Raw genomic sequence first — 80,992 nt, forward strand, 5'->3', positions numbered from 1 at the left:
CCACCAGGCCGCCAACACCGCCTCCTGCCGCGTGGCGGAGAAAAGCCGATACGACCTCACCGCCGTCCTGCCGGCCCAGCCGCCGGCCTGGCCCGCGGAGGGTCATCTGCACGTACGGCACCTGGCCGGAAGCCCCGGCTGATCGCAACCGAACGTCCGTGCTGATCGTCCTCCCCGGCGACATCGACCGCACCACCGAGGGGAGACGGCATGGAGCGCACGGAAGCCGGCGACGACGAGAACTCCTCACCACCACAGGCGGATCCCTCGCCCGGCCGGGACAGCGGCACGAGACGCCGGCGCTGGGTCAGACGCACGGCCGTCGCCCTCCCCCTGCTCCTGGTGCTCCCGCTCCTGTCCGTACTGACGGCCCTGCGCATCAACTACATGGGCGACCCGGCCGACGGCACCCACACCCGCGACCGCGACGCCCTCTGGCTGGGCCACGCCTGGGTCGACGGCCGCAAGAAGGACGCCGACGTCACCGCCCTCGCCCGCCGCCTCCAAGGCACCGGCATCCGTGACCTGTACGTCCACTCGGGCCCGCTGGAACACGACGGCACGCTTCCGGAGTCGGTCTACCCGAGGGCCCGCTGGTTCATCGACGCCGTGCACGAGAAACTGCCCGGCGTCCGCGTCCAGGCCTTCCTCGGTGACGTCCTGGCCACCGAGGGCCCCGACGGCATGCGTCTGGACAATGCGGACACCCGTGCCGCCGTCGTCCGCTCCGCCCGCCAGGTCCTGGACACCGGCTACGAGGGCATCCACCTCGACTTGGAGCCCATGCCGTCCGGCGACCGCGACTACCTCGCCCTCCTCGACTCCCTGCGCCGCGAGACGCGCCCCCGTGACGCGCAGCTCTCCGTCGCCGCCCACCAGATCGACCCGCTCCCGGCCCTGCACACCGTGTTCGGCCTCTTCACCGAACACCCCAAGTGGTGGTCGCAGGAGTTCTTCGGCCAGGTCGCCCGCCGCGTCGACCAGATCGCCGTGATGTCGTACGACACCGCCCAGCCGCTGGAGAGCACCTACGGCGGCTACGTCGCCCAGCAGACCTCCCTCGCCCTGGAGGTCACCCCGCCCTCCACCGACCTGCTGATGGGCCTGCCCTTCTACTGGGAGAGCAACTTCGACCACTGGGGCCACGCCGAGACCGTGCCCGCGGCGGTCCGGGGCGTTCGTCTGGGCCTGTCCCGCACGGACGCGGACCGGGCCCGTTTCGGCGTCGCGCTGTACATCGATTTCGCCGCCACCGAGGCCGACTGGCGTTCCTACAAGGAGGACTGGGTGCGGTGACCGGGCCCGGGCCGTCCTCTCAGCCCGCCGAGGAGCGCCTGCGGATCTTCGAGCCCAGCCACACCAGCGGGTCGTACTTGCGGTCGACCGCCCGTTCCTTCAGGGGGATCAGGGCGTTGTCCGTGATCTTGATGCCCTCGGGGCAGACCTCCGTGCAGCACTTGGTGATGTTGCAGTAGCCCAGGCCGTGCTCGTCCTGGGCGGTGGTCTTGCGGTCCAGGCCCGACTCCGCCGCCGCGTCCAGCGGATGCATGTCCAGCTCCGCGACCCGCATCAGGAAACGGGGCCCGGCGAACGCCTGCTTGTTCTCCTCGTGGTCACGGACCACATGGCAGGTGTCCTGGCACAGGAAGCACTCGATGCACTTGCGGAACTCCTGCGGCCGGTCCACGTCCTCCTGCATCATGCGGTACTCGCCCGGGGCGAGCCCGGCCGGCGGGACGAAGGACGGGACCTCTCTCGCCTTCTCGTAGTTGAAGCCGACATCGGTGACCAGGTCGCGGACGACCGGGAACGCCCGCAGCGGCGTCACCGTGATCGTCTCCTCACGCTCGAAGACCGACATGCGCGTCATGCACATCAGCCGTGGCCGGCCGTTGACCTCCGCCGAGCAGGAACCGCACTTGCCGGCCTTGCAGTTCCAGCGCACGGCGAGGTCGGGCGCCTGGGTGGCCTGGAGACGGTGGATGATGTCGAGCACCACCTCACCCTCGTTGACCTCGACCTCGAAGTCCTCCAGGCCGCCGCCGCCCACGTCTCCGCGCCACACCTTGAAGTGGGCCGTATAGCCGCTCATTCGTAGAGCTCCTCTTCGGAGAGGTACTTGACCAGCTCCTCCTTGTCGAACAGGGCGAGCAGGTCGGCACGGACGGGTTCGGTGGTCTCGCGGGTGAGGGCGATCTGGCCGCGGACCGGGTCCGTCGCCGCCAGGCCGCCCGTCGGGTCGGTGAGCGCGCACAGCAGGTTGATCCGGCGCCACTCGCGGTCCATGCCCGGATGGTCCTCACGCGTGTGACCGCCGCGTGACTCGGTGCGCTCCAGCGCTGCCCGCGCCACGCACTCGCTGACCAGCAGCATGTTCCTGAGGTCCAAGGCGAGGTGCCAGCCCGGGTTGAACTGCCGGTGCCCCTCGACCCCGGCCCGGCGCGCCCGGACCCGCAGCTCGGCCAGCTTCCGCAGGGCCTGCTCCATCTCGGGCTCGCGGCGGATGATGCCGACCAGGTCGTTCATCGTCTGCTGGAGTTCCTGGTGGAGGGTGTAGGGGTTCTCCGGCGGTCCGCCCGCCGGTTCCTCGATCTCCGCCTCGGCCGAGAAGGGCCGCAGGGCCTCGGCCGCGGCGGCATCGATCTGGACGTCGTCCACGACGGGCCGCGCCCCGGCCAGCCCCGCAGCGTATTCGGCGGCGTGCCAGCCCGCCCGGCGGCCGAACACCAGCAGGTCGGACAGGGAATTGCCGCCGAGCCGGTTGGAGCCGTGCATGCCGCCGGCGACCTCACCGGCCGCGTACAGCCCGGGCACCCCGCGCGCCGCCGCCGTGTCGGACTCGACCGCGACCCCGCCCATCACGTAGTGGCAGGTGGGCCCGACCTCCATCGCCTCGGCCGTGATGTCGACGTCCGCCAGCTCCTTGAACTGGTGGTACATCGACGGCAGCCGGCGCTTGATGACCTCGGCGGGCATCCGGGTCGACACGTCGAGGAACACGCCCCCGTGCGGGGAGCCGCGCCCCTCCTTCACCTCGGTGTTGATCGCCCGCGCGACCTCGTCGCGGGGGAGCAGCTCGGGCGGGCGCCGGTTGTGGTCCGGATCGTCGTACCAGCGGTCGCCCTCCTCCTCCGTCTCGGCGTACTTGTCCTTGAAGACGTCGGGGATGTAGTCGAACATGAACCGCTTGCCGTCGGAGTTGCGCAGCACACCGCCGTCGCCGCGCACCGACTCGGTGACGAGGATGCCCTTCACCGACGGCGGCCAGACCATGCCGGTCGGGTGGAACTGCACGAACTCCATGTTCAGCAGGGGAGCGCCCGCGAGGAGGGCCAGCGCGTGGCCGTCGCCGGTGTACTCCCACGAGTTCGACGTCACCTTGAAGGACTTGCCGATGCCGCCGGTGGCGATCACCACGGCGGGTGCCTCCAGCACGAAGAAGCGGCCCGACTCGCGCTCGTAGCCGAAGACGCCGGACACGCGCCCCTCCTCCTTGAGGACGCGCGTGACCGTGCACTCCTGGAAGACCTTCAGCCGGGACTCGTAGTCGCCGGTCTCGCGGAAGTCCTCCTGCTGGAGCGAGACGATCTTCTGCTGGAGGGTGCGGATCAGTTCCAGACCCGTGCGGTCTCCGACGTGCGCGAGGCGCGGGTACTCGTGGCCGCCGAAGTTGCGCTGGGAGATCCGGCCGTCCTCGGTGCGGTCGAACAGCGCTCCCCAGGTCTCCAGCTCCCACACCCGCTGCGGCGCCTCCTGCGCGTGCAGCTCGGCCATCCGCCACTGGTTGAGGAACTTCCCGCCGCGCATGGTGTCGCGGAAGTGCACCTGCCAGGTGTCGCCGCTGTTGACGTTGGCCATCGCGGCGGCGATGCCGCCCTCCGCCATCACCGTGTGCGCCTTGCCGAACAGCGACTTGCAGATCACGGCCGTACGGGCGCCCCGCTCGCGGGCCTCGACGGCGGCGCGCAGCCCGGCACCGCCCGCGCCCACCACGACGACGTCCCATTCCTGCCGGTCGACCACGGACATCGATAAGGCCCCATCCCTCTAGAAGAAGCGCGGATCGTCGAAGGCGCCGGACGCGACCAGGTAGACGTAGAAGTCGGCGAGCGCCACGCTCACCAGCGACGCCCAGGCCAGCTGCATGTGCCGGGCGTTGAGCTTCCCCGCCCACTGCCACATCCGGTAGCGCACGGGGTGTTTCGAGAAGTGCTTGAGCTTGCCGCCGACGATGTGCCGGCAGGAGTGGCAGGAGATCGTGTACGCCCAGATCAGCACGATGTTGACCAGGAACACGAGCGTGCCGAGGCCCATGTGGCCCCACGCGTAGGTCTCGTCGCGGAAGGCCAGCACGGTGTCGTAGGTCAGGATCCCGGCCACCACGATCGCGGCGTAGAAGAAGTACCGGTGGATGTTCTGCAGGATCAGCGGGAAGCGGGTCTCACCGGTGTACTTCTTGTGCGGCTCGGCGACCGCGCAGGCCGGCGGGGACGCCCAGAAGCCCCGGTAGTAGGCCTTGCGGTAGTAGTAGCAGGTCAGGCGGAAGCCGAGCGGGAAGATCAGGATGATGATCGCGGGCGAGACGCCCCACCAGCTCCCGAAGATCTCCCAGTTCGGTCCGGACCTCATCGGCTCGCACCGCTCCGCCAGGCAGGGGGAGTAGAAGGGCGAGACGTAGGGCGCCGCGTAGTAGTCGGCGTCGGCGAAGGCCCGCCAGGTCGAGTAGACGATGAACGCGAGCAGGCCCGCGGCCGTGCCGGCCGGGGCCAGCCACCAGCGGTCGGTGCGCAGGTGCGGGGCGGCGATCGCGGCGCGCGTACCGCCCCGCACGCCGCCGCTCGGGTGATGGGGTTCGGTGGCGGGGGGTTCCGTACCAGTGGCCACGTGACGACTCCGGTCGGGTTCGGGGGAGGTGCCGGTCGCGCTCGACTCCTCCCCGGGTCAGGGAGCGCGCCGGTCCCGGGCGCCGAGCCCCTCGTCGTCCGAGTCGCTCCACAGGGCGGAGTCGTACGGCGTGTCGGAGATGGTGACCAGCTCGGGGCGCTTCGGCGCGGCCGGTGACGCGGCGGCGTCGCGCAGCAGGGCGACGCTCTCGCGCAGGTGGTTGGCGTCGGCACGGACGCGGCGCATCTCCAGGCCGCCGGTGCCGAGCTGCTTCTCCAGGCGTCCCAGCGAGCGGAACACCTCGTCGAGATTGCGCTGGACTGACGTCAGTTCGTCGTGAACGGACATGACTTGCCCTCACTTCCGCGGGTCCTTCATGGCCCAAGGCGGCAACGTTCATGCGCCTGCGAGTGTTGCGCGTCACACCTTGTGCTGTGAAGGGATGTGCATCGATTGGCCGAGGCGTGTGGGTGCACCCTGCGGTGCGTTGCGCCGCACGGGTGGCTTCCCGCCCGTGGCCGCCGTGTCGCCCTGTGTTGCCGAACCCTTTCCTCTTCAGTGGCGGCATACATCAGATGAACTCCAAATACCGCCAAAAGTGATCATAACGCCCGCGGCTTCCCGGAGGTAGCACAGATGTCCCAGCACGGTGTCGGCCCGCGTGCGGTCACGCGCTCGGTCGCCTTCCTCACCGCGGGCGTGCTCGCGGTGCCCGCGCTCGCCGGATGCGGCTCGGACGACCCGTCCGGCAAGCCGCTCGCCGGGCAGGACATCCAGCCCGCCCCCCGCGACCGGATCGCCGACGGCGGCACCCTGCGCTGGGCCGTCGACTCCGTGCCGGACACCCTGAACACGTTCCAGTCGGACGCCGACGCCACCACCACCCGCGTCGCCCAGGCCGTCCTGCCGTCGATGTTCCGCATGAACGCCTCCGGCCGCCCGGAGCGCAACCCCGACTACCTGGAGTCCGCCGAGGTCGTCGACACCGAGCCCAAGCAGGTCGTGCTGTACAAGCTCAACCAGCAGGCCGTCTGGAGCGACGGCCGGGAGATCGGCGCCGACGACTTCGCCGCCCAGTGGCGTGCCCTGTCCGGCAAGGACACCGCCTACTGGACCGCCCGCAACGCCGGCTACGAACGCATCCAGAAGATCGAGCGCGGCGACAGCGCCCTGGAGGTCCGGGTCACCTTCAGCCGCCCCTACGCGGACTGGCGCTCGCTGTTCTCGCCGCTGTACCCGAAGGACGTCATGGGCACCCCGGACTCCTTCAACGACGGGGCCCGCAAGAAGCTCAAGGTCACGGCCGGGCCCTTCACGGTGCAGGAGGTCGACCGCGACGACGAGCGCGTCACCCTCACCCGCAACCCGCGCTGGTGGGGCGAGCCCGCCAAGCTCTCCGAAATCGAGCTGCGCACCGTCCCGCGCGACAAGCGGGCCGCCGAGCTGGCCGCCGGCACCCTCGACCTGGCCGAGATCGACCCCTCCGCGGCCCGCCGCATCACCGTCGCCGCCCGCCCGCACAGTTCCACCAGCCCGCTGATGGGCCCCGGCGCCGACCGGTCCGCCGCGGACTCCCTGCACTCCTGGGCCGTCGCCAACGGCTCCGACGAGGACGCCGCCGGCGAGGAGACCGTCGCCCGCAAGAAGCTGCGCAGGGCGGCTTCCGCGTACGCCCGGCAGCAGCAGACCCTCAGCGGCTTCGAGGTGCGCAAGTCCCTGGAGCCGGCCTACACCCAGCTCGCCCTGAACGGCGCCGAGGGCCCGCTCACCGACGAACGCGTCCGCAGGGCCGTCGCCCGCGCCCTGGACCGCAAGGAGCTGGCCAAGGCCGTCCTCGGACCCCTCGGCCTGCCCGCCGTCCCGGTCGGCAGCCACCTGGCCCTGTCCGGCCAGGCCGCCTACGCCGACAACAGCGGCGCCCTCGGCGGCCAGGACACCAAGGAGGCCCAGGCGCTGCTCGCGGACGCCGGGTGGGTGCGCGGCGGCCCGGTCAAGGAGCAGAAGAAGAAGGAGAAGGCGGCCGGCTCCGAGGGAGAGAAGGCCGACGGCGACTCCGGGGAGAAGCGGGACGACGACGGCACGTACGTCGTCGGCGAGGACAACAAGGCGCACCGCGGACCGGACCCCGCCGGCCACCTCGCCCAGGACGGCAAGCAGTACAAGCCGCATCAGGGCGGCGTGCCCGGCGCGTACGCCCCCCAGGGCACCGCCGCCCCGGCGAACCAGGAGGCCGCCCGGCTCGCCAAGAACGGCAAGCCCCTCACACTCCGCTTCGTCCTCCCCTCCGGGCCCGGCTCCCGGACGCTGCGCACGGTCGCGGACCGCATCTCCCGCATGCTGGAGCGCGTGGGCATCGGCACGGAGATCTCCAAGGTCTCCGACGAGTCCTACTTCAAGGACCACATCGCCTCCGGCCAGTACGACCTCGCCCTGTACTCCTGGCCCGCCACGGCGTTCCCCGCCACCGACGCCCGGCCCGTCTACGCCAAGCCCGTCCCGGCCGCCGACGGCTCGCTGAACGTCGAGCAGAACTACACGCGGGTCGGCACCGACCAGGTCGACCAGCTCTTCGACGAGGCCGTGGCCACCCTCGACGAGGACGAGTCCCGCTCCCTGATCCGCAAGGCCGACTCCCGCATCTGGGCCGCGGCCGGCTCGATCCCCCTCTTCCAGCGCCCGCAGCTCCTGGCGGCCCGCAAGAACCTGGTCAACACCGGGGCCTTCGGCTTCGGCACACCGGTCTACGAGGACATGGGCTTCCTGAAGAAGGGCGCGAAGCCGGCGTCCGGCCCCTCCGTGAAGGGCTCGGCCGCCCCGTAGCTCTGGGAACGCTCAAACGCCTTGCCGTCCCCCGCCCGGCGTCCGCACCATGAGACCAGCAGCGATCATGGTGCGGACGCCGGGCGTCCGTGCACGGGGGACAGGAGCCGGTCATGCGCGGCACGGTACGACGGACCCGCACGGCCGGGCTGGTCATCGGGGTGCTGGTGACGGGACTGACGGCCTGCACGGGGGGTGCGGGCGACGACAAGGCCGACAAGGGCCGTACGACCGACAGGCCCGTGGCGACGGCCTGCGCGAACGGCACCTTCACCTGGTCCCGCCTCACCGAGCGGGACCGGCTGACCGGCGTCTCCGACCCCGAGCGGCTCGGCGAGGGCGGCGGCGCCCTCCAGAACCCGATGCGGCGGGTGTACACCCCCCGCCCCTCGGTACGCGCCGACGGACCGGCCCCGTCCCCCGCGGAGGTCCTCTTCTCGCTCGGCAAGAAGATCGGCGAGATCGACTCCGAGGCGCGCACCCTGGCGGAGGCGGGCGGCGACACCTGGTCGTTCACCGACGTCCGGCTCCCGGCTCCGGAGCTCGACACGGACCGCGTCGTGCCCCACGCGGCGGGCGAGTTCATCCAGTACGCCGGTGTGAAGGAGGTGGCGGCGCACTTCCGCTACACCTGCCCCGACGGCAGGACGGTCTCGGGCCACGCCCGGAACTGGACGGTCGACATGTCAGGCCTGACCGGCTGCGACGAGCGCCCCGACTCGCCCCTGGCCCGGGAGGTGGCCCGGCGCTCCTGCGACGAGACGGCACCGACGAGCCCGTCCGGCGCTTGAGAACAAGGCTGTTCAGCACCTCTCAAACCGGCCCTGACCTGCGCCGACGTATCCCGGCTAACCTCCACGGCCGCAGCCCCGTACCATGGGGTGAGGCCGTGGCATGTTGAGCCCGGCAGGGCCCGCGCACCACCGATGTACGCGCAGGGCATTCCTCACACTCCGGGAGTACGCCTTTTATGGCCACGCGCCACGACATCCGCAACGTCGCCATCGTCGCCCACGTCGACCACGGCAAGACCACCATCGTCGACGGCATGCTGAAGCAGGCCGGCGCCTTCGCCGCGCACCAGCTCGACTCGGTCGACGACCGCATGATGGACTCGAACGACCTGGAGCGTGAGAAGGGCATCACGATCCTGGCCAAGAACACGGCGGTGAAGTACCACCCGAAGGACGGGGGGGACGTCATCACCATCAACATCATCGACACCCCCGGCCACGCCGACTTCGGCGGCGAGGTGGAGCGCGGTCTGTCGATGGTCGACGGCGTCGTCCTGCTCGTGGACGCTTCGGAGGGCCCGCTCCCGCAGACCCGCTTCGTGCTGCGCAAGGCGCTCCAGCAGCGGCTGCCCGTCATCCTGTGCATCAACAAGACGGACCGCCCGGACTCCCGGATCGACGAGGTCGTCAACGAGACGTACGACCTCTTCCTCGACCTGGACGCCGACGAGGAGCAGATCGAGTTCCCGATCGTCTACGCCTGCGGCCGTGACGGCATCGCCTCGCTGACCAAGCCGGAGAACGGCACGGTCCCGGCCGACTCCACCAGCCTGGAGCCGTTCTTCTCCACGATCCTGGAGCACATCCCGGCCCCGACCTACGACGAGGCCGCCCCGCTCCAGGCCCACGTCACCAACCTGGACGCCGACAACTTCCTCGGCCGTATCGCGCTGCTGCGCGTCGAGCAGGGCGAGCTGCGCAAGGGCCAGACGGTCGCGTGGATGAAGCGTGACGGGTCCGTCAGCAGCGTCCGCATCTCCGAGCTGATGATGACCGAGGCGCTCACCCGCAAGCCGGCGGAGATGGCGGGCCCCGGTGACATCTGCGCCGTGGCCGGTATCCCGGACATCATGATCGGCGAGACCCTCGCCGACCCGGAGAACCCGGTCGCGCTGCCGCTGATCACGGTCGACGAGCCCGCGATCTCCATGGTCATCGGCACCAACACCTCCCCGCTGGTCGGCCGTGGCGCCACCGGCAAGGGCGCCGACAACAAGGCGGCCGTCAAGGACCGCAAGGTCACCGCCCGCCAGGTCAAGGACCGCCTCGACCGCGAGCTGATCGGTAACGTCAGCCTCCGGGTGCTGGACACCGAGCGGCCGGACGCCTGGGAGGTGCAGGGCCGTGGTGAGCTGGCGCTGGCCATCCTGGTCGAGACGATGCGCCGTGAGGGCTTCGAGCTGACCATCGGCAAGCCGCAGGTCGTCACCAAGGAGGTCGACGGCAAGGTCTACGAGCCGGTCGAGCGCATGACGATCGACGTGCCCGAGGAGCACATGGGTGCCGTCACGCAGCTCATGGGCGTCCGCAAGGGCCGCATGGACAACATGTCCAACCACGGCTCCGGCTGGGTCCGCATGGAGTTCGTCGTGCCCTCGCGCGGTCTCATCGGCTTCCGGACCGAGTTCCTGACCCAGACCCGCGGCACGGGCATCGGCCACTCCATCCACGAGGGCTTCGAGCCCTGGTTCGGCACGCTCCAGACCCGTAACAACGGCTCCCTGGTCGCCGACCGCTCCGGTGCGGTCACCGCGTTCGCGATGACCAACCTCCAGGAGCGCGGCGTGCTGTTCGTGGAGCCGGGCACCGAGGTGTACGAGGGCATGATCGTCGGCGAGAACTCCCGCGCCGACGACATGGACGTCAACATCACCAAGGAGAAGAAGCTCACCAACATGCGGTCGTCGACGGCCGATGTGACCGAGTCGATCGTCCCGCCGCGCAAGCTGTCGCTGGAGCAGTCCCTGGAGTTCTGCCGGGACGACGAGTGCGTGGAGGTCACCCCGGAGGCCGTGCGCATCCGCAAGGTGAACCTGGACGCCCGCGAGCGCGCCCGCGCCGCGAGCCGCGCCAAGCACGGCTGACGCCCCTGAGACGACACCGGGCACCCCGCATGGGCGGGGTGCCCGGTGCTGTTCGTGGCGCGTGGTCGAAAGGGCGCGTGGTCAAAGGGGAGGGAACGCAAAGGAAAGGGTGAGGGAAAACCCTCGACTTGCCCGCGACAACCGTCGAGGGCGGTCCACTCCCACTACCCTGCTGCGGAAGCGCCACGTCTCCCCGGCTCGGGGAACGCGCAACGGCCTTGCCGCGCAAGCTTCTTGAGCGCGCGACAGACTCCGGTGGCACCCTGCACGGGACCCACGGTACGCCGCAAGCGGTTTATCTCACTCTCGCGTCCGGAATGCGGACAGCCGACACCGATAGATGTGTAACAAGTCCGTTTCGCAGGGATCTTTCACCAAACCCTTTGTCCGGATTTTGGAAGATGTAGGCGAGAGCTGTGATCGAACCGAGACCTCGAGAGTGTGGTTCGGTCCTGGTGTTTGGCAGATAGTTAGGCGCGTAGAGCTCGGATGAACAGGTCACCCGCTTCAGGCGGCGCCGACTCACGAGCGCGGGGGCATTTGACGATTTCCGGCACCGGCGACGGGCTGTGGCGGTGGTCTGTCCTGTGCCCCCTTTGCGGTGAACCAATGACTTCATAGGAGGAACCCATGCGCGGTGCCAAGAGCGCCAAGTGGGTCGCGGGGGCGATAGTCGTCGCTCTGGCCGCCACCGCCTGCGGCGGCGGCGACGACAGTGCCAGCGACGACATGAACAAGGGGAAGGCCGACCCGAACGGCATCGTCACTGCGCAGCTGAGCGAACCTCAGAACCCGCTGCAGCCGGCCAACGCCAAGGAGAGCCAGGGCAGCCGCGTGCTGCGCACGATCTTCTCCGGCCTGGTCGACTACGAGCCCGGCACCGGCAAGCTCGAGTACGTCAACGCCGAGTCGGTCACGCCGAACAAGGACTCGTCCGAGTGGACCGTCAAGCTCAAGCCGGGCTGGAAGTTCCACGACGGCACCCCGGTCACCGCGAAGTCCTACGTGGACTCCTGGAACTGGTCTGCCAACATCAAGAACAACCAGACCAACTCCAGCTGGTTCGCGGACATCGTCGGCTTCGAGGACGTGCACCCGGAGAAGGGTGACCCGAAGAGCGACAAGATGTCGGGTCTGAAGGTCGTCGACGACAACACCTTCACCATCAAGCTGACGCAGCCGGTCTCGTACTTCGCGTACAAGCTGGGCTACGACGTGTGGGCGCCGCTGCCCGAGGCCTTCTTCAAGGACCCGAAGGGCTTCGGCGAGAAGCCGGTCGGCAACGGCCCGTACAAGTTCGTGTCCTGGGAGCACAACAAGCTCATCAAGGTCCGCAAGTTCGCGGACTACAAGGGCCCGAACGTCGCCAAGAACGGCGGCATCGACTTCAAGAACTACACGACCGCCGACGCCGCGTACTCGGACCTGCGCTCGGACAACGTGGACTGGATCGAGCAGGTCCCGACCACCGCGCTGACGAACTACAAGACGGACCTCGGCGACCGTGCCATCGACGAGCCGTACTCGGCCGTCCAGTCGATCGTCCCGGCGTTCTACACCAAGCAGTTCAAGGACATCGACCCCAAGGTCATCCAGGGTCTGTCCATGGCGATCGACCGCCAGACGATCACCAAGACCGTCCTCCAGGGCACGCGCACCCCGGCCGACTCCTACGTCGCCCCCGGCGTCCTCGGCTACAAGAAGGGCGCGCTCGGCGACATCGTCCAGTTCGACCCGGCGAAGGCCAAGAAGCTCATCCAGGAGGGTGGCGGCGTTCCGGGCAACAAGATCCAGATCCAGTACAACGCCGACCAGGACCACAAGCCCTGGGTCGACGCGGTCTGCAACTCGATCCGCAAGTCCACTGGCGTGGAGTGCACCGGCGACCCGAAGCCGACCTTCCAGGCCGACCTCGACGCCCGTGACAAGGACCAGGTCAAGTCCATGTACCGCGGTGGCTGGGTGCTCGACTACCCGGTCAACTCGAACTTCATGCGCGACCTGTACGGCTCCACGGCGGCCGGCAACACCAGCGGCTACTCCAACAAGGAGTTCGACAAGCTGAGCTCCGAGGCGGACAAGGCCAGCTCGATCGACGAGACCGTGAAGCTGTACCAGAACGCGGAGCAGCTCCTCGCGAAGGACATGCCGGCGATTCCGCTCTGGTTCTACAAGGTCAACAGCGGTCAGTCCAAGAACATCCTGGGCAAGATCGAGTACGGCCAGGACGGTGACCCGATCTTCGACACCATCCAGGTCAAGCAGAAGTAACCAGACGACCGCAGACCGGTGCCGCCCCTCCCGCACAAGGGGAGCGGCGGCGCCGGTCCGTAGGCACAGGCCTCCACCTCACCCCCCTCACCTGCGGTAGATGAGTGCGCAGGCCTCGCCGACCCCCTCACGGCATGGAGGCGCAAGATGGGGCGCTACGCCGCCAGGCGACTGCTCCAGATGATCCCGATCTTCATCGGGACAACTCTGTTGATCTTCCTGATGGTCCACATTCTGCCGGGCGACCCGGTCCGGGCCATCTACGGGGACAAGGCTCCCGATCCCGCACAGATCGCGCAGATCAAGCGCGAGTACGGCTTCGACAAGCCCGTCCTCGAACAGTACTTCCACTACATGCTGAATCTCCTCAAGGGAGACTTCGGCAGCAACCTCGCCGGACGTCCGGTCGCCGATCTGATGGCCGAGGCCTTCCCGGTGACCCTGCGCCTGACGCTGCTGGCCATCACCATCGAGATCATCATCGGTGTCGGCCTGGGCGCGTGGGCCGGTCTGCGGGCCGGCAAGGCAGCCGACACCGGCGTGCTGGTCTTCACCCTGACGGTGATCTCCATCCCCGTGTTCGTGCTGGGCTTCATCGCCCGGTTCATCTTCGCGGACGAGCTCGGCTGGCTGCCGCCCAACGTCCAGGACTCGACGGACTACTCGCAGTTGTTCCTGCCGGCCTTCGTCCTGGCCATGTTGTCCATGGCCTACGTGGCCCGGCTGACCCGGACGACCTTCGCCGAGAACCTGCGCGCCGACTACATACGCACCGCGCTCGCCAAGGGCCTGCCCCGGCGCCGCATCATCGGTGTCCACCTGCTGCGCAACTCGCTGATCCCTGTCGTCACCTTCGTCGGCACCGACGTCGGCGGCTTCATCGGCGGCGCGGTCATCACCGAGGGCATCTTCAACATCCAGGGTGTCGGCAACCTCCTCTACAGGGCGATCCAGACGAGCGAGGGCTCGACGGTCACGGGTGTGGTGACGGTGCTCGTCCTCGTCATCCTCCTGATCAACCTGCTCATCGACCTGCTGTACGCGGTCCTGGACCCGAGGATCCGGTATGCCTGACGTGACCAAGGCCCAGACCACCGACGCCGCGGCCGTGGACGCCATCGCTCCGCCGGCCGTCGACGCCCCCGGCAAGGAAAGCGCGCAGAAGAGGGAGAAACCCCGCTCCCTGTGGGGCGACGCCTGGTACGACCTGCGGCACCGGCCCATGTTCTGGATCTCCTCGGTGCTGCTGGTCCTGCTGCTCGTCATCGCCGCGTTCCCGGGCTGGTTCACCAGCGTCGACCCGCGTGACGGCGACCTGGTCCACCACTACCTGGGCAAGCCGGAACTGGGGCACTTCTTCCAGCCCGACTGGTTCGGCTACGACCAGCAGGGCCGCTCCATCTACGCCCGCGTCATCCACGGCACCCGCGCCTCGATCCTCGTCGGCGTCTGCGTCACCGCGGTCGTCACGCTGATCGGCGGTCTGCTCGGGATGCTGGCGGGCTACTTCGGCGGCTGGATCGACTCGGTGATCTCCCGGATCGTCGACATCTTCTTCGGCCTGCCGTTCCTGCTCGGCACGATGGTCGTCCTGAACGCCTTCACCGAGCGCAAGGTGTACGTGGTCATCCTGGCCCTGGCCTTCCTGGGCTGGACCTCGATCGCCCGCGTCATGCGCAGCTCGGTGATCACGGCCAAGCAGGCGGACTACGTGACGGCGGCCCGGGCGCTCGGCGCCGGCACCCCGCGGATCCTGTTCCGCCACGTGATGCCGAACGCCATCGCGCCGACCATCGTCGTGGCCACGATCGCCCTCGGCGGTTACATCTCGGCGGAGGCGACGCTGTCGTTCCTCGGCCTCGGCCTCAGCGACCCGACGATCTCGTGGGGCATCGACATCTCCGAGGGCAGCAAGGTGATCCGGGACAACCCGCACACGCTGCTGTTCCCCGCGGGCATGCTCAGCCTCACGGTCTTCGCGTTCATCATGCTCGGCGACGCGGTCCGCGACGCCCTTGACCCGAAGCTGCGCTGAGGAGGGCGTACGTGACCACCATCGACAAGACCAGGAACGTGCCCGAGCCGCGAGGCGCGGCCGAGGGCGATGTTCCCCTGCTCGAAGTGCGCGACCTGCACGTCGAGTTCCACACCCGTGACGGTGTGGCCAAGGCCGTCAACGGCGTCAACTACACCGTGAGCTCCGGTGAGACCCTCGCCGTGCTCGGCGAGTCCGGCTCCGGCAAGTCCGTGACCGCGCAGGCGATCATGGGCATCCTCGACATGCCGCCCGGGCGGATCCCCACGGGACAGATCCTGTACCGGGGCGAGGACATGCTCACCATGTCGGGCGACGCCCGGCGCAAGATCCGGGGCAGGAAGATCGCGATGATCTTCCAGGACGCGCTGTCCGCGCTGAACCCCGTGCTGTCCGTCGGCTACCAGCTCGGCGAGATGTTCCGCGTCCACCAGGGCCTGAGCAAGAAGGACGCCAAGGCCAAGGCCATCGAGCTGATGGACCGCGTGAAGATCCCGGCCGCGAGGGAACGCGTCGGCGACTACCCGCACCAGTTCTCCGGCGGTATGCGCCAGCGCATCATGATCGCGATGGCGCTCGCCCTGGAGCCGGACCTGATCATCGCCGACGAGCCGACCACGGCCCTCGACGTGACCGTCCAGGCCCAGGTCATGGACCTGCTCGCGGAGCTGCAGCGCGAGTACAACATGGGCCTGATCCTGATCACCCACGACCTCGGCGTGGTCGCCGACGTCGCGGACAAGATCGCGGTGATGTACGCCGGCCGGATCGTGGAGACCGCGCCCGTGCACGAGCTCTACAAGCGGCCCGCGCACCCCTACACCAAGGGTCTGCTCGAGTCGATCCCGCGCCTGGACCAGAAGGGCCAGGACCTGTACGCGATCAAGGGCCTGCCGCCCAACCTGACGCGTATCCCGCCGGGTTGCGCCTTCAACCCGCGGTGCCCGCAGGCGCAGGACATCTGCCGTACGGACGTCCCGCCGCTGCACTCGGTCACCGAGCGCGACGGCGCGGAGCTGCCCGGCCGCGGCAGCGCGTGCCACTTCTGGAAGGAGACGATCCATGGCTGAGCTGGACAAGACGGACGAGTCCATGGACGCCACCCCCAACGTCACCGAGGTCGAGACGGTCGACGCGGCCACCGACGAGGAGGCCGTCGCGGCGATCGAGGCGCCGGTCGAGCGCGGTGAGCCGATCCTGCAGGTCCGCAACCTGGTCAAGCACTTCCCGCTGACCCAGGGGATCCTGTTCAAGCGTCAGATCGGCGCGGTCAAGGCCGTGGACGGGGTCTCCTTCGACCTCTACCAGGGCGAGACGCTCGGCATCGTGGGCGAGTCCGGCTGTGGCAAGTCCACGGTCGCCAAGCTGCTGATGATGCTGGAGAAGGCGACCGCGGGCGAGATCTTCTACAAGGGCCAGGACATCACCAAGCTGTCCGGGCGTGCGCTGAAGGCGGTCCGCCGGAACATCCAGATGGTGTTCCAGGACCCGTACACCTCGCTCAACCCCCGTATGACGGTGGGTGACATCATCGGGGAGACCTTCGACATCCACCCCGAGGTGGCGCCGCGGGGCGACCGCCGCCGCAAGGTCCAGGACCTGCTGGACGTCGTCGGCCTCAACCCCGAGTACATCAACCGCTACCCGCACCAGTTCTCCGGCGGTCAGCGCCAGCGCATCGGCATCGCCCGCGGCCTGGCCCTGAACCCCGAGATCATCATCTGCGACGAGCCGGTCTCCGCGCTGGACGTGTCCGTCCAGGCGCAGGTCATCAACCTGATGGAGAAGCTGCAGAACGAGTTCAACCTCTCGTATCTCTTCATCGCGCACGACCTGTCGATCGTCCGGCACATCTCGGACCGTGTGGGTGTGATGTACCTCGGCAAGATGGCCGAGATCGGCACGGACACGGAGATCTACGACCACCCGACGCACCCCTACACCCAGGCGCTGCTGTCGGCGGTCCCGGTCCCCGACCCGGAGGCTCGTGAGGGCCGCGAGCGGATCATCCTCACCGGCGACGTCCCGTCCCCGGCCAACCCGCCCTCGGGCTGCCGCTTCCGCACCCGCTGCTGGAAGGCCCAGGACAAGTGCGCCCAGGAGGTCCCCCTCCTGGCCATCCCGGAGCGCTTCCAGGGCACGGACACCCCGGCGGCCCACGAGTCGGCGTGCCACTTCGCGGAGGAAAAGGACGTGGTCCACGCGGCCTGAACGTCCCTGTGACGTCCGTTCCGGTTCCCGGCACCCCTCTGGAGGGGTGCCGGGAACCGGCGTTCGAGGCCGACGGCTTCGAGGTGGAGATCGTGGCGTCCGACGCCCACAATCCCTGAAAACCCCCGCCAACTGCGTTAACACGCAGGCAACTTCGCTGACCCGGTTCCGATATACGGACGCGTCAGGCTGGTCAGCGTACGGCCGTGCGGGTGCCGTAGACGGGCCGGGGCGCTGTGAGGCGTCCCGGCCCGTCGTCGTCTCAGGGGGTCGTGAGGCCCAGGGAGCGCTTCAGGAAGTCGACCTGGAGGAGGAGCAGGTTCTCGGCGACCTGTTCCTGCGGGGTGATGTGGGTGACGCCGGACAGCGGCAGCACCTCGTGGGGGCGGCCGGCGGCCAGCAGGGCCGAGGACAGGCGCAGGGCGTGGGCGACCACGACGTTGTCGTCGGCGAGGCCGTGCACGACCATCAGGGGCCGGCGCGGCTCGGCCGGGGAGGACAGGCCCTCGGCGGTGACCAGGGAGCTCTTCGCGTAGGCCTCGGGGTGCTCCTGCGGCGTGCCCAGGTAGCGCTCGGTGTAGTGGGTGTCGTACAGGCCCCAGTCCGTCACCGGCGCGCCCGCGATGCCCGCGTGGAAGACGTCCGGGCGGCGCAGGACCGCCAGGCCCGCCAGCCAGCCGCCGTAGGACCAGCCGCGGATCGCGACCCGGGAGAGGTCCAGCGGGTGGCGCTTCGCGAGGTCCTCCAGTGCTTCCACCTGGTCGTCCAGCGACAGCGTGAAGTCCTGGTGGATCGCCTTCTCCCAGGCGGGGGAGCGGCCCGGGGTGCCACGGCCGTCCGCGACGATCACCGCGAAACCCTGGTCCGCGAACCACTGCGAGGTGAGGTGCGCGTTGTGGGCCGCGACCACCCGCTGGCCGTGCGGGCCGCCGTACGGATCCATGAGGACCGGCAGGGGGGTGTCACCGTCGTAGTCCCGAGGCATAAGCACGGCGCACGGGACACGGCGTGCGCCCCCCTCGGTGAGCGTCACGCGGGGGGACATACCGGGATCTTCGGCGTACGAGGGGACAGTCGTGGTCGGTTTTCCGTCGCGCAGGACCTGCACCCGCGAACCTGGCCGGTTCAGCGTCGCCGAGACCAGAACCGTCACCTGCCCGGCCCGCACCGCCGCGTGCACGCCCGGCTCCTGCGACAGCCGCTCCACGCCCAGCTCGTTCACCCGGTACACATGCACCTGGCCCGTCTCCGCCTCAGCGGCCTCCGCCCCCGCCGACGCGGAGATCAGCACGTCCTGCTCGGAGACGTCCAGCACGGCCCGGACATGCAACTGCGCCCCCGTGAGCGGCCGGTCCCCGACCGCCAGCACCCGCGCACCCCCCTCGTCCGCGATCCGCACCAGCTGCCCGGACGGGCTCCAGCACGGCACCCCGGGGAAAAGATCAAGCCATGTTCGATCTTCATCGGCGTGCACCATCCGTGTCGCGCCGGTGTCCGGATCCACGGCCAGGATCAGCTGACTGCGCTGGTCGCGCGCCTGTACGAGCAGCAGGGGCGCGCCCGCCGCTGACCAGTGGACATGCGCCAGATACGGGTACCGCGCCCGGTCCCAGGCGACCTCCGTGCGCGGCCCGTCCAGCCCGATCACGAACAGCCGCACCTCCGCGTTGCCCGTGCCGGCCGCCGGATACGGCACCCGCTGCGGCTCCCGTTCCGGATGCGCGGGATCGGCGATCCACCACCGCCGCACCGGCGTGTCGTCCACGCGCGCCACGAGCAGCCGGTCCGACTCCGGAGCCCACCAGAAGCCCCGCGAACGCCCCATCTCCTCGGCCGCGATGAACTCGGCCAGTCCGTACGAGACATTCTCCGACTCCGGCTCGGCGAGCGCCCGGTCGCTCTCTCCCTCGGCGCCCATCACGCGCAGCGCGCCCTGCGCGGCGTACGCGATGTGCCGCCCGTCGGGCGACGGGCGCGGGTCGATCACCGGCCCGGGCGCGGGCAGCCCACGCGCCGTCCCGGCCCGCAGCTCGGCCACGAAAAGCCGCCCTGACAAGGCGAAAGAGGCCAATTCGACGGCCGTGTCGGTGGCGTACCCGACGATGCCGGCCCCGCCCTCACGGCTGCGTTCGCGCCGGGCCCGTTCCTCGGGCGAGAGGTCCTCCGAGGCGCCGCCCAGCAGGGCGCGCGGGTCGGCGGCGACGCGCTCCCCGCCCTCCTCCGTGTCGAGGACCCAGAGTGAATTCGCCCGGTCCGTACCGGAACCGGAGCGCAGGAACACGACACGCGAACCGTCGGGTGCCACGGTGAACGAACGCGGCGCGCCGAGCGTGAAGCGCTGGGTACGGGCGTGCCGTCGGGGGAAGGAGTGAGGCTCGGTCGTCATGCCCTGACCATATTGGCCATGCGCCCCCTTGTGCGGCCGTGCGCCGAGCGATGCGCGCAGACGGATAGTTATGATCAATGTCGCATAGTGGGTATGAACCTGCTGGCTGCTGTACGGATTTGATGCCCCCATAGTCCGACCCCCCGCGCCCTCGTGGATCTTTGGAGGTGAGCCGCCGTGGCACTCTCGATTTCGGCGGTGGTGCTGCTGGCGATCATCGTCTTCCTGCTCGTCAAGAAGTCGGGGTTGAAGGCGGGGCATGCGATCGTCTGCATGCTGCTCGGCTTCTACCTCGCCTCCTCGACCGTCGCTCCCACGATCAACGAGCTGACGACGAACATCGCGGGCATGATCGGCAGCATCAAGTTCTGACCGCCGTGGGACCTCGTAGGGTGGTCCCATGACGGAACTGCCCGGCCGTCGTCTGCTGCTGGTGCACGCGCACCCGGACGACGAGTCGATCAACAACGGCGCGACCATGGCCAGGTACGCGGCCGAGGGTGCCCACGTCACCCTGGTCACCTGCACCCTCGGCGAGCGCGGCGAGGTCATCCCGCCCGGGCTCGCGCATCTGACGGGCGCCGCCCTGGGCCAGCACCGCCGCCGTGAGCTCACCGCCGCCATGGCCGAGCTCGGTGTGACGGACTTCCGCCTGCTCGGCGGCGCCGGCCGCTACAGCGACTCCGGGATGATGGGCCTGCCCGACAACGACGACCCCGCCTGCTTCTGGCGGGCCGACGTCGACGAGGCCGCCGCACACCTCGTCCAGGTGATCCACGAGGTGCGCCCCCAGGTCCTCGTCACCTACGACGACCACGGCGGCTACGGCCACCCCGACCACATCCAGGCCCACCGCGTCGCGATGCGCGCCGCGGAGCTGGCCGCCGAGTCGGGCTGGACGATCCCCAAGGTCTACTGGAACCGGGTCCCCCGGCCGGTTGTGGAGGAGTCCTTCGCCCGGCTCCGTGAGGATCTGCCCGGCACGCCCTTCACCAAGGCGGCCGACGTCGACGACGTCCCGGGTGTCGTCGCCGAGGAGCGGATCACCACCGTCGTCGACGGCACCGCCCACGCCGCCGCCAAGGCCGCCGCGATGCGCGCCCACGCCACCCAGATCACCGTGGCCGAGCCGTACTTCGTGCTGTCCAACGAACTCGCCCAGCCGATCCTCACGACCGAGTACTACGAGCTCGTGCGGGGCGAGCGGGGCCCGGGCGAGCGGGAGACGGACCTGTTCGCCGGTGTCGAGGGGGCCTCATGAACGACCGGACGCCGATCCTCGCCCAGCCGATGCGGCCGCCCACCGCCGGGCGGGCCGGCGCCTGCCTCGGCTTCTTCGTGCTCGGTGCCGTGGTCGGCGTGGCCGGGGCGCTGGTGCAGCCAGGGTGGTTCCCGGGCGGACTGCTGCTCGCCCTCGCCGGTGAGGCCGGAGCCGTCCTGGGCGCCGCACGCGTCGTACGGGGCCGGGCCGGGGGTGTCGCGGCCGCGGCCGGCTGGATGCTGGCCGTCATCCTGCTCACCGCCAGCCGCCCCGAGGGCGACTTCCTCTTCGCCGCGGGGAGCGGCTCCTATCTCTTCCTGCTCGGGGGCATCGCCGTGGCTGTGATCTGCGCCACCTTCGCCCCGGGGCGGCAACCGGACGGTGACCCCGTCCGACTTGGCAAGTGACGTACCACTTCGCCGGGACACGCCCGTGGGGGTCCGGTGTGACTTTCCCCAGTGGTCCTGGGATACGGCTGAGAAGTGGCCAGTATGGTGGTGCGCGCCGCCGAGCTGCCCGCGTGAGGTTGTGTCGGGCGGCGGAGCCAACCGGGAGAACCTGCCTTGAGTCGTGAAACTGACACTCCGTCCTCCGGGCCCAACGGGCGCGGCGGAGCCGCCTACCCGTCGGGCACGCCGCCGTACGGGACCCCGACGGTCTCCGACGCCGGTACGGACGCGGGCCGTTCCGCCACGCGGCCGGAGGAACGCAAGACCGAGACCACGCTGACGACCCGGATCCGGATCAACATCCCCGGGTCACGGCCCATTCCGCCCGTGGTGGTGCGCAAGCCCGTCGCGGAGGCGGAGAGCTCGGCCGACACCGACACGCGCGGTGAGACGTCGACGGCGCCGGGCACCGCCCCGTCCCCGGACCCGGCCGAGCCCCCCGCCGAGTCCGCGCAGCCGGGCGACGACAAGCCGACCAGTGACTGGTTCGCGCCCCGCAAGTCCGGCGGAGGCAAGGGCGGTCCGGGCGGCGGCTCCACCAACGGCGCCGGGCTGCCGGGCGGTTCGGCTCCGGCGACGGGCGGCCCCGGTGCGCCGGGCTCCGGTGCCGGTGCGTCCGGTGGCGGTGCGTCCGGCGGCGCGCGTCCGGGTACCGGGCGGCCCGGAGGCGTGGTCGGCTCCATGGGCGCGCCGGGCGGCTCCCGGTCCGGCGGCACGAACGGTGCCGGGCTGCCGGGCGGCGCGACCGGCGGTCCTGTCGCGCCCGGGCACGGCGGCGGCACCGGCTCCTTCGACGTCACCGAGGCCCTGGCGGCGGGCCCGCTGGGCAACGGCTCGCGTTCCGCGGGCAACGGCTCCCGTCCCGCCCCGGGCAACGGCGGCGAACCGCGCCGCGACGACCTGCCGTACTTCTCCGAGAACGGGCAGGGCGGTTACGACGATCAGAACGGCGGCCCGAGCGCTGCCAACGGCTTCGGCGAACCCGGGTCCCAGGGCCCGGCCGGCCCGACCGGCGGACCGGTCACCGGTGACGGCCCGATGGTGCCGCCGCCCGGCGGACCGGGCGGCTTCAACGCCCCCGGCCAGGGTGACCCCGGTGCCTTCAACGCGCCGGGTGGTCCTGGTGCCCCCGGCGGCTTCGGCAACGAGCCGGGCGGTCCTGGCGGCTTCAATGCCCCGGGCGGCCCCGGCGGCCCCGGGAGCTTCGGCGACCCGGGTCGGCCCGGCGCCCCCGAGGCCTTCAACGAGCCCGGTCCCCCCGGCCGCTCCGGTGCCCCCGGCGCCCCCGGTGCCTTCAACGCTCCCGGCCGGCCGGGAGGCCCCGGTGCCCTCGCCGGCCCCGGAGCCATAGGCGGCGGCCCCGGTGGCCCGGGCGGCCCCGGCGGGCCCGCCGGTACGGGCGTACCCGGAGCCCCTGGCGGCCCCGCGGGCCCGGGTGCCCAGGGCGGCATCCCCGGCGCCCCGGGCCCCGGCGCCGGTGGTGGCATGAGCGACGACACCGCCATCCTCACCCCGCAGAAGCCGGCCCCCGAACCGCCGGACGGCCAGGGCTACGGCCCCCGGCACGACAACGTCTCCGGGCACACCGTCACCAGCGGCATCCCCGTCGTGCCGCCCGGCGCGGCCTCGCCGTTCGGCCCGGGCGCGCCCGGCGACGGCCCGGTGCCGCACGCGGCCCCGAAGCTGCCCGAGCCGGTCTCCCCGCCCCCTGCGAGCTCCTCGAAGGCGCCGAAGAAGAAGGGGCGCAGCAAGCTCGTGCTGCTGGCCGTCGGCGCGGTCGTCCTCGCCGGTGGCGTCTACGGCGCCGGCCTGCTGATGAACCGCACCGACGTGCCCAAGGGCACCACCGTGCTCGGCGTCGACATCGGCGGCACCACCCGCGACGGCGCGGTCCGCAAGCTCGACGAGGCCTTCGACAACCGCGTCGGCAAGGAGCTGAGGCTGTCGGTCGGCGGCAAGACCGTCGCCCTCGACCCGGACAACGCGGGCCTGCAGTTCGACATGGACGCCACGGCCGACGCGGCGGCGAAGAGCGACTACAACCCGGTCTCCGTGATCGGCTCCCTCTTCGGCAACCACCGGGTCGTCACCCCGGTCATGCCCGTCGACGAGGAGAAGCTGCACGCCTCCCTGGAGAACGCGGCGGGCGGCTCCGGCGCGTCGACCGACGGCACGATCGAGTTCAAGGACGGCAAGGCCGTCCCGGTGTACGGCAAGGTGGGCAAGGGCATCGACCTCGCCAAGGCGACGACGACGGTGGAGGAGGCGTACCGCACCCAGGTGGAGACCGGCACGGCCGGCACGGTGAACCTGCCGACCACCACCCGTCAGCCGACGGTCTCGAACGCCGAGGTCGACCGGGTCCTGAAGGACTTCGCGCAGCCCGCCATGTCGGCCAAGGCCATCGTGCAGACCGACGCGGCGCACAGCATTCCGTTCGGCGCGCTGTCGCTGCCGAAGATCCTCGGATTCAAGGCCGTCGACGGCAAGCTCGTGGACACCTACAACCTGAAGGCGCTCAAGGAGGCCTACGGCGCGACCTTCGACGGCGTGCAGATCGAGACCGCCACCGGCAAGCGTGACGTACTCCCGCAGGACGTCGTCACCGCCCTGCGCAAGGCGCTGCGCGGCAAGACGGCGGCGGAGCGCACCGTGGTCATCGACACCACCCCGAACTGACCGCGGCCCACCCGCCGTACGAGAGCCCCTGCCCGGTGAGGGCGGGGGCTCTCGTCGTCACCCCGCGGACATGACACCTGTCATGCGGCACTCCGGACATCCGGCACTGCCCCCGCCGGCACCCCCGAAGCCACGATGTGCCGTATGACAACGACAGCCTCCGTGGTCGCGTTCGACCAGGTGAGCAAGGCATACGAAGCCGTCCGGGCCGTGGACGGGCTGACCCTCGACCTCAGGCCGGGGGAGACCGTCGCCCTGCTCGGCCCCAACGGTGCCGGCAAGTCCACCACCCTCGACCTGCTCCTCGGCCTCAAGAGGCCCGACAGCGGCACCGTCCGCCTCTTCGGCACCAGCCCCCGGGAGGCCATCGTCGCCGGGCGCGTGGGCGCCATGCTGCAGAGCGGCGGGCTCATGGACGAGGTCACGGTCGCCGAACTCGTGCGGCTCGCCTGCGACCTGCACCCGAAGCCGTACCGGACCTCCGAGGTGCTGTCCCGCGCGGGCATCGAGCAGATCGCCGGCCGCAAGGTCCACAAACTCTCCGGCGGCCAGGCCCAGCGCGTCCGCTTCGCCCTGGCCACCGCCGGAGACAGCGACCTCATGGTGCTGGACGAGCCCACCACCGGCATGGACGTCACCACCCGCCAGGCCTTCTGGGCCACCCTGCGCGAGCAGGCCGACCAGGGCCGGACCATCCTCTTCGCCACCCACTATCTCGAAGAGGCCGACGCCGTGGCCGACCGGGTCCTCGTGCTGCACCGCGGCCGGCTCCTCGCCGACGGCACGGCCGCCGAGATCAAGGCCAGGGCGGGCGCCCGCCGGGTCTCCTTCGACCTGGAGGGCGCCATCGACGAACCCGCCCTGCGTGCCCTTCCCTTCCTGACCGGGATCGACATCTCCGGCCGGACCGTGCGCATCCAGTCCGCCGACGCCGACGCCACCGTCCACGCCCTGTACGGCCTCGGCGTCCACCCCCGCAACCTCGAAGTCGCCGGGCTCGGCCTGGAGCAGGCCTTCGTCGCCCTCACCACCGCCGAGGAGGCGAAGTCCCGGTGAACAGCCTCATCAAGCTGGAACTCGCCCGCGCCCTGCGCAACCGCAAGTTCCTGTTCTTCTCCGTGATCTACCCGTCCGTGCTGTTCCTGATCATCGCGGGCAACGCCGACAGCACCACGGAGGTCCCCGGCAGCGGCCTGACGCTGCCGACCTACATGATGGTCTCCATGGCGTCCTTCGGGGCCCTCACGGCCGTCCTGATGGGCAACAGCGAGCGCATCGCCAAGGAGCGCGAGGGCGGCTGGGTGCGGCAACTGCGCCTGACCACACTGCCGGGCCGCGGCTACGTCCTCGCCAAGACCGCGAGCGCCGCCGTCGTCAGCCTGCCGTCCATCGTCGTCGTCTTCGCCGTCGCCGCGGCCGTGAAGGACGTACGCCTGGACGCCTGGCAGTGGCTCGCGCTCACCGGCGCGATCTGGGCCGGCAGCCTCGTCTTCGCGGCGCTCGGGGTCGCTCTCGGCTACCTGGCCAGCGGTGACGCGGTCCGCCCGATCACGATGATCACCTACTTCGGCCTGTCCATGCTGGGCGGGCTGTGGATGCCCACGACGACCTTCCCGGACTGGCTCCAGGACATCGCGAAGTGGCTGCCCACGCACGCGTACGCTGCCCTGGGGCAGGCCATCGAGCAGAGCCGCGCCCCCCACGTCCAGGACCTCGCCGTCCTCGCGGTGTCGTTCGTCCTGTTCGCGGGCGGCGCGGCCTGGCTGTACCGGAAGGACACCCTGAAGGCGTGAGCGACGTCGGGATCGGCATCGGGCAGCGCCCGGTGAACCGCAGGCAGCGGGTCGTGAAGTCGCTGTGGACCGGCATCTGGCTGGTCTACCTCAGCGCACCCGTCTCCGACCTCCTGCACGGCGGCCACAGCACGGGCGTGCGGATCCTCGGCTGGCTCGGCCTGGCCGCGTTCGTGACCTGGTACATGCTGCTGGTTTTCCGCACCGGCCGCGGCGAGCGCAACGGCCTGGTGCTCGGCTCACTCGGGGTCCTGGCGGCCCAGTCCACGCTCCTCGCCCTCACCCTGGGCCGCGAGTGGCTGGTGCTCTTCGTGTACGTCTCGATCGCGTCCGGCGCGGCCCTGCCGCTGCGCATGGCCCGCTGGACGATCCCGGGCGCCTGCGCGCTGCTGACCGCCGTGGCGTGCGCCGTGCCGGACGGACGCTCCTTCCTGGCCGGACTGCTCATCCCGGCCCTGCTCGGCGGCTTCGCCATGACGGGCGTGCGCGAACTCGTGCGGACGACCATCGCGCTGCGAGAGGCCCGCGCCACCGTCGCCCAGCTCGCCGCCAACGAGGAGCGCCTGCGCCTGGCCCGCGACCTGCACGACCTGCTCGGCCACTCGCTGTCCCTGATCACCCTCAAGAGCGAGCTGGCCGGGCGGATGCTGCCCGCCCATCCCGACAAGGCGGCCCAGCAGGTCGCCGACATCGAGCAGGTCAGCCGCCAGGCCCTCGTCGACGTACGCGAGGCCGTCACCGGCTACCGGCGCCCCCGCCTGAGCGCCGAGCTCGCCGGTGCCCGGGTCGCCCTGACCGCGGCCGGCGTCACCGCCGAACTCCCCGCCGAACCCGGCCTCGACGGTGTGCCCGAGGAGAGCGAGTCGGCCCTCGCCTGGGCGCTGCGCGAGGCGGTCACCAACGTCGTACGGCACAGCGGCGCCCGCCGCTGCACGGTCGAGTTGCTGCGCCGCCAGACCCTCGACGGCCCGGTGCTGGAACTCACCGTCGAGGACAACGGCTCGGGCGGCAAGGGCGGCGGCCACGGAAACGGCCTCGCGGGCCTCACCGAGCGCCTCACCAAGGCCGGCGGCACCCTGGAGGCCCGCTCTCTCAAACCCGGCTTCCGGCTGGTCGCCCGCGTGCCGACGGCCGCACCGGCGGACGTAGGATCCCCGGCATGAGCCGCACGATCAAGGTCCTGCTCGCCGAGGACCAGTCGATGGTCCGCGAGGCCCTGGCCGCCCTGCTCGGCCTGGAGGAGGACATCGAGGTCGTCGCCCAGGTGGCCCGCGGCGACGAGGTCCTTCGGGCGGCCCGGGCACACGCCGTGGACGTGGCCCTCCTGGACATCGAGATGCCCGGCGCCACGGGCATCGAGGCCGCGGCCCTCCTGCACGCCGAACTCCCGGCCGTGAAGCTGGTCGTCCTCACCACCTTCGGCCGCCCCGGCTACCTGCGCAGCGCCATGGAGTCCGGCGCCCACGCCTTCCTGGTGAAGGACGCCCCAGCCGCCCAGCTGGCCGAGGCGATCCGCAAGGTCCTCACCGGCGAGCGCGTCATCGACCCCACGCTCGCGGCAGCGGCCCTGGCGGAAGGCGCCAACCCGCTGACCGACCGGGAGCGAGAAGTCCTGCGCGCGGCGGCGGACGGCTCGACCAACGCCGAACTGGCGGCGTCCCTGCACCTGTCCCAGGGCACGGTCCGCAACTACCTCTCCACCGCGATCCAGAAACTGGCGGTGAGGAACCGGGCCGAGGCGGTCCGGGTGGCACGGGAGAAGGGCTGGTTGTGAATCCGGCCCTTCCCTGGGGCGCGGGGAACCGCGCGACCAGTCACGGACGACCCGCACCGGCCCGGCCGCGGGACCGTCGCGTAGGCGTCAGTTGAGCATTGCCCGGGCCGCAAAGGCCTCCCCCCGCACCCGCTCGGCAGCACCCTCGTCCACCGCCGAGACCACCTCCGCATAGGCCTCCAACTCCGCGGCCCCACCGAGGAACTCCCCCCGCTGGACGAGCAACTGGGCCCGCTCGTACCGCAACCGAGCCGGACGCGACGGCAGCAGCAACGACAACTCGACCGCCCACAACGCCACATCCGACCGCTCGGGCCGGGCCGCGGCCCACGCCCGCACGTTGTTCAGGATCCGCAGCACCACATCCAGCGGATCCGCCGGCCGCAACATCGCCGCGTCCAGCCGCGCCCCCGTCGCCCCGGCCACCAGCAACTCCGCGTCGGCCCCGGTCAACACCCGCCCCCCGTCGAACGGATCCGCGAGCACCTGCCCCTCCTCCGGCCCGAACCCGACCACGAAGTGCCCCGGCAGGGCGACCCCGTACACCGGCGCTCCCGCCCGCCGTGCCACCTCCATCCACACCACGGACAGCAGGATGGGCAGCCCTCTGCGCCGCGCCAGCACCTCGTGCAGCAGCGAGGACTCCAGACGCTGGTAGTCGGCCGGGGTGCCGTGGAAGCCCGTCCGCTCACCGAGCAGCTCTCGCAGGGCGACCGCCCAGGCCCGCGGCCCGCCGGGCTTGTACGGCAGCAGCCCGGCCAGCCGGTCCAGCTCGACCTGCGCGGCGTCCAGGCCCGCCTCGTCCAGCTCCCCGTCCGCCTCCGCGCCGATCAGCAGGCACAGCGTCGACAGATCGGGCCGCTCGGAACGGGCCTCTTCGGCGAACCGCCGCCGCAGCTCGGCGGAACGCTCGGGGGACGGGGGAAACGGGGGACGCATGGCTGGCTCGTGCCCTTCCACGACGATCGGTTACCGGCCGGTGCCGCCGGCGTCCGGCGCCCGGTAGTGGTGGTAGGCGTGATGCGCGGCGAAGCCCATCCCCGCGTACAGCGCCCGCGCTCCCGCGTTCTCGGCCTCCACCTGGAGCCATGCGGCCGACGCGCCCTCGTCGAGCGCCTGACGGGCCAGTGCGGCCATCACGGCCGTGCCGAGCCCCTGCCGCCGCAGCGCCGGATCGACCTCGACGGCGGCGAACCCGGCCCATCGCCCGTCGACGACACACCGCCCGATGGCGGCCGGCCCCGCCGGCCCGGGCACGCTCGCGAACCACACGGAGGCTCCACTCCCCAGCACACGCAGTGCCACCTCGCTCACGCCCTTGCGCTGGTACCGGGCCAGCCACCCCTCGTCGGCCTCCCGGGACAGCACGACCCCCGCCGGGTCACCCCGGTCGGCGATCGGCGCCAGCGGCCCGACCCACACCTGGGCGGTCACCTCCCGCTCCCAGCCCCGCTCCTCCAGCTCGGCGCAGAGCAGCTCCTGCGTGCCCTCGGCGCCGGTCGCGGTCTGGACGTAGGCGGGCAGTCCGCGCTCCCCGTACCACCGCCGTACGGCGTCGAGGGCCTCGTCGAGCGGCAGGCCCGGCGCGCCCAGCGGCAGCACCGAGTTGGCCCGCCGCGTGAACCCGGACGCCGCCCGCAGCTCCCACTCCCCGAGCCGTTCGCTCTCCACGGGCCGCCAGGCCCGCGCGGTGACCCGGGCCAGCTCCTCGTAGGAGGCGGCGGGCCCGCGGCGACGCGCCGGTGCAGAGGGCACGACCTTGCCCGCGACCAGCGCCGATTCCGCGATACGGACGCTCTCGCCACTCTTGCGTGTGATCAGCAGCACACCGTTGTCCCATGATGTGAGAACACCGACCGTGTCGGTGAACTTCTCCACCGGAGCTGGACCTTCGATCAAGCTCCGCACGGAGACCCGTTTGCCCACGTCAGCAGTGGTGATACGGACCTCGAGTCGCCCGGCGGCAGAGATTTCCACAGGTCAGTTCACCCCTCCTGTACGGATCATGCCCAGGAACGGAGATACTAGGGGCGGGCATCGACGACGCCGCGCTCCCGCGCGCCAGGCGGCGGAGCCTGAGGAGGCCCGCCAGCGCCCTATCGAGGAGGAACGACAGCGTGACCTACGTCATCGCGCAGCCTTGTGTCGACGTCAAGGACAAGGCGTGCATCGAGGAGTGCCCGGTCGACTGCATCTACGAGGGCCAGCGGTCCTTGTACATCCACCCGGACGAATGCGTCGACTGTGGTGCCTGTGAGCCGGTCTGCCCGGTCGAGGCGATCTTCTACGAGGACGACACTCCCGAGGAGTGGAAGGACTACTACAAGGCGAACGTCGAGTTCTTCGACGAGCTCGGTTCGCCCGGCGGCGCCAGCAAGCTGGGGCTGATCGAGCGCGACCACCCCTTCGTCGCCGCGCTGCCGCCGCAGAACCAGTAAGAGCGGCACGCACCAGCGCCGCCTCGGTCCCGTACGGCCCGATCAGCCCGCTGATCGCCGTACGGGGCCGAGGCGTTTGCCGTAGCCCGGCTCGTACGTGCCAGAAAGTGAGCCAGAACCCGTGTCCGCAGTCTCCGACCGCCTCCCCACGTTTCCCTGGGACAAGCTGACCCCGTACAAGGCCACGGCCGCCGCCCACCCGGACGGCATCGTCGACCTGTCCGTCGGCACCCCGGTCGACCCGGTCCCCGAGCTGATCCAGAAAGCGCTGGTCGCGGCCGCGGACTCGCCGGGCTATCCGACGGTCTGGGGCACGCCCGAGCTGCGCGACGCGATCACCGGCTGGGTCGAGCGCCGCCTCGGCGCTCGTGCGGTCACCCACCGCCACGTGCTGCCGATCGTCGGCTCCAAGGAACTCGTCGCCTGGCTCCCGACCCAGCTGGGCCTCGGCCCCGGCGACCGGGTGGCCTACCCGCGGCTGGCCTACCCGACGTACGAGGTCGGCGCCCGGCTGGCGCGCGCCGAGTACGAGGCCTACGACGACCCGACGGAGCTGGACCCCGAGGGCCTGAAGCTCCTCTGGCTGAACTCCCCGTCGAACCCCACGGGCAAGGTCCTCTCCCAGGAGGAGCTGACCCGGATCGTGGCCTGGGCCCGCTCGCACGGCATCCTGCTCTTCTCCGACGAGTGCTACCTGGAGCTGGGCTGGGAGGCCGACCCGGTCTCGGTGCTGCACCCGGACGTCAACGGCGGCTCGTACGACGGCATCGTCTCCGTCCACTCCCTCTCCAAGCGCTCGAACCTCGCCGGCTACCGCGCGGCCTTCCTGGCCGGCGACCCGGCGGTCCTCGGGCCGCTCCTGGAGATCCGCAAGCACGGCGGCATGATGACGTCGGCGCCGACGCAGGCGGCCGTCATCGCGGCCCTCGGCGACGACGACCACGTGCGCGTCCAGCGCGAGCGCTACGCCTCCCGCCGCGAGCTCCTGCGCGAGGCCCTCCGCACCCACGGCTTCCGCATCGAGCACAGCGAGGCCAGCCTGTACCTGTGGGCCACGAGGGGCGAATCCTGCTGGGACACGGTCGCCCACCTCGCCCAGCGCGGCATCCTCGTCGCACCGGGCGACTTCTACGGCCCGGCGGGCGCGGAGTTCGTCCGCGTGGCGCTGACGGCGACGGACGAAAGGGTCGCGGCGGCCGTACGGCGTCTGTGAGCGCCGCCGAGCACATGACGAAGGGGTCCGGGGAAGCTCCCCGGACCCCTTCGGCGTCACCACGCCGGCGCGTCAGCCGACCGGCAGGCTCTTCACCGGCAGGGAGTCCGCGGACGGCACGCCGCCCTTGGTCAGGGAGTCCGTCGGCAGGCCGCCCTTGGCCGAACCGGCCGTGTCGCCGACGAGCTGCCCGGCGGTGCCCGCCGCGTCACCGGCCGCCTTCTGCGCCACGGGCGTGGTCTTCTTGACCGCCTTGCCACCGGTCTTGCCCGCGGCCGGCACGGCCTTCTTGACGGTCTTGCCGCCGGTGTCACCCGCGGACTCGGTGACGTTCTGCGCCGCGCCGTCGACGGTGTTGCCGACGTTCGCCCCGTCCAGGGCGGTCAGGCCCCCGAGGTTCGGGGTGGCGGGCAGCTCGGGGGCCGCGCTGGCGGAGCCGGCCGCACCGACCCCGGCAGCCGCTCCCGCAGCGACGATCAGCGCGGCACGGGCGATCCGGCGGGTCAGGGGGAGGGACATGGTGCTCCTTCGACGGGAGAGAACAGTGAGCTTCGTGAAGTGCCCGACCGGGTGGGGCAGTTGATCGACTGGCTGTGGATCACCCCGGCTCGGACGCAGTGACTACCGCTCGAAGCCCGCGAAGGTTGCGGCGCCGCAACGTAAAGAGTTGGCAATGCGTCGCATTATCGGCTGCGGATAAAAACGGTCAAAAAGGCTGCTGCGGGAAACGCCGCCGAATCCTTCCAGCCCTGTGTTCCCAAGGGATTCCACGGTGTCCCGGAGGAGGGTGCGAAAATCCGCGCACACCGCCGTCGCCGCGTCGTGCGGGTAACCCCCTCGGGTGAGCCCCCGCACCCCTGCGCGATCTAGCCCATCGTGAGGATACGGACCGCGTCCGCGTCCCGTTCCGCGCCCGCGGTGCCCTTCGCCGGGGAGTCCCGCCACTGGCTGGCGGTGTTCCCGGCGACCCACTCGCGCCCCGCGTAGGTGACGCGCTCGATGTGCAGCTCGGAGGCGTTGGCCACGGCCCAGTGCGCCAGCTGCCAGCCGCGCCGGTCCGGGCTCCGCCCGGTCGCCGAACCCGGGTCGGCGGTCACCGGCAGGGTCACCGTCCGCCCGCCGGTCCCGCCCGTACCACTCGGGGCCGGCGCCGGTGTGGCCGCCGACGAGCCGCCCACCTCGGCGCCGGCCGGCTCCAGCACATCCCGCCCGAAGTCCCGCACGAGCGCGGCCCGCACGCCGTCCGGGCCCGTGGCCCGGGTCGCGGCCGGGCGGCCTTCGCAGGTCAGCGTGGCCGCGGACTGCCCGGTGAGGGCCGCGGCGAGCAGCGCCGCGTCCGGCTCGTGCTTGGCGTAGGCCTGCGGGAAGCCGCTGCGCTGCACACGCTGGGCGGCGACGGTGAGCGGCAGCCGGGTGTAGCCGGGCACCTTGACCAGGTGGTCGTAGAACTCGCCGGCCGAGTACGTCGGGTCCATGATCTCCTTCGGCGTTCCCCAGCCCTGCGAGGGCCGCTGCTGGAACAGGCCGAGGGAGTCCCGGTCGCCGTGCCTGATGTTGCGCAGGGCCGACTCCTGCAGCGCGGTGGCCAGCGCGATGGTCACGGCCCGCTCGGGCAGCCCGCGCGCGGTCCCCACGGCGGTGATCGTCGCCGCGTTCACCGCCTGCTCGGGTGAGAACTCGTACGACGCGCCGTCGCCCTTGCCGGAGACGACCTTGCAGCCCGGTCCGCCGGAGCCCCCGGTGACGTACTGCACGACGAGGTAACCGGCGACCGCGAGCAGGGCCATGAAGGCGGCCCCGCATCGGAAGAGGCGGCCACGACGCTTGGGAGAAGACGGCTCTGGCACGCGGTACAAGGTACTGGAGAGTACGGAGTGATATGAGCCGGGTGTGGACAGTGAGGCGACGGCCTGGCGCGTTAGGGTCGACGGCATGGCCGACACCTCGCTTGACCTCACGCTGGACGCCGCGGAGCTGACCGCCCGGCTCGTCGACTTCCGTTCCGAGAGCGGCACCGAGAAGCCCCTCGCGGACGCCATCGAGACGGCGCTGCGCGCGCTGCCCCACCTGACGGTCGACCGGTACGGCAACAACGTCGTGGCCCGCACGAACCTGGGCCGCCCGGAGCGGGTGATCCTGGCCGGTCACATCGACACCGTCCCGATCGCGGACAACGTCCCCTCCCGGCTCGACGATGACGGCGTCCTGTGGGGCTGCGGCACCTGCGACATGAAGTCGGGCGTCGCGGTGCAGCTGCGCATCGCCGCCACGGTCCCGGCCCCCAACCGCGACCTGACCTTCGTCTTCTACGACAACGAGGAGGTCGCCGCGGAGCTGAACGGCCTCAAGCACGTCTCCGAGACGCACCCCGAGTGGCTGGAGGGCGACTTCGCGGTCCTGCTCGAACCGTCGGACGGCCAGGTCGAGGGCGGCTGCCAGGGCACCCTGCGGGTGCTGCTGAAGACCACGGGCGAGCGGGCCCACTCGGCGCGCGGCTGGATGGGCTCCAACGCGATCCACGCCGCGGCCCCGATCCTCGCCCGCCTGGCCTCCTACGAACCCCGTCGGCCGGTCATCGACGGCCTGGAGTACCGCGAGGGCCTGAACGCGGTCGGTATCGGCGGGGGAGTGGCCGGCAACGTCATCCCCGACGAGTGCGTGGTCACCGTCAATTTCCGCTACGCGCCCGACCGCACGCCCGAGGAGGCCGTCGCCCACGTCCGGGAGGTCTTCGAGGGCTGCGGAGTCGAGGAGTTCGAGGTCGTCGACCACAGCGGCGCGGCGATGCCCGGTCTGTCCCATCCGGCGGCCAAGGCCTTCATCGAGGCGGTCGGCGGCACCCCCATGCCGAAGTACGGCTGGACGGACGTCTCCCGCTTCTCGGCGCTCGGCGTCCCGGCGGTCAACTACGGCCCCGGCAACCCCCACTTGGCGCACAAGCGGGACGAGCGGGTGGAGATCGCCAAGATCCTCGCGGGCGAGGAGCGCCTGAGGAACTGGCTGACCGCCTGACCCCGCCGGGACGTCCTCGTGTTTACGGCGCTTCATCGCGGACATGCTCACGTCCCTCGTTCGTAACCCGCGTAGATCTACGCTGAGGTGGAAAGACAGGCACGACGGAGGGAGCGCACATGGCGACCGGCAACCCCGAGGGGAAGAAGCAGCCGCCGGACGAACAGCGCCTGGGCCCGGTCCTCCGCAGGCGGGACCAGGTGCAGGCCAGCACCACGGACCAGCGGCTGTTGGACGAGCGCGCCCCCTCCGACTGGGTCCACACCGACCCGTGGCGCGTGCTGCGCATCCAGTCGGAGTTCATCGAGGGCTTCGGCGCGCTGGCCGAACTCCCGCCCGCCATCAGCGTGTTCGGCTCGGCCCGGACCCCGGTGGACTCACCCGAATACGAGGCGGGCGTCCGGCTGGGCCGGGGCCTGGTGGACGCGGGCTTCGCCGTCATCACGGGCGGCGGCCCGGGCGCGATGGAGGCGGCCAACAAGGGAGCCCTGGAGGCGAAGGGCATCTCGGTCGGCCTCGGCATCGAGCTGCCGTTCGAGCAGGGTCTGAACCCGTACGTCGACATCGGCCTGAACTTCCGCTACTTCTTCGTGCGGAAGATGATGTTCGTCAAGTACGCCCAGGGCTTCGTCGTCCTGCCCGGCGGCCTCGGCACCCTCGACGAGCTCTTCGAGGCCCTCACCCTCGTCCAGACCCAGAAGGTCACGCGCTTCCCGATCGTCCTCTTCGGCAGCGACTACTGGGGCGGCCTGGTCGACTGGCTCCGCGGCACGGTGATCGCCCAGGGCAAGGCGGCGGACAAGGACCTGCTGCTGTTCCACGTGACGGACGACGTGGACGAGGCGGTGGCCCTGGTGTCGAAGGAAGCCGGCCGCTGACAGGGCTCCGCGAGGCAGAGGCCGGGGGTCCGGGGACCCCCGGCTAGGCCAGCCCGCGCCGGGCGACGGCAGGACTCCGATGCCCCGCGATCGCCGAGACCATCTCCAGCACCTGCCGGGTCTCGGCGACCTCGTGCACCCGGTACACCTGCGCCCCCAGCCACGCCGACACCGCCGTGGTCGCCAGCGTCCCCACGACCCGTTCCTTCACCGGCCGGTCCAGCGTCTCCCCGACGAAGTCCTTGTTGGACAGTGACACCAGCACCGGCCACCCCGTGGCGACCATCTCGTCCAGCCTCCGCGTCGCCTCCAGGCTGTGCCGTGTGTTCTTCCCGAAGTCATGGCCGGGGTCGATCATGATCGACTCCCGCGGCACCCCGAGCGCCAGCGCCCGCTCGGCCAGCCCGACCGTGACGTCCAGGATGTCCGCCATGACGTCGTCGTACTCGATCCGGTGCGGCCGCGTCCGCGGCTGCGCCCCGCCGGCGTGCGTGCACACCAGCCCCACCCGGTACCGCGCGGCGACCTCCGCCAGGCCCGGATCGACACCGCCCCACGCGTCGTTCAGCAGATCGGCCCCGGCCTCGCACACGGCCCGGCCCACCTCGGCCCGCCAGGTGTCCACGCTGATGATCACGTCCGGGAAGCGCCGCCGCACCTCCGCCACGAACCCGACCGTCCGCCGGGCCTCCTCCTCGGCCGTGACCTCCTCGCCCGGCCCGGCCTTGACCCCGCCGATGTCGATGATCGCGGCGCCCTCGGCCACGGCCCGCTCCACGCGCGCGAGGGCCGGCTCGTCGCGGAAGGTGGCGCCCCGGTCGTAGAAGGAGTCCGGGGTCCGGTTCACGATCGCCATGATCACCGTCTCGTGCGTCCCGAATTCCCGCTTGCCCAGCCTGAGCATCCCCTGTGACCTTTCCTGGTGCATCCCGTCTTCCGCCGCCTGCGACCCTAACCGTCGGATTCGCATGGCACGATCGGAGCCTGACAACATCCGACTCGGAGGACTTCCCGAAGAGTCCGATCCATCCGACCGTGGGGGCCCCGCGATGGTTATGTTCCTGTTCCTGGTCGTCGCGCTCGCCGTCGTGGTCGGCGCGGTGACGCTCGCCGTGGTGGGCGGCGGCGACAACGGCCCGCTGCCCGAGGCCTCCCCGGAGCGGCTGCGCGACCCGCTGCCCCCGGACCGCCCGGTCGACCGCGCGGACGTGGAGGGCCTGCGTTTCCCGCTCGCCGCCCGCGGCTACCGCATGGCGGACGTGGACGACGCCCTGAGCCGCCTGGGCGCCGAGCTCGCCGAGCGCGACGCCCGCATCGCCGACCTGGAGTCGGCCCTGGCCGGCGCCCGCTCGGCCCCCGCCCCCGGGCCGGTGCGCACGGCCGGGGAGAACCACGTGTCCATGGACAAGCCCGCTCCCCGGCCGGAGGACCGGCCGTGAGCGAAGGCGCCGCCCTGGCCGGTCCGGACGGCGCGCTGCGCTGCCCCTGGGCCCTGTCCGCCCCGGAGTACGTGGCGTACCACGACGAGGAGTGGGGCCGCCCGGTCCACGGTGACGACGCGCTCTACGAGCGGCTCAGCCTGGAGGCCTTCCAGTCCGGCCTGTCCTGGATCACCATCCTGCGCCGCCGCCCCGGCTTCCGGGCCGCCTTCGCCGACTTCAAGATCGCCTCGGTGGCCGCCTTCACCGACGAGGACCGCGAGCGCCTCCTGGCCGACGCCGGCATCATCCGCAACCGCGCCAAGATCGACGCCACCCTCGCCAACGCGCGTGCGCTGACCGAGTGGTCGCCCGGCGAACTGGACGACCTGATCTGGTCCCACGCCCCGGACCCGGCCACCCGACCGGCCCCGCGGACCCTCTCGGACGTCCCGCCCATCACCCCCGAGTCGACGGCCCTGTCCAAGGCCCTCAAGAAGCGGGGCCTGCGTTTCGTCGGCCCGACGACGGCGTACGCCCTGATGCAGGCGTGCGGTCTGGTGGACGACCACCTGGAGGCATGCGTGGCGAGAAGCGCCCCTTAGGGGCGCCCACCCCCCGGGTCTACCGGCCCAGATACTTCGGCTTCTCCTTGTTGACGAAGGCCTGCACCGCGATCGCGTGATCCTCGGAGGAGCCGGCCCGGGTCTGGAGCTCGTCCTCCTTCTCCAGAGCCTCCTCCAGGGAGTGCGTCAGCCCGTAGGCCACCGACTCCTTCAGCGCCGCGTACGCCACCGTCGGCCCCTCGGCCAGCGCCCGCGCCACCTTCTCGGCCTCCGCCCGCAGCTCACCGGCCGGCACCACCCGGTTGGCGACGCCCAGCTCGTACGCCTCCTGCGCACTGATGCTGCGCGGGAAGAGCAGCAGGTCAGCGGCTCGCCCCGGGCCGACCACCCTCGGCAGCGTCCAGGAGATCCCCGAGTCGGCGGTCAGCGCGACCCCGGCGAACGAGGTGTTGAACGCGGCCGTGTCCGCCACGATCCGGTAGTCCGCGGCGAGCGCGAAGCCGAAGCCCGCCCCGGCCGCCACCCCGTTCACGGCGGCGACGACCGGCTTCGCCGCCCCGGCCAGCGCCCGCACGATCGGGTTGTAGTGCTCCCGCACCGTGCTCATGGTCTGCCCCGAGCCGGTCTCCCGGTCCGCGGCCAGCAGCCCGATGTGCTCCTTGAGGTCCTGCCCGACGCAGAACGCCCGGTCACCGGCGGCGGTCAGCAGCACCGCCCGCACGGCGCCGTCGTCCGCCGCGGACCGGACCGCCTCCCGCAGGGCGACCTTGGTCTCCACGTTCAGCGCGTTCATCGCCTCCGGGCGGTTCAGCGTGATCGTCGCGAGTCCGTCGCTCACCTCGTAGAGCACGGTGTCGGTCATGGCGTATCCCCTCCGGGTCGCGGATCGGTGACGTACCGGCCGGTACGTCCCGGGTCTGCAGGACAGCATGACGGAGATCACCGACCCCGAACCGGGCCGGACGTGTGACCTGCGTCAAAGAATTCTCGCCCGGTTTCGTTCGGCGGATGTGTGTGCGGGGGCGGAGTATCGCAGCCTCATCGCCGAATTGAGTGGTTTTGCTCGCGTGCGTTGCCCAAGCGATGCCGACTGATGTTGGTCATCGGGTCCGGAGATGCGGGATAATGGCCTGGAAGCAATGTGTTCGATGCCGGTGTCGCGTGTCCTGCCACAAGGACCGCACGTGTGCCCTTCTTCGGGGCCGTCGGCTTTGACGATGAGCTGGGTTTCAGGAAGGGGTACGAGCATGGCGGCCATGAAGCCGCGAACGGGTGATGGCCCGCTCGAGGTGACCAAGGAGGGGCGGGGCATCGTCATGCGCGTTCCGCTCGAAGGCGGCGGTCGGCTCGTCGTCGAGCTGACCCCGGACGAGGCCGACGCGCTCGGCGACGCTCTCAAGAAGGTCGTCGGCTGACGCGCAAGCGACCATACCCTTTCAGTCGCCCCGGCATCACATGTGGTGCCGGGGCGACTGTTTTACTGCCGCTCACACTCGCCTGCCCCGGCTCCCGCCGCCCTAACGTGCGGCCCGGCTAGCGTTTCACCGCGCACAGCAGCCCGTCGCCCACCGGCAGCAGGGACGGCACCAGCTCCTGGCTCTCGCGCACCGCGCGCAGCAGCTCCCGCAGGCGCAGCACCTCCGTCGGCTGCGGACCGGAGTCCACCGTCCGGCCGTTCGCGAAGGCGCCCTCGAAGACGACGAGCCCGCCGGTGCGCAGCAGACGCAACGATTCAGCGAGGTAGTCCATGACCTCCAGACGGTCGCCGTCGCAGAACACCAGGTCGTAACCGGCGTCCGCGAGGCGGGGCAGCACGTCCAGGGCACGGCCCGGGATGAAGCGGGCCCGGTTGCTGGCGAAGCCGGAGGCGCGGAAGGCCTGCCGGGCGAACTGCTGGTGCTCCGGCTCGGGGTCCACGGTCGTCAGGACACCGTCGGGCCGCATCCCGTGCAGGAGGTGGATCCCGGAGACACCGCATCCGGTCCCGATCTCCGCGACGGCTTTCGCGTCGACGGACGCGGCCAGCAACCGCAGCGCGGCGCCCGTGCCGGGCGTCACCGAGCGCAGCCCTGCCTCACGGGCCCGGTCCCGGGCCCAGTGCAGCGCTTCGTCCTCGGCGACATAGGCGTCGGCGAACGCCCAGCTCGTCTGCCGGTTGCCGGTAATGACCCTCTCCTGTCCCCGTGAATGCCTGGGCGTGACTGTATCCGTTGGGCACGGGAACCCGCAGATGGGACCGGTCGTTTAAAGGGGAGAGCAAACGGCGTGGGCCGGGACGGGGGGCGGGCAGTGGATCAGGACGTCGAGCAAGTGCCGACGCAGCAGTACGAGGCGTATCAGCCCAGATCAAATTCTCGTAAAACCGCTTATCCGGTCCTAACGGGCGAGGTGGCTATGGTAGGGGCTCCACTGGACACCACCAGAGCTGACAGGGGAGGTGCGGCTGCGCCTGTGGATCGCGGAGGAGTGCTCCGGCGCTTCCTCGCATCGGCGGGCAGGCCGACATCCGTGAACGACACCGCTGCTGACCACAGTCACGCCGCTGACTTCGCCCAGACCGCGACCTTCACCACCGACGCGGACGGGCAGGCGTGGACTCCGCCCACGTGGGAGGAGATCGTCAGCACGCACAGCGGCCGCGTCTACCGGCTCGCCTACCGCCTGACCGGCAACCAGCACGACGCGGAGGACCTCACGCAGGAGGTCTTCGTCCGCGTCTTCCGCTCCCTGTCGACCTACACGCCGGGCACCTTCGAGGGCTGGCTGCACCGCATCACCACGAACCTCTTCCTGGACATGGTCCGCCGCAAGCAGCGCATCCGCTTCGACGCGCTCGGCGAGGACGCGGCCGAGCGGCTGCCCAGCAAGGAACCCACGCCGCAGCAGGTCTTCAACGACGCGCACTTCGACGCCGACGTGCAGCAGGCCCTCGACACCCTCGCCCCCGAGTTCCGCGCCGCGGTCGTCCTGTGTGACATCGAAGGACTGTCGTACGAGGAGATCGCCGCGACCCTGGGCGTCAAGCTCGGCACGGTCCGCTCACGGATCCACCGCGGCCGGTCCCAGCTGCGCAAGGCCCTCGCGCACCGCTCACCGCAGGCGCGCGCCGAGCGCCGCTCCTTCGTGCCCCGTGTCCCCGCCCTGGGAGGAGGGGGCGCGAGCGCGTGAGCGGATCACGGCCGAAAGCTTCCGAGGGTCACCTCGCAGAGCAGCATCTGGGAGACCGACTCTCCGCCCTGGTGGACGGAGAACTCGGTCATGACGCGCGCGAGCGCGTACTGGCGCACGTGGCCACCTGCCCGAAGTGCAAGGCGGAGGTGGACGCCCAGCGCCGGCTGAAGAACGTCTTCGCGGAGGCGGCCCCGCCGCCCCCCTCCGAGAGTTTCCTGGCCCGCCTGCAGGGACTACCCGCGGGCGGCGGCCCGGACGGTGATGTCACACCGCCGGGCGCAGGAGGGCTGCCCGGAGGTCTGTCGGGACGGTTCGGATCGTCCGGGGCCTTCGGAGTGAAGCGCGGCGAGCGCTTCGAGTTCGGGTACGCCCCGTCCCGCCCGCACCTGCCCGTCCTGCCCGCCTCCCCGGGCAGCCGGAGCCTCCCCTCCGACAGCAGCGGTCTGCCGTCCGGCCACCGCGGCCTGCCCGCGGGGAAGGGCTTCCGCATTCACGACGTCGGCCGGCCCGACACCGACCGGTCCTCCTCGCGGCTGCGGTTCGCGTTCGTCGCCGCCGGGGCCGTCTCCCTCGCCGCGATCGCGCTGGGCGGGGTCACCACCGGCACCCCGGTCGACGCGGAGGCCCGCGGCGGCCAGGGCACGGGCAGCAACGTGACACCGATGCGCACCCAGGGCACCGGTGCCGCGACCGCGCCCGAATCCCAGCGCCGCCGGACGGCGCCGCTGCTCGGGCAGGTGCACGGCCAGAGCATGGTCGGCCGCGCCCCGGTCGCCCCGACCGAGGTGTCCGCACCGCTGCTGCCCGGCGTACCGTCCGCCGCCCGGCACCACGCGATGCACGCCCTGACCGCCCCGGTGGTGGCCGGTGCCGCCGCCATGTCCCCGCTGATACGTCCGCTCGAGGCGGCCGCCCCGGCCGCCCTGACCTCGTGGTCCTCGGTCCCCGAGATCACCGCTCCCCTGTTCGCCGTGCCCCTTCCGGACACGACCTCGTCCCCCTCTTCCCCCGCCTCCTCGCGTACGGCTCACTGACCGCCTCTGCGCACCGGACCGCGAACCTGATTGAATCCGGGGGTTGTCGCCCGCGGCCGAGGTGTGGCCGGGCGCCGATTCGACGAACTGCGGCCACCGCGACGAGCCGTGCCGCTGCTGTGGGGAGAGCATGAACGAGGGGAAGCCCACGAAGGCGAAGTGGTGGAGCCGTCCACGGCCGCAGTCCCTTCCCGGGGAGCCGGAGGGTACGGGCGGAGGCCTCGGGGAGGACCGGGCCGCGAGCGGGGTGGCCGGGCCGGCCACCGCCCCGGCGGACGTGACCGACAGCGACGGGGACTTCGAGCTGGCACGTCCCGCTCCTCGGCACGGGCAGGACGGCGACTACGAGTTGAGGCGTCCCGAGGCGGTGCCGTCCGACGGCGCCCCCGTCACGACCGCCTCCGGCCAAGCATCTGCCGAGGACGCCGCTTCGGTGCCCGCTGCCCGGGGAGCCGACCAGGGCCAGGACGCCCCTGACGTCTCCGCCTCGCACACCGGGCCGGCCGGGGACGCTCCCAGGCCGCTGCACGATCCCGACCCCTACAGCACCCCGCCCTACGGCGAACCCGGCCCCTGGGCGCCGGCCCCGCCCGTCCAGCACCCGGCGACGACCCCCGCGCAGGGCGTGGCGACACCGGGCGGGCCGACCGTGCCGGGCACCCCGGCCGCCGTTGTGCCGCCGCAGCACGGCACACCGCTCGCAGCTCCCGGGAGCCCCGCGCCCGCCGTTCACACACCGGCCGGGATGCCGGCCCCCGGGAGCCCCGCGCCTGCCGCTGATGTGCCCGCCGAGATGCCCACCCCCACCCCCGCTCCCGACCCGTGGCAGCGTTACGACCCCTGGGCGGCTCCCACGGTCGCCGGGGGGCACGGGCCCCTGCAGCAGAACGGTGCCGCCGTGCTCAGCACGGACCAGCGGCGCAAGCGGGGCAGGACGTCCCTGGCGCTCGCTGCCGTGCTGCTCGCGCTCGTGTCCGGGGGTGTCGGTGGTGCCATGGGGACGTATCTGGAGCGGAACGGGGGCGTCGGGTCCGTCGAGTTGCCGCAGGCCGGGAAGGAGGCCTCCGCACGGGACGTGGACAGTGTGGCCGGGATCGCCGGGCGGGCCCTGCCCAGCGTGGTCACCCTGCATGTCAGCGGCGCCGGCGAGCAGGGCACGGGCACCGGCTTCGTGCTCGACACCCGCGGGCGCATCCTCACCAACAACCACGTCGTGCAGCCCGCCGGATCAGGCGGTGAGATCACCGTGACGTTCAACGGCGGGGAGACCGCGCAGGCCGAGGTCGTCGGCCGGGACAGCGGCTACGACCTCGCCGTGGTGCGGGTGAAGGGCGTCAGCGGACTCACCCCGCTGCCTCTCGGCAACTCGGACAACGTGCAGGTCGGAGACCCGGTCGTGGCCATCGGCGCGCCCTTCGACCTGGCCGGCACGGTCACCTCCGGCATCATCAGCGCCAAGCAGCGGCCCATCACGGCCGGTGGCGAGAAGGGCGACGGCAGCGACGTGTCGTACGTCGACGCGCTGCAGACCGACGCACCCATCAACCCCGGCAACTCCGGCGGGCCGCTGCTCGACGCCCGGGCCCGGGTCATCGGCATCAACTCGGCCATCCGCTCGGCGGAGGGCGGCTCCACCGAGGACAGCGGCCGGTCCGGTTCGATAGGCCTCGGCTTCGCCATCCCCATCAACCAGGGCAAACGAGTCGCCGAGGAGCTGATCAACACCGGGAAGGCGACCCACCCGGTCATCGGCATCACCCTGGACATGGACTACACGGGCGACGGCGCCCGCGTGGCCGCCGAGGGCAGCGAGGGCGGACCGCCGGTCACCGTGGGCGGCCCCGGCGCCAAGGCCGGGATCAAGGCGGGTGACGTCATCCGGGAGGTCGACGGCCGGCCGGTGCACTCCGGCGAGGAACTGATCGTCAAGACGCGGGCGCACCGCCCCGGCGACCGGCTGGAGCTGACCGTGGTGCGCGCCGGCAAGGAGCGGACCGTCTCCCTCGTCCTCGGATCGTCCGGTGGCTGATACATGATGTCCGCGACCCGCGCAGTCGTCCCATCCGGCCCCACGGGGGGCCGGCAAGGCAAACAATCGGGAAAGCGCTCCCACCGTTCGCACTCGGAGGTCCCGGGACAGTACCGGTCGGACAGGATCGCCGGGTACCGTGGATCCGGCCCGGACCACGGCAAGACCCGCACCGACCACGAGGGCCGAGGACCGAGGACATCGCTAGGAGCTTCAGGTGTTCAATGACATAGGACCACTCGAGCTGGTGACGCTCATCGTCCTCGCCGTGCTCGTCTTCGGTCCGGACAAGCTCCCCAAGGTCATCCAGGACGTGACGCGCACGATCCGGAAGATCCGTGAGTTCTCGGAGAGCGCCAAGAACGACATCCGGGAGGAACTCGGCCCGGAGTTCAAGGACTTCGAGTTCGAGGACCTCAACCCCAAGACCTTCATCCGCAAGCAGCTGGACAACGAGGACCTGGGGCTCAAGGAGATCCGCAACGGCTTCGACCTCAAGAAGGAGATGGCCGAGGTCACCGACGCCGTCCACAGCCGTGACTCCGACACGTCCTCCGCGTCGTCCACCGACGCCGCCGGTTCGTCCGGTGGCCGTATCGACATGACGAAGAAGCCGGAGACGCCCGACCCGGACGACCGGCCGCCCTTCGACGCGGACGCCACCTGAGCGACACGCCCAGGGGCGTACGCCCCCGGGTGCGTGACGCGTTTCATACTCCGGTCGGGCTGTCTACGGCCTGAAGCGGGCGCCCGTGCGGCCCACGCGCCGGGCGGTTTCCCTGCTGCTCGCAGCGGTGTGGTTATGCTGCCGAGTTGTTGTGCGGACCGTGACGAGTACGCCCGAAGGGGGGCGGGCCGTTCCGGTCCGACTAGAGCGAGGAGGCGTCCGGGCACATGGAGACGACGAGTCGGGCAGTCGCGCAGACGCCGGCCGCGGAGGGTGGACAAGAGCTCCCCTCCGCCCGGCGTACGGTCGACGGCTACCTGCGTGCGCCCTTCCCGTGGTACGGCCTCGACGAGGCTTTCACGGGACCGCGCTGGCTGATGCAGGTCGGTACGACGGCCGACGGGGCCGTGGAACACGGGTCCATCGGGCACGGTGACGAGCCCACGCTGCGCAACGAGCATGCCGCCGGCGGCGATCAGGAGACCAAGGAGAAGTTCGCGGTCGTCGTGACCGTGGCCGCCCATCCCTCACGGCGCACGGCGGACGGGACGGGGCTGCTGGAGGCCACGTCCGTGTCCTCCGCCGCGTGGCTGGCCGGGGTGGGGCTGCTGTCCTTCACCTGGCCCGGGCAGATGGACCACGCGCTGCGGGACGACTGGCTGGAGCAGCAGACGGAGACGGCGTGGGTGCTGGCGGACGACCTGGACGGGTCCGACTGGTCGACGCTGTCGCTTCCCGTGGACGGGGTGCCCACGGCGTTCCACTACCGGGAGTCCGAGTTCGGCTGGGTGCTCGCCGGTTCCACCTCGGCCGGGGTGCACGTCGGGGCCTACGGCAGGGGCATCAGCGCGTATGGGCTCGGCTTCGCCGTGGTGAAGGACATCGCCGCGTACGCGTGAGATCAGGGGCGCCGTGTGTTTCGGCGCCCCGTCGCCGCAGGCGGCAGGACTCAGGGGCGGCTACGGTTGCTCGCGCCCGCGCGGCGGAGCCGCACATCGACACGGCCCCGCGCCCCTAGTCGGTTCAGAACTTGTTCCTCGGAGTGATACCGAGCGACAGGCCCGACAGGCCGCGCTGCCTGCCGCCCAGCTTGCCCGCGATCGCCCGGAGCGCCGAGCCCGCCGGGGAGTCCGGGTCCGACAGGACGACCGGCCTGCCGTCGTCGCCGCCCTCGCGGAGGCGGACGTCGATGGGGATGCTGCCGAGGACCGGGACGTTCGTGCCGGTCGTGCGGGTCAGGCCGTCGGCGACCGTCTGGCCGCCGCCCGTGCCGAAGACGTCGACCATCTCGTCGCAGTGCGGGCAGGGCAGGCCGGACATGTTCTCGACCACGCCGACGATCTTCTGGTGGGTCTGGACGGCGATGGAACCCGCGCGCTCGGCGACCTCGGCCGCCGCCTGCTGAGGCGTCGTCACGACCAGGATCTCGGCGTTCGGGACCAGCTGGGCCACGGAGATCGCGATGTCACCGGTGCCGGGCGGCAGGTCCAGGAGCAGCACGTCCAGGTCGCCCCAGTACACGTCCGCCAGGAACTGCTGGAGGGCGCGGTGGAGCATCGGGCCGCGCCACACGACGGGGGCGTTGCCCGGGGTGAACATGCCGATCGAGATGACCTTCACGCCGTTCGCCGACGGCGGCATGATCATGTTCTCGACCTGGGTGGGACGGCCGTCGGCGCCCAGCATGCGGGGCACGGAGTGACCGTAGATGTCGGCGTCGACGACACCGACCTTGAGGCCGTCGGCCGCCATCGCCGCCGCCAGGTTGACCGTCACCGAGGACTTGCCGACGCCGCCCTTGCCGGAGGCGACCGCGTAGACCCGGGTCAGGCTGCCGGGCTTGGCGAAGGGGACCTCGCGCTCGGTCTGGCCGCCGCGCAGGGCGGACGCCAGCTCGCGGCGCTGTTCGTCGCTCATCACGTCGAGCGTGACGTCGACGCGGGTGACCCCCTCGACCGCGGAGACCGCGTCGGTCACGCGCTGCGTGATCGTGTCCCGCATCGGGCAGCCCGAGACCGTGAGGTACACGGTGACCGCGACCGCCCCGTCCGCACCGATCTCCACGGATTTGACCATCCCGAGTTCGGTGATGGGCTTGTGGATCTCGGGGTCGTTCACCGTCGCCAGTGCCTCGCGCACCGCGTCTTCCGTAGCCATAGGACGATGGTACGGCGCCGTACCGGGGCGTAGGAAAGCGTCTCAGCGGTCGTCTGCGTCACGTCCCCGTGACCGTTCCGCCGGGAATACGACGGGGTCGTGACGGTGGCCGTCGCGCCGTTCCTCCATTTCCTTGACCATGTCCTGCAGCTCCGAGCGGATCCAGTCGCGAGTGGCGACCTCGCCCAGACCGATGCGCAGGGCGGCGATCTCGCGGGTCAGGTACTCGGTGTCCGCGATGGACCGCTCGTTCTGCTTGCGGTCCTGCTCCAGATTGACCCGGTCGCGGTCGTCCTGCCGGTTCTGCGCGAGCAGGATCAGCGGGGCGGCGTAGGAGGCCTGGAGCGACAGCATCAGCGTCAGGAAGATGAACGGGTACTCGTCGAAGCGCAGGCCGCTCGGCGCGAAGATGTTCCACACCACCCACAGGATGATGGCGACCGTCATCCAGACGATGAACCGCCCGGTGCCCAGGAAGCGCGCGATGCGCTCCGACAGCCGCCCGAAGGCCTCCGGGTCGTACTCGGGCAGGAACCGGCGCCGGCGCGGGAGCGGCTGGTCGAGACGGGTGGTGCGCGGCCGGGAGGAGGCCGTGGCGCCCGCCGGGGTGCGTTCGCGCAGGCTCTCGCGCTCAGGAACCATCGGTGGCCACCTCCTCGTCCAGGTGGAACTCCGTCTCCCGCCAGTCCTCCGGGAGCATGTGGTCGAGCACGTCGTCCACGGTCACCGCGCCCAGCAGCGCGCCGGACTCGTCGACGACGGGCGCCGCGACCATGTCGTACGTGGCGAAGAACCCGGCGATGGCGGGCAGCTCCGCCTCCGGGTCGAGCGGCTGGAGGTCGTTGTCCAGGATGGAGCTGACCAGGGAGGGCGGTGGCTCGCGCAGCAGGCGCTGGAAGTGGACCGTGCCCAGGTACTTGCCGGTCGGTGTGTCGTCCGGGGGCCGGCAGACGTACACCTGGGCGGCCAGAGCGGGGGAGAGGTCGCGGTTGCGGACCCGGGCCAGGGCGTCGGCGACGGTGGCGTCCGGGCGCAGCACGATCGGCTCGGTGGTCATCAGACCGCCCGCCGTGCGGTCCTCGTACGACATCAGGCGCCGCATGTCGGCCGCGTCGCCGGGCTGCATCAGGCTGAGCAGCCGCTCCTGGTCGTCCGTCGGCAGCTCGCCCAGCAGGTCGGCCGCGTCGTCCGGGTCCATGGCCTCCAGGACGTCGGCGGCGCGCTCCTCCTTCAGCTTGCCGAGGATCTCGATCTGGTCGTCCTCCGGCAACTCCTCCAGCACATCGGCCAGCCGGTCGTCGTCGAGGGCGGCGGCGACCTCGGCCCGGCGCTTGGGGGAGAGGTGGTGCAGGACGTTGGCCAGGTCGGCGGGGCGCAGCTGCTCGAAGGTGGCCAGCAGGTTCTCGGCACCCTGCCCCTGCTCCTCCAGGGAGAAGCCGGTGACGGCCGTCCACTCGACGGTCAGCGCCTCGCCCTTGGCGCGCCGGAAGGCACTGCCCTTCCTGCCCTTGCGGACGAAGACCCGGTCGATCTCCCACTCCCTGCGGGCCGGCAGCTGATGCACCGACAGGTCGAGGACGGTGACCTCCTCGCCGGGCTCGGTGAGCGTCACGCGCCGGTCCAGCAGCTCCCCGAAGACCAGCCGCTCGGTGGGCCGCTGCTCGAAGCGCCGGACGTTGAGCACGCCGGTGGTGATGATCTGGCCGGACTGGATGGCGGTGACCCGGGTCATCGGCAGGAAGATGCGGCGGCGGGTGGCGAGTTCGACGACGAGGCCGAGCAGCCTCGGCGGTCGCTGCCCCACCCGCAGCATGACGACCAGATCACGGACCCGCCCCACCTGGTCACCGGCTGGGTCGAAGACGGCGACGCCTTGGAGGTGCGATACGAAGATCCGGGGGGCGCCCGCTGCCATGGCCGCGGCTCCTTTTCGTGCGGGGTGGTTCGTGGTGGCTGTCTGTGCGGCTGTCTTTGTGCCTGTGTCTTCCGAATTGCCCGCTCGGGTGGGCTTCAGGCTAGCCCGTCCCGATCGGGGCCGCGTCGGCGGGCGGTCCGGACGGACTGGCTCCGACCTGCCCGCACGACCCCGGTACCCTGCGGTACGCCGTTCAGGTCTCCCGTCAGAGAGGCAGCCCCACCTGTGACTCCGATTCGCCAGAGCCGCAGCCGCAGTGCCGCACTCGCCAGCGCGATGTGCGCGCTGCTCGTGACGGGAACGGTGCTCACCGGCTGCGCGGAGGATCCGAACGAGGGCACCAACGGGGTCGGCAGACTCCCCGCCGCGAAGATCCAGAGCAAGACCCGGTCGGCCGCCGAGACCGCCGGGGCGGTCCGGGTGCACGGCAACGTCGTCAGCGGCGAGCGGACGTACGCGCTCGACATGCGGCTGAAGGACGACGGCGGCGACGGCTCGGTCACCACCCAGGGCGCGACCTTCAAGCTGCTGCGCATCGGCGAGCAGCTCTACGTCAAGGCGGACGCCGGGTTCTGGGCTCACGGCAGCGGCCAGGGCGAGGACGGCGAGGGGGACGCGGCGGCGGCCTCCAAGCTCGACGGCAAGTTCGTGAAGGTGCCGCAGGGCGACCCCTCGTACAAGAAGTTCAGCGGTTTCACGGACAAGGCTCTCCTCCTCGACGGTCTGCTCACCCTGCACGGGACGCTCGCGACGGACGGCCACGACGAGGAGGCGGGCGTCCGCACCATCCGCGTCACCGGCGACAAGGGCTCCGGCGGCACCCTGGAGGTCTCCCTGGAGGGCAAGCCGTATCCGCTGCGCCTGGAGCGGGCCGGCGGGGCGGGCACCCTCACCTTCTCCGCCTGGGGTGAGGACTTCTCCCTCAGGGAGCCGGAGAAGAACGAGACGGTGGACTACGGCAAGCAGCTGCCGGCGTCGTAGGCCGTCAGGCCCGTTTGCGCCGCTTCAGCAGCAGGCGGGGCAGCCCCGCCGGGATCGGCCGGCGGGTGATCGCCGGGGACGGCAGGGGCGGCTCGGACAGGGAGCCGTCGGGCAGCGGCGCCGTCTGCCCGGTCGGCTCCAGACGCAGCACCCGGCACTCGCGGGCCCAGCGCTCCGGCACGGCCTCGCCGTCGGGCGCGTTCAGCCGTTTGCCCTTGAGCTCGGCGACCGCCGCGTCCCACGCCTCGGAGCCCGGTGCGAGCTGCGTGATCCGGGCCGTCCAGGTGACGAGCCGGCCGCCCTTGTCCTTGCTGCGGACCGTCACCTTCGCCTCGGCGCCGTCCGCCAGCCCCGGCAGCGGCTGCTCGCCGGGCCCGTCGCCGACCAGGCAGGCGGCACCCTCGTGCCACACGTGCCACAGCGCGCGCGCCGGGCCGTCGGGGCCCTGGACCCAGACGAGGCCGGACTTCTTCGTGGCCTCCTCGACGAGGGCCTGGTCGAGCAGCTCGCTTGTCATGGGGCCCAGCCTAACCAGGCCGCTCACAGCCATCCGTTCCGCTTCAGGGCGCGGTGGATGCCGAGACAGACGACCACCGTGAAGCCCAGGATCACCGGGTAGCCGTAGCGCCAGTGCAGCTCGGGCATGTAGTCGAAGTTCATGCCGTACACACCGCACACCATCGTCGGCACGGCGATGATCGCGGCCCACGAGGTGATCTTCCGCATGTCCTCGTTCTGGGCGACGGACGCCTGCGCGAGGTTGGCCTGGAGGATGGAGTTGAGCAGCTCGTCGAAGCCGAGGACCTGCTCCTGGACGCGGGCCAGATGGTCGGCGACGTCCCGGAAGTACTTCTGGATGTCGGGGTCGATCAGCCGCATCGGCCGCTCGCTCAGCAGCTGCATGGGCCGCAGCAGCGGCGACACCGCCCGCTTGAACTCCAGCACCTCGCGCTTGAGTTGGTAGATCCGGCCGGCGTCCGAACCGCGCGGCGCGCCCTTGCGCCCCGGGGAGAACACCTCGGTCTCGACCTCGTCGATGTCGTCCTGCACCGCGTCGGCGACGGCGATGTACCCGTCGACGACGTGGTCCGCGATGGCGTGCAGCACCGCCGAGGGGCCTTTGGCGAGCAGCTCGGGGTCGTCCTGGAGGCGGTGCCTGAGGGCCCGCAGGGAGCCCTGCCCGCCGTGCCGGACGGTGATGAAGAAGTCCCGTCCGGTGAAGCACATGACCTCGCCGGACTCGACGACCTCGCTGTTGGCGTCGAGCTGGTCGTGCTCGACGTAGTGGATGGTCTTGAAGACCGTGAACAGGGAGTCGTCGTAGCGCTCCAGCTTGGGCCGCTGGTGGGCCTGGACGGCGTCCTCCACGGCCAGCGGGTGCAGCCCGAACTCACCGGCGATGCCGGAGAATTCGGCCTCCGTCGGCTCGTGCAGGCCGATCCACACGAAACCCCCGTCGCGGCGCACCAGGCGCACCGCCTCGTGCGGGGTCAGCGCGGTCCCGGTCTCGATGCGGCGGCCGTCGCGGTAGACGGCGCAGTCGACGACGGCGGAGGACGCGGCGGGGCTGCGGGTGGCGTCGTAGGTCGCGCCGTCCTTGCGCAGCGAGACACGGGACGGACGGACGACTGCGCGCAGGTCGCGGATCATCGACATGGCGGGCTCCTTCGCGGGCAGGCAACGAACGGCGCCGGCGACGGGTGGAACCACCCGGAATGAGGACGTAGTGACTACGGATGTTTGGCACGTCCACAAAGCGGGGAGCACCGCACCGTCGCGGTGGCCGGTTTCGTTACTGATTCAGCTACTGAGGCAGATCAGGCAAAGCGAAACGAAGCGCTCTTCCGCGGTGAAGCGAGTGCGAGAGGTGGCAGCCAGAAACAGAAGCAGCTACATCGGCGGCGCGAAGAGCGTGGTGCTACTGCACGGTCGACTTCGATCCATTGCAGCCCCACCTCCTCCGGCCGGTCCCTCGTAAGGGAGTTCCTTCGGCGTCGGGGCTTGATCGCGACGCTTCTGCGTGCTGCCCCGAACCACCGGGCAAGAGTAGCAGCCGACACAACTGTCAAGGTGCTGCTTTGCCCGCTACTGACGAGTTCTATGCTCGCCGCATGGCAGATGTTCTTCCTCTGGTCGAGGCCCGGTTGCGCACCGCGCTGGGCGAGCCGGACGCGCGCGCGGCGGTCACCTTCCTGGGCACGGACCGCGTCGAGGTGCTCCGCTTCCAGGAGGGCGGCATCGTCCGCTACGCCACGCTCGGCATGTCCGCGCACCCCATGGCGGACCCCACGGCGGTGGTCGCCGACCCCGTCAAGGGTCCGCGTGCCGAGCTGGTCCTCTCGGTCCGGTCCGGTCGTGCCGACACCGACAAGGTGCTCCGGCCGCTCGCCGTGCTCGCGGCGTCTCCACAGGTGGAGGGCCTGGTCGTGGCTCCCGGCGCGTCCCTCGACGTCGGTGAGCCGCTGTGGCCGGGCGCCCCGTTCACCTCGGTCCTGGTCGCCGAGCCGGGCGGCCTGGTGGAGGACCTGGAGCTCGACGAGCCCCTCGACCCCGTACGGTTCCTGCCGCTGCTGCCGATGACCCCGAACGAGGCCGCCTGGAAGCGCGTACACGGCGCGCAGGCGCTACAGGAACGGTGGCTGAACCAGGGGACGGACCTCCGGGATCCGTCCCGGAAGTCCGTCCCGCTGGAGTGAGAAAGCTCACCAACGCCGATCTGTGCAGCGTCAGTTGGCGAAGACGGTGACGCCGTCCTCGGTCGCGTGCTGCGGCTCCAGCTCCTCCGCTTCCTGGGTGAGGGCCTTGCGCCGGACGACGACCACGGCCGCGCCCGCCACCGCGGTGAGCGCCGCCACCACGAACGGGATGTGGATGTCGGTCCACTCCTCGATCTTCGGCGCGAAATACGGAGCGGCCGCCGCCGCGAACCAGCGCACGAAGTTGTAGCCCGCGCTCGCCACCGGCCGGGGCGCGTCCGAGACGCCGAGGGCCAGCTCGGTGTAGACGGTGTTGTTCACGCCGATGAAGGCGCCGGACAGGATCGTGCAGACGACCGCGGTCGGGTGGGAGCCGTAGCCGAGCGCCAGCACGTCGGCCGCGAGCAGCACCAGGGAGCCGCCGAGCACCTTCAGTGAACCGAACCGCTCCTGGAGCCGGGGCGCCACGATCACCGAGAAGACGGCGAGCAGCACACCCCAGGCGAAGAACACCGCCCCCGACCGGTAGGGGCTCATGTTCAGCACGAAGGGCGTGAAGGCCAGCACCGTGAAGAACGTGTAGTTGTAGAAGAACGCCGAGACCGCCGCGGAGGCGAGGCCGCCGTGACCGAGGGCCTTGATCGGGTCCAGCAGCGAGGTCTTGCGGGCCGGCTTCGGCTGCTCCTTCAGGAACACGGTGATGCACAGGAAGCCGATGGCCATCAGGAACGCCGTGCCGAAGAACGGGTAGCGCCAGCTGGCGTCGCCGAGCAGGGCGCCCAGCAGCGGGCCGCAGGCCATGCCGAGGCCGAGGGCCGACTCGTACAGCAGGATCGCCGCCGCACTGCCGCCGGCCGCCGCGCCGACGATGACCGCGAGGGCCGTCGAGACGAACAGCGCGTTGCCGAGGCCCCATCCGGCCCGGAACCCGACCAGTTCGCCGACGGAACCCGAGGTGCCCGCGAGCCCGGCGAACACCACGACGAACGCGAGGCCGAGCAGCAGGGTCCTGCGGCCGCCGATCCGGCTGGAGATGAAGCCGGTCACCAGCATCGCGACGGCGGTGATGAGGAAGTACGAGGTGAAGAGCAGGGAGACCTGGCCGGCCGTGGCGTCCAGGCCCTGGGCGATGGACGGCAGGATCGGGTCGACGAGCCCGATGCCCATGAAGGCGACGACCGAGGCTCCGGCGGTCGCCCACACGGACTTGGGCTGCTTCAGGAGGCCGCCCGCTCCGGCGTCGAAGGGGTCCATTGCTTGCCGCCTTTCCCGGGACGAAGGTAGTTGGTATATACACACACTAAGTTAGCCAAGCTAATTAATGCAAGCTACATCTAGTGTGGCCGGTGAAGGGTTCCGTCCGGATGGGTGATCGTCCTTGACGCGGCGCGGCGGGGGTAGGACCGTGGGGCCCTATGAGGGGCGAACCCAGTTGCCCGAAGTGCGGTGGCCGGGTCAGGGCTCCCGGCCTCTTCTCCGACTCGTGGCAGTGCGATGTACACGGCACCGTCCATCCGGTGCAGCCCGTGATACCGCCCAGCGTCGACGCCCTCAACGTCGTGGTGCACCGCACTCAGGTGCCGTTGTGGATGCCGTGGCCGCTGCCGGTGGGGTGGCTGTTCACGGGTGTGGCCTGCGCGGGCGACGACCGCACGGGCGGCCGTGCGACCGCCGTCGCCTGCACGGGGCCCGGGCCGCTCGGCGGGATGGGCGAGCTGATCCTGGTGGCCGAGGAGCTCGGGGTCGGGCTCGGGGCGCGGTACGCCGGCATGGACGGTCCCGACCCGGGGCCGTACATGAACGTCGAGAAGCCGCCCCAGGCGAAGGTGCTGGCCGCCGGGCGTCCCACGCCGTTGTGGCATGTGGCCGGGGCGCCCGACGACCGTGCCGTCTTCGCCGGTGAGGCGCTGGGGATGTGGCTGTGGGCCGTGGTGTGGCCCGAGCAGTCGGGGCTGCTGATGTACGACGAGCTGGTGCTGACGGATCTGCGGGACGCCGGGGCGGAGGTCGAGCTGGTTCCCTGCGGCGCCCTGTCCCCGCGACTGCTGGGGGCCTGAGGCCTGTAGGGGGTGCCTGCCGGGTTCGGGTGTGACATAGGGCGTGGAGAAGCCGGTTATCCTGGAGCGGCCCTGTTCGTGTCGTTCGTGTCTGGAGTCCGTGTCGTGCGCATCGATCTGCACACCCACTCCACCGCTTCCGACGGTACGGACACCCCCGCCGAGCTGGTGCGCAAGGCCGCCGTGGCCGGGCTGGACGTCGTCGCGCTGACCGATCACGACACCACCCGCGGGCACGCCGAGGCGATCGCCGCGCTGCCCGAGGGGGTCACGCTGGTCACCGGGGCCGAGCTCTCCTGCCGGCTCGACGGGATCAGCATGCACATGCTGGCCTACCTCTTCGACGCGGAGGAGCCGGCACTGCTCGCCGAGCGGGAGCTGGTCCGGGACGACCGGGTGCCGCGCGCCCAGGGGATGATCGCCAAGCTCCAGGAGCTGGGCGTGCCGGTGACGTGGGAGCAGGTGGCGCGGATCGCCGGTGACGGGTCCGTGGGGCGTCCGCACGTGGCGAGCGCGCTCGTCGAGCTGGGCGTCGTGCCGACCGTGAACGACGCCTTCACGCAGGACTGGCTGGCCGACGGCGGCCGGGTCTTCGTGGAGAAGCACGAGACCGACCCCTTCGAGGCGATCCGGCTGATCAAGGGCGCGGGCGGGGTCGCGGTGTTCGCGCACCCCGGGGCGAGCAAGCGGGGACGCACGGTACCGGAGGCCGCCATCGCGAAGATGGCCGCTGCCGGGCTGGACGGTGTCGAGGTCGACCACATGGACCACGACGCGGACACCCGCGCGCGGCTGCGGGGGCTGGCGAAGGAGCTCGGGCTCCTCGTCACCGGGTCGTCGGACTACCACGGCAGCCGCAAGACGTGCGTGCTCGGGGAGTACACGACGGATCCCGAGGTCTACGGGGAGATCACACGACGGGCCTTCGGGGCGTTCCCCGTGCCGGGTGCCGGCGGAGCCGTCTGAGGTTCCTCTTCTCCCGTAGGTCCATTTCCCTTTTTCTCACTCGGCGCTGCCCGCCGTGCTCACTCGTTCCGCCGTGCGGAACGCCGGGGCCACAGCGGTCAGCCCCCTGCGCAAGGCTCACCATGTTCGACGTCGCCGTCTTCGGCTCCCTCTTCCTGACCCTCTTCGTGATCATGGATCCCCCGGGGATCACACCGATCTTCCTCGCGCTCACCGCCGGCCGGCCCGGCAAGGTGCAGAAGCGGATGGCCTTCCAGGCCGTCTGTGTCGCGGGCGGTGTGATCACCGTGTTCGGGCTTCTCGGGCACCAGATCCTGAACTACCTGCACGTGTCCGTGCCCGCCCTGATGATCGCGGGTGGTCTGCTGCTCCTGCTGATCGCGCTGGATCTGCTCACCGGAAAGACCGACGAGCCGAAGCAGACCAAGGACGTGAACGTCGCCCTCGTGCCGCTGGGCATGCCGCTGCTGGCCGGGCCCGGGGCGATCGTGTCGGTCATCCTCGCCGTGCAGAAGGCCCACAGCGTCGCCACGCAGGTGTCGGTGTGGGCGGCGATCCTCGCCATCCATGTCGTGCTGTGGATGGTGATGCGCTACTCACTGGTGATCATCCGGATCATCAAGGACGGCGGAGTGGTCCTGGTGACCCGGCTCGCGGGCATGATGCTCTCCGCCATCGCCGTGCAGCAGATCATCAACGGTGTCACGCAGGTGATCCAGGGGAGCTGAGGGGCCGCGTCAGGCCTGGAGGGTCAGGACGCCGCGGATCTCCGCTGCCGCGTTCGGGTGACCGAGGTACTCGTCCATCTTGTGCGCCCGCTCACGGCCGTTGGAGACGGCCAGCTGGGTGACCTTCCCCCACCGCTCGTCCTCCAGGGGGCAGCCGATGGCCACCGCGTCGGTGGGGCACCAGACGTTGACCCAGTCACGCACCCTGGGCGGCTGGTGCGGGCCCCGGGTGAGGAGCCGCTCGTTGACGCCGTCCAGGCCGAGCGGACTGCCCGCGGTGACCAGCAGGACGGGGTCCAGACCGTCGGGGAGCCGGGACAGGAGGTCCATGCCCACGACCGTGCCCAGACTGTGCGTGACCAGCACCAGCTCGCCGCTGGTCGGCATCGTCTCCATGACGCCGTCCAGCACGGCCTGGCGCACGGCGCTGTCACCGAGGTACAGGTCGACGTCCCGCAGGAACGTGGCGATGGTCCACTCGTCCACGTCGGACCTGGCGGCGAGCCAGCTCAGCGGCCGGTGCAGCGCCCCCACCAGGCCGGCGCCGAAGCCCTCGGTGGTGGCCGGCCCGTTCTGCGGCATGCCGGCCCGGGCGGCCGCCTCGTAGAGCAGCCGCTCGTAGGACCCCGTCGGCGACTCCGCGGCGAACACCTCGGCGGCGGCGGCGGCGTTCACCCGGTCGAGTCCGAGGGGCTCGACCGTGCTCTCCCTGCCGCTCACGAGGTCGTGCAGTCTCGTGCCGTAGAACGGGAACCACACGTCCTCCGGGTCGAGCGGCGGGAGCGACGCGAGGGTGAGTCCGCGGTTCAGGCCGGCCGTCCAGGTGCGGCGCAGCTCGTCGGGGTACCGCTCGTGCTGGTCCCGGCCGTGCAGGAAGACCAGGTGCTGACGGCCTCCGAAGGCGGTGGCGCGGGCCCGGAGCCCCACCCTGGGCCGCTGGACCCCGGTCTCGGTCAGGGGCACCGTCAGCGAGGCCGCGGGAGCCGCCGACGGGCTCGTGACGCCCGCGCTCCTCCTCTCGGGCTCCGCCCCGGGCACGGGCGACGGGAGGGCCGGCGGAGCTGTCATGGCCTGGTCCAGGCCGCTGTCCGGGCCCATCTCCGCCAGCAGGGCACGCCGCTTCGGGTCGAGGTCCAGACCGGCCAGGTGCTTGAGGATCGCGCTGATCCGGACGCCCTCGTTGGCGACCCACTCGATGGCGTCGTCACCGTCGCCCTGCTGCCAGGGCCGGCCGTCCTTGCGCAGCACGCGGCCCTGGTCGTCCTTCTTCGGCACACCGCTGTGGTGCAGCGCCACGACCTCCCACTGGTCGTTGAAGACCGGGGAGCCGGAGTTCCCCGGTTCCGTGTCGGTCGTGTAGTGCACGAAGTCGTCGAGCCGGACCAGCACCGCGTTGTCGCGCAGGGCGATCTCCTTCAGCCGCCCCTGCGGATGGCCGATGATGTTCACCTTCTCGCCGAGCACCAGCTTGCCGATCTGCACGCTCAGCCGGTTCCAGCCGAAGATCTCCCCCGGCGGTGGGCCGTCCGGAGCGGGCACCACCGCCACCAGGGCGAAGTCGAGGCGGCGGTCCGCCGCGAAGAAGGAGTCGGGATCGAGTTCCACCCGGACGACGGTGTCGGGCAGGTTGTCGGCCGTGACCTGGGCGTTGAACTCCGCGAAGCAGCGGCGGGCGAAACTCTCGTCCGGCAGGACGTGGTGGTTGGTCATCATCAGCCGCGGCGAGACCAGGAAGCCGGTGCCGTGCGGCAGCTCGCGGCCGTCGCGCCGCAGGGTGATCCGGGCGACCGTGGCCCCGGCCCTGACCCCGCGCGGCAGGAAGCTCCAGGCCTGGAGCTCGTTGGACAGGTCGATGATCCGCTCGTTGGCGTCGGGCAGGTCCATGGCCTCGCGGTGGATGTCCGCCACCACCGCCGAGGGCGACAGACCGCCCCGGCCGAGGATCCGGTCGGCGCGGACGGCGAGCGCGTCCGGGGAGTCCGGGAACCGCACGCCGGCCGCCAGCCCCGCCTCGACCCGCTCGCGCTCGGTGGCGGAGTCCTCGTAGCGCCGGGCGGCCTCGGCGGCGGCCTGCTCGTGCAGTTCCCTGTGGGACCGGTCCGTCACCGACATGCTCCACCGTCCTGTTCTGGTTCGCGCCTGTGCCCCCCAGCCAGTACGCCCCCGGCCGCCGAGGTCCGCAACAGCGAAGCCCCCGCACGGCCGATGCCGGGCGGGGGCTGCGAAGCGTGGGAGAGCTGCGCGCGTTATGAGGCCGTGGTCTCGGCCGGGCGGATCCAGAGGCGCTGCCCTATGGCGGCCGCCTGCTGAACGATGCGGTTGACGGAGGCGGCGTCCACGACGGTCGTGTCCACAGGTGTGCCGTCGACGTCGTCGAGTCGCATGATTTCGAAGCGCAAGGGCTTCTCCCTTCGTCTGGTCATCCTCCTGAGGAGAACTACTCGGTGGTGCGGCCCACCGGGCTCGGTGCCCGGTGTTCCGTATGGGTCAACAGAGAGGCACGGGTCAAACATTCCCTACGCTAAGGAAATTTTTCGAACGGCTAATTACTGTGCCGTAAGAATGTGGTTACGGGACCGATCGGGACCGGTTGTGTTCGCAGCGTGACCGCCGGGACAATGGACGTGATGAACGACGACCTCGCGGCCCTCCACGCCCGCATCGACCGCACCAACGAGCTGCTCCAGCGCATGCTCGCCGAGGTGGCGAAGACGCCCTCGACCCACGCGATCTTCGTCGATGCCGGGTACCTGTACGCGGCCGCCGGACGCCTCGTCGCCGGCACGGAGGACCGCCGCGCCTTCGACCTCGACGCCGAAGGCCTGATCGACGCGCTCATCGACAAGACCCGCACGATCTTCGCGGACAGCCGGCTGCTGCGGGTCTACTGGTACGACGGCGCCCGGCGCCGCATCCACACGAGCGAGCAGCAGACCATCGCGGAACTGCCGGACGTCAAGGTGCGGCTGGGCAACCTCAACGCCAACAACCAGCAGAAGGGCGTCGACTCGCTCATCCGCTCCGACCTGGAGTCCCTCGCCCGGCACCGCGCCATCAGCGACGCGGCCCTGCTCGGCGGCGACGAGGACCTGGTGTCCGCGGTGGAGGCGGCCCAGGGGTACGGCGCCCGGGTCCACCTCTGGGGCATCGAGGCGCCGGAGGGCCGCAACCAGGCGGAGCCGCTCCTGTGGGAGGTCGACAGCCAGCGCACCTTCGACCTCGACTTCTTCAAGCCGTACGTCTCCCGCCGCACGGCCCAGGTCCACGAGTCGGCCGCGGGCCGGCCCACCCGGGAGGACGTGCGGTTCGTGGGCGCCCAGATCGCCGCGAAGTGGCTCGCGGCACGCGGCCGGGACACCCTGGTGGAGTTGCTGCCCGGCCACCCTTACCTGCCCGGCTCGGTCGACCAGGACCTGCTCGTGGAGGCGGAGGGCCTCCTGCAGTACTCGCTGCGCGGCCAGGCGGACCTGCGGCGCGCCCTGCGCGACGGCTTCTGGGAGCATTTGCGGACGCAGTACTAGGGCGCTCCGGTGCCCCGCCGGACGCCGGCGAGGACCGGCCCGAAGCCGGACACCCCTAGGCCGTTCCGATGCCGTCCCAGAAGTCCGCGAGGGCGTGGGCCGTCGGCAGGGGACGGTCGGCGTTGGGGGAGTGCTCCGCTCCCGTGACGACCGTGCGGTGCGCGCCCAGCCGCAGCGCCATGTCGTCCAGGACCGCCACCGGCCAGGTGTCGTCATGCGCGCCCGACAGGACGTGGAACGGCAGCGGGACCGCGGCCAGTTCGGCGACGCGGTCCGGCTCGGTGCACAACTGGCGCCCGGTGGCCAGCAGTTGGGCCGGGCTGTGGCCCAGCCAGCGGCGGCGCAACTGCTCCTGGTCACCGAGGCCGCGAGCGGGCCCCCCGACCTCCTCCGGCGGACCCATGGCCCGGATGGCCTCCCACACCTCCTCCATCGACAGCACGGCGAGCGCGTCCCGCAGCAGCTTCACGCGCTGCTGCTGGGAGACGGAGATCTCCGCCGGACCGGACGAGACCAGGGTGAACGAGAGGAAGGGGGAGGGGTCGAGCAGCACGGCCGCACGGGCGATCTGCCCGCCCAGTGAGTGCCCGACGAGATGCAGGGGCGTGCCGAGGGCCTCGGCCTGCGCGAGCACGTCCCGCGCCAGTTCCGGCTGCGCGTAGGCCGATTCGTCGTCCCGAGGACCGTCCGACTCGTGCTGCCCCCGCCCGTCCACGGCGACGACCCGGTATCCCCGCTGTGCGAGCGGCTCGTGCAGCAGCCTGAAGTCCTCTTTGCTGCCGGTGAACCCGGGCAGCATCAGGACGGCTCCCTTGCCCTCCACGCCCGCCGCCGGTGACGAGTCGACGACGGCGAACTCGCCGCGTGAGGTGCGCAGGCGGCAGGCGCGGGCGCCCGGGAGCGGGGGGAAGGCGGGGCGGCTCGTCACGGGGTGAGGGTAGCGGGTGGGGACCGGCCGCGTGGCCCCCGGCGAACGCCGACGGCCCGGCCCCCGTGCGAGGGGGCCGGGCCGTCCGGGAGGGGGTGTCAGCCCTCCGTGGGCTCCGCGGCGGCCGTGGCCTTGCGGGTGCGGCGGACCCGGGGCTTCGCCTCCGCCGTGTCCTCCGAAACCGTGGCGGCCGCGGTCGCCTTGCGCGTACGGCGCGGCTTGGCCTCGGCGGTCTCCGGCTCCTGAGCCGACTGGGCCGGGATCTCGGCGACGGCAGGCGCGGCCTCGGCGGTCTTGCGGGTGCGGCGGCGCGGCTTGGCCTCCGTGCCCTCGGCCGTGTCGACGGCGGACTCGGCCGCCGCGGCGGTCTTCCGCGTCCGGCGCGGCTTGGCCTCCGCGGCCTCCGCGTCCCCAGCCGCGGCAGCCGTCTTCCGCGCGCGCCGGGGCTTGGCCTCGGTCGCCTCGACCGTGTCGACGCTCGCCTCCGCCTTGGCGGTGCTCGCCTTGCGCGTACGGCGCGGCTTGGCCTCGGTGGTCTCCGGCTCCTGAGCCGACTGGGCCGGGATCTCGGCGACGGCAGGCGCGGCCTCGGCGGTCTTGCGGGTGCGGCGGCGCGGCTTGGCCTCCGTGCCCTCGGCCGTGTCGACGGCGGACTCGGCCGCCGCGGCGGTCTTCCGCGTCCGGCGCGGCTTGGCCTCGACGGCCTCCGGCGCCTCCGTGGTGGCCGCGGGCTCGGCGGCCTTGCGGGTGCGGCGGCGCGGCGCGGCCTCGGTGGCTTCCGCAGTGTCGACGGCGGACTCCGCCGCCGTGGCCTTGCGCGTACGCCGGGGCTTCGCCTCGGCCGGCTCGGCGGTGTCCTCCGTCGCCGCGGCGGTCTTGCGGGTGCGGCGCGGCTTGGCCTCGGTCGCCTCGGCCGTGTCGACGCTCGCCTCGGCCTTCGCGGCCGTCTTGCGGGTGCGGCGCGGCTTCGTCTCCGAAGGCTCCGGCGCGGATTCGGTGGTCCCCTCGGCCGTGTCGACCGCCGACTCGGCCGCGGACGCAGCCGTGGCCTTGCGGGTGCGGCGGCGCGGCGCGGCGGCGACAGCCTCGGGCGCCGCGGAGTCCGTGGCTTCGGCGACGGCCGTCGTCTCCGGGGCCGACGGCGTCACCGCGGCCTCGGTCTCGACCGCCGGCGTCTCCGACCGGCGCGTGCGGCGGCGACGCGACTTCGCGGTCGCCTCCGGCGCCTCAGCGGTCGTGCCCTCGGCCGACGCGACGGCGTTCACCGCCTGCTCGGACGCGGGGGCCTCGACCGCCGCGACCGGAGCCGGCTCGGACTGGGCCCCGCCGCGGGTGCGGCGACGGCGACGCGGGGTGCGAGGAGCCGTGACGGCGTCCGCCTCGGCGGCGCCGCCGGTGGCCGTGGTCTCCGGCGCGGTGCTGCCGGCGGACTCGGGCGCCCCGTCCAGTACGGCCCCGCCACGGGTACGGCGGCGGCGACGCGGCGTACGCGGCGACCGCTCGCGGTCGGCCGAGCGGGACTCGTCCCGGTCGCCGCGGCCGGGACGGCCGCCGCGCCCGCGCGGCCCACGGCCGCCCGGCTCGCCCAGGTCCTCGAGCTCCTCCGCTTCCAGCCCGGCGCGCGTACGCTCCGAGCGCGGCAGGACGCCCTTGGTGCCCTCGGGGATGCCGAGGTCCGTGTACAGGTGCGGGGAGGTGGAGTACGTCTCCGGCGGGTCGCTGAAGCCCAGGTCCAGCGCCTTGTTGATCAGCTGCCAGCGCGGGATGTCGTCCCAGTCGACGAGCGTGATCGCCGTACCCTTCGCACCCGCGCGGCCGGTCCGGCCGATGCGGTGCAGGTACGTCTTCTCCTCTTCCGGCGACTGGTAGTTGATGACGTGGGTGACGCCCTCGACGTCGATGCCGCGGGCGGCGACGTCGGTGCAGACGAGCACGTCGACCTTGCCGTTGCGGAAGGCCCGCAGGGCCTGCTCGCGAGCGCCCTGGCCGAGGTCGCCGTGGACCGCGCCGGAGGCGAAGCCGCGCTGCTTGAGCTGGTCGGCCAGGTCGGCCGCGGTGCGCTTGGTGCGGCAGAACACCATGACCAGCCCCCGGCCGTCGGCCTGGAGGATGCGCGCGACCATCTCGGGCTTGTCCATGTTGTGCGCGCGGTAGATGAACTGCTTCGTGTTCGCGACCGTCGCGCCCGCGTCGTCCGGGGAGGTGGCGCTGATGTGCGTGGGCTGCGACATGTAGCGGCGGGCCAGCCCGATGACCGCGCCCGGCATGGTGGCCGAGAACAGCATCGTCTGCCGCCGCACCGGAAGCATGTTGATGATCTTCTCGACGTCGGGCAGGAAGCCCAGGTCGAGCATCTCGTCGGCCTCGTCGAGGACCAGGCACTTGACGTGCTTCAGGTTCAGCTTCTTCTGCCCGGCGAGGTCGAGCAGCCGGCCCGGGGTGCCGACGACCACGTCGATGCCCTTCTTCAGGGCCTCGACCTGGGGCTCGTAGGCCCGGCCGCCGTAGATGGCGAGGACGCGCACGTTGCGCGCCTTGCCCGCGGTCAGCAGGTCGTTGGTGACCTGCGTGCACAGCTCACGCGTGGGGACGACGATGAGTGCCTGCGGGGCGTCGGTGAGGTCCTCGGGCTTGGCGCGCCCGGCCTCCACGTCTGCGGGGACGGTGACGCGCTCGAGGAGCGGGAGGCCGAAGCCCAGCGTCTTGCCGGTGCCGGTCTTGGCCTGGCCGATGACGTCCTTGCCCGAGAGGGCGACGGGGAGCGTCATCTCCTGGATGGGGAAGGGGGTGAGGATGCCGACGGCCTCCAGGGCCTCGGCGGTCTCGGGGAGGATTCCGAGCTCTCGGAACGTAGTCAGGGTGCTGCCTCTTCTGTGTGGGCGGCGCGAGGCGAGCGCGGGGTCGTGTCAGACCGTGCCGGGGACGTCGGCTGCTTACGGGCGGGCCGAAAAGCACGGGACCGCGCCGACGCTCTAGCGCTCGTGCCGCTGAGGGTGTCCCCCTCCGGGTCTCGTACGCACTGGGGCGGACGGCCGGGGAGGGCTGTCGGGTCGGAGCCGATCGGGCCACCGACCGGGCATCCTCATACGTGCGGCCTGTCGAGGTACGTCAACGTACCAGCAGGCGCATTACCACCATACCCCGGAATCCCGCACATGTGATGGCCGATTCGGTCACGTAGTCGTCGTCACAGTGATTGACCAGGGCCTTACGCCTCCCGGCGGGCGGGCTATTGTGCGCTTCATGACGAGCTCTGACAAGCCTGAGAACGCCAAGGACACCGACGCCGCCGCACCCACCTCCGTCGCCGCCCGGGACTGGGCGACGGCCTCCGCCGACCCTCAGTACCGCGCCGCGGTCGTGGACCTGCTCGGCGCGCTCGCGTACGGGGAGCTCGCGGCGTTCGAGCGGCTCGCGGAGGACGCCAAGCTGGCGCCGACGCTGGCGGACAAGGCGGCGCTGGCGAAGATGGCGTCGGCGGAGTTCCACCACTTCGAGAGGCTGCGCGACCGGCTCGCCGAGATCGGGGAGGAGCCGACGCGGGCGATGGAGCCGTTCGTCGCCGCGTACGACGGGTTCCACAAGCAGACGGCCCCTTCCGACTGGCTGGAGGGACTCGTCAAGGCCTACGTCGGCGACTCCATCGCCAGTGACTTCTACCGGGAGGTCGCCGCCCGGCTGGATTCCGACTCCCGCAAGCTGGTGCTGGCCGTCCTCGACGACACGGGCCACGGCGGCTTCGCCGTGGAGAAGGTGCGGGCCGCGATCGACGCCGACCCGCGTGTGGGCGGACGGCTCGCGCTGTGGGCGCGGCGGCTGATGGGCGAGGCCCTGTCGCAGTCCCAGCGGGTGGTCGCCGACCGGGACGCGCTGTCGACCATGCTGGTGGGCGGCGTCGCGGACGGCTTCGACCTCGCCGAGGTCGGAAAGATGTTCTCCCGGATCACCGAGGCGCACACCAAGCGGATGGCCGCGCTGGGGCTGGCCGCCTAGCGTCCGGCCGTCCGGCCGGCCCGCGTCGTCATCGGCGCCGCCACCGTCGGCGACCCCTCAGGCGGTCGCCGATCGGCGGCGCAGTCTTCCCGCGGGGCGCAGCAGCAGCGACAGCGAGGCCACCGAGACGATCACCGCGCCGAGCAGGACGAGCAGCACGTGCCCGGCGTCCAGCGCGCTGTGCATGACGAACGCCCCGAAGAGGGCGCCGGCGACACCGGTCGACAGGACCATGGAGCGGGCCGGAAGACGGTGCGGCAGGCGGTGTGCGGCCGCCCACGCCAGAGCCAGGCCGAGGATCGCGGAGCTCAGCGCTTCCAGAAGCATGTCGGGTTCCCTCCCACATGGCCGGCCTGCCCAAATCGGTCGTAGCCCGTCTTACCCCTGACCTGCGGAATCCAATCCCCCTGGGGGCGACTTGTGCTCCATCCGTGAAGGAACCGGTGTGCCGCAAGGACGAGCGGAGGCTACGCGGAAGGGGTGTCCGAGAGAGGGCAACGCAAACGGGGCGGGTCGGCCGACAGCCGTCCCGCCCCGTTTCGCGCATGCGCTTACAGCGCGCCGAAGCCCACCTTGCGCGGGGCCGGCTCACCGATCTCGACGTACGCGAGACGGTCGGCCGGGACGAGGAGCTTGCGGCCGTGCTCGTCCACGAGGCTCAGCAGCTGCGACTTCCCGGCCAGTGCCTCGGCGACCACGCGCTCGACCTCCTCGGCAGTCTGACCGCTCTCCAGAACGATCTCGCGGGGCGCGTGCTGCACGCCGATCTTGACCTCCACGGCTTTGTCCCTCCGACGGTCAGTGATGTGCGCGACCTTCCGCGCCGTACGCAGCACACATTAGCCCGGTGAGGGGACGTACATGCTCCGCCCGAGAACGCCACGAGCGAACATCGGGCGGGAACAAAGCGCCCGTCAGTGGTGCGGCTGGTCCATGCCGTGCAGCGGGAAGCCCGCGATACCGCGCCATGCCAGCGAGGTGAGCAGCTGCACCGCCTGGTCGCGCGGCACGCTGCGGTCGCTGTGCAGCCAGGACCGCGCCACCACCTGGGCGAGGCCGCCCAGGCCCGAGGCGAGCAGCATCGACTCCGCACGCGACAGGCCGGTGTCCTCGGCGATGACGTCGCAGATCGCCTCGGCGCACTCGTTCGTGACCTTGTCGACGCGCTCGCGCACGGCGGGCTCGTTCGTCAGGTCCGACTCGAAGACCAGGCGGAAGGCGCCGCCGTCGTCCTCGACGTAGGCGAAGTAGGCGTCCATCGTCGCCCGGACGCGCTGCTTGTTGTCGGTCGTCGACGCGAGCGCGTTCCGTACGGACTGGATGAGCGACTCGCAGTGCTGGTCCAGCAGGGCGAGATAGAGATCGAGCTTGCCCGGGAAGTGCTGGTAGAGGACCGGCTTGCTGACGCCGGCACGCTCCGCGATGTCGTCCATCGCGGCCGCGTGGTAGCCCTGGGCCACGAAGACCTCCTGGGCGGCACCCAGAAGCTGGTTGCGTCGGGCACGGCGCGGCAGGCGTGTGCCCCGCGGGCGAACCGCCTCTGTCTGCTCGATGGCTGTCACGCCGCCTCCCAAAGTCGTCCACATGCGGATCTGGCCGCGTCGCCATCGTACTTTTCGGTAACCGTGGTGCGCGCGGTGAGAGCGCAGAATTTCACGGACCGGACAGTTATGAAAGCGGTTGCGAAGGTTTCAAACAGGGTCAGAGCGGGCAAAATGCTGCCTCTTTCCTGTTCTGTGGAGCTGTTCGTCGCCCGTCGGCGGCGAACGTCACCGGTAGTCGTCCTCGTCGAGCGAGACGATCCTGGCCTGTTCCACCAGGTCGGCCTCGTTGGCGCGGCCCGGGTCGACGGCGGTCAGCGGGTCGTCACGGTTCGGCGCGATGTCCGCCTGCTGCTCCGCCGCGTCGACCTCGGGGGCCTCGACGTCGAACTCCTGCGCCTCCTGCGCGTCCTCGACCTCGAACGTCTCCGGGTCGGTGGGGTCTACGGCCATGATGGGCTCCCTTCCTACGAACGTCCCTGGGAATGCAGGGGCCACACGCGGGTGCCCTCTGTATGAGCCTAGGAGACACCCGTTCCGGACGCTATGCGATCCGCGTCCGGGACGTGACGCGCTGCTCATCCCGTTGACTGCTACCCACGAGTGCTCGGGTGCCTTCTCTTCCGTCCCCTCAACAGGCCGAATCCTGTGACGGCGAACACAGGCGAACGCATGAGCCACTGTGTGATCGTCTCGTAACATTGCCGCATGTCTTCGACCGAGCTGCCGTTCGTGCCGCCCGCCAATGTGCTGCCGAAGGTGGGGACCGTCCGGGTCGCGGAGGGCGAGCGCCTGCGGTCGGTCGAGCTCCCCGGGGTCACGCTGACGGTCCGGTCGCGGCCTCCCGCGCGTGACGGGCTGCCTCCCGCTCTGTACGTGCACGGGCTCGGCGGTTCCTCGCAGAACTGGTCGGCGCTGATGGCGCTGCTGGACGACTCCGTCGACAGCGAGGCCCTCGACCTGCCGGGTTTCGGAGACTCCCCGCCACCGGACGACGGCGACTACTCCGTCACGGGGCACGCGCGCGCGGTCATCCGTTACCTCGACGCCTCCGGGCGCGGTCCCGTGCACCTGTTCGGGAACTCGCTCGGGGGCGCGGTCGCCACCCGTGTCGCCGCGGTTCGGCCCGATCTGGTCCGTACGCTCACGCTTGTGTCTCCCGCCCTGCCGGAAATCCGCGTGCAGCGCGCCGCCGTGCCCACGGGGCTGCTGGCGGTGCCCGGTGTCGCCCTGCTCTTCACCCGGCTCACCCGGCAGTGGACGGCGGAGCAGCGCGTCCGCGGCGTGATGGCGCTGTGTTACGGGGATCCGGGGCGGGTGACGCCGGAAGGATTCAGCAACGCCGTGCAGGAGATGGAGCGGCGGCTGCGGCTGCCGTACTTCTGGGACGCGATGGCGCGCTCGGCGCGCGGGATCGTCAACGCGTACACGCTGGGCGGCCAGCAGGGGCTGTGGCGCCAGGCCGAACGGGTTCTCGCGCCGACTCTCCTCGTCTACGGCGGCCGTGACCAGCTCGTCGGCTTCCGAATGGCCCAGAAGGCGGCCCGGGCCTTCCGTGACTCGCGGCTGATGACGTTGCCGGACGCGGGGCATGTGGCGATGATGGAGTACCCGGAGACGGTGGCCATGGCGTTTCGCGAACTGCTCGAGGATGCGGGAGAGTTGGGCGCGCAGCGGGCAAGGCGGGCCGGCCGGGCGGATGCCGGGGGCGACGCCGTCGACAGAGAAGGCACCGACGAGAGCATGGGGGGCTGAGGCGCGACGTGGGACGCCACAGCCGCCGCGGGCCGGTCGTCAAGGGCGACAGCGCGGACACAACCGCAGAACGGGACCGCCAGGACGGCCGGGCCGGATCCGAGCAGGGTCAGGGACCAGGCCAGGGCCAGGCGCCGGACAGGAGCCGTGGCGGCCGTACGGCACCGCCGCCGGGAGCACGCAGACTGCCGGGACCCCGGCCCGCCCCCGCGGACGGAACACCGCCGCACGGCATGCCACGCCTGCCGGACGGCTGGCTGCCGGACGGCACGCCCGCGCGTGGTGTTCCCCGGCTGCCGGACGGCACTCCTGCGCGTGGCGTGCCGCGGCCGCCCGACGGAACTCCCGCACAGGGGGCTCCCCGGTCGCCGGACGGTACACCGGGGCGTGGAGTACCCCGCTTCTCCGAGGGCACTCCCGCGCGAGGTGTTCCGCGGTTTCCGGACGGGACGCCTGCGCACGGGGTTCCGCGCATGCCGGACGGCACTCCGGCGCGCGGAATGCCGCGATCGCCTGACGGGACGCCCGCGCACGGAATGCAGCGGTTGCCTGACGGGACGCCCGCACGCGGGGTTCAGCGGATGCCTGACGGGACTCCCGCGCGTGGGACGCCCCGGGTGCCCGGGGGCGCGACCGCGCACGGCTTCGGGAAGGCCCGGGGTGGGCACCCCGAGCAGCGGGAAGCCGGAGGCGGCTGGGGTGAGTTGAAGGGGACGGGCGGGGGACCCGCCCGTGCCGGTGTTCCCATACCGCGGCAGCGCCGGGCCTCCGTGACCGGGCCGCGGCAGGACTATCTCGACGCCTTCGTCGAAGAGGAGGACGACGTCTTCGCGCCCCGTACGCCCGCCTCCGCGCATGCCGCGGACGCCTGCGCCTCCGTCACGGACTGGAACGTCGGCACGCCGGCCGACTCCGGGTCCGGTCACGACGACGCGGGACCCACCGGCACGCCCGTGCCGGGCAGGGGCGGCAAGGGCCGTGCCTTCACCGGCATCGCGGCGGCGGCCGTCACGACCGTGCTGGCCGTCATCGTCGCCGGCCAGGTCACCGACGACCACGCCGGCGCCAAGGTGCAGTCACAGTCGGCCACCGACCAGGCCCGCGACGTCCGGGACACCGCGTCCCGCGCGGACGGCCGGGGCCCGGCCCCCGAGGCCGCACCGCTGACCTACGACGAGAAGATGGGCCGGACGTACCCGCTCGGCGCCGAGCTCAAGGGCTCGGGGAAGTTCGACGCCGTTCCCGGCATCGCCAAGGCCCCGGGCGCCGGGCAGAAGTTCACCTACCGCGTGGACGTGGAGCAGGGGCTCGGGCTGGACGGCGCGCTGTTCGCCGAGGCCGTACAGAAGACGCTCAACGACCGGCGCAGCTGGGCCCACAACGGTGCGCGCACCTTCGAGCGCATCTACTCCGGCAAGCCCGACTTCGTGATCACTCTCGCCAGCCCCGGCACGACCGCCGACTGGTGTGCCAAGTCCGGACTGGACACCACCCAGGACAACGTCTCCTGCGACTCGGCCGCGACCGAACGCGTGATGATCAACGCCTACCGGTGGGCACAGGGCTCGGAGACCTACGGCGCCGGCAAAATCCACGCCTACCGGCAGATGCTGATCAATCACGAGGTCGGCCACCGCCTCGGCTACGGCCACGTCACCTGCGACAAGGACGGCGACCTCGCGCCGGTCATGCAGCAGCAGACCAAGTTCCTCGACCACGACGGCATCCGCTGCCGCCCCAACCCCTGGGTTTACCCCGGGAGTTGACAGGCCGCACAGGAGGTGTGGCGCGGCTCGCGTTGACATGCTCGGAAAGTTCGTTCATATTTCTGGGCATGTCGCCCCGTCACGCCTCCGTTCGCGCCGCCATCGAGCTGGCGCTCATCGGCGTGACCCCGCTGTGCGTGGCCGACATCCACTGTTGCTGACGCCCGCCCCAGGCGCGCGTCGCTGACCCTCTCCGTGACTTCGTCGCGGCTTCTTCGACGACCCGGCGCCGGGCAGACGTCTGTCTTCTTTCGTCTCACCCTTCGTCATTTCGTCTCGCGATCCGAGATCTCGTGATCGAGACGCCTTCCGAGAGGTCGTCATTCCGATGCGTCAAACGTCCGTCAGAGCGCGCCGCGTGGCCGCGGCATCCGTCAGCCTGGTCCTGGCAGCGGGTGCCGCCGCCTGCGGGCCGAAGGACAACGATGCCAAGGGCGCCGGCGGCGACTCCACGCCCCACAAGGGCGGCACCCTCACCGTCCTGAACGCGGGCCCCCAGCAGGACTTCGACCCGGCCCGCCTGTACACCTCCGGCGGCGGCAACGTCCCGTCCCTGGTGTTCCGCACCCTCACCACCCGCAACCGCGAGAACGGCGCCGCCGGCGCGAAGGTCGTCCCCGACCTCGCCACCGACACCGGGCGCCCCAACAAGGACGCGACCGTGTGGACGTACACCCTGAAGAAGGGCCTGACATACGAGGACGGCACCCCGATCACCTCGGCCGACATCAAGTACGGCATCGAGCGCTCCTTCGCCCCCGAGCTGTCGGGCGGCGCCCCCTACCTGCGGGACTGGCTGGTCGGCGCCGCCGACTACCAGGGCCCGTACAAGGACAAGAAGGGCCTCGACGCGATCGAGACGCCGGACGAGCGGACCATCGTCTTCCATCTGAACAAGCCCGAGGGCGAGTTCCCCTATCTCGCCACACAGACGCAGTTCACGCCCGTCCCGAAGAACAAGGACACGGGCACGAAGTACGAGGAGCACCCGGTCTCCTCCGGGCCGTACAAGGTCGTCCGGAACGACAACGACGGTGAACGGCTGGTCCTGGAGCGCAACCCGCACTGGTCCGCCGCGACCGACGCCGAGCGCAAGGCCTACCCGGACAGGATCGACGTGCGGTCCGGGCTCGACTCGTCCGTGATCAACCAGCGGCTCTCCGCGTCGCAGGGGGCGGACGCCGCCGCGGTCACCACGGACACCAACCTCGGCCCCGCCGAACTGGCCAGGGTCACCGGCGACAAGGACCTCGCCGCGCGTGTCGGCACCGGGCACTTCGGCTACACCAACTACATCGCGTTCAACCCGTCCATCAAGCCGTTCGACAACGCCAAGGTGCGGCAGGCGATCTCGTACGCCATCGACCGGTCGTCCGTGGTCAACGCCGCGGGCGGTTCCGCACTGGCCGAGCCCGCCACCACCTTCCTGCCGGACCAGAAGTCCTTCGGCTACACGCCGTACGACCTGTTCCCGGCGGGCAAGGCCGGTGACCCCGCCAAGGCCAAGGCGCTGCTGAAGGAGGCCGGTCACCCGAACGGCCTCACCGTCACGCTGACGCACTCCAACGCCAAGGACTTCGAGACCAGCCCCGAGATCGCGACCGCCATCCAGGACGCCCTCAAGAAGGCCGGCATCACCGTCAAGCTCCAAGGCCTGGAGGAGAACGACTACTCCGACAAGATCCACGACGTGAAGACCGAACCCGGCTTCTTCCTGGCCCACTGGGGTGCCGACTGGCCCTCCGGAGGACCGTTCCTTGCCCCGATCTTCGACGGCCGGCAGATCGTCAAGGACGGCGCGAACTTCAACACGGGCCTGCTGAACGACAAGTCGGTCAATGCCGAGATCGACGCGATCAACAAGGTGACGGATCTTGACCAGGCCGCCACGAGGTGGGGTGCGCTGGACAAGAAGATCGGCGAGAAGGCCCTGACCGTCCCGCTGTTCCACCCCGTCTACAAGCGCCTGTACGGCGAGGACGTCAAGAACATCGTGATCAGCGACTGGACCGGTGTGCTGGACATCTCGCAGGTCGCGGTGAAGTGACGCCGTGAGTGAGGCACTTCTCGCCGCCGAGGCGGCCGTGACGGGCACCTCCGTCCCGGCCGCCTCGGGGGCCCGTCAGTTCTGGCGACGGCTGCGCACGCGGCGCGCCGCCCTCGTCGCGGCCGGAGTCGTCGCGCTGCTCGTCCTGGTCGCGCTCGCCGCGCCACTGCTCACCGCCGTCGAGGGCCAGGACCCGACCACCTACCACCCCTCCCTGGTGGACTCCGCTCGCGGAGGCGTGCCCATCGGGTCCCTCGGCGGAGCGAGTGCCGACCACTGGTTCGGGGTCGAACCGCAGACCGGCCGGGACCTGTTCGCCCGGCTCGTGTACGGCGCGCGCGTGTCCCTGGGCGTCGCCCTGGCCGCGACCGTCGTGCAGGTCGCCCTCGGGATCACCCTGGGTGTCGCGGCCGCGCTCGGGAAGCGATGGGTTGATCAACTGTTGAGCCGGTTCACGGACGTCATCGTCGCCATGCCGCTCATGATCATGTCGCTGGCGCTGCTCGCGATCGTGCCGTCGAGCTTCCCGCGGCCCGTGCTCGTCGCGCTCGTCATCGGCCTGATCGGCTGGGGCAACATCGCCCGGATCGTACGGGCGCAGACGCTCACCCTCAAGGAACTCGACCACGTCTCCGCGGCCCGGCTCAGCGGCTGGGACACCTGGAGCATCGCCCGCCGCGAACTGCTGCCCGGGATCGCCGCACCCGTCATCACGTACGCGGCGCTGCTCGTCCCGGCGAACATCACCGTCGAGGCCGCCCTGTCCTTCCTCGGCGTGGGCGTGAAGCCGCCGACGCCCTCCTGGGGACAGATGCTCACCGCCGCCGACGTCTGGTACCAGGCCGCCCCGCAGTACCTGCTGCTGCCCGCGGGCGCGCTGTTCGTCACGGTGCTCGCCCTCACGATCCTCGGCGACGGCGTCCGCACCGCCCTCGACCCGCGCGCGGCCTCCCGGCTGCGCGTCGGCACGGGACGCAAGAGGGAGTCGAAGACCACCGACGGAGGCGTCGCGTGAGCGGATTCCCCGGATTCGTCCTGCGCCGGGCCGTCGGCGCCGCGGTCACCCTGCTCGCCATCTCGGTGATCGTCTACATCGTCTTCTACGCCACCCCCGGCAACGTCGCCCAGATCACCTGCGGCCCGCGCTGCTCACCGGAACAGGTGCACCAGGTGGCCCGGCAACTCAACCTGGACGACCCGCTGTTCGTGCGGTACGGGCACTTCCTCCAGGGCCTGGTCGCCGGCCAGGACTACTCGACCGGTACGTCCGTGCAGCACTGCTCCGCACCCTGCCTCGGCCTGTCGTACCAGAGCGACCAGCAGGTCACGCAGCTGATCTGGGCGAAGCTCCCGGTGAGTCTGTCCCTGGTGGCCGGGGCGATGGTGCTCTGGCTGGTCCTCGGTGTCGGCACCGGCGTGCTCTCCGCATGGCGGCGCGGCCGGTTCTCCGAGCGCGTGCTGACCGGCGTCACCCTCGCCGGCACGGCCACCCCGGTCTTCGTCATCGGCCTGGTCCTGATGATCGTCGTCTGCGGGGAACTGCAGCTGCTGCCCTTCCCGCAGTACGTCGCGCTCACCGACGACCCCGAACAGTGGGCGTGGAACCTGTTGCTCCCCTGGCTGTCCCTGGCCCTCATCGAGGCCGCCGCGTTCGCCCGGCTGACCCGGGCGTCGATGCTGGAGACGCTGGCCGAGGACCACATCCGCACCTTCCGCGCGTACGGCGTCGGCGAACGGTCGATCGTCGGGCGGCACGCGCTGCGCGGGGCGTTCGCGCCGGTCATCGCGCTGAACGCCAACAACGTCGGGTCGGCGATCGGCGGCGCGGTGCTCACCGAGACGCTGTTCGGCCTGCCCGGCATCGGACAGGAACTCGTCCATGCCGTCAACGTCGTCGACCTGCCGGTCGTGGTCGGCATGGTCCTCGTCATCGGATTCTTCGTGGTCCTCGCCAACGCCGTCGCGGACGTCCTGTACGCGGTGGCCGACCGACGGGTGGTGCTGACATGAGCCTGGTCGACGTGACCGGCCTCCGCGTGGACTTCGGCGCGCTGCGTACCGTCGACGGACTCTCCTTCCGGCTGGAGGAGGGCGCCGCCCTGGCCCTGGTCGGCGAGTCCGGCTCGGGCAAGTCGACCGTGGCGGCCGCCCTGCTCGGCCTGCACCGCGGCACGGGCGCGCGGGTCGAGGGCACGGTCGAGGTGGCCGGCACCGATGTGCAGCGCGCCCCCGAGGAGGAACTGCGGCGACTGCGCGGCGGACAGGCCGCCATGGTGTTCCAGGACCCGCTGTCCTCCCTCGACCCGTACTACGCGATCGGCGACCAGATCGCCGAGGTGTACCGCGTGCACACGCGTGCGTCCCGGCGGGCGGCACGCGCGCGTGCCGTCGAGGTCCTCGACCGGGTGGGCATCCCGGACGCGGCCCGACGGTCGCGGTCCCGGCCGCACGAGTTCAGCGGCGGCATGCGCCAGCGCGCCCTCATCGCCATGGCGCTCGCGTGCGAACCCCGCCTGCTGATCGCCGACGAGCCGACGACCGCCCTCGACGTGACGGTCCAGGCCCAGGTCCTCGACCTGCTGCACACGCTGCGCGCGGAGACCGGCATGGGCCTGCTGCTGGTCACGCACGACGTGGGCGTCGCCGCCGAGAGCGTCGACGAGGTGCTGGTGATGCGGCACGGCCGGGCGGTCGAACACGGCCCGGTCGCCGGCGTGCTGGGCGCACCGGCCCAGCCGTACACCCGGGATCTGCTGGCCGCCGTCCCCCGGCTGGACGCGCCGCGCAAGGCCTCGTCGGCCCCCGAGGAGGTCGTCCTGGAGGCGACCGGCCTCGGACGCGAGTTCGGCCGCGGGAAGCGGACGGTCACGGCCGTGGACGACGTGTCGCTGACCCTGCGCCGCGGCGAGAGCCTCGGGATCGTCGGCGAGAGCGGCAGCGGCAAGACGACCCTCGGGCGCATGCTCGTCGGCCTGCTGGAGCCGACGGCGGGATCGCTGAGCTTCGAGGGCCGCGCGCACCCCGGGGTGAACCCGGCGGTGCAGATGGTCTTCCAGGACCCCGTCTCCTCCCTCAACCCCCGCCGCAGCGTGGGCGAGGCCGTCGCCGACCCGCTGCGCGCGCGTGGTGAGCGGCAGGAGAAGCGCATCCGGGAGCGCGTGGGAGAACTGCTGGAGCGCGTGGGTCTCGAAGCGGCGCACTACGACCGCTACCCCCATGAGTTCAGCGGCGGTCAGCGCCAGCGGGTCGGCATCGCCCGGGCGCTCGCGGCCGAGCCGCGCGTCATCGTCTGCGACGAGCCGGTCTCGGCCCTCGACGTCACCACCCAGGCCCATGTGGTCGCCCTGCTCGGGGAGTTGCAGCGCGAACTCGGGCTCGCCCTGGTCTTCGTCGCACACGACCTGGCCGTCGTCCGCCAGGTCAGCGACCGGGTCGTGGTGATGCGGCGGGGCAGGATCGTCGAGGAAGGGCCCGTCGAGGAGGTGTACGAGTCGCCCCGCGACCCGTACACCAGGCAGCTGCTGACCGCCGTACCGGCGCTCGATCCGGAGGCCGCCGCGCGACGCCGGGCGCAGCGACGGGAGCTGGCCGCAGCATGACGATCCGTGTCCGCTTGATCTCCTAGCGCGACAGAACGCGACCCGCACGGGAAAGTTACGACCGTTCACCCCTTTTGGTGGTGCGACGGACAACCGTCCGTCGCACCACCGCCTTGTCCGCATACGTTCGTCCCGCTGCGAGCCGCCGGGCAACGGCGGCTCCCCATACGGGAGATCGGGGGTGCACTCGTGCGCATCGGACTGCTTACGGAGGGTGGCTATCCGTACGTGAGCGGTGACGCCAGACTCTGGTGCGACCGGCTGGTGCACGGACTCGCCCAGCACGAGTTCGACGTCTACGCGCTCAGCCGCAGCCAGCACCAGGAGGACGAGGGCTGGATCCCGCTGCCGCCGAACGTCCGCCGGGTGCGCACCGCGCCGCTGTGGATGGCCGAGGACGACGAGGTGGTGCTCGGGCGCCGTGCGCGCCGGCGGTTCGCCGAGTGCTTCGGGGAACTGGCCGCCGTGCTGTGCGGGACGCCCGGGAGCGCTTCCGCCGGGGGGCTCTCCGGGAGTGTGCCGACCCCTGAGGCGGACCGTTTCGCCAACGCTCTGTACGGCCTCGCGGAACTCGCCCGCGAGGAAGGGGGGCTGGTGGGAGCCCTCCGTTCGGAGGCCGCCGTACGCACCCTGGAACGCGCCTGTCGTGCGCCGGGCGCTCATCGCGCGGCGCGTGAGGCGCGCGTACCGGATCTGCTCGCCGTCGCCGCGCATCTGGAACGCGCCCTGCGCCCCCTCTCCCTCGACTGGTACGAGGACGACGGGCTCGGCGCGGTCGACCTCTGCCACGCCGCGTCCGGCGGCACGGCCGCCCTGTCCGGCCTGCTGGCCCGGCACTTCACCGGCGTGCCCCTGATGGTGACCGAGTACGGCGTGCGCCTGCGGACGCACTACCTCACCGCCCCGGACGCCCCACCCGCCGTACGGTCCCTGCTGGCGGCCTTCCAGAGCCGGCTCGCGGCCGAGGCCTACGGGCAGGCCGAGGTCGTCACCGCCGGCAACACGCACGCCCGCCGCTGGCAGGAGCGCTGCGGTGCCGATCGCGAGAAGCTCCGCACGGTCTACCCCGGCATGGACGCCCGGCCCTTCGCCGAGGTCGGCGAGTCCCCGGACGGCGCGGATCCGGACACCCTCGTCTGGGTCGGCCGCGTCGAGCCCGCCCGGGACCTGGTCTCGCTGCTGCACGCCTTCGCGGAGATCCGCAAGCAGGAACCGAGGACGCGCCTGCGCATCGTCGGCGCCCCCGCCGGCCCCGAGGGTGCGGCCTACCTCGGCCACTGCAGGACACTGGCCGCCCAGCTCTTCCCCGACGAGGCCGAAGGCCCGCACGCCGCCGGGGACAACCCGGTCTCCTTCGAGGAGGTCGGCGGCCCCGACCTGCCGGCCGCCCCCGACGCCTACGCCTCGGGCGCCGTGACCGTCCTCTCCAGCGTCGTCGAGGGCTTCCCCCTCAGCCTCGTCGAGGCCATGCTCTGCGGGCGCGCGACGGTGTCCACGGACGTCGGCGCGGTCGTGGAGGTCATCGGCGGCACCGGGCTCGTCGTACCGCCGCGCAATCCGCGGGCGCTCGCCCAGGCGTGCGTGGCGCTGCTGCGCGACCCCGAGCGCCGTGCGCGGCTGGGTGCCGCCGCGCGCGCCCGTGCCCTCGAACTGTTCACGGTCGAGCAGAACATCGAGGCATTTCACGGCATTTACCTGGAGATCGTCTCCCGCGCACCCGTCCGCCGCTTTCTCCTCGACGGAGCGGGAGAACCGCTGCCGTTCGCGGTTCCCGCCGAGGCCCACGTTCCCGTCCGCTGGACCGCCGCGTCGCCCCGCCTCACCCGAGGCGGCCCCGGCTGGGCGGCGGGCAGCCCCGTACGCGCCACCACTCCCGCCCCGGCCCCGGAGGGAGCGCGATGAACGACGTGGGCGCACGGGGCCGTCCGGGAACCCCGACCGGCCCCGGGGCGCCGGACGCCCGCTCGGAGAAGGAACCGGATCCGGCGACCACGGGCTCGCCCGGTCCGGAGGCCGCTGCCGAGCGGGCGAAGGCCGCCGACGGTACGCCGCCCCTCGAACCAGGGCAGAGCACCGGCCACAAGGCACCCGTGCGGCACGAACCGGACACCGGCCGCAAGGCGTCCACCCCGCGCCGGGGGGCCGCCGACCCGGTGAAGGCGCTGATGCACCGCCACCGCGAGCTCTGCGCGCGTGCGGTGGACCCTCTTGAGATCGCCGCCGGCCTGGAGGCGCACGGCATCACCGACCGGACCGCCGCCCGCTTCCGCCACCGGGACGTCTTCTCCCTCGCGGAGGAGATGTACGCACGGGTCTCCCGTGACGGTGACGCACCCCTGCCCGCGGCGCCCGCCGCACCCCGGGTACGCGCCGACTGGGCTCTCCTGACCCTCCTGCCCGGGGCGCTGTGCGCCGCCGCCGTGACCGCCGTGCACCTCACCCACGGGCAGGCGCGGCTGCTCGCGGCCACGGCCGGTGCCCTCGCCGTGGCCCTGGCCCTCCGCGCGGCCCTGCGCCGAGGTCCCCTGAGCAGGACCGGCGCGGACCGACCCGGACCACGTCCCGGTGCCGCCAACGGCCGAACGGCCCCGTGGACCGTGTGGCTCGTCGCCTACTCCCTGCTGGGCAACGGCCTGCTCCTCGGCGCCCTCGCCGGAGGCCCCGACACCCTGCCCACCGGCACGGCCGACGGCCCCTGGCCCGTCACGGCCGCCCCGGTCCTGGCCCTCGCCCTGGCCTGCGCGCCCGCTGCCTGGACCGCGCACCTCTTCACCGCGCGGGCCCGCCGCAGACTCGCCGCCAGCCGCGGCCTGGAGGACTTCGCCGCCGCCGTACGCCCCCTCGTGCTCGGCACGATCGCCCTGTTCCTGGGGGCCCTGGCGGCCCTGCTCACCCTCTGCACGGCACTCCTCGACGAGCCCGCTGCCCCTGCGGAGGCCCTCACCCTGGGCGCCCTCCTCTTCCTGGCCCGCCTCCTCACCACGCACGGCTTCACCTATGCGCCCGCCGTGGTCCTCACCGCGACGGCCACGGCCGAGGCGGCCGCCCTCGCCACCGTCTTCGCCTCACGCCTCCCCGGTCTGGGCTTCCTGGCCACCCCCGCCGAAACCCTCGTCACCACCTGGGGCGCCGGCAGCGTCCCCACCCTCGCCTGCGGGGCGGCGGCCATGGCCCTCCTGGTCCACACGACCCGCAAGCTGACCCGGGCCTCGGCCCACGCACCGCCGGAGCACGCGCGCTGACCGCCGCGGGCGCCGGCCCCACCGGCGCAGGCAGCATCCGTCCCACCCCTTCCTTTCCGCCTCGAGGAGAACCCGCATGACCACCCACCCAGGAACCCCGGCGACAAGGGGAGCCGCGCGATGAGAGTCCTGTTGATCGGAGCCAACGGCTACATCGGCCGCTTCGTCGCCGACCGCCTGCTCGCCGACCCCGCCGTGCAGCTCACCGCCCTCGGCCGCGGCGACGACGCCGACGTCCGCTTCGACCTCGCCTCCGGCAGCCCCGGCGCCCTCACCCGCTTCCTCGACGCGGTCCACCCGGGCGTCGTCGTCAACTGCGCCGGCGCCACCCGAGGCGGAGCCCGGGAACTGACCCGCCACAACACCGTCGCCGTGGCCACCGTCTGCGAGGCCCTGCGCCGCAGCGGCTGCGGAGCCCGGCTGGTGCAGATCGGCTGCAGCGCCGAATACGGCCCCAGCCAGCCCGGCTCCTCCACGGCCGAGGACGCCGTACCCCGGCCCGGCGGTCCGTACGGCGTCAGCAAGCTCGCCGCCACCGAACTGGTCCTCGGCTCCGGCCTGGACGCCGTCGTCCTGCGCGTCTTCTCACCGGCCGGACCCGGCACCCCCGCCGGCTCCCCGCTGGGCCGTCTCGCCGAGGCCATGCGCCGCGCCATGCAGTCCGGCGACGGCGAGCTGAAACTCGGCGGCCTCGGCGCACAGCGCGACTTCGTCGACGTCCGCGATGTGGCCCGTGCCGTCCACGCCGCCTCGCTCTCCGCCGCGCAAGGCGTCATCAACATCGGCTCCGGCCGCGCCGTACGCCTGCGCGACGCCGCCGCGGTCCTCGCCCGCGTCGCCGGGTACGGCGGCGCCCTCCACGAACTCGACGGCCCGCCCGGTGCCCTGCGCTCGGCCATCGGCCACCCGCGCCCCGACCCGGACCACGCGCCGCCCGTCGCGTACCCGTACCCGGACGGCTGCGGCAGCTGGCAGCAGGCCGATGTGCGCACCGCGCGCGACCGGCTCGGCTGGCGTCCGCGCATCGGTCTGGAGGAGTCCCTCGCCGACATCTGGATGGAGGCGGCATGCCGCATCTGACCAGCACCCGGCGGCGCACCTCGGGCACGGAGCTCCGACCCGGGGTCGGCGTCCCCGGCTACGCGCACCCCCTTCTCGCGCCCACCGAGTGGGGCGAGCTGACCCGCCCGGGCACCCCGCTGCACTGGGTGGTCCTCAACGTGGCCGACGGCCCCGGAGCCCGCCCCGACCCGCACTGTCTGGAGGCGGCGGGCCGACTGCGCAACGCGGGCGTCCGCGTCCTCGGCCATCTCGACATCCGGTACGGCACCCGGAACTTCGGCGAACTGATCTCGGACGCCCACCGGTTCGTCGACTGGTACCAGGTCGACGGATTCCTCCTGGAGCGCTGCCCGGCGGACCACGCCGGGCTGCCCGAGATCCGCCGCACGGTCGCCACGCTCCGCGTGATCCGTGACACTGCCCACATCGTTCTCGGCCACGGCATCCACCCGCACCCCGGGTACGTCGAGCTCGCCGACCAGCTGGTCACCTTCTCCGGCCCCTGGAGCGACTACCGCTGGTCGCAGGTGGCCGAGTGGACCGTGGACCATTCGCCCGGGCGCTTTTGCCACTTCGTCCACGGCGTACCCCGCCCCCACCTGGCGGAGGCACTGCGCATCGCCCGATGGCAGGGCGCCGGAACGGTCTGGATCACCGACCACACGGACCAGGGCGGCCACACCGACCCCTGGGAGGCGATGCCCGGCTACTGGGACGAATTTGTCTCGCGTATCGGAACGGGTGTCTCGGAATGAAAAAGCGCATGGCACTGTTACGGGGAGAACAACCGTAGTGATTGACCGACCAACGGAGTCCCCGTGTCGCTGCCACCCCTGGTCGAGCCGGCTTCCGAGCTCACCGTAGACGAGGTCCGCAGGTACTCCCGCCACCTGATCATCCCCGACGTGGGGATGGACGGGCAGAAGCGGCTGAAGAACGCCAAGGTGCTGTGTGTGGGCGCCGGCGGCCTGGGCTCGCCGGCGCTGATGTACCTGGCCGCCGCGGGCGTCGGCACCCTCGGCATCGTGGAGTTCGACGAGGTCGACGAGTCGAACCTGCAGCGCCAGATCATCCACAGCCAGGCCGACATCGGCCGCTCCAAGGCGGAGTCCGCCCGCGACAGCGTCAAGGGCATCAACCCGTACGTGAACGTGATCCTTCACGAGGAGCGGCTCGAGGCCGACAACGTGATGGACATCTTCAGCCAGTACGACCTGATCGTCGACGGCACGGACAACTTCGCGACCCGCTACCTGGTCAACGACGCCTGCGTGCTGCTGAACAAGCCGTACGTGTGGGGCTCGATCTACCGCTTCGACGGGCAGGCGTCCGTCTTCTGGTCCGAGCACGGCCCCTGCTACCGCTGCCTGTACCCGGAGCCCCCGCCCCCCGGCATGGTCCCCTCCTGCGCCGAGGGCGGCGTCCTGGGCGTGCTGTGCGCGTCCATCGGCTCCATCCAGGTCAACGAGGCCATCAAGCTCCTCGCCGGCATCGGCGAGCCGCTGGTCGGCCGACTGATGATCTACGACGCCCTGGAGATGCAGTACCGCCAGGTCAAGGTCCGCAAGGACCCCAACTGCGCGGTCTGCGGCGAGAACCCGACCGTCACCGAGCTCATCGACTACGAGGCCTTCTGCGGCGTCGTCTCCGAAGAGGCCCAGGCGGCGGCCGCCGACTCCACGATCACTCCCAAGCAGCTCAAGGAGTGGATCGACGACGGCGAGAGCATCGACATCATCGACGTCCGTGAGCCGAACGAGTACGAGATCGTCTCCATCCCGGGTGCCCGGCTGATCCCGAAGAACGAGTTCCTCATGGGGACCGCCCTGGAGAGCCTCCCGCAGGACAAGAAGATCGTCCTGCACTGCAAGACGGGTGTCCGCAGTGCGGAAGTCCTCGCGGTCCTGAAGTCCGCGGGCTTCTCGGACGCGGTCCACGTCGGCGGTGGCGTGATCGGCTGGGTCAACCAGATCGAGCCGTCCAAGCCGGTCTACTGAGCCGTATCCGGCCTCCCTTTGCGAGTGGCGGGGGGGGGGGGGGCCCCCCCCGGGCCCCCCCCCCCCCCCCCCCCCCGCCCCCCCCCCCCCCCGCCACCCCCCCCCCCCCCCCCCCCCCCGGGGGGCCCCCCCCCCCCCGGCCCGGGCCAAAACGGCACCCCCCCCCCCAAACCC

The 80,992-nt window shown here is 71.6% G+C and carries 75 protein-coding genes (1 of these 75 running past the window's edge); 49 read left to right on the plus strand and 26 right to left on the minus strand.

All coding sequences use genetic code 11. The features are described 5' to 3' along the window. Both ACFY9E_RS27100 and ACFY9E_RS27105 read left to right on the plus strand, forming a co-directional pair. On the plus strand, nt 1-142 hold the 3' portion of the coding sequence (locus tag ACFY9E_RS27100) for a GNAT family N-acetyltransferase (protein ID WP_390988266.1). 437 nt of this gene lie to the left of the window's left edge; the window shows 142 of its 579 coding nt (coding positions 438-579); its start codon lies off the left edge, out of view; the stop codon is at nt 140-142. A 68-nt stretch (nt 143-210) separates the two neighbouring features. Then, nucleotides 211-1,296: a hypothetical protein gene (locus tag ACFY9E_RS27105; protein WP_390988268.1), complete on the plus strand. Its 1,086-nt coding sequence runs from the start codon at nt 211-213 to the stop codon at nt 1,294-1,296. Between the two features lie 19 nt (nt 1,297-1,315). On the opposite strand, the gene ACFY9E_RS27110 is transcribed toward ACFY9E_RS27105, so the two are convergent. The 4 genes from ACFY9E_RS27110 to ACFY9E_RS27125 are packed head-to-tail and all read right to left on the minus strand — an operon-like array spanning nt 1,316 to nt 5,232. Continuing rightward, the gene (locus ACFY9E_RS27110) at nt 1,316-2,092 is read right to left on the minus strand and encodes a succinate dehydrogenase/fumarate reductase iron-sulfur subunit (protein ID WP_390988269.1); all 777 of its coding nucleotides are present in this window, start codon (nt 2,090-2,092) and stop codon (nt 1,316-1,318) included. Further along, complete coding sequence (locus tag ACFY9E_RS27115) at nt 2,089-4,029, minus strand: fumarate reductase/succinate dehydrogenase flavoprotein subunit (protein WP_390988271.1); 1,941 nt, start codon at nt 4,027-4,029, stop codon at nt 2,089-2,091. Before ACFY9E_RS27115 ends, ACFY9E_RS27110 begins: the two co-directional genes overlap by 4 nt. Nucleotides 4,030-4,047: 18 nt before the next feature. Further along, nucleotides 4,048-4,884 (minus strand): hypothetical protein, encoded by an 837-nt coding sequence (locus tag ACFY9E_RS27120; RefSeq protein WP_390988272.1) that lies wholly within the window; start codon nt 4,882-4,884, stop codon nt 4,048-4,050. A 57-nt stretch (nt 4,885-4,941) separates the two neighbouring features. Then, nucleotides 4,942-5,232: a hypothetical protein gene (locus ACFY9E_RS27125; RefSeq protein ID WP_390988274.1), complete on the minus strand. Its 291-nt coding sequence runs from the start codon at nt 5,230-5,232 to the stop codon at nt 4,942-4,944. Nucleotides 5,233-5,520: 288 nt separating this feature from the next. Here ACFY9E_RS27125 and ACFY9E_RS27130 point away from each other — a divergent pair, with 288 nt between their 5' ends. From ACFY9E_RS27130 to ACFY9E_RS27165, 8 genes are all read left to right on the plus strand, one after another. Beyond that, on the plus strand, nt 5,521-7,704 hold the full coding sequence (locus ACFY9E_RS27130; protein ID WP_390988275.1) for an ABC transporter substrate-binding protein: 2,184 nt from the start codon (nt 5,521-5,523) through the stop codon (nt 7,702-7,704). 113 nt (nt 7,705-7,817) lie between these two features. Then, nucleotides 7,818-8,495 (plus strand): hypothetical protein, encoded by a 678-nt coding sequence (locus ACFY9E_RS27135; protein WP_390988277.1) that lies wholly within the window; start codon nt 7,818-7,820, stop codon nt 8,493-8,495. Nucleotides 8,496-8,674: 179 nt separating this feature from the next. After that, nucleotides 8,675-10,582 (plus strand): translational GTPase TypA, encoded by a 1,908-nt coding sequence (gene typA / locus ACFY9E_RS27140; protein ID WP_390988278.1) that lies wholly within the window; start codon nt 8,675-8,677, stop codon nt 10,580-10,582. 630 nt (nt 10,583-11,212) lie between these two features. Then, nucleotides 11,213-12,853: an ABC transporter substrate-binding protein gene (locus tag ACFY9E_RS27145; protein WP_390988280.1), complete on the plus strand. Its 1,641-nt coding sequence runs from the start codon at nt 11,213-11,215 to the stop codon at nt 12,851-12,853. Nucleotides 12,854-13,000: 147 nt separating this feature from the next. After that, complete coding sequence (locus ACFY9E_RS27150; RefSeq protein WP_390988281.1) at nt 13,001-13,927, plus strand: ABC transporter permease subunit; 927 nt, start codon at nt 13,001-13,003, stop codon at nt 13,925-13,927. After that, nucleotides 13,920-14,888 carry an ABC transporter permease subunit gene (locus tag ACFY9E_RS27155; RefSeq protein ID WP_390988282.1) on the plus strand — a complete coding sequence of 323 codons (969 nt, stop codon included), beginning with the start codon at nt 13,920-13,922 and terminating at the stop codon, nt 14,886-14,888. The genes ACFY9E_RS27150 and ACFY9E_RS27155 overlap by 8 nt, the downstream gene beginning before the upstream one ends. Nucleotides 14,889-14,899: 11 nt before the next feature. Beyond that, nucleotides 14,900-15,958 carry an oligopeptide/dipeptide ABC transporter ATP-binding protein gene (locus ACFY9E_RS27160; RefSeq protein ID WP_390988284.1) on the plus strand — a complete coding sequence of 353 codons (1,059 nt, stop codon included), beginning with the start codon at nt 14,900-14,902 and terminating at the stop codon, nt 15,956-15,958. Next, the gene (locus ACFY9E_RS27165; RefSeq protein ID WP_390988285.1) at nt 15,951-17,099 is read left to right on the plus strand and encodes a dipeptide ABC transporter ATP-binding protein; all 1,149 of its coding nucleotides are present in this window, start codon (nt 15,951-15,953) and stop codon (nt 17,097-17,099) included. The genes ACFY9E_RS27160 and ACFY9E_RS27165 overlap by 8 nt, the downstream gene beginning before the upstream one ends. Before the next feature lie 262 nt (nt 17,100-17,361). Here ACFY9E_RS27165 and ACFY9E_RS27170 read toward each other — a convergent pair whose 3' ends face one another. After that, on the minus strand, nt 17,362-19,485 hold the full coding sequence (locus tag ACFY9E_RS27170; RefSeq protein WP_390988287.1) for a prolyl oligopeptidase family serine peptidase: 2,124 nt from the start codon (nt 19,483-19,485) through the stop codon (nt 17,362-17,364). A gap of 177 nt (nt 19,486-19,662) precedes the next feature. Here ACFY9E_RS27170 and ACFY9E_RS27175 point away from each other — a divergent pair, with 177 nt between their 5' ends. The 8 genes from ACFY9E_RS27175 (at nt 19,663) to ACFY9E_RS27210 (ending at nt 27,441) form a co-directional block, all read left to right on the plus strand. After that, nucleotides 19,663-19,857 (plus strand): hypothetical protein, encoded by a 195-nt coding sequence (locus tag ACFY9E_RS27175; RefSeq protein ID WP_031103282.1) that lies wholly within the window; start codon nt 19,663-19,665, stop codon nt 19,855-19,857. 28 nt (nt 19,858-19,885) lie between these two features. Beyond that, nucleotides 19,886-20,746 (plus strand): N-acetyl-1-D-myo-inositol-2-amino-2-deoxy-alpha-D-glucopyranoside deacetylase, encoded by an 861-nt coding sequence (gene mshB / locus ACFY9E_RS27180; protein ID WP_390988288.1) that lies wholly within the window; start codon nt 19,886-19,888, stop codon nt 20,744-20,746. Continuing rightward, complete coding sequence (locus ACFY9E_RS27185; protein WP_390988290.1) at nt 20,743-21,153, plus strand: DUF6113 family protein; 411 nt, start codon at nt 20,743-20,745, stop codon at nt 21,151-21,153. Before mshB ends, ACFY9E_RS27185 begins: the two co-directional genes overlap by 4 nt. Before the next feature lie 156 nt (nt 21,154-21,309). Next, nucleotides 21,310-23,874: a hypothetical protein gene (locus ACFY9E_RS27190; protein ID WP_390988292.1), complete on the plus strand. Its 2,565-nt coding sequence runs from the start codon at nt 21,310-21,312 to the stop codon at nt 23,872-23,874. A 144-nt stretch (nt 23,875-24,018) separates the two neighbouring features. Beyond that, the gene (locus ACFY9E_RS27195) at nt 24,019-24,930 is read left to right on the plus strand and encodes an ATP-binding cassette domain-containing protein (RefSeq protein WP_390988294.1); all 912 of its coding nucleotides are present in this window, start codon (nt 24,019-24,021) and stop codon (nt 24,928-24,930) included. Next, entirely contained in the window at nt 24,927-25,667 is a 741-nt protein-coding gene (locus tag ACFY9E_RS27200; protein WP_390988296.1) for an ABC transporter permease, read from the plus strand. Before ACFY9E_RS27195 ends, ACFY9E_RS27200 begins: the two co-directional genes overlap by 4 nt. Beyond that, nucleotides 25,664-26,830 (plus strand): histidine kinase, encoded by a 1,167-nt coding sequence (locus tag ACFY9E_RS27205; protein WP_390988298.1) that lies wholly within the window; start codon nt 25,664-25,666, stop codon nt 26,828-26,830. Before ACFY9E_RS27200 ends, ACFY9E_RS27205 begins: the two co-directional genes overlap by 4 nt. Continuing rightward, the gene (locus ACFY9E_RS27210; RefSeq protein ID WP_390988300.1) at nt 26,827-27,441 is read left to right on the plus strand and encodes a response regulator; all 615 of its coding nucleotides are present in this window, start codon (nt 26,827-26,829) and stop codon (nt 27,439-27,441) included. The genes ACFY9E_RS27205 and ACFY9E_RS27210 overlap by 4 nt, the downstream gene beginning before the upstream one ends. Before the next feature lie 87 nt (nt 27,442-27,528). Here the strand turns inward: ACFY9E_RS27210 and ACFY9E_RS27215 are convergent, their stop codons facing one another. Together ACFY9E_RS27215 and ACFY9E_RS27220 are read right to left on the minus strand one after the other, a co-directional pair. Then, nucleotides 27,529-28,380 (minus strand): tetratricopeptide repeat protein, encoded by an 852-nt coding sequence (locus ACFY9E_RS27215; protein WP_390988302.1) that lies wholly within the window; start codon nt 28,378-28,380, stop codon nt 27,529-27,531. A gap of 30 nt (nt 28,381-28,410) precedes the next feature. Next, entirely contained in the window at nt 28,411-29,418 is a 1,008-nt protein-coding gene (locus ACFY9E_RS27220; RefSeq protein WP_390988304.1) for a GNAT family N-acetyltransferase, read from the minus strand. Nucleotides 29,419-29,558: 140 nt separating this feature from the next. Between ACFY9E_RS27220 and fdxA the strand changes: the two genes are divergently transcribed. Continuing rightward, a complete protein-coding gene (gene fdxA / locus ACFY9E_RS27225; RefSeq protein ID WP_003973842.1) occupies nt 29,559-29,879 on the plus strand; it encodes a ferredoxin in 321 nt (106 codons plus the stop codon). Nucleotides 29,880-30,000: 121 nt separating this feature from the next. Next, a complete protein-coding gene (locus ACFY9E_RS27230) occupies nt 30,001-31,092 on the plus strand; it encodes a bifunctional succinyldiaminopimelate transaminase/glutamate-prephenate aminotransferase (RefSeq protein WP_390988306.1) in 1,092 nt (363 codons plus the stop codon). Between the two features lie 72 nt (nt 31,093-31,164). Here ACFY9E_RS27230 and ACFY9E_RS27235 read toward each other — a convergent pair whose 3' ends face one another. After that, on the minus strand, nt 31,165-31,611 hold the full coding sequence (locus ACFY9E_RS27235) for an ATP-binding protein (protein ID WP_390988307.1): 447 nt from the start codon (nt 31,609-31,611) through the stop codon (nt 31,165-31,167). 347 nt (nt 31,612-31,958) lie between these two features. Next, nucleotides 31,959-32,879 carry a heavy metal transporter gene (locus ACFY9E_RS27240; RefSeq protein ID WP_390988308.1) on the minus strand — a complete coding sequence of 307 codons (921 nt, stop codon included), beginning with the start codon at nt 32,877-32,879 and terminating at the stop codon, nt 31,959-31,961. Between the two features lie 145 nt (nt 32,880-33,024). Here ACFY9E_RS27240 and dapE point away from each other — a divergent pair, with 145 nt between their 5' ends. Both dapE and ACFY9E_RS27250 read left to right on the plus strand, forming a co-directional pair. Further along, nucleotides 33,025-34,104 carry a succinyl-diaminopimelate desuccinylase gene (gene dapE, locus ACFY9E_RS27245; protein ID WP_390988310.1) on the plus strand — a complete coding sequence of 360 codons (1,080 nt, stop codon included), beginning with the start codon at nt 33,025-33,027 and terminating at the stop codon, nt 34,102-34,104. A 119-nt stretch (nt 34,105-34,223) separates the two neighbouring features. Further along, nucleotides 34,224-34,982, plus strand: a complete 759-nt coding sequence (locus tag ACFY9E_RS27250) for a TIGR00730 family Rossman fold protein (protein WP_390988311.1) — start codon at nt 34,224-34,226, stop codon at nt 34,980-34,982. A 43-nt stretch (nt 34,983-35,025) separates the two neighbouring features. Here the strand turns inward: ACFY9E_RS27250 and folP are convergent, their stop codons facing one another. Beyond that, nucleotides 35,026-35,886: a dihydropteroate synthase gene (gene folP, locus ACFY9E_RS27255; RefSeq protein ID WP_390988313.1), complete on the minus strand. Its 861-nt coding sequence runs from the start codon at nt 35,884-35,886 to the stop codon at nt 35,026-35,028. Nucleotides 35,887-36,031: 145 nt separating this feature from the next. Here folP and ACFY9E_RS27260 point away from each other — a divergent pair, with 145 nt between their 5' ends. Both ACFY9E_RS27260 and ACFY9E_RS27265 read left to right on the plus strand, forming a co-directional pair. Then, entirely contained in the window at nt 36,032-36,421 is a 390-nt protein-coding gene (locus ACFY9E_RS27260) for a DivIVA domain-containing protein (protein ID WP_390988315.1), read from the plus strand. Beyond that, the gene (locus ACFY9E_RS27265) at nt 36,418-37,005 is read left to right on the plus strand and encodes a DNA-3-methyladenine glycosylase I (RefSeq protein WP_390988318.1); all 588 of its coding nucleotides are present in this window, start codon (nt 36,418-36,420) and stop codon (nt 37,003-37,005) included. The genes ACFY9E_RS27260 and ACFY9E_RS27265 overlap by 4 nt, the downstream gene beginning before the upstream one ends. A 19-nt stretch (nt 37,006-37,024) precedes the next feature. Here the strand turns inward: ACFY9E_RS27265 and ACFY9E_RS27270 are convergent, their stop codons facing one another. Beyond that, nucleotides 37,025-37,828, minus strand: coding sequence for an enoyl-CoA hydratase-related protein (locus ACFY9E_RS27270; protein ID WP_390988320.1), 804 nt, complete (start codon nt 37,826-37,828; stop codon nt 37,025-37,027). A 385-nt stretch (nt 37,829-38,213) separates the two neighbouring features. Between ACFY9E_RS27270 and ACFY9E_RS27275 the strand changes: the two genes are divergently transcribed. After that, the gene (locus tag ACFY9E_RS27275; protein ID WP_003966491.1) at nt 38,214-38,381 is read left to right on the plus strand and encodes a DUF3117 domain-containing protein; all 168 of its coding nucleotides are present in this window, start codon (nt 38,214-38,216) and stop codon (nt 38,379-38,381) included. Nucleotides 38,382-38,499: 118 nt separating this feature from the next. On the opposite strand, the gene ACFY9E_RS27280 is transcribed toward ACFY9E_RS27275, so the two are convergent. Beyond that, nucleotides 38,500-39,198, minus strand: coding sequence for an O-methyltransferase (locus ACFY9E_RS27280; RefSeq protein ID WP_269783204.1), 699 nt, complete (start codon nt 39,196-39,198; stop codon nt 38,500-38,502). 162 nt (nt 39,199-39,360) lie between these two features. Here ACFY9E_RS27280 and sigE point away from each other — a divergent pair, with 162 nt between their 5' ends. From sigE to ACFY9E_RS27305, 5 genes are all read left to right on the plus strand, one after another. Next, nucleotides 39,361-40,134, plus strand: a complete 774-nt coding sequence (sigE, locus tag ACFY9E_RS27285; RefSeq protein ID WP_390988323.1) for an RNA polymerase sigma factor SigE — start codon at nt 39,361-39,363, stop codon at nt 40,132-40,134. Further along, nucleotides 40,131-41,171: a zf-HC2 domain-containing protein gene (locus tag ACFY9E_RS27290; RefSeq protein ID WP_390988325.1), complete on the plus strand. Its 1,041-nt coding sequence runs from the start codon at nt 40,131-40,133 to the stop codon at nt 41,169-41,171. The genes sigE and ACFY9E_RS27290 overlap by 4 nt, the downstream gene beginning before the upstream one ends. A gap of 130 nt (nt 41,172-41,301) precedes the next feature. Further along, nucleotides 41,302-43,200 carry a trypsin-like peptidase domain-containing protein gene (locus ACFY9E_RS27295; protein WP_390988327.1) on the plus strand — a complete coding sequence of 633 codons (1,899 nt, stop codon included), beginning with the start codon at nt 41,302-41,304 and terminating at the stop codon, nt 43,198-43,200. 217 nt (nt 43,201-43,417) lie between these two features. Continuing rightward, nucleotides 43,418-43,867 carry a sec-independent translocase gene (locus ACFY9E_RS27300; protein WP_390988329.1) on the plus strand — a complete coding sequence of 150 codons (450 nt, stop codon included), beginning with the start codon at nt 43,418-43,420 and terminating at the stop codon, nt 43,865-43,867. Nucleotides 43,868-44,094: 227 nt separating this feature from the next. Further along, a complete protein-coding gene (locus ACFY9E_RS27305) occupies nt 44,095-44,766 on the plus strand; it encodes a hypothetical protein (protein WP_390988330.1) in 672 nt (223 codons plus the stop codon). Between the two features lie 124 nt (nt 44,767-44,890). On the opposite strand, the gene ACFY9E_RS27310 is transcribed toward ACFY9E_RS27305, so the two are convergent. The 3 genes from ACFY9E_RS27310 to ACFY9E_RS27320 are packed head-to-tail and all read right to left on the minus strand — an operon-like array spanning nt 44,891 to nt 47,939. After that, on the minus strand, nt 44,891-46,024 hold the full coding sequence (locus ACFY9E_RS27310) for a P-loop NTPase (protein ID WP_390988332.1): 1,134 nt from the start codon (nt 46,022-46,024) through the stop codon (nt 44,891-44,893). A 42-nt stretch (nt 46,025-46,066) separates the two neighbouring features. Beyond that, nucleotides 46,067-46,666: a DUF1003 domain-containing protein gene (locus ACFY9E_RS27315; protein WP_390988333.1), complete on the minus strand. Its 600-nt coding sequence runs from the start codon at nt 46,664-46,666 to the stop codon at nt 46,067-46,069. Continuing rightward, nucleotides 46,656-47,939, minus strand: coding sequence for a magnesium transporter MgtE N-terminal domain-containing protein (locus ACFY9E_RS27320; RefSeq protein WP_390988335.1), 1,284 nt, complete (start codon nt 47,937-47,939; stop codon nt 46,656-46,658). Before ACFY9E_RS27320 ends, ACFY9E_RS27315 begins: the two co-directional genes overlap by 11 nt. 225 nt (nt 47,940-48,164) lie before the next feature. Between ACFY9E_RS27320 and ACFY9E_RS27325 the strand changes: the two genes are divergently transcribed. Then, nucleotides 48,165-48,920, plus strand: coding sequence for a hypothetical protein (locus tag ACFY9E_RS27325; protein WP_390988336.1), 756 nt, complete (start codon nt 48,165-48,167; stop codon nt 48,918-48,920). Nucleotides 48,921-48,924: 4 nt separating this feature from the next. Here the strand turns inward: ACFY9E_RS27325 and ACFY9E_RS27330 are convergent, their stop codons facing one another. Beyond that, nucleotides 48,925-49,437 (minus strand): hypothetical protein, encoded by a 513-nt coding sequence (locus ACFY9E_RS27330; RefSeq protein WP_390988337.1) that lies wholly within the window; start codon nt 49,435-49,437, stop codon nt 48,925-48,927. A gap of 23 nt (nt 49,438-49,460) precedes the next feature. Continuing rightward, the gene (locus ACFY9E_RS27335; protein ID WP_390988339.1) at nt 49,461-50,576 is read right to left on the minus strand and encodes a CorA family divalent cation transporter; all 1,116 of its coding nucleotides are present in this window, start codon (nt 50,574-50,576) and stop codon (nt 49,461-49,463) included. Between the two features lie 455 nt (nt 50,577-51,031). Between ACFY9E_RS27335 and ACFY9E_RS27340 the strand changes: the two genes are divergently transcribed. After that, nucleotides 51,032-51,616, plus strand: coding sequence for a suppressor of fused domain protein (locus ACFY9E_RS27340; protein ID WP_390988341.1), 585 nt, complete (start codon nt 51,032-51,034; stop codon nt 51,614-51,616). 30 nt (nt 51,617-51,646) lie between these two features. On the opposite strand, the gene ACFY9E_RS27345 is transcribed toward ACFY9E_RS27340, so the two are convergent. Next, a complete protein-coding gene (locus tag ACFY9E_RS27345) occupies nt 51,647-52,870 on the minus strand; it encodes an MFS transporter (protein WP_390988343.1) in 1,224 nt (407 codons plus the stop codon). Nucleotides 52,871-53,031: 161 nt separating this feature from the next. Here ACFY9E_RS27345 and ACFY9E_RS27350 point away from each other — a divergent pair, with 161 nt between their 5' ends. The 3 genes from ACFY9E_RS27350 to ACFY9E_RS27360 all read left to right on the plus strand — a co-directional run bounded on the left by ACFY9E_RS27350 (nt 53,032) and on the right by ACFY9E_RS27360 (nt 55,367). After that, the gene (locus ACFY9E_RS27350) at nt 53,032-53,673 is read left to right on the plus strand and encodes a DUF6758 family protein (RefSeq protein ID WP_390988344.1); all 642 of its coding nucleotides are present in this window, start codon (nt 53,032-53,034) and stop codon (nt 53,671-53,673) included. A gap of 105 nt (nt 53,674-53,778) precedes the next feature. After that, complete coding sequence (locus ACFY9E_RS27355) at nt 53,779-54,639, plus strand: PHP domain-containing protein (RefSeq protein WP_390988403.1); 861 nt, start codon at nt 53,779-53,781, stop codon at nt 54,637-54,639. A 122-nt stretch (nt 54,640-54,761) separates the two neighbouring features. Further along, nucleotides 54,762-55,367: a MarC family protein gene (locus ACFY9E_RS27360; RefSeq protein ID WP_390988346.1), complete on the plus strand. Its 606-nt coding sequence runs from the start codon at nt 54,762-54,764 to the stop codon at nt 55,365-55,367. Nucleotides 55,368-55,376: 9 nt separating this feature from the next. Here the strand turns inward: ACFY9E_RS27360 and ACFY9E_RS27365 are convergent, their stop codons facing one another. Next, the gene (locus tag ACFY9E_RS27365) at nt 55,377-57,479 is read right to left on the minus strand and encodes a trypsin-like peptidase domain-containing protein (protein WP_390988348.1); all 2,103 of its coding nucleotides are present in this window, start codon (nt 57,477-57,479) and stop codon (nt 55,377-55,379) included. A 134-nt stretch (nt 57,480-57,613) separates the two neighbouring features. Further along, the gene (locus ACFY9E_RS27370; protein WP_094057445.1) at nt 57,614-57,766 is read right to left on the minus strand and encodes a hypothetical protein; all 153 of its coding nucleotides are present in this window, start codon (nt 57,764-57,766) and stop codon (nt 57,614-57,616) included. Between the two features lie 228 nt (nt 57,767-57,994). Between ACFY9E_RS27370 and ACFY9E_RS27375 the strand changes: the two genes are divergently transcribed. After that, complete coding sequence (locus tag ACFY9E_RS27375) at nt 57,995-58,888, plus strand: NYN domain-containing protein (protein WP_390988350.1); 894 nt, start codon at nt 57,995-57,997, stop codon at nt 58,886-58,888. A gap of 55 nt (nt 58,889-58,943) precedes the next feature. On the opposite strand, the gene ACFY9E_RS27380 is transcribed toward ACFY9E_RS27375, so the two are convergent. Next, entirely contained in the window at nt 58,944-59,816 is an 873-nt protein-coding gene (locus ACFY9E_RS27380; RefSeq protein ID WP_390988352.1) for an alpha/beta fold hydrolase, read from the minus strand. Between the two features lie 98 nt (nt 59,817-59,914). Continuing rightward, entirely contained in the window at nt 59,915-62,584 is a 2,670-nt protein-coding gene (locus tag ACFY9E_RS27385; protein ID WP_390988354.1) for a DEAD/DEAH box helicase, read from the minus strand. A 475-nt stretch (nt 62,585-63,059) separates the two neighbouring features. Between ACFY9E_RS27385 and ACFY9E_RS27390 the strand changes: the two genes are divergently transcribed. Beyond that, nucleotides 63,060-63,809 (plus strand): ferritin-like fold-containing protein, encoded by a 750-nt coding sequence (locus ACFY9E_RS27390; RefSeq protein WP_283971459.1) that lies wholly within the window; start codon nt 63,060-63,062, stop codon nt 63,807-63,809. A 57-nt stretch (nt 63,810-63,866) separates the two neighbouring features. On the opposite strand, the gene ACFY9E_RS27395 is transcribed toward ACFY9E_RS27390, so the two are convergent. From ACFY9E_RS27395 to ACFY9E_RS27410, 4 genes are all read right to left on the minus strand, one after another. Next, nucleotides 63,867-64,136, minus strand: coding sequence for a hypothetical protein (locus tag ACFY9E_RS27395; protein ID WP_390988356.1), 270 nt, complete (start codon nt 64,134-64,136; stop codon nt 63,867-63,869). Between the two features lie 224 nt (nt 64,137-64,360). Next, the gene (locus ACFY9E_RS27400; protein WP_030854792.1) at nt 64,361-64,588 is read right to left on the minus strand and encodes a DUF3107 domain-containing protein; all 228 of its coding nucleotides are present in this window, start codon (nt 64,586-64,588) and stop codon (nt 64,361-64,363) included. 135 nt (nt 64,589-64,723) lie between these two features. Beyond that, complete coding sequence (locus tag ACFY9E_RS27405; protein ID WP_031132394.1) at nt 64,724-65,371, minus strand: TetR/AcrR family transcriptional regulator; 648 nt, start codon at nt 65,369-65,371, stop codon at nt 64,724-64,726. A 207-nt stretch (nt 65,372-65,578) separates the two neighbouring features. Continuing rightward, nucleotides 65,579-65,803, minus strand: coding sequence for a hypothetical protein (locus ACFY9E_RS27410; RefSeq protein WP_390988358.1), 225 nt, complete (start codon nt 65,801-65,803; stop codon nt 65,579-65,581). A 255-nt stretch (nt 65,804-66,058) separates the two neighbouring features. Between ACFY9E_RS27410 and ACFY9E_RS27415 the strand changes: the two genes are divergently transcribed. From ACFY9E_RS27415 to moeZ, 12 genes are all read left to right on the plus strand, one after another. Then, the gene (locus tag ACFY9E_RS27415; RefSeq protein ID WP_390988359.1) at nt 66,059-67,105 is read left to right on the plus strand and encodes an alpha/beta fold hydrolase; all 1,047 of its coding nucleotides are present in this window, start codon (nt 66,059-66,061) and stop codon (nt 67,103-67,105) included. 473 nt (nt 67,106-67,578) lie between these two features. Beyond that, entirely contained in the window at nt 67,579-68,871 is a 1,293-nt protein-coding gene (locus ACFY9E_RS27420) for a DUF3152 domain-containing protein (protein ID WP_390988361.1), read from the plus strand. Between the two features lie 68 nt (nt 68,872-68,939). Continuing rightward, nucleotides 68,940-69,032 carry an Ms4533A family Cys-rich leader peptide gene (locus ACFY9E_RS27425; protein WP_324614289.1) on the plus strand — a complete coding sequence of 31 codons (93 nt, stop codon included), beginning with the start codon at nt 68,940-68,942 and terminating at the stop codon, nt 69,030-69,032. A gap of 167 nt (nt 69,033-69,199) precedes the next feature. Beyond that, a complete protein-coding gene (locus ACFY9E_RS27430) occupies nt 69,200-70,918 on the plus strand; it encodes an ABC transporter substrate-binding protein (protein WP_390988362.1) in 1,719 nt (572 codons plus the stop codon). A 4-nt stretch (nt 70,919-70,922) separates the two neighbouring features. Continuing rightward, the gene (locus ACFY9E_RS27435; protein ID WP_390988364.1) at nt 70,923-71,933 is read left to right on the plus strand and encodes an ABC transporter permease subunit; all 1,011 of its coding nucleotides are present in this window, start codon (nt 70,923-70,925) and stop codon (nt 71,931-71,933) included. Then, nucleotides 71,930-72,928 carry an ABC transporter permease subunit gene (locus ACFY9E_RS27440; protein ID WP_390988366.1) on the plus strand — a complete coding sequence of 333 codons (999 nt, stop codon included), beginning with the start codon at nt 71,930-71,932 and terminating at the stop codon, nt 72,926-72,928. The genes ACFY9E_RS27435 and ACFY9E_RS27440 overlap by 4 nt, the downstream gene beginning before the upstream one ends. Continuing rightward, nucleotides 72,925-74,517: a dipeptide ABC transporter ATP-binding protein gene (locus tag ACFY9E_RS27445; protein WP_390988368.1), complete on the plus strand. Its 1,593-nt coding sequence runs from the start codon at nt 72,925-72,927 to the stop codon at nt 74,515-74,517. The genes ACFY9E_RS27440 and ACFY9E_RS27445 overlap by 4 nt, the downstream gene beginning before the upstream one ends. A gap of 189 nt (nt 74,518-74,706) precedes the next feature. Continuing rightward, nucleotides 74,707-76,419 carry a DUF3492 domain-containing protein gene (locus tag ACFY9E_RS27450; protein ID WP_390988370.1) on the plus strand — a complete coding sequence of 571 codons (1,713 nt, stop codon included), beginning with the start codon at nt 74,707-74,709 and terminating at the stop codon, nt 76,417-76,419. Then, a complete protein-coding gene (locus ACFY9E_RS27455; RefSeq protein WP_390988372.1) occupies nt 76,416-77,759 on the plus strand; it encodes a hypothetical protein in 1,344 nt (447 codons plus the stop codon). Before ACFY9E_RS27450 ends, ACFY9E_RS27455 begins: the two co-directional genes overlap by 4 nt. Nucleotides 77,760-77,879: 120 nt before the next feature. Beyond that, a complete protein-coding gene (locus tag ACFY9E_RS27460) occupies nt 77,880-78,839 on the plus strand; it encodes an NAD(P)-dependent oxidoreductase (protein WP_307177379.1) in 960 nt (319 codons plus the stop codon). Continuing rightward, nucleotides 78,827-79,576 (plus strand): spherulation-specific family 4 protein, encoded by a 750-nt coding sequence (locus ACFY9E_RS27465; RefSeq protein ID WP_390988374.1) that lies wholly within the window; start codon nt 78,827-78,829, stop codon nt 79,574-79,576. Before ACFY9E_RS27460 ends, ACFY9E_RS27465 begins: the two co-directional genes overlap by 13 nt. A 63-nt stretch (nt 79,577-79,639) precedes the next feature. Continuing rightward, nucleotides 79,640-80,818 carry an adenylyltransferase/sulfurtransferase MoeZ gene (gene moeZ, locus ACFY9E_RS27470; RefSeq protein ID WP_390988375.1) on the plus strand — a complete coding sequence of 393 codons (1,179 nt, stop codon included), beginning with the start codon at nt 79,640-79,642 and terminating at the stop codon, nt 80,816-80,818. Nucleotides 80,819-80,992: the final 174 nt, after the last annotated feature.

It is taken from the genome of Streptomyces sp. NPDC012466 (genome assembly GCF_042955215.1).
Lineage (GTDB): Bacteria > Actinomycetota > Actinomycetes > Streptomycetales > Streptomycetaceae > Streptomyces.

Bases quoted from the DNA above. Each gene is read 5' to 3' on its own strand.
- ACFY9E_RS27105 (WP_390988268.1), top strand. From the start codon at position 211: ATGGAGCGCACGGAAGCCGGCGACGACGAGAACTCCTCACCACCACAG.
- ACFY9E_RS27110 (WP_390988269.1), bottom strand. From the start codon at position 2,092: ATGAGCGGCTATACGGCCCACTTCAAGGTGTGGCGCGGAGACGTGGGC.
- ACFY9E_RS27115 (WP_390988271.1), bottom strand. From the start codon at position 4,029: ATGTCCGTGGTCGACCGGCAGGAATGGGACGTCGTCGTGGTGGGCGCG.
- ACFY9E_RS27125 (WP_390988274.1), bottom strand. From the start codon at position 5,232: ATGTCCGTTCACGACGAACTGACGTCAGTCCAGCGCAATCTCGACGAG.
- ACFY9E_RS27130 (WP_390988275.1), top strand. From the start codon at position 5,521: ATGTCCCAGCACGGTGTCGGCCCGCGTGCGGTCACGCGCTCGGTCGCC.
- ACFY9E_RS27135 (WP_390988277.1), top strand. From the start codon at position 7,818: ATGCGCGGCACGGTACGACGGACCCGCACGGCCGGGCTGGTCATCGGG.
- typA (WP_390988278.1), top strand. From the start codon at position 8,675: ATGGCCACGCGCCACGACATCCGCAACGTCGCCATCGTCGCCCACGTC.
- ACFY9E_RS27145 (WP_390988280.1), top strand. From the start codon at position 11,213: ATGCGCGGTGCCAAGAGCGCCAAGTGGGTCGCGGGGGCGATAGTCGTC.
- ACFY9E_RS27150 (WP_390988281.1), top strand. From the start codon at position 13,001: ATGGGGCGCTACGCCGCCAGGCGACTGCTCCAGATGATCCCGATCTTC.
- ACFY9E_RS27155 (WP_390988282.1), top strand. From the start codon at position 13,920: ATGCCTGACGTGACCAAGGCCCAGACCACCGACGCCGCGGCCGTGGAC.
- ACFY9E_RS27165 (WP_390988285.1), top strand. From the start codon at position 15,951: ATGGCTGAGCTGGACAAGACGGACGAGTCCATGGACGCCACCCCCAAC.
- ACFY9E_RS27170 (WP_390988287.1), bottom strand. From the start codon at position 19,485: ATGACGACCGAGCCTCACTCCTTCCCCCGACGGCACGCCCGTACCCAG.
- mshB (WP_390988288.1), top strand. From the start codon at position 19,886: ATGACGGAACTGCCCGGCCGTCGTCTGCTGCTGGTGCACGCGCACCCG.
- ACFY9E_RS27185 (WP_390988290.1), top strand. From the start codon at position 20,743: ATGAACGACCGGACGCCGATCCTCGCCCAGCCGATGCGGCCGCCCACC.
- ACFY9E_RS27195 (WP_390988294.1), top strand. From the start codon at position 24,019: ATGACAACGACAGCCTCCGTGGTCGCGTTCGACCAGGTGAGCAAGGCA.
- ACFY9E_RS27210 (WP_390988300.1), top strand. From the start codon at position 26,827: ATGAGCCGCACGATCAAGGTCCTGCTCGCCGAGGACCAGTCGATGGTC.
- ACFY9E_RS27215 (WP_390988302.1), bottom strand. From the start codon at position 28,380: ATGCGTCCCCCGTTTCCCCCGTCCCCCGAGCGTTCCGCCGAGCTGCGG.
- ACFY9E_RS27235 (WP_390988307.1), bottom strand. From the start codon at position 31,611: ATGTCCCTCCCCCTGACCCGCCGGATCGCCCGTGCCGCGCTGATCGTC.
- ACFY9E_RS27240 (WP_390988308.1), bottom strand. From the start codon at position 32,879: ATGGCCCTGCTCGCGGTCGCCGGTTACCTCGTCGTGCAGTACGTCACC.
- dapE (WP_390988310.1), top strand. From the start codon at position 33,025: ATGGCCGACACCTCGCTTGACCTCACGCTGGACGCCGCGGAGCTGACC.
- ACFY9E_RS27250 (WP_390988311.1), top strand. From the start codon at position 34,224: ATGGCGACCGGCAACCCCGAGGGGAAGAAGCAGCCGCCGGACGAACAG.
- folP (WP_390988313.1), bottom strand. From the start codon at position 35,886: ATGCTCAGGCTGGGCAAGCGGGAATTCGGGACGCACGAGACGGTGATC.
- ACFY9E_RS27260 (WP_390988315.1), top strand. From the start codon at position 36,032: ATGGTTATGTTCCTGTTCCTGGTCGTCGCGCTCGCCGTCGTGGTCGGC.
- ACFY9E_RS27270 (WP_390988320.1), bottom strand. From the start codon at position 37,828: ATGACCGACACCGTGCTCTACGAGGTGAGCGACGGACTCGCGACGATC.
- ACFY9E_RS27275 (WP_003966491.1), top strand. From the start codon at position 38,214: ATGGCGGCCATGAAGCCGCGAACGGGTGATGGCCCGCTCGAGGTGACC.
- sigE (WP_390988323.1), top strand. From the start codon at position 39,361: ATGGTAGGGGCTCCACTGGACACCACCAGAGCTGACAGGGGAGGTGCG.
- ACFY9E_RS27295 (WP_390988327.1), top strand. From the start codon at position 41,302: ATGAACGAGGGGAAGCCCACGAAGGCGAAGTGGTGGAGCCGTCCACGG.
- ACFY9E_RS27305 (WP_390988330.1), top strand. From the start codon at position 44,095: ATGGAGACGACGAGTCGGGCAGTCGCGCAGACGCCGGCCGCGGAGGGT.
- ACFY9E_RS27310 (WP_390988332.1), bottom strand. From the start codon at position 46,024: ATGGCTACGGAAGACGCGGTGCGCGAGGCACTGGCGACGGTGAACGAC.
- ACFY9E_RS27315 (WP_390988333.1), bottom strand. From the start codon at position 46,666: ATGGTTCCTGAGCGCGAGAGCCTGCGCGAACGCACCCCGGCGGGCGCC.
- ACFY9E_RS27320 (WP_390988335.1), bottom strand. From the start codon at position 47,939: ATGGCAGCGGGCGCCCCCCGGATCTTCGTATCGCACCTCCAAGGCGTC.
- ACFY9E_RS27330 (WP_390988337.1), bottom strand. From the start codon at position 49,437: ATGACAAGCGAGCTGCTCGACCAGGCCCTCGTCGAGGAGGCCACGAAG.
- ACFY9E_RS27335 (WP_390988339.1), bottom strand. From the start codon at position 50,576: ATGTCGATGATCCGCGACCTGCGCGCAGTCGTCCGTCCGTCCCGTGTC.
- ACFY9E_RS27340 (WP_390988341.1), top strand. From the start codon at position 51,032: ATGGCAGATGTTCTTCCTCTGGTCGAGGCCCGGTTGCGCACCGCGCTG.
- ACFY9E_RS27345 (WP_390988343.1), bottom strand. From the start codon at position 52,870: ATGGACCCCTTCGACGCCGGAGCGGGCGGCCTCCTGAAGCAGCCCAAG.
- ACFY9E_RS27350 (WP_390988344.1), top strand. From the start codon at position 53,032: ATGAGGGGCGAACCCAGTTGCCCGAAGTGCGGTGGCCGGGTCAGGGCT.
- ACFY9E_RS27360 (WP_390988346.1), top strand. From the start codon at position 54,762: ATGTTCGACGTCGCCGTCTTCGGCTCCCTCTTCCTGACCCTCTTCGTG.
- ACFY9E_RS27365 (WP_390988348.1), bottom strand. From the start codon at position 57,479: ATGTCGGTGACGGACCGGTCCCACAGGGAACTGCACGAGCAGGCCGCC.
- ACFY9E_RS27375 (WP_390988350.1), top strand. From the start codon at position 57,995: ATGAACGACGACCTCGCGGCCCTCCACGCCCGCATCGACCGCACCAAC.
- ACFY9E_RS27385 (WP_390988354.1), bottom strand. From the start codon at position 62,584: ATGACGCTCCCCGTCGCCCTCTCGGGCAAGGACGTCATCGGCCAGGCC.
- ACFY9E_RS27390 (WP_283971459.1), top strand. From the start codon at position 63,060: ATGACGAGCTCTGACAAGCCTGAGAACGCCAAGGACACCGACGCCGCC.
- ACFY9E_RS27395 (WP_390988356.1), bottom strand. From the start codon at position 64,136: ATGCTTCTGGAAGCGCTGAGCTCCGCGATCCTCGGCCTGGCTCTGGCG.
- ACFY9E_RS27410 (WP_390988358.1), bottom strand. From the start codon at position 65,803: ATGGCCGTAGACCCCACCGACCCGGAGACGTTCGAGGTCGAGGACGCG.
- ACFY9E_RS27415 (WP_390988359.1), top strand. From the start codon at position 66,059: ATGTCTTCGACCGAGCTGCCGTTCGTGCCGCCCGCCAATGTGCTGCCG.
- ACFY9E_RS27420 (WP_390988361.1), top strand. From the start codon at position 67,579: ATGCCGGACGGCACTCCGGCGCGCGGAATGCCGCGATCGCCTGACGGG.
- ACFY9E_RS27425 (WP_324614289.1), top strand. From the start codon at position 68,940: ATGTCGCCCCGTCACGCCTCCGTTCGCGCCGCCATCGAGCTGGCGCTC.
- ACFY9E_RS27430 (WP_390988362.1), top strand. From the start codon at position 69,200: ATGCGTCAAACGTCCGTCAGAGCGCGCCGCGTGGCCGCGGCATCCGTC.
- ACFY9E_RS27445 (WP_390988368.1), top strand. From the start codon at position 72,925: ATGAGCCTGGTCGACGTGACCGGCCTCCGCGTGGACTTCGGCGCGCTG.
- ACFY9E_RS27455 (WP_390988372.1), top strand. From the start codon at position 76,416: ATGAACGACGTGGGCGCACGGGGCCGTCCGGGAACCCCGACCGGCCCC.
- ACFY9E_RS27460 (WP_307177379.1), top strand. From the start codon at position 77,880: ATGAGAGTCCTGTTGATCGGAGCCAACGGCTACATCGGCCGCTTCGTC.
- ACFY9E_RS27465 (WP_390988374.1), top strand. From the start codon at position 78,827: ATGCCGCATCTGACCAGCACCCGGCGGCGCACCTCGGGCACGGAGCTC.